The 114,628-nt window shown below is 60.9% G+C and carries 107 protein-coding genes and 1 riboswitch (2 of these 108 cut by a window edge); of the genes, 40 read left to right on the plus strand and 67 right to left on the minus strand.

Features of this window, described 5'->3' with window-relative positions:
• The 4 genes from AAZQ98_RS03420 to AAZQ98_RS03435 form a co-directional block, all read left to right on the plus strand.
• A protein-coding gene (locus AAZQ98_RS03420; protein ID WP_434689835.1) for an acyl-CoA thioesterase crosses the window boundary here: on the plus strand, positions 1–370 show its 3' portion. It extends 80 nt beyond the left edge of the window; the window shows 370 of its 450 coding nt (coding positions 81–450); its start codon lies off the left edge, out of view; its stop codon occupies positions 368–370.
• Between the two features lie 9 nt (positions 371–379).
• Positions 380–1,594, plus strand: coding sequence for an acyl-CoA dehydrogenase family protein (locus AAZQ98_RS03425; RefSeq protein WP_434689836.1), 1,215 nt, complete (start codon positions 380–382; stop codon positions 1,592–1,594).
• A 141-nt stretch (positions 1,595–1,735) separates the two neighbouring features.
• Positions 1,736–2,776: a CobW family GTP-binding protein gene (locus tag AAZQ98_RS03430; RefSeq protein WP_434689839.1), complete on the plus strand. Its 1,041-nt coding sequence runs from the start codon at positions 1,736–1,738 to the stop codon at positions 2,774–2,776.
• 205 nt (positions 2,777–2,981) lie between these two features.
• The gene (locus AAZQ98_RS03435) at positions 2,982–3,923 is read left to right on the plus strand and encodes an Abi family protein (protein ID WP_434689840.1); all 942 of its coding nucleotides are present in this window, start codon (positions 2,982–2,984) and stop codon (positions 3,921–3,923) included.
• A 161-nt stretch (positions 3,924–4,084) separates the two neighbouring features.
• Here AAZQ98_RS03435 and AAZQ98_RS03440 read toward each other — a convergent pair whose 3' ends face one another.
• The 4 genes from AAZQ98_RS03440 to AAZQ98_RS03455 all read right to left on the minus strand — a co-directional run bounded on the left by AAZQ98_RS03440 (position 4,085) and on the right by AAZQ98_RS03455 (position 9,278).
• Positions 4,085–4,921 (minus strand): bifunctional allantoicase/(S)-ureidoglycine aminohydrolase, encoded by an 837-nt coding sequence (locus AAZQ98_RS03440; protein ID WP_105656506.1) that lies wholly within the window; start codon positions 4,919–4,921, stop codon positions 4,085–4,087.
• A gap of 10 nt (positions 4,922–4,931) precedes the next feature.
• Complete coding sequence (locus AAZQ98_RS03445; protein WP_434689842.1) at positions 4,932–6,185, minus strand: DUF6986 family protein; 1,254 nt, start codon at positions 6,183–6,185, stop codon at positions 4,932–4,934.
• Positions 6,182–7,813 carry a malate synthase A gene (gene aceB / locus AAZQ98_RS03450; protein WP_434689845.1) on the minus strand — a complete coding sequence of 544 codons (1,632 nt, stop codon included), beginning with the start codon at positions 7,811–7,813 and terminating at the stop codon, positions 6,182–6,184. Before aceB ends, AAZQ98_RS03445 begins: the two co-directional genes overlap by 4 nt.
• A gap of 79 nt (positions 7,814–7,892) precedes the next feature.
• Positions 7,893–9,278, minus strand: coding sequence for an NAD-dependent malic enzyme (locus AAZQ98_RS03455; RefSeq protein ID WP_133833866.1), 1,386 nt, complete (start codon positions 9,276–9,278; stop codon positions 7,893–7,895).
• A gap of 216 nt (positions 9,279–9,494) precedes the next feature.
• Between AAZQ98_RS03455 and AAZQ98_RS03460 the strand changes: the two genes are divergently transcribed.
• Together AAZQ98_RS03460 and AAZQ98_RS03465 are read left to right on the plus strand one after the other, a co-directional pair.
• Positions 9,495–10,268 (plus strand): IclR family transcriptional regulator, encoded by a 774-nt coding sequence (locus tag AAZQ98_RS03460; protein WP_105656510.1) that lies wholly within the window; start codon positions 9,495–9,497, stop codon positions 10,266–10,268.
• 153 nt (positions 10,269–10,421) lie between these two features.
• Positions 10,422–12,143, plus strand: a complete 1,722-nt coding sequence (locus AAZQ98_RS03465; protein WP_434689848.1) for a 3-ketosteroid-delta-1-dehydrogenase — start codon at positions 10,422–10,424, stop codon at positions 12,141–12,143.
• A gap of 60 nt (positions 12,144–12,203) precedes the next feature.
• Here the strand turns inward: AAZQ98_RS03465 and AAZQ98_RS03470 are convergent, their stop codons facing one another.
• The gene (locus AAZQ98_RS03470) at positions 12,204–14,057 is read right to left on the minus strand and encodes an ABC transporter ATP-binding protein (RefSeq protein ID WP_105656511.1); all 1,854 of its coding nucleotides are present in this window, start codon (positions 14,055–14,057) and stop codon (positions 12,204–12,206) included.
• A 443-nt stretch (positions 14,058–14,500) separates the two neighbouring features.
• Between AAZQ98_RS03470 and AAZQ98_RS03475 the strand changes: the two genes are divergently transcribed.
• Positions 14,501–16,018 carry a cation:dicarboxylate symporter family transporter gene (locus AAZQ98_RS03475; protein ID WP_434689850.1) on the plus strand — a complete coding sequence of 506 codons (1,518 nt, stop codon included), beginning with the start codon at positions 14,501–14,503 and terminating at the stop codon, positions 16,016–16,018.
• 136 nt (positions 16,019–16,154) lie between these two features.
• Here AAZQ98_RS03475 and AAZQ98_RS03480 read toward each other — a convergent pair whose 3' ends face one another.
• Positions 16,155–16,931 (minus strand): SDR family NAD(P)-dependent oxidoreductase, encoded by a 777-nt coding sequence (locus AAZQ98_RS03480; protein ID WP_434689851.1) that lies wholly within the window; start codon positions 16,929–16,931, stop codon positions 16,155–16,157.
• Positions 16,932–17,014: 83 nt separating this feature from the next.
• On the opposite strand from AAZQ98_RS03480, the gene AAZQ98_RS03485 reads away from it, so the two are divergent.
• Entirely contained in the window at positions 17,015–17,602 is a 588-nt protein-coding gene (locus AAZQ98_RS03485; protein ID WP_400341786.1) for a TetR family transcriptional regulator, read from the plus strand.
• Between the two features lie 13 nt (positions 17,603–17,615).
• Here AAZQ98_RS03485 and AAZQ98_RS03490 read toward each other — a convergent pair whose 3' ends face one another.
• The gene (locus AAZQ98_RS03490; RefSeq protein ID WP_434689853.1) at positions 17,616–18,212 is read right to left on the minus strand and encodes a TetR family transcriptional regulator; all 597 of its coding nucleotides are present in this window, start codon (positions 18,210–18,212) and stop codon (positions 17,616–17,618) included.
• A gap of 193 nt (positions 18,213–18,405) precedes the next feature.
• Between AAZQ98_RS03490 and AAZQ98_RS03495 the strand changes: the two genes are divergently transcribed.
• The gene (locus tag AAZQ98_RS03495) at positions 18,406–19,434 is read left to right on the plus strand and encodes an aldo/keto reductase (RefSeq protein ID WP_434689856.1); all 1,029 of its coding nucleotides are present in this window, start codon (positions 18,406–18,408) and stop codon (positions 19,432–19,434) included.
• Between the two features lie 75 nt (positions 19,435–19,509).
• Positions 19,510–20,304, plus strand: coding sequence for a carbon-nitrogen hydrolase family protein (locus AAZQ98_RS03500; protein WP_434689858.1), 795 nt, complete (start codon positions 19,510–19,512; stop codon positions 20,302–20,304).
• A 169-nt stretch (positions 20,305–20,473) separates the two neighbouring features.
• Here the strand turns inward: AAZQ98_RS03500 and AAZQ98_RS03505 are convergent, their stop codons facing one another.
• The 3 genes from AAZQ98_RS03505 to AAZQ98_RS03515 form a co-directional block, all read right to left on the minus strand.
• Positions 20,474–20,704 carry a hypothetical protein gene (locus tag AAZQ98_RS03505; RefSeq protein ID WP_434689859.1) on the minus strand — a complete coding sequence of 77 codons (231 nt, stop codon included), beginning with the start codon at positions 20,702–20,704 and terminating at the stop codon, positions 20,474–20,476.
• Positions 20,705–20,760: 56 nt separating this feature from the next.
• Positions 20,761–22,122: an APC family permease gene (locus AAZQ98_RS03510; protein ID WP_434689862.1), complete on the minus strand. Its 1,362-nt coding sequence runs from the start codon at positions 22,120–22,122 to the stop codon at positions 20,761–20,763.
• A 347-nt stretch (positions 22,123–22,469) separates the two neighbouring features.
• The gene (locus AAZQ98_RS03515) at positions 22,470–23,135 is read right to left on the minus strand and encodes a TetR family transcriptional regulator (RefSeq protein ID WP_434689864.1); all 666 of its coding nucleotides are present in this window, start codon (positions 23,133–23,135) and stop codon (positions 22,470–22,472) included.
• Between the two features lie 111 nt (positions 23,136–23,246).
• Here AAZQ98_RS03515 and AAZQ98_RS03520 point away from each other — a divergent pair, with 111 nt between their 5' ends.
• Together AAZQ98_RS03520 and AAZQ98_RS03525 are read left to right on the plus strand one after the other, a co-directional pair.
• A complete protein-coding gene (locus AAZQ98_RS03520) occupies positions 23,247–24,890 on the plus strand; it encodes an amidohydrolase (RefSeq protein WP_434689866.1) in 1,644 nt (547 codons plus the stop codon).
• Between the two features lie 106 nt (positions 24,891–24,996).
• Positions 24,997–26,025: a Gfo/Idh/MocA family protein gene (locus AAZQ98_RS03525; RefSeq protein ID WP_434689868.1), complete on the plus strand. Its 1,029-nt coding sequence runs from the start codon at positions 24,997–24,999 to the stop codon at positions 26,023–26,025.
• A 33-nt stretch (positions 26,026–26,058) separates the two neighbouring features.
• Here the strand turns inward: AAZQ98_RS03525 and galE are convergent, their stop codons facing one another.
• From galE to uraD, 16 genes are all read right to left on the minus strand, one after another.
• Positions 26,059–27,021, minus strand: coding sequence for a UDP-glucose 4-epimerase GalE (gene galE, locus AAZQ98_RS03530; protein ID WP_434689870.1), 963 nt, complete (start codon positions 27,019–27,021; stop codon positions 26,059–26,061).
• On the minus strand, positions 27,018–28,214 hold the full coding sequence (galK, locus tag AAZQ98_RS03535) for a galactokinase (protein WP_434689872.1): 1,197 nt from the start codon (positions 28,212–28,214) through the stop codon (positions 27,018–27,020). The genes galE and galK overlap by 4 nt, the downstream gene beginning before the upstream one ends.
• On the minus strand, positions 28,211–29,320 hold the full coding sequence (galT, locus tag AAZQ98_RS03540; protein ID WP_332594576.1) for a galactose-1-phosphate uridylyltransferase: 1,110 nt from the start codon (positions 29,318–29,320) through the stop codon (positions 28,211–28,213). The genes galK and galT overlap by 4 nt, the downstream gene beginning before the upstream one ends.
• A gap of 55 nt (positions 29,321–29,375) precedes the next feature.
• On the minus strand, positions 29,376–30,320 hold the full coding sequence (locus tag AAZQ98_RS03545) for an aldose 1-epimerase family protein (RefSeq protein WP_434689876.1): 945 nt from the start codon (positions 30,318–30,320) through the stop codon (positions 29,376–29,378).
• Between the two features lie 94 nt (positions 30,321–30,414).
• Entirely contained in the window at positions 30,415–31,596 is a 1,182-nt protein-coding gene (mmsB, locus tag AAZQ98_RS03550; protein WP_434689879.1) for a multiple monosaccharide ABC transporter permease, read from the minus strand.
• A complete protein-coding gene (gene mmsA / locus AAZQ98_RS03555; protein WP_434689881.1) occupies positions 31,593–33,131 on the minus strand; it encodes a multiple monosaccharide ABC transporter ATP-binding protein in 1,539 nt (512 codons plus the stop codon). The genes mmsB and mmsA overlap by 4 nt, the downstream gene beginning before the upstream one ends.
• Positions 33,132–33,224: 93 nt before the next feature.
• Positions 33,225–34,394, minus strand: a complete 1,170-nt coding sequence (gene chvE / locus AAZQ98_RS03560; RefSeq protein ID WP_105656525.1) for a multiple monosaccharide ABC transporter substrate-binding protein — start codon at positions 34,392–34,394, stop codon at positions 33,225–33,227.
• 175 nt (positions 34,395–34,569) lie between these two features.
• A complete protein-coding gene (gene araA, locus AAZQ98_RS03565) occupies positions 34,570–36,081 on the minus strand; it encodes an L-arabinose isomerase (protein WP_434689884.1) in 1,512 nt (503 codons plus the stop codon).
• Between the two features lie 7 nt (positions 36,082–36,088).
• Positions 36,089–36,805 carry an L-ribulose-5-phosphate 4-epimerase gene (locus AAZQ98_RS03570; RefSeq protein ID WP_434689886.1) on the minus strand — a complete coding sequence of 239 codons (717 nt, stop codon included), beginning with the start codon at positions 36,803–36,805 and terminating at the stop codon, positions 36,089–36,091.
• Positions 36,806–36,840: 35 nt separating this feature from the next.
• Positions 36,841–38,454: a xylulokinase gene (locus tag AAZQ98_RS03575; RefSeq protein WP_434689889.1), complete on the minus strand. Its 1,614-nt coding sequence runs from the start codon at positions 38,452–38,454 to the stop codon at positions 36,841–36,843.
• 161 nt (positions 38,455–38,615) lie between these two features.
• Complete coding sequence (locus AAZQ98_RS03580; RefSeq protein WP_434689891.1) at positions 38,616–39,677, minus strand: LacI family DNA-binding transcriptional regulator; 1,062 nt, start codon at positions 39,675–39,677, stop codon at positions 38,616–38,618.
• 195 nt (positions 39,678–39,872) lie between these two features.
• Entirely contained in the window at positions 39,873–40,835 is a 963-nt protein-coding gene (locus AAZQ98_RS03585; protein WP_434689894.1) for an ROK family protein, read from the minus strand.
• A gap of 295 nt (positions 40,836–41,130) precedes the next feature.
• The gene (locus AAZQ98_RS03590; protein WP_105656556.1) at positions 41,131–42,666 is read right to left on the minus strand and encodes a nucleobase:cation symporter-2 family protein; all 1,536 of its coding nucleotides are present in this window, start codon (positions 42,664–42,666) and stop codon (positions 41,131–41,133) included.
• Between the two features lie 75 nt (positions 42,667–42,741).
• The gene (gene pucL, locus AAZQ98_RS03595) at positions 42,742–43,665 is read right to left on the minus strand and encodes a factor-independent urate hydroxylase (protein WP_105656557.1); all 924 of its coding nucleotides are present in this window, start codon (positions 43,663–43,665) and stop codon (positions 42,742–42,744) included.
• Positions 43,666–43,669: 4 nt separating this feature from the next.
• Positions 43,670–44,026, minus strand: coding sequence for a hydroxyisourate hydrolase (uraH, locus tag AAZQ98_RS03600; RefSeq protein ID WP_105656558.1), 357 nt, complete (start codon positions 44,024–44,026; stop codon positions 43,670–43,672).
• Positions 44,027–44,092: 66 nt separating this feature from the next.
• A complete protein-coding gene (uraD, locus tag AAZQ98_RS03605; RefSeq protein WP_105656559.1) occupies positions 44,093–44,587 on the minus strand; it encodes a 2-oxo-4-hydroxy-4-carboxy-5-ureidoimidazoline decarboxylase in 495 nt (164 codons plus the stop codon).
• 322 nt (positions 44,588–44,909) lie between these two features.
• Between uraD and AAZQ98_RS03610 the strand changes: the two genes are divergently transcribed.
• Positions 44,910–45,104 (plus strand): hypothetical protein, encoded by a 195-nt coding sequence (locus tag AAZQ98_RS03610; protein ID WP_434689899.1) that lies wholly within the window; start codon positions 44,910–44,912, stop codon positions 45,102–45,104.
• 98 nt (positions 45,105–45,202) lie between these two features.
• Here the strand turns inward: AAZQ98_RS03610 and AAZQ98_RS03615 are convergent, their stop codons facing one another.
• A complete protein-coding gene (locus AAZQ98_RS03615; protein ID WP_434689901.1) occupies positions 45,203–45,856 on the minus strand; it encodes a TetR/AcrR family transcriptional regulator in 654 nt (217 codons plus the stop codon).
• Positions 45,857–46,029: 173 nt separating this feature from the next.
• Here AAZQ98_RS03615 and AAZQ98_RS03620 point away from each other — a divergent pair, with 173 nt between their 5' ends.
• Entirely contained in the window at positions 46,030–48,303 is a 2,274-nt protein-coding gene (locus tag AAZQ98_RS03620) for an ABC transporter permease (protein ID WP_434689904.1), read from the plus strand.
• 67 nt (positions 48,304–48,370) lie between these two features.
• On the opposite strand, the gene AAZQ98_RS03625 is transcribed toward AAZQ98_RS03620, so the two are convergent.
• Positions 48,371–48,706, minus strand: coding sequence for a LuxR family transcriptional regulator (locus tag AAZQ98_RS03625; RefSeq protein WP_400289755.1), 336 nt, complete (start codon positions 48,704–48,706; stop codon positions 48,371–48,373).
• A 106-nt stretch (positions 48,707–48,812) separates the two neighbouring features.
• Positions 48,813–49,829, minus strand: a complete 1,017-nt coding sequence (locus AAZQ98_RS03630; RefSeq protein ID WP_434689906.1) for an AEC family transporter — start codon at positions 49,827–49,829, stop codon at positions 48,813–48,815.
• Positions 49,830–50,028: 199 nt separating this feature from the next.
• Here AAZQ98_RS03630 and AAZQ98_RS03635 point away from each other — a divergent pair, with 199 nt between their 5' ends.
• A complete protein-coding gene (locus tag AAZQ98_RS03635) occupies positions 50,029–50,793 on the plus strand; it encodes an SDR family oxidoreductase (protein ID WP_434689909.1) in 765 nt (254 codons plus the stop codon).
• A gap of 231 nt (positions 50,794–51,024) precedes the next feature.
• Here AAZQ98_RS03635 and AAZQ98_RS03640 read toward each other — a convergent pair whose 3' ends face one another.
• The 3 genes from AAZQ98_RS03640 to AAZQ98_RS03650 all read right to left on the minus strand — a co-directional run bounded on the left by AAZQ98_RS03640 (position 51,025) and on the right by AAZQ98_RS03650 (position 52,328).
• The gene (locus AAZQ98_RS03640) at positions 51,025–51,465 is read right to left on the minus strand and encodes an SRPBCC family protein (protein ID WP_166650752.1); all 441 of its coding nucleotides are present in this window, start codon (positions 51,463–51,465) and stop codon (positions 51,025–51,027) included.
• Positions 51,466–51,522: 57 nt separating this feature from the next.
• Positions 51,523–51,780 (minus strand): hypothetical protein, encoded by a 258-nt coding sequence (locus tag AAZQ98_RS03645; RefSeq protein WP_286134083.1) that lies wholly within the window; start codon positions 51,778–51,780, stop codon positions 51,523–51,525.
• Positions 51,781–51,866: 86 nt separating this feature from the next.
• Complete coding sequence (locus AAZQ98_RS03650) at positions 51,867–52,328, minus strand: MarR family winged helix-turn-helix transcriptional regulator (RefSeq protein WP_105656568.1); 462 nt, start codon at positions 52,326–52,328, stop codon at positions 51,867–51,869.
• A 169-nt stretch (positions 52,329–52,497) separates the two neighbouring features.
• On the opposite strand from AAZQ98_RS03650, the gene AAZQ98_RS03655 reads away from it, so the two are divergent.
• Positions 52,498–53,499, plus strand: coding sequence for a pirin family protein (locus AAZQ98_RS03655; protein ID WP_434689913.1), 1,002 nt, complete (start codon positions 52,498–52,500; stop codon positions 53,497–53,499).
• Positions 53,500–53,516: 17 nt separating this feature from the next.
• On the plus strand, positions 53,517–53,849 hold the full coding sequence (locus tag AAZQ98_RS03660) for a GNAT family N-acetyltransferase (protein WP_105662222.1): 333 nt from the start codon (positions 53,517–53,519) through the stop codon (positions 53,847–53,849).
• Positions 53,850–53,859: 10 nt separating this feature from the next.
• On the opposite strand, the gene AAZQ98_RS03665 is transcribed toward AAZQ98_RS03660, so the two are convergent.
• From AAZQ98_RS03665 to AAZQ98_RS03685, 5 genes are all read right to left on the minus strand, one after another.
• The gene (locus AAZQ98_RS03665) at positions 53,860–54,048 is read right to left on the minus strand and encodes a hypothetical protein (protein WP_105656632.1); all 189 of its coding nucleotides are present in this window, start codon (positions 54,046–54,048) and stop codon (positions 53,860–53,862) included.
• Positions 54,049–54,061: 13 nt separating this feature from the next.
• Positions 54,062–55,444, minus strand: coding sequence for an MFS transporter (locus tag AAZQ98_RS03670; protein ID WP_434689916.1), 1,383 nt, complete (start codon positions 55,442–55,444; stop codon positions 54,062–54,064).
• A gap of 23 nt (positions 55,445–55,467) precedes the next feature.
• Entirely contained in the window at positions 55,468–56,205 is a 738-nt protein-coding gene (locus AAZQ98_RS03675) for a ZIP family metal transporter (RefSeq protein WP_434689918.1), read from the minus strand.
• A 61-nt stretch (positions 56,206–56,266) separates the two neighbouring features.
• On the minus strand, positions 56,267–57,622 hold the full coding sequence (dnaB, locus tag AAZQ98_RS03680) for a replicative DNA helicase (RefSeq protein ID WP_105656572.1): 1,356 nt from the start codon (positions 57,620–57,622) through the stop codon (positions 56,267–56,269).
• A gap of 1,001 nt (positions 57,623–58,623) precedes the next feature.
• The gene (locus AAZQ98_RS03685; protein ID WP_105656581.1) at positions 58,624–59,124 is read right to left on the minus strand and encodes a flavin reductase family protein; all 501 of its coding nucleotides are present in this window, start codon (positions 59,122–59,124) and stop codon (positions 58,624–58,626) included.
• Positions 59,125–59,218: 94 nt separating this feature from the next.
• A riboswitch (SAM riboswitch) is annotated at positions 59,219–59,335 on the minus strand.
• 377 nt (positions 59,336–59,712) lie between these two features.
• Between AAZQ98_RS03685 and AAZQ98_RS03690 the strand changes: the two genes are divergently transcribed.
• From AAZQ98_RS03690 to AAZQ98_RS03710, 5 genes are all read left to right on the plus strand, one after another.
• Complete coding sequence (locus tag AAZQ98_RS03690; RefSeq protein WP_434689921.1) at positions 59,713–61,320, plus strand: long-chain-fatty-acid--CoA ligase; 1,608 nt, start codon at positions 59,713–59,715, stop codon at positions 61,318–61,320.
• A 15-nt stretch (positions 61,321–61,335) separates the two neighbouring features.
• Positions 61,336–61,752, plus strand: a complete 417-nt coding sequence (locus AAZQ98_RS03695; protein WP_434689923.1) for a PaaI family thioesterase — start codon at positions 61,336–61,338, stop codon at positions 61,750–61,752.
• 326 nt (positions 61,753–62,078) lie between these two features.
• Positions 62,079–62,357, plus strand: coding sequence for a hypothetical protein (locus AAZQ98_RS03700; RefSeq protein ID WP_434689926.1), 279 nt, complete (start codon positions 62,079–62,081; stop codon positions 62,355–62,357).
• Positions 62,358–62,628: 271 nt separating this feature from the next.
• On the plus strand, positions 62,629–63,219 hold the full coding sequence (locus tag AAZQ98_RS03705; protein ID WP_434689929.1) for a dihydrofolate reductase family protein: 591 nt from the start codon (positions 62,629–62,631) through the stop codon (positions 63,217–63,219).
• Between the two features lie 7 nt (positions 63,220–63,226).
• A complete protein-coding gene (locus tag AAZQ98_RS03710) occupies positions 63,227–64,291 on the plus strand; it encodes a PQQ-dependent sugar dehydrogenase (RefSeq protein ID WP_434689931.1) in 1,065 nt (354 codons plus the stop codon).
• Here the strand turns inward: AAZQ98_RS03710 and AAZQ98_RS03715 are convergent.
• Both AAZQ98_RS03715 and AAZQ98_RS03720 read right to left on the minus strand, forming a co-directional pair.
• On the minus strand, positions 64,288–65,805 hold the full coding sequence (locus AAZQ98_RS03715) for an acetyl-CoA hydrolase/transferase family protein (RefSeq protein WP_181148790.1): 1,518 nt from the start codon (positions 65,803–65,805) through the stop codon (positions 64,288–64,290). The genes AAZQ98_RS03710 and AAZQ98_RS03715 overlap by 4 nt on opposite strands.
• A 203-nt stretch (positions 65,806–66,008) precedes the next feature.
• The gene (locus AAZQ98_RS03720) at positions 66,009–66,314 is read right to left on the minus strand and encodes a helix-turn-helix domain-containing protein (protein WP_434689934.1); all 306 of its coding nucleotides are present in this window, start codon (positions 66,312–66,314) and stop codon (positions 66,009–66,011) included.
• Between the two features lie 241 nt (positions 66,315–66,555).
• Between AAZQ98_RS03720 and AAZQ98_RS03725 the strand changes: the two genes are divergently transcribed.
• Together AAZQ98_RS03725 and AAZQ98_RS03730 are read left to right on the plus strand one after the other, a co-directional pair.
• A complete protein-coding gene (locus AAZQ98_RS03725; RefSeq protein WP_105656586.1) occupies positions 66,556–66,858 on the plus strand; it encodes a PadR family transcriptional regulator in 303 nt (100 codons plus the stop codon).
• 9 nt (positions 66,859–66,867) lie between these two features.
• Positions 66,868–67,254 carry a hypothetical protein gene (locus AAZQ98_RS03730; protein WP_434689938.1) on the plus strand — a complete coding sequence of 129 codons (387 nt, stop codon included), beginning with the start codon at positions 66,868–66,870 and terminating at the stop codon, positions 67,252–67,254.
• Positions 67,255–67,428: 174 nt separating this feature from the next.
• Here the strand turns inward: AAZQ98_RS03730 and rplI are convergent, their stop codons facing one another.
• From rplI to AAZQ98_RS03770, 8 genes are all read right to left on the minus strand, one after another.
• Positions 67,429–67,887 carry a 50S ribosomal protein L9 gene (rplI, locus tag AAZQ98_RS03735; RefSeq protein ID WP_105656588.1) on the minus strand — a complete coding sequence of 153 codons (459 nt, stop codon included), beginning with the start codon at positions 67,885–67,887 and terminating at the stop codon, positions 67,429–67,431.
• 17 nt (positions 67,888–67,904) lie between these two features.
• Positions 67,905–68,144 (minus strand): 30S ribosomal protein S18, encoded by a 240-nt coding sequence (rpsR, locus tag AAZQ98_RS03740; RefSeq protein ID WP_013350683.1) that lies wholly within the window; start codon positions 68,142–68,144, stop codon positions 67,905–67,907.
• 61 nt (positions 68,145–68,205) lie between these two features.
• Positions 68,206–68,775, minus strand: a complete 570-nt coding sequence (locus AAZQ98_RS03745; protein ID WP_013350684.1) for a single-stranded DNA-binding protein — start codon at positions 68,773–68,775, stop codon at positions 68,206–68,208.
• A gap of 55 nt (positions 68,776–68,830) precedes the next feature.
• Positions 68,831–69,127 carry a 30S ribosomal protein S6 gene (rpsF, locus tag AAZQ98_RS03750; RefSeq protein ID WP_060703203.1) on the minus strand — a complete coding sequence of 99 codons (297 nt, stop codon included), beginning with the start codon at positions 69,125–69,127 and terminating at the stop codon, positions 68,831–68,833.
• A 170-nt stretch (positions 69,128–69,297) separates the two neighbouring features.
• A complete protein-coding gene (locus AAZQ98_RS03755; RefSeq protein WP_434689944.1) occupies positions 69,298–71,388 on the minus strand; it encodes an acyltransferase family protein in 2,091 nt (696 codons plus the stop codon).
• A 116-nt stretch (positions 71,389–71,504) separates the two neighbouring features.
• Entirely contained in the window at positions 71,505–71,996 is a 492-nt protein-coding gene (locus AAZQ98_RS03760) for a helix-turn-helix domain-containing protein (RefSeq protein ID WP_434689947.1), read from the minus strand.
• Between the two features lie 140 nt (positions 71,997–72,136).
• Positions 72,137–72,688 (minus strand): LURP-one-related/scramblase family protein, encoded by a 552-nt coding sequence (locus AAZQ98_RS03765; RefSeq protein WP_434689950.1) that lies wholly within the window; start codon positions 72,686–72,688, stop codon positions 72,137–72,139.
• A gap of 94 nt (positions 72,689–72,782) precedes the next feature.
• Complete coding sequence (locus AAZQ98_RS03770; protein ID WP_434689953.1) at positions 72,783–74,045, minus strand: M18 family aminopeptidase; 1,263 nt, start codon at positions 74,043–74,045, stop codon at positions 72,783–72,785.
• A gap of 258 nt (positions 74,046–74,303) precedes the next feature.
• Here AAZQ98_RS03770 and AAZQ98_RS03775 point away from each other — a divergent pair, with 258 nt between their 5' ends.
• Positions 74,304–74,690 carry a LapA family protein gene (locus tag AAZQ98_RS03775; RefSeq protein WP_434689955.1) on the plus strand — a complete coding sequence of 129 codons (387 nt, stop codon included), beginning with the start codon at positions 74,304–74,306 and terminating at the stop codon, positions 74,688–74,690.
• Between the two features lie 71 nt (positions 74,691–74,761).
• Here AAZQ98_RS03775 and AAZQ98_RS03780 read toward each other — a convergent pair whose 3' ends face one another.
• The 7 genes from AAZQ98_RS03780 to AAZQ98_RS03810 all read right to left on the minus strand — a co-directional run bounded on the left by AAZQ98_RS03780 (position 74,762) and on the right by AAZQ98_RS03810 (position 82,474).
• A complete protein-coding gene (locus tag AAZQ98_RS03780) occupies positions 74,762–75,505 on the minus strand; it encodes a response regulator (RefSeq protein ID WP_105656594.1) in 744 nt (247 codons plus the stop codon).
• Entirely contained in the window at positions 75,463–76,758 is a 1,296-nt protein-coding gene (locus AAZQ98_RS03785) for a sensor histidine kinase (RefSeq protein WP_105656595.1), read from the minus strand. The genes AAZQ98_RS03780 and AAZQ98_RS03785 overlap by 43 nt, the downstream gene beginning before the upstream one ends.
• Positions 76,759–76,792: 34 nt before the next feature.
• Positions 76,793–77,635, minus strand: a complete 843-nt coding sequence (locus AAZQ98_RS03790) for an ABC transporter permease (protein ID WP_434689958.1) — start codon at positions 77,633–77,635, stop codon at positions 76,793–76,795.
• A gap of 4 nt (positions 77,636–77,639) precedes the next feature.
• Positions 77,640–78,566, minus strand: coding sequence for an ABC transporter ATP-binding protein (locus AAZQ98_RS03795; RefSeq protein ID WP_105656597.1), 927 nt, complete (start codon positions 78,564–78,566; stop codon positions 77,640–77,642).
• A 138-nt stretch (positions 78,567–78,704) separates the two neighbouring features.
• Positions 78,705–79,730 carry a YdcF family protein gene (locus AAZQ98_RS03800; RefSeq protein WP_359189206.1) on the minus strand — a complete coding sequence of 342 codons (1,026 nt, stop codon included), beginning with the start codon at positions 79,728–79,730 and terminating at the stop codon, positions 78,705–78,707.
• A 6-nt stretch (positions 79,731–79,736) separates the two neighbouring features.
• Positions 79,737–81,170, minus strand: a complete 1,434-nt coding sequence (locus AAZQ98_RS03805; protein ID WP_434689960.1) for a phytoene desaturase family protein — start codon at positions 81,168–81,170, stop codon at positions 79,737–79,739.
• On the minus strand, positions 81,167–82,474 hold the full coding sequence (locus AAZQ98_RS03810) for a glycosyltransferase family 87 protein (protein WP_332595063.1): 1,308 nt from the start codon (positions 82,472–82,474) through the stop codon (positions 81,167–81,169). Before AAZQ98_RS03810 ends, AAZQ98_RS03805 begins: the two co-directional genes overlap by 4 nt.
• A gap of 396 nt (positions 82,475–82,870) precedes the next feature.
• Here AAZQ98_RS03810 and AAZQ98_RS03815 point away from each other — a divergent pair, with 396 nt between their 5' ends.
• The 7 genes from AAZQ98_RS03815 to AAZQ98_RS03845 all read left to right on the plus strand — a co-directional run bounded on the left by AAZQ98_RS03815 (position 82,871) and on the right by AAZQ98_RS03845 (position 91,030).
• Entirely contained in the window at positions 82,871–84,055 is a 1,185-nt protein-coding gene (locus tag AAZQ98_RS03815; protein ID WP_434689962.1) for a cytidylyltransferase domain-containing protein, read from the plus strand.
• 12 nt (positions 84,056–84,067) lie between these two features.
• Positions 84,068–84,961: an N-acetylneuraminate synthase family protein gene (locus AAZQ98_RS03820; RefSeq protein WP_434689965.1), complete on the plus strand. Its 894-nt coding sequence runs from the start codon at positions 84,068–84,070 to the stop codon at positions 84,959–84,961.
• 87 nt (positions 84,962–85,048) lie between these two features.
• Positions 85,049–86,044: a glycosyltransferase family 2 protein gene (locus AAZQ98_RS03825; RefSeq protein ID WP_105656603.1), complete on the plus strand. Its 996-nt coding sequence runs from the start codon at positions 85,049–85,051 to the stop codon at positions 86,042–86,044.
• Positions 86,041–87,384: a polysialyltransferase family glycosyltransferase gene (locus AAZQ98_RS03830; protein ID WP_434689967.1), complete on the plus strand. Its 1,344-nt coding sequence runs from the start codon at positions 86,041–86,043 to the stop codon at positions 87,382–87,384. The genes AAZQ98_RS03825 and AAZQ98_RS03830 overlap by 4 nt, the downstream gene beginning before the upstream one ends.
• Positions 87,381–88,406: a hypothetical protein gene (locus AAZQ98_RS03835; RefSeq protein WP_105656605.1), complete on the plus strand. Its 1,026-nt coding sequence runs from the start codon at positions 87,381–87,383 to the stop codon at positions 88,404–88,406. Before AAZQ98_RS03830 ends, AAZQ98_RS03835 begins: the two co-directional genes overlap by 4 nt.
• An 8-nt stretch (positions 88,407–88,414) precedes the next feature.
• Positions 88,415–89,647, plus strand: a complete 1,233-nt coding sequence (locus tag AAZQ98_RS03840) for a DUF6716 putative glycosyltransferase (protein ID WP_434689970.1) — start codon at positions 88,415–88,417, stop codon at positions 89,645–89,647.
• 297 nt (positions 89,648–89,944) lie between these two features.
• The gene (locus AAZQ98_RS03845; RefSeq protein ID WP_105656607.1) at positions 89,945–91,030 is read left to right on the plus strand and encodes an inositol-3-phosphate synthase; all 1,086 of its coding nucleotides are present in this window, start codon (positions 89,945–89,947) and stop codon (positions 91,028–91,030) included.
• Positions 91,031–91,218: 188 nt separating this feature from the next.
• Here the strand turns inward: AAZQ98_RS03845 and AAZQ98_RS03850 are convergent, their stop codons facing one another.
• Positions 91,219–91,341 (minus strand): hypothetical protein, encoded by a 123-nt coding sequence (locus AAZQ98_RS03850; RefSeq protein WP_255209577.1) that lies wholly within the window; start codon positions 91,339–91,341, stop codon positions 91,219–91,221.
• A gap of 583 nt (positions 91,342–91,924) precedes the next feature.
• The gene (locus AAZQ98_RS03855; protein ID WP_434689973.1) at positions 91,925–93,376 is read right to left on the minus strand and encodes a CCA tRNA nucleotidyltransferase; all 1,452 of its coding nucleotides are present in this window, start codon (positions 93,374–93,376) and stop codon (positions 91,925–91,927) included.
• A gap of 124 nt (positions 93,377–93,500) precedes the next feature.
• Between AAZQ98_RS03855 and AAZQ98_RS03860 the strand changes: the two genes are divergently transcribed.
• From AAZQ98_RS03860 to trxA, 5 genes are all read left to right on the plus strand, one after another.
• On the plus strand, positions 93,501–94,040 hold the full coding sequence (locus AAZQ98_RS03860; protein WP_105656609.1) for an NUDIX domain-containing protein: 540 nt from the start codon (positions 93,501–93,503) through the stop codon (positions 94,038–94,040).
• Positions 94,041–94,077: 37 nt separating this feature from the next.
• Positions 94,078–95,781 carry a murein biosynthesis integral membrane protein MurJ gene (gene murJ / locus AAZQ98_RS03865; protein WP_434689974.1) on the plus strand — a complete coding sequence of 568 codons (1,704 nt, stop codon included), beginning with the start codon at positions 94,078–94,080 and terminating at the stop codon, positions 95,779–95,781.
• Positions 95,782–95,907: 126 nt separating this feature from the next.
• Entirely contained in the window at positions 95,908–97,494 is a 1,587-nt protein-coding gene (locus AAZQ98_RS03870) for a hypothetical protein (protein ID WP_434689975.1), read from the plus strand.
• Between the two features lie 100 nt (positions 97,495–97,594).
• The gene (trxB, locus tag AAZQ98_RS03875) at positions 97,595–98,560 is read left to right on the plus strand and encodes a thioredoxin-disulfide reductase (RefSeq protein WP_400289714.1); all 966 of its coding nucleotides are present in this window, start codon (positions 97,595–97,597) and stop codon (positions 98,558–98,560) included.
• A 28-nt stretch (positions 98,561–98,588) separates the two neighbouring features.
• Complete coding sequence (gene trxA / locus AAZQ98_RS03880) at positions 98,589–98,912, plus strand: thioredoxin (RefSeq protein WP_105656613.1); 324 nt, start codon at positions 98,589–98,591, stop codon at positions 98,910–98,912.
• A gap of 112 nt (positions 98,913–99,024) precedes the next feature.
• Here trxA and AAZQ98_RS03885 read toward each other — a convergent pair whose 3' ends face one another.
• The 11 genes from AAZQ98_RS03885 to rpmH form a co-directional block, all read right to left on the minus strand.
• Positions 99,025–99,237 carry a hypothetical protein gene (locus tag AAZQ98_RS03885; RefSeq protein WP_434689979.1) on the minus strand — a complete coding sequence of 71 codons (213 nt, stop codon included), beginning with the start codon at positions 99,235–99,237 and terminating at the stop codon, positions 99,025–99,027.
• 3,397 nt (positions 99,238–102,634) lie between these two features.
• On the minus strand, positions 102,635–102,880 hold the full coding sequence (locus AAZQ98_RS03890; protein ID WP_434689982.1) for an ATP-binding protein: 246 nt from the start codon (positions 102,878–102,880) through the stop codon (positions 102,635–102,637).
• A gap of 898 nt (positions 102,881–103,778) precedes the next feature.
• Positions 103,779–103,916 (minus strand): hypothetical protein, encoded by a 138-nt coding sequence (locus AAZQ98_RS03895; RefSeq protein WP_434689985.1) that lies wholly within the window; start codon positions 103,914–103,916, stop codon positions 103,779–103,781.
• A 1,261-nt stretch (positions 103,917–105,177) separates the two neighbouring features.
• Complete coding sequence (locus tag AAZQ98_RS03900) at positions 105,178–106,371, minus strand: ParB/RepB/Spo0J family partition protein (protein ID WP_434689987.1); 1,194 nt, start codon at positions 106,369–106,371, stop codon at positions 105,178–105,180.
• 198 nt (positions 106,372–106,569) lie between these two features.
• Entirely contained in the window at positions 106,570–107,493 is a 924-nt protein-coding gene (locus tag AAZQ98_RS03905) for a ParA family protein (protein ID WP_105658699.1), read from the minus strand.
• A 177-nt stretch (positions 107,494–107,670) separates the two neighbouring features.
• Entirely contained in the window at positions 107,671–108,312 is a 642-nt protein-coding gene (rsmG, locus tag AAZQ98_RS03910; protein ID WP_105662203.1) for a 16S rRNA (guanine(527)-N(7))-methyltransferase RsmG, read from the minus strand.
• A 46-nt stretch (positions 108,313–108,358) separates the two neighbouring features.
• Positions 108,359–108,886, minus strand: coding sequence for a protein jag (locus tag AAZQ98_RS03915; protein ID WP_359189244.1), 528 nt, complete (start codon positions 108,884–108,886; stop codon positions 108,359–108,361).
• A 2-nt stretch (positions 108,887–108,888) separates the two neighbouring features.
• A complete protein-coding gene (gene yidC / locus AAZQ98_RS03920; RefSeq protein WP_105658696.1) occupies positions 108,889–109,863 on the minus strand; it encodes a membrane protein insertase YidC in 975 nt (324 codons plus the stop codon).
• Positions 109,863–110,240, minus strand: coding sequence for a membrane protein insertion efficiency factor YidD (yidD, locus tag AAZQ98_RS03925; RefSeq protein ID WP_105662201.1), 378 nt, complete (start codon positions 110,238–110,240; stop codon positions 109,863–109,865). The genes yidC and yidD overlap by 1 nt, the downstream gene beginning before the upstream one ends.
• On the minus strand, positions 110,240–110,593 hold the full coding sequence (rnpA, locus tag AAZQ98_RS03930) for a ribonuclease P protein component (protein ID WP_105658694.1): 354 nt from the start codon (positions 110,591–110,593) through the stop codon (positions 110,240–110,242). Before rnpA ends, yidD begins: the two co-directional genes overlap by 1 nt.
• Before the next feature lie 64 nt (positions 110,594–110,657).
• Positions 110,658–110,795, minus strand: a complete 138-nt coding sequence (gene rpmH / locus AAZQ98_RS03935) for a 50S ribosomal protein L34 (RefSeq protein ID WP_075972541.1) — start codon at positions 110,793–110,795, stop codon at positions 110,658–110,660.
• Between the two features lie 517 nt (positions 110,796–111,312).
• Between rpmH and dnaA the strand changes: the two genes are divergently transcribed.
• The 3 genes from dnaA to recF all read left to right on the plus strand — a co-directional run.
• Positions 111,313–112,749: a chromosomal replication initiator protein DnaA gene (gene dnaA / locus AAZQ98_RS03940; protein WP_105658693.1), complete on the plus strand. Its 1,437-nt coding sequence runs from the start codon at positions 111,313–111,315 to the stop codon at positions 112,747–112,749.
• Positions 112,750–113,214: 465 nt separating this feature from the next.
• The gene (gene dnaN, locus AAZQ98_RS03945; protein ID WP_105658692.1) at positions 113,215–114,342 is read left to right on the plus strand and encodes a DNA polymerase III subunit beta; all 1,128 of its coding nucleotides are present in this window, start codon (positions 113,215–113,217) and stop codon (positions 114,340–114,342) included.
• A 58-nt stretch (positions 114,343–114,400) separates the two neighbouring features.
• On the plus strand, positions 114,401–114,628 hold the 5' end (the start) of the coding sequence (gene recF, locus AAZQ98_RS03950; protein ID WP_332726980.1) for a DNA replication/repair protein RecF. The gene runs 936 nt beyond the window's last position; only the first 228 of its 1,164 coding nucleotides appear in the window; it begins with the start codon at positions 114,401–114,403; its stop codon lies beyond the right edge, outside the window.

Here is a 114,628-nt window from a genome sequence, read left to right on the forward strand (position 1 = left end):
TGCGAATGGGCACGTGAACAATGCCCGGATCCTCACACTGGTCGAAGAAGGCCGTATCCAAGCCGGAAACCACTGGTGGGGCACGACCCCGGATGAGTCCTCGCCGCGAGTAGTGCGCGCCATGAACGTGGACTACCGCAATGCCGTCCACTATGGCCCCGAAACCACCATGGATGTCTGGATCTCGCGGATCGGCACCACTTCCTACACGGTCAGCCATGAGCTGTTCCAGCAGGGCCATTGTTGCGTGAGCGTCCAAGTGGTCATCGTGATCCTCGATCGCGATACCCGGATGCCGCTGGCCTTGCCCGAAACCATCCGCGAGGCGCTGCACTCCAATCTGCTCTCCGATTACCCACAACAGAACTAAGGACACTCCATGACTGCCCCCGCCACTCATTCCGATTTCTTCCTACTCGATGCGGACCTGTCTTCCGAAGAACTGGCCATCCGCGACCGCGTGCGTGCTTACGGCACCAGCCAGATACAACCAGTCATCAATGACTACTGGGAACGTGCAGAATTCCCATACCAGGTCCTGCCGGGTCTCAAAGACCTCGGTGTGGTCGGAACGTTCATCGAAGGCTATGGATGCCCCGGTCTCTCGCGCCGAGCCTCGGGTATCGTCGCCCGCGAGATGGGCCGCATCGACGGCTCGATCAACACCTTCTTCGGCGTGCATTCCAACCTGGCAATGGGCTCGATCTACATGCTCGGCAACGAAGAGCAGCGCCAGCGCTGGCTACCTCAGATGGCCACGTTGCAGAAAACCGGCGCCTTCGCCCTGACCGAGCCGACCCACGGATCTGACTCCGTCTCATTGGAAACTTCCGCCCGCCGAGACGGAGATAGCTGGATCCTCTCGGGCCACAAGCGCTGGATCGGCAACGGCGACCAGGCCGATGTCACCGTGGTGTACGCTCGCGACGTGGCCGATGGAAAGGTCAAAGCATTCGTTGTGGAGAAGGATCCTGTACATGGATTCCCGGCCGGATACTGCCCACAGGTCATCGTGGGCAAGGTAGGCAAGCGCGGCATCATGCAGGCCGATATTGGGATCGAGAACGTGCGCATCCCGGCTGAGAACCGGTTGGAGCACTGCGAATCCTTCTCCGGGGTGAACCGAGTGCTTAAAGCAACCCGTGGCGGCGCCTCCTGGGAGGCGTTGGGTCACGGCATCGCCGCCTTCGAACTGGCGACCTCCTACGCACTGCAACGCGAGCAGTTCGGGGCGCCGATCGCCAGCTACCAGCTGGTCCAGGAGAAGTTGTCCACCATGCTCTCTGATCTGGTGGGCATGCAGTTAATGTGCAATCGCATGGCGCAGCTGCAGGAGCGCGACGAGTTCACTGCTCCTATGGCATCACTGGTCAAGATGACCACTTCGCGTAAAGCCCTGGCGATGTGCCGCGAAGCCCGCGACATGATGGGTGGCAACGGGTTGTTGTTGGAAAATCACGTATCCCGCCACCTGACGGACATGGAAGTTGTCTCGACCTACGAAGGCACCGACTCAGTCCAGGCGTTGATTGTCGGCCGCGATATCACCGGGCTTTCCGCGTTCACCCGCACGCGCAGCTCCGTGCTCTCCTAGAAAACAAGCACTACGCGCCGGGGCGCCCGGCCGCATTCGCGGTGCCCCGACGTGGCGCGTTATCGCGTGTCAGCTTCATTTGGGTTGGCCCAGCAAGGAGAATGGACTCGGCCCGCTTGTCGAAGTGAAAAGGAGCCGGCATTGATCCCTGTCATCGTGCTCACCGGATATCTGGGTGCAGGAAAAACCAGCCTGCTCAACCGCTTGCTGACCCGCCCGGGTACCCGCGTCGGGGTCATCATCAACGACATCGGCAAGGTCAACGTGGATACCGGGCTGATCACCGGCCAGATCGATGCGGCCGAATCCATTGCCGGCGGTTGCGTCTGCTGCCTGTCCGATAGCAGCGGCCTGGACGAGCTGCTGGAGAAGCTGGGCCAGCCGAAGCTGCGCCTGGATGCCATCATCGTGGAGGCCAGCGGCGCGGCCGACCCGCTGAACGTGGATCGGCTGCTGCGTTTCGGCAAGGCCCACGGGGTACGCTTCGGCGGCATCATCGACGTGATCGACGCGGTGGAGCATGAGCACACCGTGGATACCGCGGCGATGGCCCCGGCCCGCTTCAGCGCCACCAGCATGGTGGTGGTCAACAAGCTGGACCGCATTGCCCCGGAACACCGCGACGTGGTCCTGGCCAGGATCAGCGGACGGATCCGCGAAATCAACCCGCACGTTGCCATCATCCCGGCGTCGCACGCCGCCATAGACCCCGAGCTGGTCTTCGACATCGCCCTGAACGAAGACCCGATCGACGAGTTGCCGTTGGCGGCTGCCTCCCGCCCGCACCACGACCACGAGCATGCTCCGCACGCCAACGCGGTGACGGTGCGCTGCCCCGAGGCCGCGGATCCGGGTGCCCTCTTGGACCTGCTGGAGCACCCGCCTGCTGCGGCCTACCGGCTCAAGGGGCATGTAAAACTGCGCACCGATCGCGGCACGCAGCGCTTCCTGGTCAATATGGTGGGCCGGCAGATCCATTTTGCCGAAGCCACCGCCACCAGCGACCCAGCCGACGACGCACTGGTCGCCGTGGGAATGAACTTGGACGAGGAAGCGGTTGGCGCGGCGCTGGGTGATGCCTTGGCACCATCTTTCGGCCCGCCATCCGAACGGGATCTGACCCGCTTGCAGCGCAGAATGATACTTAGCGCTCGCTCGGATAACAGCGAAGAGACGAAGTAGATGCATCGGTGATGATCATTGCGCAAAGACTAATCTTCATGCCATCGCCAGCGTGATTAGGCAACTCGTTTCCGTGCGCCCTCGTGCCCAGAAGCACATATCGATAATCCGCCAGCTCGGCTAAACTGAAGCTAATTCTGTTGACCCCGGTCCCGACTTTTGTTGGCATCGGGGTCGATCTTTATCTCGGCGACAGGATTGCACTGTGGCAATCAAAGAAGTTAAAGAGTGGTCGTCAATTGCGGCTCAAATTCAACAGCTACGCCGCAGAGGAATGGATGTCAGCTGGGACCAGACAGAACATTGGCTCCGCTTCGTCGGTTATTACCGGTTGAGTGGTTACTGGCACCCCTTTCGTGTAGCACAGCCTGGCGGAAACAGAGACTCAAACTTCGTATCCGGGACGTCAATGAAAAATGTCGCGGCACTCTACGAATTCGACCGCAAGCTCGAAACCCATATTCTCAGTGGATTAGAACGTGTCGAAGTTGCCTGTCGCTCCCGCATCGCTGATGTGCTGGGCGAACGGGACGTGAATGCACTCTCTAACCCAGAGTATTTCCGTGATCCCGCACGGCACCACGAAATGATAGACACCGTGCAAAGCAGGATTCAGCGGGCCTTGAACTCAAAAGATCCCGTGGCTTTGCATCATCATGATTCGTACGATGGCCAGTACCCCATATGGGTTGCCATGGAGTTTCTGGATTTCGGTGATATCTCTCGTCTTTACGCGAATCTTCTGGATGCTGATCGAGAGCGAATAGCGAGGTGGTTCGGCTGGGCTCCCCCAGAGCGCCATCCTGAAGCAAAGTTTGGTGCAGCGTTCATGAACTGGCTGAAGCATTTGACAATCGTACGAAATACAGCTGCTCACCATTCCCGATTATGGAATAGAGTATTCGAACCAGTTTCCGTACGGCGGCTCAGCATGGTCTCCGGCCTAGCCGGCCTACGGGGCCAGCAAGACAGAATGTATGGAACTTCCGTAGTCCTCGCGCAATTGGTTTCTGTTACGTCTCCGGGGACGTCTTGGCCACGTCAGCTATCAGCATTATTGGAGGACAGCTTCAGCCTTATCGACGGTGTTGCTCTGGAGCAGCTTGGGTTCCCCGCCGACTGGCGAGATACCCTCACGGACCAGTGAAGTTCCGCTAAAGCAATGGAAAGTCACAAGATGCGATGTTGCCAGTTCACGTATAGAAAGTTCGCCGTTTAGCGAAGCTAGCTATGGACGACGAGTTTGCGCAATAACTCAAAAGGCACGGCTGCAGAGCATCGAGCTCCACATCCGTGCCTTGGCCCTGCTTACAACGCGATCTGGCGGTTCTGGTCCTTGTAGAGCAGGTAGCGGAAGTTCTCCGGGCCGCCGGCGTAGCAAGCCTGCGGGCAGAAGGCGCGCAGCGACATGTAGTCCCCGGCCTCGACCTCGACCCAGTCGCCATTCATCCGGTACACGCCCTTGCCTTCCAGCACGTACAGGCCGTGCTCCATGACATGGGTTTCGGCGAACGGAATGGATGCGCCTGGTTCGAAGGTCACGATATTCACGCCGAAGTCGAAGGCCACGTCGTTGGGATCGAGCATGCGGGTGGTGCGCCACTTGCCGTCGGTGCCCGGCATCGGGCCAGGTTCGATGTCGCGCTCATTGCCCACCACGGGAGCCGGTGCGGCCACTCCTTCGAGCACTTCGTAGCGCTTGCGCAGCCAGTGGAAGCTGGTGGTCTCGGTGCCGTCATTGCGGGCCGACCAGGTGGCGCCGGCTGGCAGGTAGGCGAAGCCGCCGTCCACCAGCACGTGCTCGGTGCCCTCGATGAGAAGGGTCAGCTGCCCGGTGAGCACGAAGATGAATCCCTGCACCTGGGCCTGCGGCTCCGGCTTGGTGGCGCCGCCGCCGGGGGCAACTTCCACGATGGCTTGGGAGAAGGTGGTGGCCCCGCCGGCGACCGGGCGGTTGAGCACCCAGGCACGGGTGTTGGTCCACTCGGGGAAGACGCTGGTGACGATGTCGCGCAGCACGCCTTTGGGGATCACGGTATAGGCCTCGGTGACGATGGCCCGGTCGGTGAGCAGATCGCTCTGCGGCGGGTGGCCGCCGAAGTCCGAGTAGTACGACGAGGAGTTCTGGATGGCTGGAACAGTCATGGTGTTGTCCTTAGGCGTGGGAGCGGTTCAAGGCGATCGCCTCGAGTTCGGGCAGGGTGATCTGGGCCAGTTCGGTGACCTCGTCGGCGGTGACCGCACCGCAGGCCACCCCGCGGTGGATGTAGCGGGCCAGGGCCCGTGCTGTGGCCGGCTCGTCCATGATGGCCGAGTTGATCTGGTGGACGTAGTTGCGCAACCGGGTTCCGGCTGCCTGCAGTCCTTCGCGGAAGAAGGCGAAGGTGGCCAGGTAGCGGGTAACCAGCTGGTTCTCGTGCATGTCCCAGCCCTGGTAGATGCCGCGGGACAGGTGGCGGGAGACCAGGCGGGCGTGCAGTTCCCAGGCGGCCGAGATGTTCTCCGGGTCGCCGGCCGGGATGATGTTGGTGGAGCCGTCGGACAGTTCCACCCCGGTGCCGGCCACGGCCACCTGCATGACGTCCTTGGCGAAGTCCGCTACCGGGTGCTCCATGGACTGGTATCCGGCGGCTACGCCCAGCGACGCGGAGTAGTCGTAGGTTCCGTAGTGCAGCGAGGATACCCGGCCCTTGCCCGAGGCGATCAGCTGGGCCACCGGATGGGTTCCGTTGGCGGCCAGGATGACCTGCGGGGTTTCCACCTGCACTTCGAAGCGTATGCGTCCGGCTTCTAGCCCGTGGGCTTCTTCCAGCTTTTCGGCCAGGTAGACCATGGACTCGACCTGGGCCACGGTGGTCACCTTGGGCAGGGTCAGGCGCAGGCCCTCGGGCAGCGGACCGTTGGCCACAAGCCGGGTGATGAACAGGTCCAGGGTGCGGATCCCTCGGGCCCGGGTGGGTGCTTCAAAGCACTTGAAGCGGATGCCGATGCAGGCCGGGGCCTTGCCGGCGGCCACCGCGGCGGATACCGAGTCGGCCGCGGCAAGCACTGCGGCGTCCTCCTCGGCATCCGTGCGGTTGCCGTAGCCGTCCTCGAAATCGAGGCGCAGATCTTCGATGGGTTCGCTTGCCAGCTTCGCGGCCACCAGTTCCGCCAAGCGCTCTGGTTCGGCCAGCTTGAGCTTGGCCGCCAAGGAGGATAGGCCAATCAGTCCTCCGGCAGTGGCTACTGCATTGTGGCCCCAACGTTCTGGGAGGTCCACGGTGTACTTGTCCCCGGGGACGTACACGGTATGGATCGGCTGGCGGGCTCCGGTATCCCCCGGGTAGGAGGTTTCCAGCAGCCGGTCGGTGGCTGCCAGCTTTGCTTCTACGCTGGCAAGCGTGGACTCATCGAAGGTGTTGCTCATGGCTTGGTCACGTATTCCTTTTCCAAGAGTTCGTAGGCTGGGGTGGTGAGGAAGTCCGCGAAATCCTCGTCCTTGCCGCTGGTCAGTTTCGCGATCAGTTCCGCTGCCGGCTGGTAGTAGGCGTTGAAGTGCTCTTCATTGTCGACCTCCGCGCGCAGGCGTTCAACCTCTTCGGCGAGAATGCCAGCAACCAGTTCGGCGGTGATGGTGTTGCCGGTGTCGGCGGCGACCACCTGGTTGCGGATCTGCTGCCAGATCTGCGAGCGCGAGATCTCCGCAGTGGCGGCGTCTTCCATCAGGTTGTGGATGGCGACCGCGCCGTTGCCCGAGAGCCACACGGCCACGTAGTTCACTGCCACGTAGAGGTTGGCGCGCACGCCGGCCTCGGTGACATCGCCGGGAGCGCTGGCCACGTCCAGCAGCTGGGCTGCGGTGACCTCGACCTCCGGGCGCTGGCGGTCGATCTGGTTCGGCTTCTCGCCGAGCTTCGCGTCGAAAATCTCCTTGCACAGCTCAACCAGGTCCGGGTGGGCGACCCAGGAGCCGTCGAATCCGTCGTTGGCCTCGCGGGACTTGTCCTCGCGGACCTTGCCGAAGGCGGCGGCGGTAACTTCTGGTTCGCGGCGGTTCGGGATGAACGCCGCCATGCCGCCCATGGCGAAGGCGCCGCGCTTGTGGCAGGTCTTGACCAGCAGCTCGGTGTAGGCGCGCATCATCGGCGCGGTCATCGATACGGCCGAGCGGTCGGGCATGATGAACGCTTCGCCGGCTTCGCGGAAGGTCTTGATGATGGAGAACAGGTAGTCCCAGCGGCCCGCGTTCAGGCCAGAGGCGTGCTCGCGCAGTTCGTAGAGGAATTCCTCCATCTGGAAGGCGGCCGGGATGGTCTCGATGAGCATGGTGGCGCGCACGGTTCCGTGGGCGATGCCCAGCTCGGCCTGGGCGAAGGTGAAGACCTCGTTCCACAGGCGCGATTCCAGGTAGTGCTCCATCTTCGGCAGGTAGTAGAACGGGCCCTGTCCCGATTCGGCGAGCACCTTGGCATTGTGGAAGAAGTGCAGGCCGAAGTCGACCAGTGCACCGACCGCCGGCTTGCCGTCGATGAGCACATTGTTCTCCGGCAGGTGCCAGCCGCGGGGGCGGACCACCACGACCGCGCGCGGGGCGTCGGTGCGCAGCGCGTAGGACTTGCCGGTTTTCGCATCGGTGAAGGCCAAGGTGCCCCGGGCGGCGGCCGAGAGGTTGGAGATCGCGTCGATGACATTGAACCAGCTCGGAGTGGAAGCATCTTCCAGGTCGGCCAGCCAGACCTTGGCGCCGGAGTTCAGCGCGTTGATGGCCATCTTGGCCGGGGAGGCCGGGCCGGTGATCTCCACGCGGCGGTCGCGCAGCGCCTCTGGGGCTTCGGCGACCTTCCAGTCGCCGGTGCGCACGGATTCGGTCTGCGGATCGAAGTCGATGGACTTGGCATCGGAGAACTGCTGGCGGCGCACGCCGCGTGCGGCCAGCAGCTGATCGCGGGTGCCAGCGAACTTCTGGTGCAGCTTCTCGATGAAGGCCAGCGCTTCGCCCGAGAGGATCTGCTGGGCATCGGCGGCGTCGGGGATGCTGGTGATTTCAATACTCATGGGTTGTTCCTTAACCTCTTGTGCTCTGTTCCAATGAAGGGTGCGTTGACATGCACCCTAAGGTCTTGCTGCGCAGCGCCTACTTGGCGGCGGCTGCGTCCTGCACTGCCATGGCCACATCGGAGGCGACCTGTGGGTCGAATACCGACGGGATGATGAATCCGGGGTTCAGCTCTGATTCGCTGACCCGCGCGGCAATGGCGTCCGCGGCGGCCAGGAGCATGGCGTCGGTGATCTCGGTGACGCCTGCATCCAGCAGCCCGCGGAAGAAACCTGGGAATGCCAGGACGTTGTTGATCTGGTTGGGGAAGTCGCTGCGCCCGGTGGCGACCACCGCCGCGTGGCGGCCGGCCAGTTCCGGGTCCACCTCGGGATCCGGGTTGGCCATGGCGAAGACGATGGCGCGCTCGTTCATGGCGGCGATATCGGCTTCGTCCAGCACGTTCGGGGCCGAGACGCCGATGAAGACGTCCGCGCCGGCGATGGCTTCCTTCAGGGTGCCGGTGAAGTTCTGCGGGTTGGTGTTTTCCGCCAGCCAGGTGCGGTGCGCATCGGCGTAGGCTTCGTTGCGGGTGATCGCGCCATTGCGTCCGCAGGCGATGATGTTCTGCGCGCCGCGGGCCATGAGCAGCTGGATGATCGCGTTGCCGGCCGCGCCGACCCCGGAGACCACGATGCGCAGGTCCTCGATCTTCTTGTCCACGACCTTCACCGCGTTGAGCAGCGCGGCCAGGGTGACAATTGCGGTGCCGTGCTGGTCGTCGTGGAAGACCGGGATGTCCAGCTCTTCGCGCAGCCGGGCCTCGATTTCGAAGCAGCGCGGGGCGGCGATGTCTTCGAGGTTCACCCCGCCGTAGACCGGTGCCAGCGCCTTGACGATCATGATGATCTCCTCGGTGTCCTGGGTGTCCAGGCAGACCGGCCAGGCATCGACATCGGCGAACTGCTTGAACAGCGCCGCCTTGCCTTCCATGACCGGCAGGGCTGCGGCCGGGCCGATATTGCCCAGTCCCAGCACGGCCGAGCCGTCGGTGACCACGGCGATGGTGTTGCGCTTGACCGTCAGGTTGCGCGCATCGGCAGGGTTCTCGGCGATGGCCATGCAGACGCGGGCGACACCCGGGGTGTAGGCGCGAGAGAGGTCATCGCGGTTGCGCAGGGCGACCTTGGGGGTCACCGAGAGCTTGCCGCCAAGGTGCATCAGGAAGGTGCGGTCCGAGACGTTGCGCACGCTTACGCCATCGAGGCTATCCAGCGCCGCGCGCACGGTCTCGCCGTGGGCCACGTCGGTGGTGTTGCAGGAAACGTCCACCACCATGTGGGTGTGGTTGGACTCGGTGACATCCAGGGCGGTGATGTGCGCGCCGGCCGAACCGACCGCGCCGGCCAGCTCGCTGGTCGCGGTAATCGACGCAGGTGTCTGGACGCGAAGCGTGAGTGAATATCCCGGGCTTGGTGCTGCCATCTGATCCTCCTGTAAAAGTTTCCGTATAGTGGATACTATTATCCTCAAAATGAAAATGCAAGAGTGTTTTGTGGTGCCCAGCACGATTTTTTGCCGAGTTAATATCGGATCGTGGAAGAAAAGCCTGATTCTGCGCTATTCTTGGGACTAGGATTTCGCATCGTAGAAGTAATGCGTAGCCCTCTTCCGAAACCAGTGCCTTTATTAGGAGCAAAGATGACGCAGACTTCCAGCAAGTCCACCACCGGCGGCGTCCAGTCCGTCGAACGTGCTTTCGAGCTCCTGGAAGTCATCGCCCGTGCCGGCGGAGAAGCCGCGCTCAGCGAGCTTGCCGCCGATACTCCCCTGCCATTGCCGACCATCCACCGCCTGCTGCGCACCCTGGTCGGCGTGGGCTACGTGCGCCAGCTGCCCAACCGCCGCTATTCACTGGGCCCGCGGCTGATCCGGCTGGGCGAGGTAGCCAACCGCCAGCTGGGCGCCTTGGCCTCCCCTGCGCTGAAGGATCTGGTCGCGAAGCTGGGCGAATCGGCGAATATCGCGGTGCTCGACGGAGACATGGTCACCTACATCGCCCAGGTGCAGTCAGCCCACTCGATGCGCATGATCACCGAAGTCGGACGCCGCGCCATGCTGCACAATTCCGGGGTCGGCAAGGCCGTGCTCTCGGTGCTGGATGACGAGCGCGTGCAGCGATTGGTCTCGCAGGCGGGCATGCCCCCGAAGACCGCGAACACCATCACCACCCTGGGCAAGCTGTTCACCGATGTCGAGGCCACCCGCGAACGCGGCTACGCCATCGACGAGGAAGAGCAGGAACTAGGGGTTCGCTGCATCGCCGTGCCAGTACCGGGCGCGCCAACGCCGATGGCCATCTCGGTTTCCGGCCCGGTGACCCGCGTGGACGAGGCCTTCATCGACAGCGCGGTGCCGGTATTGCAGGAGGCAGCCCGCGAACTGGGACGCCAGCTGGTGGCAGCAGCGGACTAGCCGCGCCGGATCTTCCTGCCCGGTCGGACAGGCCGGCGCACCGTGGATGCAAGGTGTCCCTCCCAGCGGGACTGGGCCCCCGCACTACCAGCGGCTCGGCTAGCGTGGGCTGGCGAAAGGGCTGAAGCCCGGCACCGCGCAGAGGAGTCCGACATGGCATCGAAAACCGTTCTTGCACCCGTCACCATCGATCAGCATGAAGTCGACCTGCTGGTCATCGGATCCGGCACCGGGCTGGCCACCGCGCTGGCTGCCAAGGAACTCGGCCTCAACGTTGCCGTGGCCGAGAAAACCCAGTACGTGGGCGGCTCTACCGCCCGCTCGGGTGGAGCCTTCTGGATTCCCGCCAATACGGTACTCAAGCGGGACGGCGCCGTCGATTCCCTGGAGCGCGGCGAAAAGTACATCGCATCCGTCGTGGAAGGATCCGGCCCGGCCGAGCGCTGGAAGGCCTTCCTGGAGTCCGGCGACGAGACCGTCAAGATGCTCGAACGCATGACCCGGCTGAGCTTCTTCTGGTCCAAGGGCTACTCCGACTACCATCCCGAATTGCCAGGCGGCAGCGCTGCGGGCCGCTCGGTCGAGTCGCGCCCCTTCGACTTGAACAAGCTTGGCGACCAGCTGATCCGCTTCCAGCCAGCCACCATGTCCGCCCCCATGCCGATGCCAGTGACCGGTGCGGACTACAAGTGGATGAACCTCATTGCCAAGGCCCCGCACAAGGCCTTCCCGCGCATCGTCAAGCGCCTCATCCAGGGCGCCGGAGGGCTGTTGATCGGCCGTAACTACAGCGCCGGAGGCCAGGCCATCGCCGGCGGCATGTACGCCGGGGCGCTGGATGCAGGCATTCCCATCTGGACCGAAGCGAAGCTGGTGGATATCGAATTCAGCGATTCGGCGGTCACCGGAGCGGTCCTGGAACAGGGCGGGGAACGGGTGAGCGTGCGCGCCAAGTACGGCGTGGTGCTGGCTGCCGGCGGCTACGACCATAATATGGCGATGCGCCAGCAGCACCAGAGCCCGTCGCTGGTCGAGGACCTGAGTCTGGGCGCCAAGGGCAACCACGGCGACGCCATTGCATTGGCGCAGCAGCACAACGCCCAGCTGGCGAGCATGCAGCAGTCCTGGTGGTTCCCGGCCGTTGCCCCGCTCAAGCCCGGATCCTCGCCCAAGATCCTGCTCGCCGAGCGTTCGCTGCCCGGATCGTTCATGGTGGACCAGTCCGGACGCCGCTTCATCAACGAGTCCACCGACTACATGAGCTTCGGCCAGGAGATCCTGCGCCGCGAGGCGGACGGCGACCCGGTTGGATCGATGTGGCTCATCTTCGACCAGGCCTACCGCGACAGCTACATCTTCGCCGGACAGTGCTACCCGCGCATGGCCCTTCCCGAGTCCTGGTACAAGGCCGGGGTGGCCCACAAGTCGTCGTCAATCAGCACGCTCGCGGGCAAGATCGCTGTTCCCGCGCGGGTTCTGGAACAGACCCTGGAGGCGTTCAACGAGGGCGCCGGAACCGGCATCGACGACCAGTTCCGCCGCGGCGAGTCCGCCTACGACCGCTACTACGGCGATCCGACCCAGAACCCGAATCCGAACCTGCGCGCGCTGGAGGGCAAGACCTACTACGCGGTGAAGATCGTGCTCTCGGACCTGGGTACCTGCGGCGGCGTGATGACCGATGCCCATGGCCGCGCACTGGACACATCCGGCGAGGTCATCCAGGGGCTCTATGCCCAGGGCAATACCGCCGCGAACATCTTCGGCAACGTCTACCCAGGTGCCGGAGCCACCATTGGGCAGGGACTGGTCTTCGGCACCATCATCGCCACCCATGCCGCGCAGAAGGCAGGCGAACTGGTCGCCAGCGCTTAGCTTTCGACGGTTCCGGGGCCAGTCGCGCCGGCCAAGGCCTGGCGCTCAGGGCCAGGCGTGCTACTGCGCGAACTGGGTTTCGTGCAGCTCGCTATAGCGTCCGCCGAAGGCCAGCAGCTCGCTGTGGGTTCCGCGCTCGACGATGCGCCCGCCCTCCACGACCAGGATCTGGTCCGCCGAGCGGATGGTCGACAGGCGGTGGGCAATAATCAGCGCCGTGCGGTCTGCCAGCGCCTCGCCCAGCGCCGCCTGCACCGCCGCTTCATTCGACGAGTCCAGGGCCGCCGTCGCCTCATCCAGGATGACTACCTGGGGTGCTGCCAGCAGCAGACGGGCAATGGTCATGCGCTGGCGTTCGCCACCGGAAAGCCGGTAGCCCCGCTCGCCCACCACGGTATCCAGGCCATCGGGCAAGGAAGCGATCACCGGCTTCAGCCGGGCACGCTCCAGCGCCTCCCAGATCTGCTCTTCGGTCGCTTCGGGCCGGGCCAGCGTCAGGTTGGAGCGGATGCTCTCGTGGAAGAGGTGCCCGTCCTGGGTCACCATGGACACCGTCGAGCGCAGCGAATCGAGCTCGAGCTGGCGGATATCCTCGCCGGCCAGTTCAACACTGCCCGAATCCACGTCGTACAGGCGCGCCAGCAGCGAGGCGATGGTGGACTTGCCCGCACCCGAGGAGCCCACCAGCGCGTAGGTTTGGCCCGCGGGGATCTCGAAGTCGATATCGTGCAGGACCTCTTCGCCGCCGCGGGTGTCCAGGATGGCGACTTCTTCCAGCGAAGCCAGCGAGACCTTGTCGGCGCTCGGGTAGGAGAAGCTCACGTGGTTGAATCTCACCGGCACCGCCCCGGCCTCGAGGCGGCGGGCGTTCGGAGCATCGGCAATCAGCGGCTCCAAGTCCAGCACCTCGAAGACGCGGTCGAAGCTGACCAGCGCGCTGGTGATTTCCACGCGCGCGTTGGCCAGTGCGGTCAGCGGCGTGTAGAGGCGGGTGAGCAGCATGCCCAGGACCACCACGTCGCCCGCGGCCAGATCGCCGCGCACCGCGTACATGCCGCCCAGACCGTAGACCAGGGCGAGGGCCAGGGCCGCAACCAGGGTCAGCGCGGCGACGAAGTAGAACTGGCGCATGGCCATCTTGACGCCGATATCCCGCACCTTGCCGGCACGCAGCGCGAATTGCTCGGACTCGTCCTTGGGACGGCCGAAAAGCTTGATCAAGGTGGCGCCGGGGGCGGAGAAGCGCTCGGTCATCTGGTTGCCCATGGTGGCGTTCAGGTCCGCGGATTCACGGCGCAGCAGGGCCACGGACCTGCCGAAATGGCGAGCGGGCAAGAGGAAAATCGGCAGCAGCACCAGAGCGATCAGCGTGACCTGCCACGAGGTGGTGAACATGACCGCAGCGGTGAGCACCAGCGCCACGGTATTGGAGACCAGCCCGGAAAGGGTTCCGGCGAAGGCGGATTGCGCGCCGATGACATCGTTGTTCAAGCGGCTGACCAGCGCACCGGTCCTGGTGCGCGAGAAGAATGCCACCGGCATTTTCTGCACATGGTCGAAGACTGCGGTGCGCAGGTCATAGATGATGCCCTCGCCCAAGCGCGAGGAGAACCAGCGGACCACTACGGACACCACCGCATCCAGGATCGCGATCCCCGCCATGACCAGAGCCAAGTTGATGATCGTCCGCACCCCGGATTGCGCGACGACTTCGTCGACCACCCGTCCAGCGAGCACCGGGGTGATCACGGCCAGGACGGCGGCGAAGATGGAGAAGACGACGAAGACCAGCAGCCGGGACTTGTAGCTGGCTGCGAACTTCAGCACTCGCTTAGGCGTGGTTGGAGCGTAGGCCTTGCCCTTGTCTCCTGACAGCTTCCATAGCGAATGCCAGGCGGCGCTTTCCATGCTCATAAGTGAGTGCTCTCAATCCTGCTGGGAGTAATCGGTGGGTTCCACCTTGGCCATGATCCCAGCAAGTCACCCACCGCTTCTAGGTAGGCTCAGCTTACGTCTGCAGCGGCGATGGAGCACAGCGCTCTTGCCGGTGGCGCAAAGACAGGACCAGTTCATTGAACGCTTGGCCAGCCCGGTTCATTCCGCACCGGCCTTCCGCCTGCCGCATTAGTCCCTCATGGTGAGGGGCGTGTTCCCGGCCCTGGCCATCACGAGCGCAACCGTTCCCCGAACACGGAAGATGCCTGCTAAACATGGATTTATTCCATGATCCAGAAGGGATTCATTCCGCATACTGAAATTATCTTTTTTCATTGCGGAATTCTGTGACGTGCCTTACAGTTGACAGCATTCAAGCCACGGGCATATACCTCGGAGCGCGTCCACCCTCAGGAGCAGCCATGAAAATCAAATCCGCAGACGACTTCCGGGTCGCGGAGCCAACCCCCAAGAAACCCTTCTACGCTTCATTGTTCTTCCAGCTTGGCGTCGCAATCGTCGCCGGTGTTCTGATCGGCCACTTCCTGCCGAAGATCGGATCAGGACTGCGCCCGTTGGGCGACGGATTCATCATGCTGATCAAGATGATCATCGCCCCGCTGATCTTCCTGGTGATCGTCACCGGCATCGCGGCGGTGGGCGACGTCAAAGCAGTGGGACGCGTTGGCGTCAAGGCATTGCTCTACTTCACCTGCGCCACGGTCTTTGCCTTGGTCTTCGGTCTGATCATTGCCAATGTTTTCCAGCCAGGCGCCGGATTGAACATCGACCCGTCATCCCTCGATGCCGGAGCCATCGAGGAGAAATCAGGGGAAGCCAAGAGCGCCGCCGACTTCATCCTGGGAATCATTCCGGTCAGCGTCATCGGCGCCTTCGCCGAGAACAACTTGCTGCAGGTGCTGTTCTTCTCGGTCTTCTTCGGAGCGGCCATCGTGGTCGTCGGCCAGGAACGCTGCGCACCGCTGCTCGCGGTGTTCGAGAACGTCCTGGAGCTGATCTTCAAGGTCATGAGCTGGGTCATGCGCGTTGCACCGCTGGGTGCATTCGGCGCCATGGGCTTCATCATCGGCCAATACGGCATCGAGACCCTGGGCACCTATGCGAAATTGATTCTCGCCTGCTACGCCGCGGCCTTGCTGTTCATCGGCATTCTTTTCTTGATCGCATGGGGATTTGCCCGGGTTCCGCTGTGGCAATTCATCAAGTACACCCGCGAGGAATTCCTGCTGGCCCTGGGCACCGCATCAACAGAGTCGGTGATGCCTCGCATCATGACCAAGCTGACCAATGCCGGATGCTCCCGCGCCACCACCGGCTTGGTGGTCCCAACCGGATATTCTTTCAACCTCGACGGCGCGGCCATTTACCTGTCCATCTCGCTGCTCTTCCTTGCCCAGGCATTCGGGCATAATCTCAGCTTCGGCCAACAGCTGGCCGCTCTGGGCATCTTGCTGCTGACCTCCAAGGGCATGGCCGGTGTCCCGGGATCCTCGTTCCTGGCCCTGTCGGCAACCGCCGCCGCTCTGGGCATTTTCCCGGTCGCCGGTGTGGCACTGCTGCTGGGCGCGGACCGCATCATGGATTCGATGCGCGTTGCCGTGAACCTGCTGGGCAACTGCGTGGCCACCTTCGTGGTCGCCAAATGGGAAGGACAGTTCGACCGCGAGGCGATGAAGCGCGCCTTCGCCGGGGAGATCACCAACGAGGACTCCGCCCGCATGCTCGGACGCGATGAGGAATGGGAAGCCCTGGAGACCGAACGCGTAGCCAACGGCGGCCAGCCTTCACCGAAGTTCGGCGGCGGCCCCACCCCGGAAGCCCTGCTCAAGTTCGATATGAGCCCGGCAACCGAAGCCGAAGCAGCTGCGGCCACGCAGAAAAGCTACCCCGATGAGGAACGCGCACAAGCGCACAGCTGAGGCAGGCGGTTGCCTCAAAGGCAACTGCGGGGATCCTGAGAGCTGATCGGCCGGGGTGCGCTGGAAGACTCCAGCTCACCCCGGCCGATCGCCGCTTCGCTTGCCAGCAGGGAAATTCGCCTCCAGCCGGGTCTGGCTAGATGGCGCTCCAGCCGGTATCCGAAGCCAGGACCACGCCGTTGATGTTGGTGCTGTCCTCGCTGAGCAGGAAGGTGATCGAGGCGGCGAGCTGGCTTGCGGTAGCCATGCCCGGGATGATGCCCATCAGCGGAGGGATTACCTGCTGGGCGAATTCGGAGGCCATTGGAGCCTCGATATTGGTCTGCACTGCGCCCGGTGCCACTGCGTTGAAACGCAGCCCCTTCTTGCCGTACATGACAGCCGAGTTCGTGGTCATGCCGATGACCGCGTGCTTCGAGGCGGTGTATGCGATGCCGGCGGCCGAGCCGCGCAGGCCGGCTTCCGAAGCCACATTGACCACGTTGCCCTGGCCGGCCTCGAGCATCAGCGGGACCACCGAACGGGTCAGCTTCAGAACGGAATTGACGTTCACATTCATGACCCGTTCCCAGGTCGAGTCCTCGATCTCGTGGATCGGCTCGAACTTGTCCATGATGCCGGCGACGTTGGCCAGCGCATCGATCCGCCCTTCGCCAGCTGCCACTACCTGGTCCACTACCGCTTGGTCGGTGATGTCGCCGGCCACGACGGCAAAGTCCAGATCCGGGTTCTCGGCAACAAGCTCATCGAGCCGTTCGCGGCTGATGTCCGCGGCGATCACCTTGCCGCCTTCCTTGGCCACGCGCAGCGCGGTGGCCTTGCCGATGCCCGAACCGGCACCGGTGACCACCACTGTCTTGCCGGCAAAACGTTCTGCGGTGACCTTTTCCTGCCATGCGTTTTCCATGCCCATAACCGTTCCTTCTGGTTGCCGATGAATTGGTAGTTTCATGTTATGACACACTGTGTCTTAACTCAATGGGCCATAATTGGGATATGCCTGACACCCAAGATTCCGTTGCCACGCACCTGCCTGGGCGCCCGCAGTCCATTGACCCCGACTCCGTGGCCCGCACCGCCCTGGCGCTCTTTGCCAAGCATGGCTATGGCGAAGTTTCGATGGCGCAAATTGCCGAAGAAGCGGGAATCGGACGCAAGAGCCTCTATCGCTATTTCGCTTCCAAGGCGGATTTGGTGTGGGGCGGCCTGCTGGAAGCTTCGGCCATTTCAGACGGCGCCTTCGCCTCGGCGAAGCAGGAGGGCCACGACCTGGTGGGTGCCATGCACGCTGCTGCGGTGGCAGCTTTCGATTCGCTGCCGGATCCGGAGGTCACGCGAGGACGCTTGCGGCTTATCGCGGACCAGCCCGAGCTCCTGGCCCAGGCCTCGATGCGGATGGGCAAGGACAACGAGCGGGTGCTGCGGCATTTCTCGGAAGGCGGGGTCAGCGCGCAGGCGGCGCCCTATCTGGCGCTGGCATTCGGCACGGTGACTTTTGCAGCATGGATCAGCTGGGCGCAATCTGCTGATCCCACCCCGGAACCGTACTTGGCCGAGGCGATCAAGGTGCTTCGCTTGCCGTAGCCTGCGGCGGTTGCTAGTGCTTCTCCGCCCAGTTGTCATCGATCATGGCCGCGAAGTCGAAGGCTTCGTCGAGGATCTCGCGTAGGGTACTGCCCGCCGTCCCAACCCATCGGGCCAATGCATGGTCGTAAAGGGCCAGACCCAGCAACGCGGCGGTTTCAGCCAGCCGCTGGTTCGCGCAGAAAGGCGACAGAGCCTGGGCCAGCGCTACCTGCTGCTCACGCCGGGATTCCTGCCAGCTGGCCCGGAGCGCAGGGGTGCTCCTGACCAGCTCAATGCGGCCCTGCATCGCCACCGGATCCTGCTCAGCGAATACTACTGCCGATTCAAAGCTGCGGCGCAAAAGCTCCAGCAAGCTCTCGCCCGGATGCGAAGACATGGAGCTGGCCATGTCGGAGAAGTGCGCGGTCATGGAACGCAACGCAGTAACTACCGCGTCCTCTTTTGACGAGAAGTACCGGAAGAACGTGGCACGGGATATTCCAATTGCCTGGGCCGCCTGCTGGGCGGTGACGTTCTCCATGCCGCGTTCGGCGAACACGGCATAAACCTGTTCCGCCAACTCGACTTTCATCTTTTCGCGCACTCGATCGCGAACCACGCTTCCCATGGCAAGAATTTTACTCTGAGATTCAAGGGCAGAAGTGAGACGCAGTCTCTTTATGCTGGTCATTACCACTTTAGCTACGGTGTGTCGTTTCGGTGGCAGTTCACGGAACTCAATAAATCACGGAACATGATGCCCGCTGAATCCTGCTTCGCTAGGCTCAAGAAGAGAGAAACTGACTACTCGAAGGACCACCATGGCACAGCAGATCGCAAACAGCATCGACCTCGGCCAGGGGTTGGAAGCCACCTCGCAGGGTTTTGGCTGCATGTCCCTGAGCGGGCCCTACGGATCGGCCGACGATGCCGAATCCCTGCGTACCTTGAACCATGTCCTTGATCGCGGCGTCACGTTCCTGGATACCGCCAACATCTACGGCGAAGGGCACAACGAAACCCTGCTCTCGCAGGTGCTCAGAACCCGTCGCGGCGAAGTCACCCTGGCAACCAAGGCGGGCATCGTGCGTCCGAAGAATCCGGGAGACCCACGCGCTAATGGCGACCCGGACTTCATCAAGAAATGCATGGATGCGAGCCTGCGGCGGCTGGGCGTAGACCACATTGACCTGTACTACTACCACCGGGTGGATTCCCGGGTGCCAATCGAGGAGACTGTCGGAGCCTATAAGGAGCTAGTCGAAGCAGGGAAGGCCAGGCACATCGGCTTGTCCGAAGTGACTTCCGAGGAGCTGCGCCGAGCCCACAAGGTGCATCCAATTTCCGCGATCCAGATGGAGTACTCGATTTTCAGCCGAGACATCGAAAGATGGCTCTTGCCAGCCGCCAGTGAACTCGGCGTGGGCCTGGTGACCTACGCGTCGCTGGGTCGCGGGTACTTCACCGGGGAAGTTGATTCCCTGCAGCAGCTTGAACCCAACGACATCCGCCATAACTTCCCGCGCTTCGAAGCGGCCCGCATGCAGCGCAACCATCCATTGCGCCAAGTCATCGCGGAGGTGGCCCAGCGCGAAGGTGTTTCTACCGCCCAGGTGTCACTGGCCTGGGTTTATGAAAAAGCACGCGCATTCAATATGGCCGTCTCCCCGATTCCGGGGACCCGCTTCAGCGCGCACTTCGAGGATAATCTGGGGGCGTTGGATGTCCGCTTGTCCCTGGAATCAATGTCGCAGCTGGATGCCTTGGCTGCCCAGGTGGACGGTGAGCGCCAGAAGGACGTGATGTCGGTGTCCAAGGGCCGTGAAGAGGTGCAGATGGCCAGGATGTAGCTTCGCTGATCGCTACTGCGTAGAGTCGTGAAGGTAGCGCATAGCCAGCAGCTGGCAGCAGGAAAGGACTATCCCATGAGAATCGCTTTGGCGCAGGTTCTGAGCACCGCTGATCCGCAGCGCAATCTGGTAACAGTGCGCGATCATGCGCGCCGGGCAAAGGAAGCAGGCGCCACGCTGGTGGTCTTCCCCGAGGCCATGCAGGTTTCCTTCGGCCACGATCTCGCCAAGTACGCGCAACCCCTGGATGGGCCCTGGGCTACACTGATCCGCCAGCAGGCGCGGGATATAGGCATCACCATTGCCGTGGGCATGTTCACCCCTGGTGAAGGCGGCCGGGTACGCAACACCTTGCTGGTCGCCGGTGAAGGCGTAGATACCCACTATGACAAGATCCACCTCTACGATGCCTTCGGCTATGCCGAGTCGGACTCGGTGACGCCCGGAACTTCTCCGGTGCAGTTCGAGCATGAGGGAACGACGATCGGCTTGGCCACCTGCTACGACTTGCGGTTCCCGCGCTTGTTCACCCGCCATGCGAAGGCTGGTGCAGCGGTCAACATCGTCAGCGCTTCGTGGGGCCAGGGAGAGGGCAAGGCCGAGCAGTGGACCACCCTTGCGCAGGCCCGCGCCTTGGACGCGACGACGTTCGTGGTGGCAGTGGACCAGGCTGATCCTGAAAGCATTGGACGCAAGATCACCGGTACCGCGCCTTTGGGCGTCGGGCATTCGGTGGTGGTTGATCCGCTAGGACGCATTATTGCCCGGGCCGGTGCAGTACCCGAGCTGCTGGTAGTCGATCTGGATCTCAGCCAGGTCGAGGCCGCTCGCAAGCAGCTGCCAGTGCTGGCCAACGCGGTCGACCTGTAGCCAGGCGGTTGGCTCAGCAGTTGAGGCTTGCCAGCCAGCCCATCGCTGGCGCCGGCGGCGAGGATGGGATCCCGGATAGCACTGCGCGCTTCCAGCAGGACCCCCGAGGGGATGTGCTCGCCCAATCCGAGTTTCCGCCCGGACGCATTTCGATGCCATGGCCCACCGCTCAGTGCGAGAAGCCCACGAGGCTCCCGGCCGCCCGCTGCGCGATAGCGGGGAATCCCGCTGGATCGGGTCGCGAATTCAGCGAAGGCCCGGCAGAAGCGTTGCGGTGTTGCGGTCGCCGGATGAATCGCCAGCACCACTCGCCTGCCAGCTTGCCCACCGTGGCCTGGACGCTGTCCTTGGCGGAGACGAGGACGCACACTGATACACCGAGGATACTCTGGGTCCCCATACCGCTATCCCCCAGATGCTGCTGATCGGTGAACGGGTTTTTCACAGCAGCGGATATTACTCGGCAAGATCCAGCATCGGCGCTTTGCGCTTGAATCCGCCAGTCACGTAGGCGAGATACACCAGGCCCAGCCCGATCCAGGCCAAGCCGATCACCAGCGAGAGACCGCTGAGGCTTGTCCATAGCCAAATTGTCAGGGCCAGGCCAATCAACGGCAGCACCAGGTAGTTGATCGTAGCCGCCATTCCGCGTTGGCGGTGGGCCAAGTAGAAGTACTTGATCACGGCGAGGTTCACTGCGGAGAAGGCGACAAGTGCACCGAAGCTGATCATCGCGGAGACCATTTCCAAACTTGCGAATAGGGCCGTCAGCGAGATCAAGGAAACGATGATTATTACGAACGTCGGGGTCTTGAAGCGAGGATGCAGGTACCCGAAGACCTGCCGGGGAAGCACACCGTCGCGTCCCATGCTGTAGAGGATTCGCGACACCGATGCCTGCGAGACAAGTGCCGATCCCATTGTGCCGCAGATGAATCCGGCCGTGAAGAAGATGGAGAGGAATTGGCCGCCCACTGTGAAGACCACCTGAATGGAGGCCGAATCCGCGTTCGCGAATTCATGGCTCGGGTAAACCAGATGCGAGAGGTAGGCCAGAGCCACGAATAGGAAGCCGCAGATCAAGGTCGTCAGCAAGATGGCGCGCGGCAAATCGCGCTTCGGGTTGCGGGCCTCCTCGGCGAATGTCGTGATCGAGTCGAAGCCGAGGAAGGAAAGGCAGAGAATCGCAGCGCCCGCAGCCAGTGGCGCGAATCCGCCCGCCTCCCCGGATCCGCGCAATGGGGCAAAGAGGTCAAGGGCGGCCTGTCCTCGGAGGTACACAATGGAGAAGCCGACGAACAGGATGATGAACAGGAACTGGAAGCCGATAATCACGATGTTCGTTCTGGCCACAGAAACAATGCCAATGATGTTAAGGACTGTCACCAGCACCATCCCAGCCAGCATGAAGCCCCAGGGCGGGACCATCGGGAAGAACTCATTGAGGTAGATCCCCAAGAGCAGGTAGTTGATCATTGGCAGGAAGAGATAATCCAGCAAGAGCGCCCAGCCGGCCATGAAGCCGATGTTCGATCCGAAAGAGCGCTGGGTGTACACGTAGGCGGATCCGCCCACCGGAAATGCCTGAGACATCAAGCCGTACGATCGTGCCGTGAATAGCATGGCGACCAAGGTAATCGCGTAGGCCACCGGAAGCCGTCCACCAGTAATTTCTGTGACAATGCCGTACGTGCTGAAGATCGTCAGCGGCACCATGTACACCATGCCGAAAAGCACCAGGTTCGGCAGCCCGAGCACCCTGTTCATCTGTGCCGGCGCTTTCGCTGTGCTTCGCACGCCTTGCTGGACCTGCCTCATCGTGGCTCCTTTTCTGCGCTTGCCCCGTCACCTCTGCATGACGAGTAAGACTTTCCTAGGGCAGCCGTGCTAATTGCCCAAAATAATGAATATCGTTCACTTAATGTAGTGACACAGCTCACCGATAACAAGAGGGGCCTGCCCGCAGGGCGATGTTTCCAGCCGATGAACGCAGGGCGTAAGTTGCTCGCAGTTCCCCCGCGAAAAGGACGGATCGCCTGCATGACTTGGAGATTATCGGCCGCGACAAGCAGTCGAGGTGACCCGCTCGCGCCCCTTCGGCAGAGCAAAATAAATTTATATTATTAATTTCAGGGAAACATCTTAAAGGGTTAGCTGCCGCGCAGCTAGGGCTGGGCGACTTCCCGCTCGACCGCCGAAAGGAGGGCTCGTAGCCCGAATTCAAAGGACTGGGAGCTGACACTGGTTCGAGCTTGCCGCGCATAGGCCTCGCCCAGCTCCATAACCTCCCCATGACTGCTGCGAACAGTCCCCTGATTGTCTGCCGGCACGGTGGCAACGTGGGCTCCCGGGGCGACGATATCCAAGGCAGCCCCGACAATCAGCGATTCGATCGCCACCATGACCATAAGAATGCGAGGAACTGCCACACCGGCGCGACGCAGGATCCGGCCCATTTCCTCGTAGATCACACCTGATTCCGACTCCTCGGAAATGGGAGTGGCGACAATCAGTTCCACTGCTGCGGGAACCCGGAGCAGCGCATCGCGGAACACCATCGCGAAATGGAACAGCGCTTCGGTCCACGGCAAGTCAGCCAACATGCTCCGATCGATGGAGCGCACCATGTCGCGGCGCATCAGGTTCACCAGATGCTGGCGGTTGTCCACATGGTTGTAGAGCGCCGGGGTGCGCACGCCCAGGGAGCGCGCCAGACGCCCCATAGAGAACTCCTCGGGCCCCACTTCTTCGAGCAGGGCAAAGGCCGCATCAACGATGCCTTGCTGGGTCAGGATCGGCGTAGCCGGCCGTCCTGCGACTCTTTGCGACATGAGAACCATCCTGCGTCGTTGGTTAATCCGCTTCCATCCAACCATGGACAGCTGGTTCATCTCCGTTTAGACTCATAAATAATTAATATCATTAATTTGAGGAGTCAAACGATGACCAGTCCACAGACGGTGCTCTATGCAAGGACCATCCACTCGCTGGCTCAGGAACACCCCGCCAGCGCTTTGGGGATCACTGATGGCCGCATCTCGCATGTGGGCACTAGGGAGCAGGCCCAAGGCTGGATCGCAGACGGAACCACGGTCATCGACTACGGCGAAGCCGCGATAACCCCGGGGCTCGTCGATGCGCACATTCATCCGGTCTTCGGGCAGTCAGTGGCCCGAGGCGTCTTCCTCGGCGACGCCAGGACACTCGATGAGGCCAAATGGCTCATCGCAGGGCATGCGCAGGCCTGTGCGCCCGGCGATGTGGTACTCGGCCATGGCCTGAACGTGGCGATCTTCGGCACCGCGGAGCCCAGCGGGCAGTTCCTCGACGAAGCCGCCCCCGGGCGGCCCAGCTACGCCACCTGCTTCGATGCGCATTCAGCCGTGGCCTCTTCGGCGATGCTCCAGCTAGCAGACATCGACGGCAGTGAGCGTTTCGCCGACGGCTCCAGCGTCGTGGTAGACCATGAAGGCCGGCCCACCGGCTTCCTCCGGGAATTCGCCGCCATGGCGCTAGCCGAGAAGGCATTGCCGGCGCTTGGCATCGACGACAAGGTGGAAGCCGTCTACCGGCTGCTGCGGGACATGGCGGCCAGCGGGCTGACCGGCGGAGAAATGCTGGATCTGGCCGATCCTGATTCATTGGAGATTTTCCGGCGCCTGGAGCTGCGCGGCGAATTGCCGATCAAGCTGCGCATCGCCCCGTGGATCATGGCCAGCGATCCGGCAGAAACCCTCGAGCAGGTCATCGCGCTGCAGGGAGAACGCGGACGCCGCTGGCAGGTGCGCGGCGCCAAGCTGATGATCGACGGGACGGTGGACAACGGCACCGCCTGGCTCTACGAGCCGGACATCGAAGGCGAATCCACCGAATCCCTCTACCGGGATCCAAGCCGCTATGTGGCCAATCTGCGCGCCCTTGCGCAGGCCGGCGTGACAACCACGACCCATGCCATCGGCGACCAGGGCATCGGCTTCGTCATTTCCGCCATTGCATCGCTGCCCGACAATGGGCTGCGCCACCGGATCGAGCATCTGGAAGAACTCAACGACGAGGATTTCTCCCGGCTTAAGGCTTCCGGGGCCACCATCAGCATGCAGCCCACGCATTGCACGCATTTCGTCCGCGCCGACGGATCGGATGCCTGGTCCCGGCGGCTGGGCCAGCATCGCGCCAGCTTCGCCTACCGCCTGCGTGATGTCAAGGATGCCGGCATGGTGCTGGCGCTGGGCTCCGACTGGCCCATCGCTCCTTTCGACCCGCGGCTGATCATGGCAGACGCGCAGACCCGCAGGCGCACCGAAGTGCCCGGCAGCGACAGCGTGCAGCCACGCCATCGCCTGTCGGCTCGCGAAGCTCTGGAAGGCTACACCGTGAACGTCTACGAAAGCACCGGGGCCACTGGCGGCCGCTTGGAAGCCGGGATGCCTGCGGACCTGACGATCTTCGCTGCAGATCCGCTGGCCGCAGCCCCCGAGGAGCTTTGCACCATGGAGGTGCTGGGCACCTATGTCGATGGCAAGCTGGTGGATTTGGGAGCCGGTCTTGGGGCGGCCGACGCGGAGCCGGCGAGCGCGCGCCGGTAGTGGGCAAGCGCCTGCTGCCACGCTGCTGGGATAGCTCTTCCACTCGGACAAATGTCCACATAGGGTAGAAGTAGCCATCTGACTTTGCCTGCCATCGGAGCCTTCAGTGCCACTAGCCTTACCCGAATCCACGCTGCCCCATCCCTCCTCGGCTCCTGCGCTGAATTGGGGCATCCTCGGGCCGGGGTGGATCGCCTCGCAGTTTGCCGCATCGCTGAACGACTTGACCGCCAGCCGGCTCGCAGCAGTCGGCTCGCGCACCTTGGCCCGCTCCGAGCAGTTCGCACGCACCTACGGAGACGCCGGAACCCGGGCCTTCGGCTCCTATGCCGAGGTGCTCGGGGACCCTGGGGTGGATGTCGTCTACATCGCCGTCCCGCACAGCGGCCACGCGGAACTTGCGCTCGAGGCGATCGCCGCGGGCAAGCATGTCCTGGTGGAGAAGCCCATGAGCCTGGACGCCGGGCAAACTTCCCGGATCATCGAGGCGGCCAAGGCTGCCGGAGTTTTCGCCATGGAAGCCATGTGGTCACGATTCCTGCCCATCGGCAATGTGGTTTCACAGGTCGTCAAGTCCGGAATCCTGGGGCAGATCATCACCGTCCAGGCTGATTTCGGCGCCAAGTTCGAGGTCGACTACGACTCGCGCATCTACGACCCGGCACTCGGCGGCGGGGCCCTGCTGGATGTCGGCGTCTACCCTATTGCCTTCAGCGCCATGGTCTCCCCTGCCAAGCAGCTCCTGCACGCTTCGGGACGCATGGCCAAAACCGGGGTTGACGCTACCCTCACCGCGGTGCTTTCCAATGAAGACGGTTCCACGGCAACGGTCTTCAGCAGCATCGAAACCGATTCGCCGCAGGGCGCATGGATTGCCGGCACGCAGGGCACCTTGGAACTCCAGCGCCCGATTTGCTGCGGTTCCGGGCTGGTGCTGCGCAGTGCCGACGGCAAGATCGCCGACAGCCGCGAGTTCACGGAAACCTCGCCTACTGCCGGTTTGGGCTGGGAAGCGGCCCACGTGGCCCAGTGCATTGCCCAGGGCCTGGCCGAATCCCCGGTCATGCCGCTGGCTGAATCGCTGGCGATTGCGCAGACCATGGATCAGATCGCGGCCACGCTGCGCACCAGCTAGTTTCCCAGGCCGCTGCGCTTCAGCTTGGCGCGGTCAGCCGCGCTGGGCCGAAGCCTTCCAGGCGCTGTGGACCATCTGCTGCAGGCTATGGCGCATCTGCCAATCAAGGTCGCGGGCGGCCAGCTTCCCGTCGGCGACAATGCGTGCCGGGTCGCCCGGGCGGCGCGCTTCTTCCACCGCGGTGAAGCCGATACCGGTGGCCGTCGCTACCGCATCCATGATCTGGCGCACCGAGACGCCATCGCCGGAGCCCAGATTGTAGACCGGTTCCAATACCTCGCCGGCTTCCAGTTTCCTGGCCGCCTCCACGTGCGCCAGCGCCAGGTCGGCGACGTGCACGTAGTCGCGCACGCAGGTGCCGTCTTCGGTGTCGTAGTCGGTGCCGAAGATCTTCGGCGTCTTTCCGGCATTCAGCGCCTGGAACACCAGCGGGAACAGGTTGTGCGGGCTGGCGTCGTAGAGTTCCTCGCTGCCCGAGCCGACCACGTTGAAGTAGCGCAGCGAGGTGTGCTTCAGCCCGGTAGCCACCGCCTGGTCGCGGATCAGCCATTCCCCCACGAGCTTGCTCTGTCCGTACGGGGATTCGGGGAAGGTGCCGGTGGATTCGGTCACCACATCTTCGTCCGGGGTGCCGTAGACGGCTGCCGAGGAGGAGAAGACCATGTTGTGCACGCGGGAGGCCGCCATGGCTTCGAGCAGGTGCGCGGTGCCGGTGACATTCTGCTCGAAGGCCAGCAGCGGGTGCTTCACCGATTCGCCGGCATACTTGTAGCCGGCCAGGTGGATGACCCCGGTGACCTCGTGGCGCTTCATGATTTCCACGAGCTTCTCGGTCTGCAGGATGTTCAGCTGGTAGAACGGCACCTGTTCGGGAACGAAGCCGTGCACCCCGCTGGACATCGAGTCCACGACGACCGGCTCAAGGCCTGCCGCGGACAGCGAACGCACCACGTGGGATCCGATATATCCGGCTCCGCCGGTCACTAGCCAACTCATGCCCGGCCTGCTCCTTCGTCTGCAATTACGGTGAAAATGGCCGGCTCGACATAGCCGGCCTGGTCAAAGGCTTCGCGGACGGCCTGGCTGACCGGTTCGATCTGCTCGCGCTTGATCAGGGCAATGGCGCTGCCGCCAAAACCGCCACCGGTCATCCGGGCTCCGATCGCCCCGGCCGCCATGGCCGCTTCCACGGCGGCGTCCAGTTCCTCGCTGGAAATCTCGTAGTCGTCGCGCATGGATTCGTGCGACTGGCAGAGCAGCTTGCCCACCGCGGGCAGGTCGCCTTCGCGCAGCGCCAGGACGGTATCCAGGACGCGGCGGTTCTCGGTCACGATGTGCTTGGCGCGGCGCTTGGCTACCGGGTCCCCGATGGCCTCCAGTTCTTCGACGCTGTGCACCTCGCGCAGCGATGCTACCTCCAGCACCGCGGCGGCCTGCTCGCAGCTGGTGCGACGGGCGGCGTAGCCGCCATCCACGTGCGAATGCTCTACGCGGGTGTCCATGACCAGGACCACCGCGTCATGCTGCGCCAGCGGCAGCGGCACGGATTGGGATTCCATCGAACGGCAATCCAGGAACAGCGCATGCTGGGCATGGGACATCAGCGAGGCGCTCTGGTCCATGATCCCGGTCGGAGCACCCACGAATTCGTTCTCGGCACGCTGGGTCAGCTGGGCCATCTGCACCTTGGACAGGCCCAGGCCGTAGAGATCGTCCAGCGCCACGATGGTCGCCACTTCCAGGGCATGCGAAGAGGACAAGCCCGAGCCCACCGGGACATCGGAGTCCACCATCAGCTCCAGCCCGCCAATCTGCACGCCATCGAGCTGGCTCAGCGCCCACAGCACGGCGGCCGGGTAGGCGGCCCAGCCGGGCACCGCGCGGGGCACCAGCTCATCGAGGGTAATGGAGGTGACCGGCGGTTCGCCGCCCGCCCCGTAGGTGGAGGCGAAGTCCAGCACCTGGCTGCCCGGCTCCAGCTGCGACTTGCGGCGCACGGCCACCAGCGCGTTCTTGTCGATGGCGAAGGGCAGCACATAGCCCATGTTGTAGTCGGTATGCTCGCCGATCAGGTTCACCCGTCCCGGCGCCCGCCAGATGCCTTCCGGGTGGTGGCCGTAGGCCTTGGTGAACTTCTCGCGCAGGGCGTTGACGCGCGCCGCGGTTTCCTTCGTTCCGCTGCGGCTCATGGCATGACCTCGCGCAGCCGTGCAGCAGTCTGCTCGGCCGGGACGTCGTTGATGAAAGCGCCCATGGCAGCTTCCGATCCGGCCAGGAACTTCAATTTGTCAGCGGCCCGGCGCGGGCTGGTCAGCTGCAGGTGCAGCCGTGAGGCCTTGCGGGCCCCGGGCTCCAGCGGAGCCTGGTGCCAGGCGGCAATGTACGGGGTGGGCGTCGGGTACAGCGCGTCGAATCCGCGCAGCAGGTCCCGGTACATCACGGCCAGCTCGGCTTTTTCGTCCGCATTGAGCGCGGCGAAGTCCGGCACATGGCGGTGCGGCACCAGGTGCGCTTCCAGCGGCCAGCGGGCCGCGTAGGGCACGAACACGGAGAAGTGCTCGCCCTCGGCGACCATGCGCGTGCCCTCCTTGCGCTCGAAGTCCAGGATGTCGCCCATCAGGGTGCGCCCGGTCTTCTCCAGGTGCGCGATGCCCTGGCCGGCCATCTTGGCGGCGGTTGGCGCCAGGTACGGGTAGGCGTAGATCTGCCCATGCGGGTGGTGCAGGGTCACGCCGATATCCTGGCCGCGGTTCTCGAACACGAACACCTGCGCAATGCCCTCCATGGCGGACAGCGCGGCGGTGCGCTGCGCCCAGGCCTCGATGACGGTGCGCGCCCGGGTATCATCCAGCGACGCGAAGGAACCGGTGTGCTCGGGGGTGAACACCACGACCTCGCAGCGCCCGTAGGCCGGGGCCGGCTGCTGCACCGGTGCGGCCGCTGGAATCCGGCCCAGTGCCGGGCCCAGGGACGGGAAGCGGTTCTCGAAAACCACCACGTTGAAGTCCTCGGCAGGGATTTCGCTCTGCCGCCCGTGGACGCTGGGGCACAGCGGGCATTCTTCCTTGGGCGGGAGGTAGGTGCGCGACTGGCGGTGCGCCGCGACGGCCACCCAGTCCCCGGTCAGCCGGTCGTAGCGCAGTTCGCCAGGCTCCCCGCGCGGATCCAGCGGCCGGGTGTCGGCCACCGGTTCGGGCACGGCGGCATTGGCGTCGGCGAAGAAAATCGCCTCGCGGCCATCGGCCAGGTGATGGACCCGGTGGGTCGGTTCATGTGCTGCGGAGCCCTGCGGCATTGCAATCTCTCCAGTTGACTCGTGGTGGTTCCAAAGGTGGGTGGCGCCTGGGGTGCTAGCGCGGCTGGACCGGGCCGATCAGCCAGCTGGCTTCGTGGCTGGCGCCCGGTGCCAGGGCGATGACGTCCTGGCCGGAGTTGTAGCCGCCCGGCGGGCAGGTCATCGGCTCGATGGCCAGGCCGGTGCGGTCCAGGGCCGGATCATCGCGGTCGGCGGTGTGTATCTGGACCCACGGGCAGGCTTCGTCCCAGGTGATGTGCGACCCGACGCCCCCGGCGTCGGTGATCTCCGCACGGAAAGAACCGTCCGCGCGGGCAGCCAGGCCAGTGTAGGCGTGGTCGATGAAGAGATCCCCGATGGGCTTCGGGGTGCGGAAATCCAGCTCGGTGCCGGCGGCCTGAACCGTATCGCGCGGCAGCAGGCGCGGGCCTTCGGTCAGCTGCACCTTGCCAGCTGGCAGGGTGAAGGTCCATTCATCCGCCTTCTTGCCCGGGGCGACCAGGTAGGCGTGCGAACCCCAGCCGAAGGGCGCGGTGCCCGTCCCGAGGTTGGTGGCGGCAGCGGCGGTGCGCAGCCCGCCGGCTTCCAGCCGGTAGCCGATCACCAGCTGCACCTCGTACGGATAGCCGGTGCTCGGGGCGATGACGGTGCGCAGCTGGGCGAAGTCGGCGCGGTGCTCGATGATCTCGAAGCCGGTATCGATCACCAGGCCGTGCAGGGCATGGCCGCGCTCCGGCTCGGTGATCGGCAGCTGCAGCTCTTGGCCTTCCCAGCTGTAGGCCCCGTCGATCACCCGGTTGGGCCACGGGGCCAGGATGGCGCCGGCGAAAACCGGGCGCGGCCCGTGCGGGTCGAAAGCGCGCACCAGCGGGCGGGAGCCGTACTGGAGGGAAACCAGGGTGGCGCCCACCGTGGCCACTTGCGCGGTGAAGCCATGGGCTTGCAGCGTCAGCACCGTTCCATTGGCGGTGTCCTTCAGGGGCAGTGCGAGGCGGTCCATGTCTTCATCCTTCTTGCTGGGCCATCAAAAACGTCGGGCACGCATGAGCCCTCCCGCAATCGCGTGCGGGAGGGCCCATGGCACCAGCGGCAGGCTAGTTGCCAGCGCCCGCGCGGCGCTTGTTGTAGATGTCGAAGGCGACTGCCAGAAGCAGCACAACGCCCTTGACGATCTGCTGGGTGGAGGCGCCCACGCCCATCAGCTGCATGCCGTTGGAGAGCACCGCCATCACCAGGCCGCCGACGATCGCGCCGGTCACCCGGCCCACGCCGCCGGTGGTCGACGCGCCGCCGATGAAGCAGGCCGCGATGGCGTCCAGCTCGAACATGTTGCCGGCACCCGGCTGGGCGCCGTTGGAACGCGAGGAGAAGACCACGCCGGCCACGCCCGAAAGCAGGCCCATGTTGATGAAGATCCACATGTTGATCTTCTTCACGTTCACGCCCGAAAGCTTCGCGGCGGACAGGTTGCCGCCGATGGCGTAGACGTGGCGTCCGAAAACGGTCTTGGTGGTCAGCACGTGGTAGCCCAGGATCAGGGCAGCGAGGATGATCAGCACGATCGGCATGCCGCGGCTGGTGGCGATCTGCCAGAAGAACCAGAGGATGATGACGCCCGAGATGATGTTCTTGGCCAGGAACATGGCCATGGATTCAACGCTCTGGCCGTACTTGGCGCGTCCAGCACGGTTGCGCCACTGCGAAACGAACAGTCCGGCCACGGCGATCACGCCGATGATCACGGTGAACAGGTCGAATCCGTTGCCGCCCAGCAGCCCGTTGAGGAAGCCGCCGGCGATCTGGCCGTATTCGCCGGGGAACGGCGAGAGCGACACGTTGCTCAGCACTTCGTAGGTCAGGCCGCGGAAGAGCAGCATGCCGGCCAGGGTCACGATGAACGCGGGAATGCCCACGTACGCCACCCAGAAGCCCTGCCACAGGCCGCACAGGGCGCCCACGGCGATGCCGGCGAGCATGCCGACCCACCAGGGCAGATCCCCCTTGATGACGATGACCGCGGAGACCGCACCGGTCAGCGCCACGAGGGAGCCGACCGACAGGTCGATGTGCCCGGCGACGATCACCAGGATCATGCCCAGGGCGAGGATCAGCACGTAGGAGTACTGCAAGATGATGTTGGTGATGTTGATCGGGCTGAGCAGCAGCCCGTTGGTCAGGATGGTGAACAGCACCACGATGAGCACGAAGGCAATGTAAATGCCCGAGGTGCGCAGGTTCTTGGTGAAGATATCCTTCAGCTCGCTTGTGATGGTCATCGGGTGCTTTCCTTCTCGATGGTCATGAGTTCCATGAGGCGTTCCTGGGTGGCTTCGCTGCTGGGCAGCTGGCCGGTCATTCGGCCGTAGGCCAGGGTGTAGATGCGGTCGCAGATGCCCAAGAGCTCGGGCAGTTCGGAGGAGATCACCAGCACGGCCTTGCCGGCAGCGGCCAGCTCGTTGATGATGGTGTAGATCTCGTATTTGGCGCCGACGTCGATGCCGCGGGTGGGCTCGTCGAGGATCAGCAGCTCGGGTGCGGTGTGCAGCCATTTGCCCAGCACGACCTTCTGCTGGTTGCCGCCCGAGAGGTTCCCGACCTTCGCCATCACGTTCGGGGTCTTGATGCGCATGGACTTGCGGTAGTGCTCGGCAATCTGGATCTCCTTGTTGCCGTCCACGAAGCCCTTGGAGGAGATCTTGTCCAGGCCTGCCGCGGTGGTGTTCACGCGGATGTCCTCGATCAGGTTCAGCCCGAACTTCTTGCGGTCCTCGGAAACGTAGGCGATGCCGGCCTTGATGGCCTTGCCCACGGTGGAGGTGTCCACCGGCTTGCCGTCCATCTTGACCGTGCCGGTGATGTTCCGGCCATAGCTGTGGCCGAAGATGCTCATCGCCAATTCGGTGCGCCCGGCGCCCATCAGTCCTGCAATGCCGACGATTTCGCCGGCGCGGACCTCCAGGTTGGCGCCTTCCACCACGGTGCGGTCCTGCTGGACCGGGTGCTGGACCGACCAGTCCTGGACCTCGAAGACCACGTCGCCGATCTGCGGTTCGCGTTCCGGGTAGCGGGAGGACAGTTCGCGGCCCACCATGCCGCGGATGATGCGGTTCTGGTTGGACTCGGGGTCCGCCATGTCCAGCGCCTCGATGGACTGGCCATCGCGGATGATGGTGGTGGTGTTGGCGATGTCCTCGATCTCGCCGAGCTTGTGCGAAATGATGATCGAGGTGATGCCCTGTTCGCGCAGTCCGCGCAGCAGGTTCAGCAGGTGCTCGGAGTCGTCGTCATTCAGCGCGGCGGTCGGTTCGTCAAGAATCAGCAGCTTGACGTTCTTGCTCAGCGCCTTGGCGATTTCCACCAGCTGCTGCTTGCCCACGCCCAGCTGCCCTACCGGGGTGACCGGCAGTTCGTCCAGGCCCACGCGGGCCAGCAGGTCCGCGGCGCGGTGGTTGGTCTCGTTCCAGTCGATGAAGCCGCCGCGCGCGGTTTCGTTGCCGAGGAAGATGTTCTCGGCCACCGACAGGTACGGCACCAGCGCCAGCTCCTGGTGGATGATCACGATGCCCTGGGCTTCGGAGTCCTTGATGTTCGAGGCCTTGAGCTCTTCGCCTTCGAAAATGATCTGGCCCTCGTAGCTGCCGTGCGGGTAGACCCCGGAGAGCACCTTCATGAGGGTGGATTTTCCGGCGCCGTTCTCTCCGCAGATAGCGTGGATTTCGCCCTTGCTAACCGAAAGGTTGACGCCGTCCAGCGCCTTGACTCCGGGAAAAGTCTTGGTGATGTCCTGCATGTGCAGGATCGTGGTGTCCATAGTGCAGACGTCCTTGGTGTGTGCTGTGAGCGGTGCATCTGGTGGGCGGGAGGGCGCCTTGCCCTCCCGCCCACCGGATTGCGGCCTGGGAGACTACTTGGTCTGGCCGGCCTTGACTTCCTCGGCCGTGTAGTACTCGGAGTCGACCAGCAGGGAGGTGATGTTGTCCTTGACGACGATGTCCGAATCCAGCAGGTAGGAAGGAACAACCTTCTTGCCGTTGTCGTAGGTTTCGGTGTCGTTGGCTTCCGGCTCGCCGCCGCCTGCGTAGGACTTCACTGCCTCGACAGCCTGGGTAGCCAGCTTGCGGGTGTCCTTGAAGATGGTTGCGTACTGCACGCCATCGTCGATCAGCTTCACCGAAGCGATTTCTGCATCCTGGCCCGAGATGATCGGCAGGCCGGCCTCGATGGTCTTGCCGTAGCCGGCGTTGGACAGTGCGGTGATGATGCCGCGGGAGATGCCGTCGAATGGCGAGAGGATGCCGTCGATCTTGGTCTTGCCGCCCTGGTAGTGGGCGGTGATCAGGTCTTCCATGCGCGACTGGGCTTCTTCCTGGCTCCAGCGCAGGGTAGCTGCCTGCTCGATCTTGGTCTGCCCGGACTTGACCGTCAGGGTGCCGTCATCCAGGTAGGGCTTGAGGGTATCCATGGCGCCCTTCCAGAAGAAGTGCGCGTTGTTGTCGTCGATCGAACCGGCGAAGAGCTCGACGTTGAACTTGCCCTCCTTGCTGGTGCGCTTGCCTTCCTCATCGGCCAGGCCCATGCCGGTCAGCAGCGAGGTCGCCTGCTGGACGCCGACGTTGTAGTTGTCGAAGGTGACGTAGAAGTCGACGTTCTCGGTGCCGTTGATCAAGCGGTCGTAGGAGATGATCGGGATGTTCTGGTCCGCTGCGGCCTGCAGCTGGGTGGACAGCGCGGTGCCGTCGATGGAGGCGACTACCAGGATGTCGCTGCCCTTGGTGATCATCTGGTCGATCTGCTGCTGCTGGGTGGGGATGTCGTCATTCGCGAACTGCAGGTCGACTTCGAAGCCAGCGGCTTCCAGCTGGGACTTGACGGCTTCGCCGTCGGCAATCCAGCGCTCGGAAGTCTCGGTTGGCATTGCCACGCCCACCTGGATGTCTTCAGGTGCAGTCGACTCGCCTTCACCGGCTCCTGCTCCGCCGCCAGCGCCACCGCCGCTGCACGCTGCCAATGCGCCGACCAGTGCCAGCGATCCCATGGTCGCCGCGGCCTTGCGGGTCCAATTATTCCATGCCATCTTTTCCTCCTTGAAAGGTTGCCATATCTGCGAGTGAGACTGGACTCACACTATGTTAGCGCTAACACAGTGATTTCAGCCACCCTCGATGTAAATAAATTAAGATTCCTTACTCATTGGTAATGCACGCCCCGCCACGGGGCGCGCATTACCTGGGCAAGGGTTGTTCGAACCGCTAGAAACCCTGCGCCAAGCGGTAGTAGCTCTGGTTCACGCGAATCTGCTGCGCGAAGTTCCGGCGGGTGGTTTCCTCATCGATAACCAGCAGCTCGGTGCCTGCGATCTCGGCGAAGATCTCGAAAGCCTCGATGCCCGCGGCCGTGGACATCACCGTGTGGTGCGCACCGCCGGCAGCCAGCCAGGACTCGGCAGAAACATTGAAGTCCGGCCGCGGGCTCCACACCGCGCGCGCCACCGGCAGGTTCGGCAGATCCGCCGGCGGGGTGACCACATCCACCACATTGGCAGTCAGGCGGAAGCGCTCTCGCATATCGGCCATGGACACGACCACCGCACCTTCGGCAACGTCCGCGTTGAAGACCATGCGCACCGGATCCTCGCGGCCGCCGATGCCCAGCGGGTGGATTTCAACCCGCGGCTTGGAGGTGGTCAGCGACGGGCAGACCTCGAGCATGTGGGCGCCGAGGATCAGCTCCTTGCCGGGAGTCAGGTCGTAGGTGTAGTCCTCCATCAGCGAGGCGCCGCCCGGCAGGCCCTCGCCCATGACCTTGGCGGCACGCACCAGTACCGCGGTCTTCCAGTCGCCTTCGGCGCCGAAGCCGTAGCCCTTGCCCATCAGGCGCTGCACAGCCAGGCCCGGCAGCTGCTTGAGCCCGCCCAGGTCCTCGAAGTTGGTCGTGAACGCCATGGCGCCGGCCTCGGCCAGGAAGGCTTCCAGCGCGATTTCCTGGGATGCGGCATAGCGCAGCGACTCGTGGCGGGCACCGCCGGCGCGCAGTTCGGGCACGACGTCGTATTCGCGCTCGTACTCGGCGACCAGCGCGTCGATGTCGGCCTCGGCCACGGCCTGGACCGCTTCGACCAGGTCGTTGACGGCCCAGGTGTTCACCGAGACGCCGAAGCGGATCTCCGCCTCGGTCTTGTCCCCCTCGGTCACCGCGACGTTGCGCATGTTGTCGCCGAAGCGGACCAGGTTCAGGTTCTGCACGGCGTTGAAGCCGGCAGCGCCGCGGATCCAGGTGCCCACGCGGCGGGATACGGCCGGGTTGGAGACATGGCCGACCACGGTGGTGCGGGCCGCGCCCAGGCGGGTGGCCAGGTAGGCGTACTCGCGGTCGCCGTGGGCGGCCTGGTTCAGGTTCATGAAGTCGAAGTCGATCGAATCCCAGGGCAGTTCGACATTGGCCTGGGTGTGGAGGTGCAGCAGCGGCTTCTGCAGGGTCTTCAGGCCGTTGATCCACATCTTGGCCGGGCTGAAGGTGTGCATCCAGGTGATGACGCCCAGCACCTTGTCATCCGAGTTTGCTTCCAGCATTGCGCGGCGGATCGATTCGGAGTCCTTCAGGACCGGCTTCCACACGATCCTTGCCGGAACGTCGGCGGACGCATCCAGCGCCTGCGCAACCTCGGTGGACTGCTGCGCCACCTGGCGCAGCGTCTCTTCGCCGTACAGGTCCTGGCTGCCGGTGAAGAACCAGATTTCTTGGGTGTTATATGCCTTGGCCATGATGTCCTTACTGTCCGTAGACGTTCTGGTAGCGCTCGTAGAGCGAGTCGATATGCTTCTGGTCGATCGCGACCGGGTTGCCTAGCTGGCGCGAGATGTGCACGGTTCGCGCCACTTCCTCGCACATCACCGCGGCTTTGACTGCGGCCTTGGCGTCCTTTCCGATCGTGAAAGGACCGTGGTTGCGCATCAGCACGGCCGGGCTGCGGGACTCGCTCAGCGTGGACACGATGCCGCGGCCAATCGAATCATCGCCAATGATGGCGAAGGGGCCTACCGGGATCGGGCCGCCGAATTCGTCGGCCATCATGGTCAGCACGCAGGGAATTTCCTCGCCGCGCGCCGCCCATGCGGTGGCGTAGGTGGAGTGGGTATGCACCACGCCGCCCACCTGCGGCATGTGCTCGTAGGTGTAGGCATGGGCCGCGGTGTCCGAGGACGGGGCGCGGGTGCCATCGAGCAGCTTGCCGTCCAAGGTGCAGACCACCATGGACTGCGCGGTCAGCTCGTCGTAGGCGACGCCCGATGGCTTGATCACGAACAGGTCCGCGGAGCCGTCGGCGATTTCCGGGTGGCGCACGCGCTGCGACACGTTGCCGGCAGTCCAGACCACCAGCTCATAGCGCGGCAATTCGGCGTGCAGGTCGGCAACCATCTGGCGGACCGTGGCCACCTCGTCCTGCATTGACTGCGGGTAATCCGCCAGGGTTCGTGGTTGATTCATCGGTTTCTCTTTTCGTCCGAAACTGTGTGCGATGCCTAGATGGCGGTGATGGCGGTGCGCTGAATAGCCAGGCCGGCTTCATAGGTTTCCAGGTAGGCCTCGAAGCCGGCACGGTCATCGGCCTGCGGCTCCGCCAGGCTCAAAGCGGCACCGGCGAAGACTTCGGAATCCAGGAATTCAGGCAGGGACTGCTGCAGGCCATCGAGGACTCGGCGCCGGTACGCTGCCAGGACGGCGATGCCCCATGCACCTCCGTGTCCGGCGCTGTCCCCGACAAGGACGGGAGTGTTGATCGCAGCGGCCAGCAGCCGCTGGGCCACCCCGGCGGTGCGGAAGATGCCGCCATGGGCAAACATCTGCTTGACCTCGACGCCTTCGGCGGCCAGCACGCGTAGTCCGAGGCTCAGCGTGGCGAACATGGCGTACACCTGAACACGCACGAAGTTGGGCAGGTTCAGCGTGGAATCCGGGGTACGCAGGATGGCCGGACGGCCTTCGGCAAGACCCGCTACCGGTTCGCCGGAAAGATTGTTGTAGGCCAGGAGCCCCGCACCGTCAGCAGCACCCTGAAGGGCCGAACGCAGCAGGGTTTCGAAAACCGCGTTGTCGTCGGCGTCGCTGCCCAGCGCCCGGGCGAACTGCCCGAAGACCTGGGCCCAGGCAGCAAATTCGCTGGCGCCGTTATTGCAGTGGACCATGGCTACCGGATGCCCATCGGGCGTGGTGACCACGTCGATTTCGTGGTGCACTTCCTTCAGCGGCGCGTCGAGGACCACCATCGCGAAAATGGAGGTCCCGGCCGAGATGTTGCCGGTGCGCTGGGCTACCGAATTGGTGGCCACCATGCCGGTTCCGGCATCTCCTTCCGGTGGGCACAGCGGGCTGCCAGGCTGGAGCTGGCCGGTGGGATCCAGGAGCAAGGCCCCGGCTTCGCTAAGCGTGCCGGCATCTGCGCCGGCGGGCAGTGCCGCGGGCAGCATTGAGGAAAGCCCTGCGGTCGCGCCATGCTGGGCAGCCACCGCGTCAAAGGCGGAAAGCATCCGCGCATCGTAGCTGCCGGTGGCTGAATCGATGGGGAACATTCCCGCGGCATCGCCCACGCCAAGCACAAAATTTCCGGTGAGAAGCTCATGCACGAATCCGGCCAGCGTGTTCAGGCGGGAAACCTTCGGCACGTGCTCTTCGCCGTTGAGCAGCGCTTGGAAGTAGTGCGCTACGGACCAGCGCTGCGGGATATTGAAGTCCAGTTCCTCGCTGAGCATCGCCGCCGCGTCAGCCGTGGAGGTGTTGCGCCAGGTGCGGAAGGGAACCAGCAGTTCCCGGTCGGCGTCGAAGGCGAGGTAGCCATGCATCATCGCGGAGATTCCAACGGCTCCTAGCTGCGTTGGGCGTACTCCGTGGCGCTCTTGGGCATCTGCCAGCACCTGGGCCATGCAGTCCTGCAGGCCGGCGACGATGGCTTCGCGGGAGTAGGTCCAGTTCCTGTTTTCGTACTGGTTCTCCCAGGCGTGGCTGCCGCTGGCAAGCTGCTGGTGGCCGGGGCCAATCAGGCTGGCTTTGATATTCGTTGAACCGAACTCGATGCCCAGCACGGCTTCGCCGTTGCTGATGATCTCGCGGGCGGTTGGCCCGTTGAGCTGTGTTGCCATGAAATCTCCGTTCGCACAGCTCGGTGAGCAGCGCCATAGCCATCGTTTCCTGCTCCATTCGCGAAAAATGCGCTGGCAGAACAAAACCTCGATCCAATGTTAGCGCTAACAATTTGTGATCCGCAATACCGGATCCCGGACTCGGGGAATGAAGCGCTTGGCTAGCGGGCGTTGGGCGGTGCGGTACTCGCCCGGATGACCAGCGTTGGCGCAATCACTTTCGGGACCCTGTCAGCCGTGGCGCCTTCCAGCAATTCCATCAGCGCAGCATGGCCGACATCGCGGAAAGGCTGGCGAACCGTGGTCAGCGAAGGGATCAGGAAATTGGAGATTTGCAGGTCGTCGAAACCGATGACCGAAACGTCGTTGGGCACTTCCAGCCCGGCTTCCCAGAAAGCACGCAGAACACCGGTGGCAAGGTAATCATTCGCCGCGAATACTGCCGTAACTTCGCCGGCGCGTATCGAGTCAACCAGACGCTGGCCTGCCTCATAGCCGCTCTGGGCCTGCCAGGATTCAGCTGGCACCTCAACAATCGGGGCCTTGGCTTCCAGCATTTTTTCCCGCCAGCCGATCTGCCGTTCGGTGGCGTCGAACCAGCCGGTCGGCCCGGAGACGTGGACGATCTTGCGGTGCCCCAGGGCCAGAAGATGACCAGTGGCCAAGCGCGCACCTTCACGCTGGTCGATGTACACGTAATGCGCCGGATCCGCGTCGGGAACCTCGGTGCGAGCGGCCACGACCACCACTGGAATCGTCAGGGCAGCATCATCCAGGGCATCGATCACCTTTTCGAAGGGCGCAACCATCACCACGCCATCAACGCCCTGGTCCACCAGGTGGCTGAGGGCTTCGCTCGCGCTGTGCGCGTCATAGCGATCCAGTGCGGTAACGGTCACGAAGTAACCCTGCGCACGGGCAGCGGCCTCGATGGCCAGCACGGTGGATTGCGGTCCGAAGAATTCGCTGCCGATGGTCAGAATGCCGATAGTGCTCGAGTGCGATGTGGCCAGTGCCCGCGCGGCTCGGTTGCGGCGATAACCCAGCTGGCGGATGGCATCCAGCACCTGATCGCGGGTTCCCGCCCTGACGTTTGGATGGTCGTTGAGCACGCGGGAAACCGTCTGATGGGACACCCCGGCCAGGGCCGCCACATCCGCCATCGACGGGGGCCGGTTTCCTGGGCGCCCTTCACCGGGCTGAGCAATGTTCACAACGGTCATTATTGCAAACACCTTCGAAACAGCCACTGTCGCGGGCGAATATCCAGCCAATCAGCGAGCCAGATTACTGTATTCCCTTAAAGGCATATAACGCTCTTTCGCCTTGAATCATTGAAAAACCGGTGATGAAAACGGATATCCTGTCGTGTTGAATAACAACCTGAGCCTAGATAAGACCTAATGTCCTGTCAATGTTTATTGCTGTTGATTGAACCTCGCCAAATCAGCAGCCCCGATCAGGCCTGCCAACGGACCCAATTCGGCTTGGCTGATCTTCGCAAAGGGACGGTAGCCCCTGCCGGAGAGGGTGCGGCGGTAGGTCTCTTCCGCGGTGGCCACCAGTTGCTTCGACGCCGCGCCCAAGCCGCCGCCGATAACGATGGTCCCCGGATCCAGAACCGAGACCAGATTCGAGATGCCCAACCCGAGCCATTCGCCCATATCCGCAATGAGGTCGGCGCACGCCGGGTCGCCCTCTGCGGCAAGTCGAGTTACCTCCGCCCCGGTAACGGCATCCGGATCGTCGCCCACGGCCTCGCGCAGGCGGAAGGCCACCGGCGACTTGCTGCGCACAAGTTCGGCTCCTTCCCGGCCCAGGGCATTGCCAGAGGCGTACTGCTCCCAGCAACCGCGGTTTCCGCAGGCGCACCGATGGCCGCCGGGAACGATCACCTGGTGCCCGAATTCGCCAGCAATCCCGGACTTGCCCCGGTGGATTTGCCCTCCGAGGATGACCGCCCCGCCGATTCCCGTTCCGAGGGTCAGGCACACCATGTCGCTTTCGCCCCGGCCCGCGCCAAAACGATGCTCGGCCCAGCCGGCCGCATCAGCGTCGTTGACCAGAGTCACTTCATGTCCTACCAGCTGCATCAGACGGTCGCGCACCGGTTCATTGCGCCAAGACAGGTGGGGGCTGAACAGCACGTTCTGCCCCTTGCGGTCCATCCATCCCGCGGCGCCAATGCCCACCGGAAGACCTTCGTTGCCCTTCGAGAGCTCGCGGATCATCTCAGCCAGGGCACGTTCGGTCCCCGCCACGTCATGGTCAGGTGTCTCGCGGCGGATTTGCCCGAAGGCGTTCCCCTCTTGATCCACAAGGGCTGCAAGGATTTTGGTGCCACCGATGTCAACGCCGATGGAAAGATTTGCTGAAGTCACAGTCATCTAGCTTAGACCCTCGCAAAACGCCGATGCTCCCGCTGCCGCGCAGGAGTCCGGGACTGGTCCGGGGCCTGCACGGAACATCCAACGCAGTCCAGCACTTGGGCCAGCCCTGCGCAAGGTGCCCGGAAAACTCGTCCGGCGGTGCTCCCTGGCTGTTCGCGCCGTCAAGAACAACTGCTCGAGCTCGCGCAAAATGCCCGCAAACCGGAGTTTGCGGGCATTTCGCGCTAGCTGCTACTTCTCGTCATCGAGCTCGTCGTAGACGTCGGGTTCGGATGGGGCCGATTCCTCAGTGCCCTGATGTCTCGGCAGGCCTGGGTACAGGCATCTGGATGGCTCCGGTCTGGATCTGCTCGAATTCATCGGGCGTGACCACCGGAATTTCGTAGCCTTCCTTGTCGATGAGCTTGCCGCCCACGTAGTGGTCGCCATCGAGCAATCCGCAGATCTCCTCGGTCTTGACCATGCGCGGCGGAGCCGCCGAGAAGACCGATGCATCCTTTGTATTCCCGAACTTGAGTTCGTTGAACAGCAGGTTCAGCAGCACGGCCATCACGGCCGCCGAGGAAATCCCGGAGTGGAAGATCGTCTCGAACCACGTGGGGAATCCAGCGTAGAAGTCCGGCTTCACAATCGGGATGCAGCCAAAGGCAATCGATGCCGCGACGATCACCAGGTTCATGCCGTCGTACTTCACCTTGGACAGGGTCCGGATCCCGGAAGCGGCGACGGTGCCGAAGAGCACGATGCCTGCGCCACCGAGCACCGGAGTCGGGATGGCAGCGACCACTCGTCCGAGGATCGGCAGCAAGCCGAGCACGACGAGGATGCCGCCGCCGGCCGCGACGACGAAGCGGCTGGTGATGCCCGTGATGGCCACCAAGCCGACATTCTGCGCAAAGGCCGACTGGGTGAAGGTATTGAAAATCGGCGCCACTGCGGATGAGGCCATGTCGGCGCGCAGGCCGTCGGCAATGCGCTTGGAGTCCACCTTCGATCCGGCGATCTCGCCCACAGCGAGGATGTCTGCGGTGGTTTCGGTGAGGATCACCAGCACCACGATGGTCATCGAGATGATGCCGCCGATTTCGAAGACCGGCATGCCGAAGGCCAGCGGCTGCGGGAAGGCGAAGATCGCGCCGTGTCCGACCTGCGAGAAGTCGGCCATGCCCAGCAGCGCTGCGGCGACGGTGCCCAGCACGATGGCCAGCAGGATCGACATGCGGGAGATCGCCGCGTTGCCGACCTTGGACAGCAGCAGGACCACCAGCAGTGTTCCGGCGGCCAGGCCGATGTTGGCCAGCGACCCGTAGTCATCGGCCTTGGCGTCCCCGCCCATGGCCCAGTTGGCCGCGACCGGGGTCAGCGAGATGCCGATCATCGTAATGACCACGCCGGTGACCACCGGCGGGAAGTACCTGACGATGCGGGCGAAGAACGGCGCAATGAGGAAGCCGATCAGCGCTGCGACGAGCACGGCCCCGAAGACCGCCTGGATTCCGCCTCCCCCGTTGACGATGGCCACCATGGTAGCCACGGATGCGAAGGACGTGCCCTGGACCAGCGGCAGCTGCGCCCCGAAGAACGGGATGCCCACGGTTTGCAGGATGGTGGCCAGCCCGCCGACAAACAGGCAGCAGGCGACCAGCAGGCCCACCTCGTCCGGGGCCAAGCCGGCCGCGTTTCCGATGATCAGCGGCGGGGCGATAATGCCGCCGTACATCGTCAGGACATGCTGCAGGCCATAGGCAAAGGACTTCCCCAGAGGGAGCTTCGCGTCCTCGGGACGATTGCCTTTGATAGATTCATCTTGTGTAGCGCTCAAGGCTGACCTCCTACGTCAGTCGCTGCCAAAGGTGTGCCGGCGTGCCAGCGCCGGCCCACCTTCAACGCCGTTCAGTTAGATAAATGCCGGAATATTGGCCCAGATGGGGTGATTCGCCTCGGTGCCTTCGCGGGTGATCGTCGCTTCGATCAGGCCGTATGGGCGATCCGCGGCGAAGAAGACCTCGTTCGGGTTGTCTTGGCCGAAGACTTCCAGGTCAACCAGGAAGTGGTGCTTGTTCGGCAGGGACATCTTGATTTCGGCGATTTCCGGATGCGCTTCGAGCACTGCCTGCCCCATCTGGAACATGGTCTGCTGCAACGCGTACGAGTGGGTGTCGGCGAAGCGGGTCAGCAGCAGGTGGCGCACCGAGGTGTAGACCGCGTCGAAGTCGATGCCCTGGGCGATGGCCTGGCCGGTGTAGCGCCAGCGCGCAGTCACGTCGGTGGCCAGGATGCGGTCGGTGGTTTCCTTCAGGGTCGTGTACTTGTCCACCGGGAAACCGTGGAACTCGCTGCCCGTGGACTTCAGGACGGTGAGGTCCTCCAGGCCGGCAACGATGGACTTCTTGCCTTCGGCGTCGATTTCCAGCACGGCGGTGCGCACTTCGGACTTGTTCTGCGAGAAGGCGTGGTCATGGTCGTTGATGCGGTCCCAGAAGAACTGCTGGGCTGCCCAGCGGCCGCCGGTGATCCACTCGAATTCGCCAGTGAAGTGGTTTCCCAGCTGCACCAGGAACTCCTCGATGGCGCCCACGCCGTTGCGGGCCAGGCCATAGACGGTGTTCTTCTGGGTGTCGGTGGCGACGACGCGGCCGTTGTCGCCGTCCTGGTGCGCGGCGGTGAAGTCGCCGTGCAGCTGGCTGGTGACGTTCAGGTCCTGGATCTGGTGGCGAACGGTGTCGCGGGTGATCTTGACCAGGCGGACTTCGGCCTTGCCGTACTGGTTGGAGCCCAGCACGATCTTGGTATCTGCTGGGGCGGTGATTTCGGTAGTCATTGTTCTAACTCCCTCGGTACGTGGAATATGCAAACGGGCTGATAAGAAGAGGTACGTGGTAGTGCTCGTCGACGTCGTTGACGAAGAAATCGATGCTTACCGCGGGGAAGAAGCTTTCCGTTCCCTGCTTCCCGAAGTAGCCGCCGGTTTCAAAGGAAATCCGGTAGCGGCCGGCTTCAACCTGTATCGGTCCGAGGTTCTTGATGCGGCCATCGGCATCCGTGGAACCCGAGCCGATTTCTTGCCAGCCGGATGCCGTCTTGGCTTCCAGCGTGGCCTTGACACCGGAGGCAGGCCTCCCGGTCCCGGTGTCGAGTATGTGGGTGGTGATGTGGCTGCGTTCGCCGTTTCCATCTGCCATGTTCATCTCCTGGCTGTCGGAGGGATTGGTATCGATAAATGCGCAGGGTTCACCCCGGGCATGGGCTTAGTTGTCCACCGAGTTCTCCAGCCGCAACAGCGCAATCTGGCGCAGCTGCTCGGCTACTTCAAGCAGTTCGGCCTGTTCTGCGTTGGCCAGCCGGCGTTCGCATTCGGCAAGGATCTCTTCGGTGCTGCGGCCGGCGGCGCGGATGAGGAATACCCTGTTGAAGCGCTGCTCATAGGCCCGGTTGGCTGCTGCCAGGCGGCCGGCGACATCGTCATCAAGGTCCAGGCCTGCCTGTTCGCCGCGGGAGAGGTCCGCTTCCTTGCTGCTCCCCTGCGCCTGTTCGCCGATGCGCGGATGGTGGGCCAGGGCGGCGGCAATTTCCTCGCGGCTGAAGGGAGCGACGTCCTGGAGCGCAAAGCTGGAAAGCGCATCGAAGCTGCTGAAAGGACGGGCGGAAACAAGGGCATCGATCCAGCGGTCGACATCGACGCAGGGGCGCAGGAAATCAGCGGCCTCGGCTGCGGGCAATTGGTTGAATACGTCTAAACGCATCGGGTGATCAGCTCTTTTCAAACGGTCGTTCTTTCCACGGACCTTGGCTGAACACCCTTACCACCGAAGGAGACTTCGGCTTCGACTCGATGCTGGTTTCGTGGAACCTTGTGTGACCACTGTAATCCACCTCACAGCGTCGCAGTCAAGCGAAAGCTGGAAAAATTTTAACAAGTGTGACTTTTTGCCGGTTTCCATATTGTGGATAGACAATTTTGCGCCCAGCTATTGCAAACGCTCGGACCTAGCCCACATAATGGTTTCACAACACAGAAGATAATTTCCATATTATGGAAATGTAAAATCGCGAAGGAGGGTCGCAATGACCGCTATCAACCCAAGCAAGATCAACTGCACACCGGAGGGCCAGCGCCTCATTGCCACCACCGACGCCTTGCGCACCGGACTGTTCCAGCCCATCGAGAACCTGGATCCGGATATTGCCCGCCAGCCGCGGATCACCCGTGAGGCTCCCTCGCTGTGGAACCGCCTGTTCGGCCAGCACCCGGGACGCTAGGCGTCCCCTGAAGACCACGCAGAGGCCAACCCCTGAGGCGTCGGGACCTGGCCTCTGCGTTTTTTTAATTCCGGCTGCAGCGCCTCGCGCCAGCCCGGCTAGTCCTCGCCGAATCCCATGAAGTCGGCCGCAGCGGTGCTTGGCGCCGCCAGCATGCCGACCATGGAATCGACCAGGAAGTAGCCCAGCGATTCCCAGTTGCCCTGCTGCTTACCTTCATTGACCGTGCGCTCGTACTGCGCGCACAGCCCCAGGAACATCGGACCGAGAATCAGCGCACGCGACCTGACCACGACCTCCGGAATGCCCTCGAATTCCTTGCGAGCACGTCCTGGGCCCGCCACGCTCAGCACCTCGTCGCGCAGGCTGTCGCCCACAATCGCCGGCAGTCCTGGATGCAGCCGCGCCTGGTAGAGGAATTGCGCCCGCCAGGAGGGCCGCGGCAGCGCGTCAAAGGAATAGATCCAGGGAAGGGTCCGCACGGTGACCACCTCGCGCAGGCTCGCCTCCGGTCCGCCAGCAAGGGATGGCAGGCGATTGCGGCAGCTGCGCATGTCACCCAGCGCCCGCTGGAGCATGGCCTGCAACAGGTCCTCGCGGCTCCCGAAATGGTATTTGATCGCCGAATGGTTGGCAGTACCGGCATACTCGGTAATTTTCCGATTCGATACGGCGTCTATGCCGTGGCTCGCGAAGAGCTCTTCTGCCGCATCGAGCAAGACCTCCCGCGCCTTATCGCCGTGTCGGCTCACCGTTCCCGCCTTTCCTCGCATCATCTCGTCCCGGCACCCAGGAAGTGAACCGCGGCACAGTTGCAGACAATTTTACGCCATGTGGCGTAAATTAGTTGTTAGTATTCAACTAAAGACCTTGGCGGGTTGCCTCGCACCCCGCTGCAGACCGAGAATCCAAGGAGCATGCGCAGTTGAGCAACGACGCCGCAGTCACTGAAAACCCGCCGCCCTCCCGCAGGGCCAAGCACGAGAAGCAGCCTCTTTCCGAGCAGGAAGCGGCCGCCAAACGCGCCAAGGCCGAAAAGATCGGCAGGACTGTCGCAGTCTTCATCATGCCATTGATGATCGTGGGCATGATGATCTGGGGCTACCTGGGGGCCATGCACCACCAGTCGGCCGCGAACATGCCGGTGGCCATTTCGGCCACCAGCAGCGCAGCGGCCGGCGACTTTGCCCGGGCGCTGGAGGACAGCAATGCTGAGGCCGTGGACCTGCGCATCGTGGACTCGGCCCGCGAAGCCCGCGAGCTGGTCTACGACCGCGAAGTCACCGCTGCGGTGGACCTCGATGGCGATACGGCCACGCTGTACACCGCCAGCGGCGCCGGCATGTCAGCTACCTCGGCCATCACGGCCGTGCTCACGCCGGTCATCATGGAGCAGTCGCTGGAACTGTCTTCCCAGGATCTGGTGCCGCTTCCGGAGAACGACTCCATGGGCATGGGCGCCATGCTGCTGGCCACCGCGATGATCACTGCCGGCTACATGCCCTGGTCGATGGCCTTCTCGAACTCCCCGGAACTGCTTAAGCGCCGCCGCGCGCTGCCGCTGCTGGGCGGATGGTCGATCCTGCTCTCCGGGCTGGGCATCCTCGTCGGCGGCCCGATCCTGGGCGTCATTCCTGCCGCGAGCATCCTGCCGGCGTGGTCGACCCTGGCCTTGGGCGTCTTCGCCGTAGGCGCCGGGCAGCTGCTGCTGACCCGCATATTCGGCGCCATGGCCGTCATCCCCGGAATGTTCCTGTTCATGGTGCTGGGCCAGCCGGCCTCCAATATGGGCATGTCGGTCTACACCCTGCCGAAGATCTTCCCGTTCCTGCACCAGTTCCTGCCGATGCCCGCCCTGGGCGAAGCCATGCGCTCGGTGCTGTACTTCAACGGAGACGGAGCGGCCCGGCATATCCTGATTCTCGCCGGCGGTGCCGTCGCCGCGCTGCTGCTGGTCGCCCTGCTCGATGCCCTGCGCATCGCCAAGGGCAAGAGCGATATCCCTACCCAGATCAATGTCGCTTCCCTGCATGGCGGACCGCGCCCCAAGAACAAGGCGTGGCGCTACATCACCTTGGCCGCGCTGCCCTTCGGCATGATCGCCATCATGCTCAGCTCGATGCTCGGCGCCATGCAGACCCCGGTGCCACGCGACATGCCGGTAGCCGTCGTGGGCTCCTCTGTGGAGCAGGCCCAGCAGACCGTGGATTCGCTGAACGAATCCATGGAGGGCATGTTCGAGTTAACCGCCATGGACAATGCCGCTGACGCCCGGTACCTGGTCGAGTCCCAGGAGCTGACCGGGGCCTTCGTGCTGCCTTCGGAGCAGAGCCCGGAAGCTGCCGTCTATACCGCCCAGGCTTCCGGCAACGCCGCATCGCAGCTGGTGGTCCAGGTGTTCACGCAGATCGGCCAAGCGCAGCAGATGGACGTGGACCACCAGGAGCTGGCCCCGCTTCCGGAGCACGACAATATGGGCACCGTGGCCATGTACCTGGGCATGGGCTGGGTGATGGCAGGCTTCATGGTCATCATGGTCGGCGCCACCGCGGCACCGCACATGGCCCCGCTGCAGAAACTAGTCCCGCTGGTGGCCGTGTACTCGGCCTTCATGTCCGCCGTGCTCTGCCTGATCGCCGGCCCGTTCACCGGGGCAGTCGAGGGCCACTTCGGGCAGCTGTTCAGCGTCGGCATGCTCGCGATTTTCGCGGTGGCCATGCTCACCACGGTATTCAACCGCCTGCTGGGCATGGTCTGCCTGGTCCCGACCATGCTGATCGTGATGTTCCTGGGCGTCCCCGCTTCCAATGGCGGGCTGTCCATCTACATGGAACCGCGCATCTTCACCATCCTGCACGACATCCTGCCGATGCCGGCTGCCGTTGAAGCCATCCGCGCGATCGTCTACTTCGACGGTGTCGGGCTCGGCTCCCACCTGGTGGTCCTGGCCATTTGGGCCTTGGCCAGCCTGGCCGTGACCATGGTCATCGACCAGCTCAAGCCGGTGCAGACCTCCAGCCACCCGGTTTCCGCCGAGGAGCTCGCCGCGCTGCAAGGCCGGGCGCTTGAAGCCAAGGCGAGCGAAGCCGCGGCATCCGCCGACGCCATCGACGCTGAAGCCGGGGACTTGGCAGACGCCGAAGCCGCGGCCGGCGAAAGCGGCACTGGAGACCGGGAGAAGGACGCGGTCAGCGTCTAATCAGTCCTTCTCCCCTGCAGATGCGGGCCGATTCATGGATGTGAACTGGCCCGCATTTTGCTGTCCCCTAGCGATCGATCTTGGCTACGGTCAGCAGCACGCTGGAATCCTGCGTGGCGCTGATTTTCAGCCTCCCCTCGGGAAGCACAATGAGATCCTGGCTGCGTCCCTCCCACTGGTTGCCCAGGGATGAAACGGTGACCCTGCCTTGGAGGACCAGCAGTGTCGCTTCGCCGGGATTCACATGTTCTTGCAGCTCGGTGCCGGCCGTGAGCCCAATGACGGTTTGGCGCAGGGTATGCTCATGTCCGCCGAAAACCGTGCTGGCAGCTCGGCCATTGGTTGCATCCGCGGCTTCCCTCAGCTGGGTTCGGGCGATGGCGGCCAGCGAAAACTTCTTCATCGAATCCCTGCATCTCATCTCTCGGGCTGGATACTCCGGGCCGATTGGCCTGTGCTGCTACAAGACTGTCCCCGCACCGGGGCAAAGGTCAAGGAAAGCGCGGGGACTACTTCAGTACCAATTGAGCCAGCACCGGCAAGGCAATGACCGACAGGACGCAGGTGATCACGATGGCCACCGCGGTCGGCTCGCCATCCCCGGTGTCGTTCTGGGCCATGATGTAGGCGGTTGCGCTGACCGGCATGGCCGCCATGAGTACCGCGGCATTGAACCAGATGCGATCCAGATCCGGGGCGAAAACAAGCAGCATGGCCACCGTCAGCGATGGCATCGCCACGAGTTTGCCCAGCACCATGGCCGCGATGGAGGTTCTCGCCCAGCTGCCGCCAGCCGCAGAGCCATCCGGAGCAACCGGTGCATGCTTCCTGGCACGCGAACGGTCAATGGTCCGCTTCAGCGACATGCCAATGACGAAGAGCGCACCCGGGGCGGCCGCGGCGGATATCAGGTCGACGGTGTCGTCCACCGGCCGCGGCACGGGCACACCGAGGATTGCTACCGTGCCGCCAAGGACCATGGCCCAGGTGACCGGGCTGTAAACCAGGGCATTGCGGATGGTCCGGGCGATGCGCGCGGCGCTTGCCGGATGCTGGCCTCCTTTGCCGTTGGGCAAGAGAATTTGGGCAAGGATGGGGAATCCGAGCATGAAGATGATGTTGTGGACCAGTTGCCCCATGCCCGCCGCGAACCCGGCTTCTGTGCCCATGACGCCGAGGATAATCGGGATTCCCAAGTACGACACGTTGCCGAAGCTGGTGGTCAGCATGCCGGCGAGCGCCCGCGCCCGGTTTGCGCGCAGCAGATAGCGGAAAGCCAGCCAGCTGAGCAGGGCGAAAAGCAGCGCGGAGACGATGCTGATCCACAGGAATGCAAGCGGCACGCCTTCGCTGATATCCGCCCGTGCTACCACCTTGTAGAGCAACGCAGGCAAGGCGACATAGAAGACGAACACATTCAGTGCCGGTTCCACGCTGGCCGGGAATTTGGGTGCATGGCTGGCGCCGTAGCCGATGAGCATGACGAAGAACAGCGGCAGCACGCCATAGAGCACGTCGAGGAACACAAGCCTCCTTAGGGGATGTTCGGCCGGGGTTGCGGGGACCGAGCACTTCAAGGTTAGTTGCTTGCCAGGCTGATCCGGGAAATGCGCTCGGGGGCGCTTCGCAACATGCAGGCGAAAACTGGGGTTTGGCGGCGCAAATTCCTAGGATGAGACCACGCGCCTCGTCCCATCACTGTTGAGCTTTCCGCAAGGAGAATTGATGTCCCACGCATCTGGAGTCCCGCATGCCCCGCGCACGATTGCCATCACCGGCGCAGGATCAGGCATTGGCCGCGCCACCGCCCGCCTGCTGCTGGCGCAGGGATGGAATGTGGTGCTCGCCGGGCGCACCGCGGCTAACCTGCATGAGACGGCGCAAGGCCACGGTTCCGCCTTGGTGGTTCCCACGGATGTTAGTGATCCGCAGGCTGTGGAACACCTCTTTGCCGAAGCGGCGCAACGTTTCGGCACGGTCACTGCGCTGTTCAATAATGCCGGGATTTTCGGACCCTCGGCAGCCATCGATGAGCTGAGTCCAGCCCAGTGGGATGAGGTTTGCCGGATCAACCTCACCGGGGCCATCAACGCGGCCCGCGCGGCCTTTGCCCATTTCAAGGCCAACGGCGGCGGACGCATCATCAACAATGGATCGATTTCAGCGCAGGTTCCGCGCGTGAACTCCGTTGCCTATACCGTCACCAAGCACGGCATCGCCGGCTTGACCAAATGCCTTGAACTTGATGGACGGGAGCACCGGATCAGGGCCACGCAGCTCGATATCGGCAACACCGCCAGTGACCTGCTCGATGATTTCGGTGCCACCCAAGGTGCCCTGCAACCGGGCGGCCAGCGGCTCGTCGAGCCGACATTCCCGCTGGCCCAAGCCGCTGAGGCCGTTGCGTACATCGCCGGGGTTCCGCTCGGTACCTCCATCAACCAATTCACCATCACCGCTGGCGGAATGCCCTACATCGGGCGAGGCTAGGGCGCAGGCAACTGGAGGAAGAAATTGGCGTGCAAGTCAATGCTCCGGTTGCGTGCGCACACGCTGCGCACCATCGGGTCATCATGGGGCACGAACCTGCCAGAACTGCGCCAGCGGCGGCAAGGAAACGCCTTTCAGGCACGTGCTGCGTTTTGCCTCCGCCGGCAAGAGCGCGAAACTGGCAGGCGTTCGCAGTTGCTGTGCCGGTTCTTCCCGTGCCGGGCAAAAGGCCTAGAAGAATTCCGCCAGCAGCGCTTCGAGCTTCGCAAAAGCGGAATTCCATGCCTTGGTGCTGGATTCGATAACCTCATAAGGCAATGGGGTTTGGGTCAGCGTCAGCATCGTCTGCCCGGCGAATTCCTTGAATTCGATACGGGTTTCGATCACGAGGTCCAAGGTCATTTCGTGCGGGCCGTCGGCACTGACCAGGCATTCGTATTCGTCGAAAGACGTCAGGACCGCCTTGAGCGGCACCTTGGCATCCGGGTTATCAGCCTGCACCATATTCAGCTCATGCCGGCCGCCGACCTTGGCTTCGAATACGACGGAATCTTCCTCGACAAGCCAGCCATCGGGACCCCACCACTGGGCGATGATTTCCGGCTCGACGAAGGCAGCCCAAACGGCGTTCTTCGGTGCGGAAAATTGCCGGGCGACTACGAGTTCAGTCATCGATTCCATAAGGTCAATATTATCGCGGCCCGCCATCAGGTTCACCTGCGGGCGCCGCTATCCCTGCGGACGGCGAGGCTCCATGCGGCTCGCGGTGTACAGCGTTTGCTCATCCGGCGAGGTTCCGGCAGCTTCATGGGCGCGCATGACCTTCATTGCACGGTCCCATTTGATGCGTTCGCGAGGGCTGGCGAGGACACGGCGCTCGGCCGGACCGAAGATGGACAATCCCAAGTACTTCAGACGCCAGAATATGCGGTAGCCGACGCTTAGTCCGGTGGTATCGGAAATGATCGGCAGGGGTGATTCATCCATGATCGTCGTCCTCTTCGGTCATTGGGTTTGCGAGTACTGGCACTTCAATCATACGTCATTAGTTGGTGCACCAACTAAATGGGGTTCTAGCTTTTCGGAGCGTTCGAACCTGCAGCAATAATGCGGTCCAGGATGCCGCGCAGCTCCAGCACATCCTTGTCGGTCAGGGCAAGCCGGGCCATCATTTCGCGCGGCACCTCCACCGCTTCAGCACGCAGCGCGGCGCCCTTCTCGGTGGGCTGAATGATGACGGCCCGCTCATCGTCCGGGTTCTTCGTCTTTGCCACCAAACCGGCAGTTTCGAGGCGCTTGACCAACGGTGAAAGCGTTCCCGGATCCAGGTGCAGATGCCCGCTGAGGGCACGGGCGCTGATCGGCCCCAAGTCCCAAAGGGCCAGCATCACCAGGTACTGGGGATGCGTCAGCCCCAGCGGATCCAGCACGGGCTTGTATGCCGAGATCACCGAGCGCGAGGCTACGGCCAGGCCGAAGCACACCTGCTTTTCCAGCTTGAGAAGATCTTCGTCGCGAAGAATAGCACTGTCCACGTTGTCGCAAGCTCCTTGAAAGATGCCTAATACCACTGCATTGATCGTACCGCGGTCGAGAATACCGTGCCCGGGCCGAAAGCTGCCCCGGGTCGCAGCGCCACTTCCAGTTGCGGTCGAATCGGTGGCGCAAGTAGTCAAAGCGGGCCACAGTGAATAGCCTTGGCATATGAGCAATCTTGAGCACCGGCCTGAGGAGATCGACTGCAGTGCAGTGCGTTCCCAGGCAGAGGTTGAAATCCTGGAACCACGCGAAGTGCCCTTGGGCGGTCCGCGGGCAATGACGGTCTTCCGGACACTGCCGCAAAAGCAGCGAAGCCTGATCGGCGCTTGGTGCTTCCTGGACCATTACGGTCCTGACGACGTCGCAGTCACCGGCGGGATGAACGTGCCTCGTCACCCGCACACCGGACTGCAGACTGTCTCTTGGCTCTTCACCGGCGAGATCAACCATATGGATTCGGCCGGGTTCAAGGCGACCGTGCGACCCGGCGAGGTCAATCTGATGACCGCCGGGCACGGAATCAGCCATTCGGAGATCCTCACCGAAGACACCACCATCCTTCACGGCGCCCAGCTATGGACTGCGCTGCCCGATCATGCACGGGATATGGAACATACTTTTGAGAACTACCGCCCGGAAGCGCTCACCGCTCCCGGCTGGTCGCTGTCGGTCTTCCTTGGCACCTACGGGGTGTCGGGCAAGTCGTCCACCTCCCCGGTGAAGACGCACACCGAGCTCGGTGGCGCCGAACTGCGCCTTGAACCGAACACCGAGATCGAGGTGGTTGTCCCCGGGCACCATGAGCACGGAGTCCTCCTGGACTCCGGCAATCTTGAAGTCAACGGCCATGAACTCGCTCCACGCGATCTCGGGTTCGTGCGTGCGGGATGCACGACCCTGCGCCTGAAGTCCGGGGACCAGCCGGTTCTGGCGCTGCTCATCGGCGGAGAGCCGCTGAAGGAAGACATCCTGATGTGGTGGAACTTCGTAGGCCGCACCCATGAGGAAGTCCTCGCGTTCCGCGCGCAATGGCAGGCCGAGATCGGGGCCGAGCCCGGGGATGCCTCCGAGGATCGCTTCGGGCCGTTCCCGCCTAATACTCCGGCAGCCTTGCCGGCTCCAGCACTTCCCACCGTTCGCCTGCGCCCGCGCGTGAACCCCGCCTAACCAGTAAGGAACTCCCAATGAGCGACATCAAACCAGTATTCCTGCCTGAGCGCCAGCGCTTCGCCCTCGACGATGACGGCAAGATCATCGGAGCGGCGCACTACCGCGATTTTGATGGGGCCCAAGGCGTCGAGCGGATCTTCTTCCACACCACCGTGGATGAGGAATACGGCGGACAGGGCCTAGCCAGCGTCATGGTGAAATTCGCGCTGGAGAACACCATCGCCAGCGGTGCCAGGATCGTTCCGGTCTGCCCGTACGTGAAGGCCTACGTTGCCAAGCACACCGAGTATGCGCAGCATATCGTGGAACCGGACAAGGACCACCTGGGCATCCTGCCGCGCGGCTAAGCCGGAGACCTCAGGGGTTCATCTTGAGGCCGCGTGCGGCCAGCTCGTCGCGGAGAATGCGGATGGCTTTCGGGCCGACGCCGTGCAGCGCGAGCAGCGCCGCGGTGCCGGCCTGCCCCGCCTGCTCGAGACTGGTGATGCCGGCCTGCTCGAAAGCCCTCGCGGCGGGGTTGCTCGTCTTGGGAAGCTCCGTGTCCATGATCCCAGCGTAGTCAGGCTGCTGGCTGCGCAACAGGTTTGGTGCGCGGCGAGATCGCGATCAGGACCAGAATCAGCAAGAGGCTGAAGCTGAAGACCGAGATGAACTCCATCCCGGTGGCGGCCATCGCGAAGATGACGCCACCGATGGCGGTGGTTCCGGCATTGCCCAGGGAGTCGGCCACGGTCATTGCCGATGAGTTGAATCCCTGTTCATCCTTGGCAGACAGGGCCAGCATGTTCACGTTTTGCCGCGGGAAGATCATCCCCATGCCGAAGCCGCCCACGGCCCATCCGCAGACCAGCACGAGGACCGGCGGATGGAAGATCGCGGTGGCCAATGCGGTTGAAATCGCTACGCTGCCGGCGATCGCACCCACGGTGATGCAGGTGGAGGATTCCACCTTATCCCCCAGCTTTCCTTGCAGCCATGAACCCACCGACCAGCACAATGCCGAAGCTGTCAGGATCAGGCCCGCCCGGTCGGGACCCAGCTGGTAATCCTCGCGCAGCAGGTACGGCAGATAGACTTCTACGCCGAAGAAGGCCCCGGCCACGAAGATGCGGGTCATGATGGTGGACGGCAGCCCCTTGGCCAAGCTGAACGTGCCCTTGGGCAGCAACGGGCGAATTGCTGCAAGGGCTACCGCCAATGCCAAGACCAGTCCTAGAAGGGACCAGCTGCCCTGCGCATTGCCGAGCAAGTTCATGCAGATGACAGCCAGTCCAGTCAGGCCGGCAAGCATCAGCCGCTTCGTGGAAATCGACCCCAGGTCCGGATTGCGCTGGGAGCTCAGCGACTTCAACGCCGGCACGATCCCGCAGAACGCGAGAACCACCAGCACCGCCACGCCGGAGAACACCCAGCGCCAACCGAGGTGCACGGCCATCAAGCCGGCCAGCCAGGGGCCGATCATCGCCGGGACCACCCAGGCGGTAGCGAACAGGGCGAAGATCTTGGAATGCAGATGCGCAGGATACGCGCGGGCAATGAGCACGTAGATGGCGACGGTGATCGCGCCACCGCCAATTCCCTGCAAGATGCGCCCGGCAATCAGGACCTGCATGTTCTCGGCTGAACCGCAGATCAGCAGCCCAATGCAGAAAACGGCCACGGCGATGGACAGCGGGTGCTTGGGCCCCCACCGGTCGGTGACTTCTCCGGCGGCAACCATCCCCAGCATCCCGCTGGCGATCGGCGCGGCAAAGGCCAGGGCGAAGTAGCGTTCGCCCTCCAGCAGCTCGCTGACCAGTGGCATTACCGTGGTCACGGCCATGGATTCGAAAGCGACCAGGAAGACGAGCACGAACATGCCAAGGGTGGTGGCAAGATACTGCGGAGCATAGATCGTGGACTCGGCGCGCTCGGCTGATTGGCTGCTGCGGTTCAGGGGCATGCATCCATGATCTCAGGTTTCCCCTAGCCGCCGATCACGTGCAGGCTGAAGGCCGCCAGGAAGCCCGAGGTCACCAGCAACCCGGTGTAGTCGTGCTCCACCTTGTAGGCTTCCGGGATCATGGTGTCGGCGATCATCGTCAAGATGCCTCCGGCAGCGACCGCGGTGGCGAAGGCCAGCACTTCACCGGGCATGGATTCCAGCAGCAGCGCTCCGAGGAAGGCAGCGATGCCGCAGGAAATGGCTATCGATCCCCAGAGCAAAACGATCGAGGACCCCTTGCGCCCGGACGCTTTCATCTGTGCGGTACTCGCCAGTCCCTCGGGGACATTGGAGATGAATATGGCGATGAGCATCGCCGGATTAATGCTCGCGGTGGCGACCACGGAAAGTCCAAGGGCCACGGACTCGGGAATGCCGTCGATGAGTGCACCGACCGCGAGCGCGGTTCCCGATGATTCCTGCTCTCCTGCGCGCTGCGCCTGCCGCTTTGAGGTTCTCCAGGCCAGCAGCCGGTTCGCGCCGAAATACAAGGCAGCGCCCACGATCACGCCGCCCATCGTCGCAACGAGGCCGCCGGTTTCATAGGCTTCGAGCACCAGCTCGAAGGCCAGTGCGCTGATCAGGACCCCGGCACCGAAGGCCATGATGGCGCTGACCCAGATCCTGGGGATCTTCAGCCACCAGGCCGCGCCGGATCCCAGCAGCAGGGCCGAGCCGGCCACAGTGCCCCACAGCAAAGCCTGCATCGAAGCGAACATGGCACCCACTATAGCCAGCAATTCGCTGGCTTAGTAGGTGCCATATGAGTTCTGACTGGGACTAACCCTCGGTGGACATGTTGTTGAAGCGCGAGTAGTGGCCCTGGAAGGCCACGGTGATGGTCTTGGTCGGACCGGCACGGTGCTTCGCGATAATCACGTCAGCTTCGCCTGGACGGTTTTCCTTGTCGTAGACGTCATCACGGTGCAGCAAGATCACCATGTCGGCGTCCTGCTCAATCGAGCCCGATTCGCGCAGGTCCGAAACCATTGGCTTCTTGTCGGTACGCTGCTCGGAACCACGGTTCAGCTGCGACAGCGCAATCAACGGAACGTCGAGTTCCTTGGCGAGCAGCTTGAGATTACGCGAGAACTCGGAAACTTCCTGCTGGCGCGATTCCACACGCTTGCCCGAGCTCATCAGCTGCAGGTAGTCCAGGATGATCATGCGCAGCTCGTTGCGCTGCTTGAGGCGACGGCACTTGGCACGGATTTCCATCATGGACATGTTCGGCGAATCATCAATGAACAACGGGGCTTCGTTCAGCCGGCCCATGGTCGTGGCGATCTTGGTCCACTGCGCGTCTTCCACCGAGCCCTTGCGCAGATCCTGGAGCTGGATGGATGCTTCGGCCGAGAGCAGGCGCATCGCAATTTCATTGCGGCCCATTTCCAAGGAGAAGAACACGGTGGCCATATTGTGCTTGATGGCAGCAGAACGGGCGAAGTCCAGCGCGAAGGTTGACTTGCCCACTGCAGGACGGGCGGCGATGATGATCATCTGGCCGCCCTTCAGGCCCTGGGTCAGCTCGTCGAATTCGTAGAATCCGGTGGGCACACCGGTAATGCCATCGCCCGCGTTGGCCGCGTTCTCGATTTCATCAACGGTGTCTTCGATGATGTCCGAAAGGCGCACGTAGTCTTCACTGCTGCGGTTCTCGGCGACCTTGTAGACCTCTGCCTGGGCTTCGTTGACGATTGCGTCAACTTCACCGTCTGGCGAGTAGCCCATCTGGACAATGCGCGTTCCGGCGTCAACCAATCGGCGCAGCACGGCGCGTTCGCGCACGATTTCTGCGTAGTACCCGGCGTTGGCTGCAGTTGGAACCTGCTGGATGAGATTGTGAAGGTAGGCGGCGCCACCAATGCGCGAGATTTCGCCGCGCTTGGTCAGCAAGTCGGCTACGGTGACCGCATCGGCTGGTTCGCCACGACCGTAGAGGTCGACAATCGCCTCGTAAATCGATTCGTGGGAGGGACGGTAGAAGTCGGTGCCGCGAATGGATTCAACGACGTCAGCAATGGCGTCCTTGGAGAGCATCATGCCACCGAGGACCGACATCTCGGCCTCGATATCCTGTGGCGGCTTGCGCCCTGCGTCGGAATCTCGTCCTTCGTAAACCGGCTCAGCACTCATTGCAGACACTTCCATCCCCTATTGACCCGCTGGGAAAAATTATCCTTGCCTCATGGCAACGCTTCATCGTGTCAGTCGATACGGACATTTGGATGTCAGGCGCCTGTGGATATTTCTCTCCCGAACCCAACACTAGGGCTGTTATTAACAGGCGTAAACCTCATTATCCACAGAATATGTGGATAACACTCCTCTACCTGTGGAGTTCCCTGTTCACAGTCTGGGGAGAACTCTGTGGATTACCCCACTCTACGTATCATTAATATCTGTTGACTTGGTTGTTTGTATTCGCACACCTGTGGACAGAAACTTAATTCATTGAAGCTCACGCCAACCGGCCCAAGGTTATCAACACCCTTAATCGCCCAGTTCCCGGGGTTTTTCACCCTTTGTACACATTTGTCCACGTCTTGTCCACAGTTTTGTGGATAACCTTGTGGATACTGTTGAATTTACAAAACCCTAAGTCATCGCGGATTAAATTCGCCAGCAAGGCCGGATCTTCCAGTAGTCCACAATCGCCGAGGGTTTCTGCGTTCGGGGGCGGTGGATAACTTAATGTGTGCAACGACTCGGCGGGCGAACCTGAATCAGCGACTGGGCTGCCGGCGCACTCTCGCCACTTCGCGTCCGCGACGCGCGCCAGTGAAGACCCCATAAAGCGCCGATTTCATTTGTGATGCGCAGCCTTTGCATGGCTCGGAAACCCCATCCGAGGGTTGCCGGCAATTCGCTGCCGCTCTGGTCCAGCGTGCAGCGAGGATCCATGAGCTACCTGCGCGGTTCTGTTCGACGGCCCAGGCGGGTGGCGGATATGGCGAGTTCAAGGTTTCTCGCGACAGATACTTTGATGACGAGGTTATCGCCAAATGCCTGGGGCGGCTGGGCATTGCCGGTGTCGAGGGCTGCGGGGAACGGCTCAACCCGCCTAACCGGAATTCAAAAAGCTCCGGCCAGATCGATGTTTTGATCTGGCCGGAGCTTTGGAAAATGCGGAGCGCTTATACGAGCTCAGGAATCGGCAGCGAATGGAACCGCGAATCATGGAAGATCTGTGGCGAGTGCTCGGAGGTGCGGTGCCCGTGGACTTCCATCAGGACTACCCAGTGATCCCCCGCTTCGACCTCGTTGTAGATCGAAGTCTCCAGCCACAACGTTGAGTCGTTGACGAAGAGCGCGCCCTGATCCGAGGAATAGGTATCGATTCCGCGGAACCGGTCGCCATTCTTCGACGCAATCTGAGCGCAGACACCATCATTGCGTTCACTCAGCACTGAGACGCCGATGCGGCCAGCTTCGCGCAGCTTTGGCCAAGTGTTCGAGGACTTCTGCACGGCGAACATCACCAGTGCAGGTTCGAGGGAAACTCCCACGGTAAACGATGAAGCGACAATTCCGGTCTTCACGCCATCCAGTTCTGCACAGAGGGCGGCTACCCCTGATGGATGCTGAGCGAAAACCTTGCGCAGGGTCAACGGGTCAAGTTCAAGATTCAATGACATGGCTCGATTCCTTTGGGTCTTGCCCACCGCGCAGTAGCCTGCAAGCATTGGCTTCTCGTTACTCGAAGCCGCTTGGGCTGAAGTTCCGCGCCGTGTGCGGTACTTGTTCCAGCACATTTTGTGTGGAACCGAATCCTCACCTGGAGCACCCCACTACCGTTGAGAGGGTTGCCGATCAGCAAGCCAGGGCTTATAGCTGATGCTCTTGATTCTGTTTAAAACGATATGGCTCATGACGAACAGCCGTCAAACATTTCACTTCGCAAATCGCAATATTCGACGCAATATTCGATCCAAGGCCCCGTTGGAAGTCCTTGGGCAGTCTTTTATTCGCCATGCGCCGCGCTTCTTGAACGCCTCGACCCCCATGATCGCAGCAGGCTTCCGCCGCTCTTGATTCGGCAGAACACTAACGCCTCACCTGGGCTCGGGGCCCTGGCGCGAATTCCCTACCGCCCACCGTAATGAAACTTGGTTTCCCGGCATGACGCTGAGGTTCATGCCACTATTGGTCATGGAGTGCATTGAGTCACACTCCTGCTTATTGTTCTCCGTAACCATCGATGACGATTGAGGAATAGCCACACCATGGTAGAGATTCAGGCCAACCATTCAGAATTGACCCCACTGCGCTTCTTGGAACGCACAGCCGAGGCCTATCCGAAGAAGATCGCCGTCATCCATGGAACTCGCAGCTTCTCCTATGAAGAATTCGAAGCACGGGTGCACCGCTTTGCCCAGGCGCTGAAGGCTCGCATTGAGCCGGGCGACCGCGTGGCCGTGCTGGCACCGAATACTCCCGAAATGCTCATGGCGCATTACGCCGTACCGCTGGCAGGCGCAGTCCTCGTTGCCCTGAACACCCGACTCTCGGCCCACGAGCTGCAATACATCATTGATCATTCTGCTGCCAAGCTGATGCTTGCCGACACAGAGCTGCTGGAGAACACGAAGACCCTGCGCCGCGAGAACCCAACGCTGGAGGCGCTCATCGAGATCACCGATGACCAGTACGCCGGAGAACGTCCGGACGTGCCCGTGGACGCCACCTTGGACGAGCTAATCGCACAAGCCTCGGATGAAAGACTTCCCTACGCCATCGCCGACGAGCGGGCTCCGATCACTCTCAATTACACTTCGGGCACCACCGGCAAGCCGAAGGGCGTGCTCTACTCGCACCGCGGCAGCTACCTGAACTCGTTGGGCGAAGCGCACCACCAGGGCTTCACGGCCAAGACCCGCTACTTGTGGACCCTGCCGATGTTCCACTGCAACGGCTGGTGCACTCCATGGGCCGTCACCGCAGCGGGAGGAACGCACCTGTGCCTGCGCGGCGTGCGCGAAGATTCCGTTTGGGATGCCATCGAGGATCTTGGAACCACCCACTTGTGCGGCGCTCCGACCGTCTGCTCCATCATCGCCGACTCCACCCGCGCCCACCAGCTCGATGCGCCACTGCGCATCACCACCGCAGGCGCTCCCCCGTCCCCGGCAATCATCTCCAAGCTGCAGAAGCTGGGTATCGAGGTAGTCCATGTATATGGCCTCACCGAGGTATACGGACCGTACACGGTGTGCGAGTACCAGGATGAGTGGGATGCCCTCGATGGCCCGGACCGGGCCGCGAAGCTCGCCCGCCAAGGCGTTGGCATGATTACCGCCGAGTCTGCACGCATTGTTGACGAGAACATGAACGATGTCCCGGCGGATGGACAGACCATGGGCGAAATCGTGCTGCGCGGCAATAACGTCATGATCGGCTACTACCGCGATGAAGCGGCCACTACCCAAGCTTTCCATGGCGGCTGGTTCCACACCGGCGATCTGGGCGTCATGCACCCGGATGGCTACATCCAGGTGCGCGACCGGGCCAAGGACATCATCATTTCCGGCGGCGAGAACATCTCCACCATCGAGGTGGAGCAGGCGCTGGCCTCGCACCCGGAGGTGCTGGATCTGGCCGTCATCGGCATTGCCGACGAGAAATGGGGCGAGCGTCCGGTGGCTTATGTCATCCGCGCCAGCGGATCCTCCCTGGACGCGCAAACGCTGATTGCATTCGCCCGCGAAAAGCTTGCCGGTTTCAAGGTGCCGCGCACCATCGTCTTCCCGCAGGATCTGCCGCGCACCTCCACTGGTAAGGTGCAGAAGAATGTCCTGCGCGCCCAGGCGCTCGAAGCCAGCACACCGAACTAGCCCGAGGATCACCAATTGGATAACCCAGCACCACGGATTCCCAACAAGACGAGCCGCTTCACCGAAAGCATCGGTTTGGAGTTCGACGAAATCACGGCCACGGAAGTACGCGGCCACGCGCAGTTGGACGAGAACCACCACACCCCCTGGGGCGTAGTCCATGGCGGCGTGTACACCTCGATCATCGAGAGCGCAGGATCGGTGGGCGCCAGCTACGCGGTGGCCGAACGCGGGCAATTCGCAGTCGGCGTGCACAACGCCACCGACTTCCTGCGCCCTTCCACCGGAGCACGGGTCCAGGTGATCGCCACCGCGCTATTCCAAGGGCGCACCCAGCAGCTCTGGGAGGTCATCATCACCGATGAATCCACTGGCAAGCAGCTATCCCGCGGCCAGTTGCGCACCCAGAATGTGGATTTGCCTGAGAAATAAGATCCCCTTGCCGGATGGGATTCGACTACGTGGCTTGCACGGCAACTCGACATGGGCAGGTCTACTTCGACATGAAGAAGGCCCGTGCCGACGGCACGGATTCTCATGCTCTGGAAATGGGCAAGTTGTTAAATCAATTCAGCTCAGCGCAAGCCAAGACTCCATGTGCCAAACCAGCTACTAGTGCGCTGGGTTTGCAAATAGTGAAGGCAGCGGCAGGGATACCCTTGGGCTGTTGGCGGTCTAGTTCAGTGAGCTTCTACTTCACATACTGTTTCTGCAATCCACTAAAGTAGTCCTCTCAAGCAAAGAAAGAAGTTGCGCAAATGAACGCCTCGTCCAAGAAACTCATCGGCAAATGTCCCCTATGGACTTGGGTGATGATGGGACTGGCGCTTGCATCGGCCCTGGCCCTAGTTGATTGGAACGGCTCAGGGGAGGCAAAGCCGTTGTGGATGTTTTTCCTACCTAGTGCATTTGGCTTAGCTGGTGGCATTATCGCCACAGTGAAGAAAAGCTATGGATGGGGACTCATATCCGTAGCTCTTGGCGTACTGGCCGTGCAACTACTAGCGCTCGGAGTCACCCTCGTTCAAGGACCATAGAGGTCTCCTCGGTATTTTCGGATTCCAAGTATCTTGGTATGTGTCAAGACAAATCGGAGCAGGGACCCCAGATGCACTCTAAGCGAACTTGCGAGTCCCGCGAGAGGCACCATACCGAGCACGTGAAACACCGCATCCTCAGAAGGACGAAGCGGCCAGTTGCGTATCCAGAATGTGTATTTGCCTGAGAATCCGGCCTAGCTGGTTTTCACACCGCGAGCACGGGCGTACGGTAGGTGGCATCTAACGCTCAAGCTCCAGGAGATTCGCCATGAGTGCGACCTATACCTTCGATGTGTTCAGCAGCCTCGATGGCTTCGGCAGCGCCGGTGGCGATTGGGGCGGCTACTGGGGAAAACAGGGGCCAGAGCTGTTAGCCCACCGCCTCGAGCTCTACACTCCGGCTTGCCGCATGGTTTTCGGGGCCAACACCTTCCGTCTCTTCAGCCGCTTCTGGGCAGAAATCGAGGCGAATCCCGAGGTTGAAGACGCGTGGGGTGTGGCCCTGCACGACAAGCCCGCCACCGTCATCTCCACCACCCTGAAAGAGCCGCTGTCCTGGCCAAACCCCACGCTGGAGCGCGCTGATGCACTGGAAGTCGTCGCACAGCTCAAGGAAGCTTCAGATGTGCCGCTGCGCTCCCACGGCTGCTTGGCGATGAACCATTCCCTGCTGGCGGCAGGTCTTGTGGACTTCATCCAGGTGACCATCTTCCCGGTACTGACCGGGCATAGCGGTTCTGCCCCGGTACTTGGCGGGGTCGATGACTACGATCTGGAACTTGTCGAGTCCAAGCTGCTGGACGGACGGATCCAGGAACTGACTTATCGCCCGACGCGCCATCAACCAGCCCATGCATAGCAGCTCGATGAAGCGCATTCTGGGTACCTGTCTAGTGCTCGGCGCAGTGTTCCTCGCCGGATGCTCCGCGCCAACCCCGCCTTCAGCTCCAGCTACCGAATCGCAAGCTGTTCCAACTCCCCTGGCCACCGGCTTGGACGCCCCATGGTCCATGGTTTACGCCCAAGACAGCCTGCTGGTCAGCGAACGCGATTCCGGGCGGATCGTGGAGATTCCAGGATCCGGACCAGGCCGCGAAGTGGCTCGGCTCGACGATCTCGTAGCGACGGGAGAAGGCGGATTGCTGGGCTTGGCCTTCCTCTCCCCAGACCAGCTTTTTGCGTATTCCACCGCTGAATCCGGCAACCGCATCCAGCGGTTCACGGTGCAAGGCAGCGCCGGGAATCTTTCACTGTCGGCCCCGCGCACCTTGATTGACGGGTTGCCCTCGGCCAGCATCCACAACGGCGGGCGGTTGGCCATCGGTCAGGACGGGATGCTCTATGCCTCCGTGGGCGATGCGGGCAATCCCCAGCAAGCCCAGGACCTGCAGCAGCTGGGCGGAAAGATCCTGCGCATGGCACCTGACGGCAGCGTCCCGGACGACAACCCGTTCGAAAATTCCCTCGTCTACAGCTACGGGCACCGCAATGTGCAGGGCTTGGCGTGGGGTGCTGATGGCACCATGTACGCCAGCGAGTTCGGGCAGAACACCTTCGACGAGCTGAACATCATCGAAGCCGGGGGAAACTACGGCTGGCCCGAAGCCGAGGGAAAAAGCGGCGGAAATCCGTCGTACACCGATCCGATTGCGCAGTGGTCCCCGTCCGAGGCCAGCCCCAGCGGCATCGCGATCCTCGATGGCACCCTCTACCTGGCGAATCTGCGCGGAGAAGTGCTGCGCGCGGTGGAACTGGACGAGCCGGCCACCGAGCATGAACTGCTCGATGGCCGGCTCGGCCGGCTACGCGACGTGCTAGTGGATCCTGACGGCGCACTGCTGGTGCTGACCAACAATACCGACGGGCGCGGCCAGCCAGGGGCGGGCGATGACCGCATCCTGCGCATCGATCCCCGCCTGGCCGGCGACTAGCTGGCCGGGCGCATGTCTCCGGTCTCCTGGAAGCGCTGGTGCCAGGAAAGGGCCTCGCCCAGCAGGTGCGGGGTGTGCTTGCCGTAGCTGTCCTTGCACGCACGGTCGAAGTAGTCCTGCAGCATCGGGCGGTACTCCGGGTGGGCGCAGTTATCGATGACCAGCTGCGCACGCTGCTTTGGCGAGTGGCCGCGCAGGTCGGCCAGGCCCTGTTCGGTAATCAGGATCATGGTGTCGTGCTCGGTGTGGTCCACATGCGAAGCAAAAGGAACGATGCCCGAGATCTTGCCGCCCTTGGCGGTCGATGGGGACATGAACACCGACAGGTAGCCGTTGCGGGCGAAGTCGCCCGAGCCGCCGATGCCGTTCATCACGTGCGATCCCAGCACGTTGGTGGAATTCACGTTGCCGTAGATGTCGGCTTCGATCATGCCGTTCAGCGCAATGCAACCCAGCCGGCGGATGATCTCCGGATGGTTCGAGATTTCCTGGGCGCGCAGCAGGATGCGCTCGCGGTAGTGGTCGACGTTGCGATTGAATTCCTCGATGCCCTCCGAAGACAGCGAGAAGCTGGTGGCGGAGGCGAACTCGATGGTGCCGTCCTTGATCAGCTCCAGCATGCCGTCCTGGATAACCTCGGTATAGGCGGTCAGGCCCTTGTAGCCGCCACGGGCCAGGCCAGCGAGCACTGCGTTGGCGATATTGCCCACGCCCGACTGCAGCGGAAGCAGCTTCTCGGACAGGCGTCCGGCCCGGATCTCGGAATCCAGGAAGGTCAGCAGGTGATCGGCGATCTTCTCGCTGGTCTCGTCCACCGGGGCGAAGGGGCTCAGACGGTCTGGCGCGTCGGTTTCCACGACGGCGACGATCTTGTTGACGTCGACGTCCATGTACTGCTGGCCGATGCGGTCACGCACGGTTCTCAGGTCGATTGGCTTGCGGTGCGGAGGCAGTGCGGTGCCGTAGTAGACATCGTGCATGCCCTCCATGGCCGCAGACTGCTGGGAATTGACCTCGATGATGATCTTGTCGGCCATCTCCAGCCAGGTCTTGTTGTTGCCCACCGAGCTGGAAGGGATCAAGTCGCCCTCGGCGGTGACGCCGACAACTTCGACGATGGCCAGGTCGATCTTGCCGTAGAAGCCGAACCAGGCGTGCTGGGCGACATGGGACAGGTGGATGTCCATGTATTCCATGTTGCCCTCGTTGATGCGGCGGCGCAGCTCGGGGTCGGACATGTACGGCAGACGCAGGTTCATGCCCTCGGCCTTGGCCAGCACGCCATCAAGCTCAGGGGCGGTGGAAGCGCCGGTAAGCACGTTGATCTTGAAGTCCTTGCCCGCAGCGTGCTGGCGCTCCATCTGAGCTGCCAGCGCCCCGGGCACGGCCTTCGGGTATCCTGCACCGGTAAAGCCGCTCATGGCGACAGTCATGCCTGGCTTAATGAACTCTGCAGCTTGCTCGGCGCTCATCAAGCGATCAGCAAAGGCCCGGTGGTGAATACGTTCGTGCAAAATAACCCCTTCAGTACTTCCTTGTGACACAGGTCTATAACCCGCGTCTCACCGGAATACTTTAGCTGGTCGGCACAGTGATTCAGGCCTCGCTGTGCGCTCCTGAGCGATGGGTGGCATATTTATCGATGAGGTGCGCTCTATTTGCGCTGACCGGTCGGTCAGGAATGGCAGCTTGGCAGCGACCGCCGGGAGCTCGATCACTAGCCAAGTTCGGCGTGCGTGCCCTCGCGGATCGCTTTCACTTGCAGGCTGGCGCCCATGGCTTCTGCGTAGCGGCGCAGGGTGGCCAGCTGGACTCGGTCAAGGTCCCCGGTCTCCATGCGGGCGATGCGGTCCACGCTCAGCTTCAGCACGGTGGCAAGTTCTACTTGGCTCAGTTCTGCTTCTTCGCGCAGCGCACGCAACGACAGGCGCCGGGACTCGCTTTGCACACGGCGCTGATGCTCTGCCACAGCTTCGCGTTGCGCCTCGGTCAATACTTCAGGATCCGCATACGCAAAACCCATTTGTTCCACCGCTTCTCTCGATCGTGCTGGCTTTGGACGTACTCATCTTTGAGGCTACTGCTGCAAATTGGCCAAGCCAATGATTATGACGCATTGGACGCAAGACGATCTGGTGAAATGTTAGCCACTTCTAAGTGACCATGACCAGTTCCGGCTCGGAATTGAATCGCCGGATGCTGCTAAGCCAAGATCATCCGAACGAAGGATAGAAATGCACCTATGTAGGATTCATACTTAAGTCATGTCACAGAGCAGAGTACTTCCACAGGTGAAGCGTTCCATGCTTCCGGTCGTTCTTCTAAGCTTCCTGGCAGAAAAACCCGAACACGGATACTCCATGCTGGCTAAGCTCGAAGAGCTCGGAGTGCCCGGCATCAAGAGCGGGACTTTATACCCACTGCTTCGAACCATGGAAGAGTCCGGGGACATCGTCTCCGACTGGCAAATCACCGCTCGCGGACCCGCACGCAAAATCTTCGAAATCACCAAGCAGGGTCATCAGACCTTGAAATCAGTCAAAAACTGGTTAGAACAGTTCAACTAGGAGCCTTCCATGGAAAGTAACCTCAAAACCTACATCGACGAACTGCGCTACAGCCTTTCACTACGAAACGTGGATACGGCCACCATCCGCGATATAGCCAGAGAGGTCGAGTCCGAAGCCACCAGCTACGAAGACGCGACAGCCAACTTTGGATCTCCTGCAGAATATGCGGAGTCCTTTCCCGCAACAGCATCTCCAAAGAGCCACTCTGCCTTCATTCTCGTAGGCGTGGCCTTAGGTTTACTCTGGGCTTTGCTGGCGATATTCCTACGGGATCACGAAACAATGGCTTTCTCCGGATGGGCGATCACCTGGTTACCTGCATTCGGATTTGTCGTGGCAGGAATCATCACAGATTTCTCTCGTTCGCTGATTCGGTCTCGCGCCAGCCGGTAAGCGCCGAAAGCCTGAACGAACTCAAGATTCTGAATTGGCTTTGAGCCTAATCGAAGATGGAACTTGTTATTCGTTGACCCGGAGGCCCAAAGAAATCCGGTTAACGCCAAGAGGTGGCGTGCTCTCCTTGCGGAGTGCACGCCACCTCTTGAACAGAAGCTGAGTCTAGAAGACTTACTTCTTGGCAGCAGCTACAACCTGCAGGCGCAGGTTTGCAAGAACGTCAGCGTGAACGCGAACGGTTGCGGTGTAGTTGCCAGTCGACTTGATCTGGTCGTTGACCTCGATGTTGCGCTTGTCGATCTTACCCAGACCGGCAGCCTCTACGGCAGCAGCAATTTCGGTGGTCTTAACGGTGCCGAACAGGCGACCGTTCGAGCCAGCCTTCATGGTGATCTTCACCGGCTGGGACTTCAGCTTAGCTGCAAGTGCCTGAGCATCCTCAAGGTTTGCAACGGCGCGAGCAGCACGTGCAGCCTTGATCGACTCCACCTGCTTCTCACCGCCCTGGGTCCAGACGATTGCGAAGCCGCGTGGCAGCAGGTAGTTACGGGCGTAGCCGTTCTTTACCTCGACAATATCGCCAGCAGCACCGAGACCGGATACTTCGTGAGTCAGAATGATCTTTGCCATTTTGCTATCCCTCTTCCTTAGCCGCGGCCAGCGCCGGAGTAAGGCAACAGGGCTACTTCACGTGCGTTCTTGATTGCCTGTGCGATCTTGCGCTGTTCCTGAACGGAAACGCCGGTTACACGACGAGCGCGGATCTTACCGCGGTCGGAGATGAACTTGCGCAGCAGTGCGGTGTCCTTGTAGTCGATGACAGTGATGTCAGCGGCCTTCAATGGATTGGACTTTGGTTTGGGCTTACGGATTTCAGCCTTAGCCATCGTGGAGCTCCTTAGCTTTGGAGCCCGCAGAGTGATCTGCGGGATGGTGAATAAATATTGTTTAGAAAGGCGGTTCGTCTGCGCCCGGGTTGCCCCAGCCGCCACCGTTGTTTCCGCCGGTGCTCCATGGGTCTGCGGCTGGAGCATTCCATCCGCCACCCTGCTGAGGCTGCTGCTGACGCGGCGCCTGAGCTGGTGCACTTTGCTGCGGTGCGTTGGAGAAGCCTCCACCACCGTTGCCGAAGCCACCGTTGCCACCGCCGGAGCGCTGGGTACGGGTGACCTTGGCGGACGCGAAACGGAGCGATGGGCCGATTTCATCGACTTCAAGCTCCATGACGGTGCGACGTTCGCCTTCCTTGGTGTCGTAAGAACGTGAACGCAACCGGCCCTGGGCGATGACACGCATGCCCTTGGTCAGCGTTTCAGCAACGTTCTCTGCAGCTTCGCGCCACACCGATGCGCGCAAGAACAGGGCTTCCCCGTCCTTCCACTCATTGGACTGGCGGTCAAAGGTGCGAGGAGTCGAAGCGATCGTAAAGTTCGCTACGGCTGAACCGGACGGCGTGAAACGCAGCTCCGGATCGGCAGTCAGGTTTCCGATAACGGTAATAACAGTCTCGCCTGCCATTGACTCTCCTTAAAAAGATTGAACGTTAATTCCTACGACGGAAGGTTGCGCGTAATTAAACGCGTGCCTCTTCCGGACGGGTGACCTTGTGGCGCAGGATCAGTTCGTTGATCTTGAGCTGGCGCTCAAGCTCAGCGGAAGCTGCTGGCTCTGCGGTGTAGTTCACCACTACGTAAGTGGCTTCTGCCTTCTTCTTGATCTCGTAGGACATCTTGCGACGACCCCAGACATCAACCTTTTCGATAGTGCCACCGTTGGAGCGGACAACCTCGAGGTACTTCTCGATGGTTGGCTCTACGGTGCGGTCATCGACCTCTGGATCAATGAGGACCATAAGTTCATAAGCACGCATGTGAACCCACCTCCTTTGGGCTAAACGGTCGCGGTATTTCCGCAACAGGAGGTTCTTGCGTTATCTGTGCACCAGACGCCCAACTTTCGGGCATGCAGTGGCACAGACCTTCCAATCCTACCCGAGAGACCCGAACTTGCATAAGCCTTGGTGTCCTAAATCATGCTGGGCTACTCGGAATCCAAGGCAGCCTCGATCCTTTCGCCAAAGATCGGGGCCAAGGTGCGCATGTAGGTATCGCTGATGTGGTGCTTGTCCCGGTAGACCAAGACATTCCCCACCACTGCCGGGCAGGTTCCATCCATGCAGAAGTAATCGCTGAAGTCGAGCACTTCGACGCGCGGCTCCAGTTCGGCGGCCTGCTTGGTGGCATCGCCCATTTCGTAGGCTCCCTTTTCCGGGAAGGCGCACTTATCCGGGTCCTGCACGTTTTCTTCCACGCAGTCTCGCGCATAGGAATCCTGCGGCGGCCGCGGGGTGTCCACAATGGCATAGACCGGCAGGCCCGCGTCTTCAAGGGCGGACCACGTCGAAGCCAGCCCCTGTGCCGCGTCAGTGGTAAAAGTGGCTCCTCCCCAATTCGAGGTGATCACCGCGTTGATGTCATCGCGCGCAGCCAGAGCTTCCATGGTCTGGTCGATGGCTTCTTCGCAGTTGATGCTGCCATCCCGATCCGCCTTGCGCTGGGCCTCGGAGAATGGGCAGGAATTCTTCAGATAGGTCACCACTTTCCAGCCCTTGCTTTGGGCGTATCGGCTGACGGCCTCGAACCAGTGGGCTGCATGGGAATCACCCACCAGGGCTACGGTGTAGCTGGCGTCCTCGCTGCCGAATTCGCATTCCTTGATCTGCGTGGACTTCGGTTCTTGGACGCAATCTCCCAGTTCGGGCTGGTCCTCGGCGACCGTCGCAGGAAGCGGGACGACCTGGCGATGGCCGGAAAGGTACGCAGGTGCGCCCTGGCCCACGGAGGCCGCGCCAAACCCAGCTGGCGGGTTTTGCATCATCGCGCCCAGCTCACGCTGCTCCTGGCCCACAAGGTGCTGCTGCATGGCGCCTGGCAATAGCGCGATGGACGCTGCCAGCCCGACCATCGCCGCCCCGGCAATCAAGGAGCGGGCAGGAGAACCGGCTATGGGACGGAAGTGGCGCATGGGAGTTTCGACCCACTTCAAGCTGGCCCAAGCCAAGAGCAGGGACCCGGCCAGCAAGGCCAACGACTGCAATGGGTCCGGGTTGCCGCCGGCCAGTTCGATAAAGAATACGATCAGCGGCCAGTGCCACAGATACAGCGAATACGAGGCGAGGCCGACCCATTGAACGGGAGCCCAGTTCACCAGCGGGTGCAGGGAACCAGGTCCTCGCGTACTGCCTGCGGCGATCACCACGGCGCAGCCAAGAACCGGGAGGGCCGCCGCAATCCCCGGGAAGACTGTTGTGGCGTTGTAGCTGAATGCCGCGAAGCAGATCGCCGCCAAAGCCACGAGTACGGCAAGGTTTCTGAACTGCCAGCTGGTTGCCCACGGTGGAAGCTTCAAGGCGCCGTTGGCGTGCGCCTGGACTGCCAAGGCCAGCAGTCCGCCGACGGCCAGTTCCCAAATGCGGGTGGTGGTGATGAAGTATCCGGCGCTATTGCCTGAGTAACCGGCATAGGCCGAGTATCCCAGCGACAAAAGTGCGGTGGCTGAGAAAATGATCCAGAGCATGCGGCGGCGCGGGGCAAATCCATCGCCACTGCTAGCGTCCGCATTCGGTTTGGCCAACAGGCACACGGCCAAAACCAGCAACGGCCAGAAAAGGTAGAACTGCTCCTCCACGCCCAGGGACCAGAAGTGCTGCAACGGCCCGGGTGCTTGATCCGAAGCGAGGTAGTCGACGGAGTCGGCGGCGAGAACCCAGTTCTGCACCGAGAAGGCAGAGGCGATGGCCTGGGTGCCCAAGGCACCCCACTGGGTTTTGGGAAAGATCAGCAGGCTTGCCACGACAACTACTAGGATCACCAGCATGGCAGCCGGGAGGATTCTTCGCGCTCGGCCGGCAAAGAAGGCTGGGAGGCTGACCCGGCCAGTGCGTTCGGCTTCACGCAGCAGGTGCGAGGTAATCAGGAAGCCCGAGATGACGAAGAAGATGTCAACCCCGATATAACCGCCTGGAACCGCGGATGGCTCAAGATGATAGGCAACGACCAGCAGAACCGCCAAGGCGCGGAGCGCTTGGATCTCCGGGCGGAAATTCTTGACCTGCAGGGAATTCGAACTCATAGTCATTGATCAGACCAGCAGGGGGTAAACAGCAGGTTATCAATGGGCAACAGTCGGTCTAACGACCCGTGGGAACCTCATGGGCGGTCCCTGGGTTTGCACGTCGCAGCATGGACCTAGCCCAGCAGTTTCCGATTTGCCGTGGACAGCGGGTATTTGGCGTCGAGTTTGGCATCCAGGCTCAAGCGGAAAGCAGCCTCAAGCAGCAGCTGCCCGACGCCCCAGTACACCGGGATCAGCAACCAGATGTACCACCCAAAGTTGCCGGTGGTAGCCAAGATGACCGTGCCGAAGGTGACCAGGATGCCCAGCCCGCGGAACACGGCCAGGATCCCCTTGGTTTCCGAATCCCGACGTTCTTGATCTGCTTGGGCCCGCGCTTCAAGCCCATCCACGGCTTCGGAGAACTTCGGAGTCTGGACGCTTTTGAACAGGTCTCCAACCGGCACCTCCAAGGCCTTGGCGACCAGTGAGATAGTCTCCAAGCTCGCATCATTTCCGGCTTCGAGCCGTTGGACCGTTCTGACAGTGATGCCGCTTTCTGCGGCTAGACGTTCTTGCGTCCAGCCCCTGGCGCGGCGAAGCTCTGCAATCCGTGATTCATTCATGCCACTTACGCTAGCCAATGGCGCCCCGAAAGCACCACGACATCGACGTGACAGTTACCCGACTGCAACGCGACAGCATTCCTGAACCTACGCTGGCCTGCTATGAAGAAGTATTCCTGGCCGCGACTATCTCAGCTCCATTATGATTTGCGCTGTTGCTTCTCACGGATCAAATCCAGTGCCAGCACCGAGCCGATCACTGCCTGGCGTTGCTTTGCGTTGAGGTTTTCCGCCAAGCGCAGGGCGTAGGTCGACTTGCCCAGCAATGCGTTGCCCATCCCGGACCATTCCCGGGTCACGGTTCCCAGAACTCCGCCGGGACCGGTGATCCGGAAGTCGAAGTCCCAGATGCTACCCAGTAACTCGAGCTCTTCGCCCAGCATCGAGATGGAGACCCTGGTTTTGAAGAGAGTGATCCTCTTGACCAGGCTGGCCAGCGGGGCAGCGTTGCCGTCAAGGATTTCAAAACGATCGCGGCCCATGGTCATCGTGTCCTTGACCACGACAACCGGATTGCCTGGCCCGTCAAAGACGGTCAGTTCGCGAGCCCCGACGAACATGCGGCCCAGCGCGCTTCCGCCGGTATCCACGTGGGCAATCTGCATCCCGGACGAATCAAGGATCGCGAAGTCGTTCTTCGAGATGCTCTTCGTCTGTTGGAAGATCAACGTGTTCTGGTTGAGGATCGTCATGGTGCCGATTATGCCACCAGTAAACCGTATCGGGCGAAGATCCCCCGGGGAGGCGAAAAGCCAGCCCGCAGGCCGGCTTTTCAGGTTGGACTTGCTAGGCTCCGAAGAACTCGCGAGAGACCTTGGACAGATACCAAGGGTCGTCAACGCCGCACATCTCGCGGGCCGAGTGCATGGACAGCAGCGCGACTCCCACATCCAGGGTGCGAATGCCCAGTCGGGTCGCGGTCAATGGTCCAATGGTGGATCCGCACGGTACGCGGTTATTGGACACGAACTCCTGGTAGGGAACTCCCGCCGACTCGCACCAGTTGGCGAATGCGGCAGCACCCACCGCATCGGTGGCATAACGCTGGTTCGCATTGATCTTCAGCAGCGGGCCGGCATTCAGCTGCGGACGGTTGGCTGGGTCGTGGCGCTCTGGGTAGTTCGGGTGAACCGCGTGGCCAGCATCGGCAGACAGGCATACAGAATTCGACAGGGCGCGAGCGGTGTCTTCAACTGAGGCATCCATGGATGCCTGGATGCGGTTGATCAGCTCTTCCAGGAATGGGCCGCAAGCGCCCGAGCGCGAGGAGGATCCCAGTTCTTCGTGGTCGAAGGCAGCAAGCATGGCAATGCGGTTGCCTGCTGGCTTGCGGGAATGGCCCGTCAGCGCAATCAGGCCTGCGTGCACCGAGGTGAGGTTATCCAGCCGGGCGCTGGCGAAGAAGTTCTTGCCCTCGCCAAAGACCTCGCCGCGCTGCGCGGGCGCGGTCAGGATGTCGTAGCCGGCTACCTGGGCCGGGTCGACACCTGCAGACTTCGCCAGGATCGCCAGGATGTCGGCATCCGCCAGATCGCCGGCGCCAAAGATTGGATTGGTGTGGGTCTGCTTGTCCAGGGTCAGGCCCTCATTGACCTGGCGGTCCAGATGGATCGCCAGTTGCGGGATGCGCAGGATTGGTTCGGTCTTCGCCAGGTGCTCGGAACCGTCCTTGAGCACCAATCGGCCGGCGAGCACCAGTTCGCGGTCCAGCCAGGAGTTCAGCAGCGGTCCGCCGTAGACTTCGACCCCTGCCTGCCACCAGCCGTTGGAACCGGTGGTTGGCTTCGGCTTGAGCTTGAAGCCCGGCGAGTCGGTGTGGGCGCCGAGGATATGGAATCCGCTGGTCGCAGTGGCGGCTTCTGGCTGCACCCAAGCGATGATCGCACCGTCGCGGACCACGTAGTAGGAACCCGGGACCAGGTTCCAAGCCTGCTTTTCGTCCAGACCGGTGAATCCAACAGCGTCCAGGCGCTTCGCGGCCGAGGCCGCGGCGTGGTAGCTCGATGGCGAGGTCGCGACGTATTCGGCCAGATCTGCAATGTGGGCCATTGCTGCGGCTTGTGCCATAGCTGGTTACTCACTTCTTTCTGTCAAGAGATGTTTGTCAGACGGTTCTTCAGGTTTTGGTTCCCGCCTGAAAAGTCGAGTTGCCTCCCAGCTTAGTAGCCTGAACCACATTTGCTGATGTCCTGCTGGGCCTGCCTCCGCCCTGGCAACCTGGCAGACACCCCTATCCGGGTCTTGACTTGGCACCTCGCTCTCGACGAAGCTGAAAGCAGTCCCGGAGACAAGGAAAGCGAGTTCATCATGGCTACGGCTGATCGAACACCAGAGCAAGAGAACATTCCAGCAGAATCACGCGAGGTCGAAGTGGAGACCACCGTACCGATGGATTCCAAGATCCAACGGGCCAAACCTGCCGGTGCAGATAAGCTCCCAGCGACCAAGTTGGGTCGTATCTGGACCGCTACGATCTTCGGCTTGCTCGTGCTGATCCTGCTGATCATCTTCATTGCCCAGAACCAGGAGCAGGTGACCCTGAACTACTTCGCGTATCAGGGACAGGTCAACCTCGGGCTGGCATTGTTCTTTGCCGCTATTGGAGGCGCCCTAGTGGTTGCGATCGCCGGGGTGGCCCGCGTGATACAGCTGCGCTCTACTGCGAAGAAGCAGCGCAAGGCCAATAAGCGCTAGAAAGCTCCATGGCCGCCGGGCGGAACCCCATGGGGTTTCACCCGGCGGCCATTTTGCTGCCTCAGCGATGCCTAGTAGTCCAGGCCTTGGGATGGAATGACCAGTCCGGTCTCGTAGGCGTACACCACCGCTTGAACACGGTCGCGCAGGTGCAATTTGGTCAGGATGCGCCGCACGTGGGTTTTCACCGTTGCTTCGGAAAGGAAGAAACGGTGTGCAATCTCGGCGTTGGATAGTCCCTCGGAAAGCGCACGCAGCACTTCCTGCTCACGCGGGGTGAGATCATCGAGCAGCGGGTCATGCGGAGTTTCGGCCGGCTGGTTCCGGTTCCCGGCGCCAGCGTTGCGCACATAGGTTTCCAGCAGGCGGGCAGTCACCCGGGGTGCCACCACAGCGTCGCCGGAAGCTACCAGGCGCACCGCTTGGACCAGTTCTTCCGGGGCCACGTCCTTGAGCAGGAACGCACTGGCTCCTGCCTGCAGCCCTGAGAAGGCGTACTCGTCCAGGTCAAAGGTCGTCAGGATGATGATCTTGGTTTCCGGATGGTCCTTGGCGATGCGTTCGGTCGCTTCCAAGCCATCCATCTTGGGCATGCGCACATCCATCAGGACCACATCGGGTTTCAGTGCGGCCGTCTGGGCAAGGGCATCGAGTCCATCGACAGCTTCGCCGGCGATGACGATGTCGTCTTCACCCTCGAGGATGAGGCGGAATCCCATGCGTAAGAGGGGCTGGTCATCGACCAGCAGTACCTTGATTTTGTCTTCCACGCTTATTCCTTCACTGCCTTCTGGTTTTCGTTCTGCAAGCTGCATTCGGGTAGCTTGAGGACTGCTTTCACAATCCATCCGCCACTGGCTACCGGTCCGGCATCAACCGTTCCGCCAAAGAGCGCGGCTCGTTCGCGCATGCCGCGCAGCCCGCGTCCGCTGCCGATACTCGGAACTCTCGTTGCATCTCCGTTGTCCATGATTTCCATGCGCAGTTCTTCGCGGCGCCGTTCCAGTCGAACCTGCACATCACTTACGTTACGGGCATAGCGCAAGGAATTAGTCAGGGACTCTTGAATGATACGGAAAACGGTCAGCTGGAAGGTGGTGTCCTCCGGCAACGGGTCGCCCGTATGGGTAAATGAGACCGGCAGACCTGCGGTACGGAATCCTTCGAGCAATTGCTCCACGTTCCCGCCGGTAGGCTGCGGGGCCAGCTCTCCGGATTCTTCTTGGCGAAGCACGCCCAGCATGCGGCGCATATCCGCCAGGGCGGCGCGACCGGTTCCAGAGAGCTCATTGAGCACTTCGTCGGCACGGACCTGATCGCGCTTGGCCACCACTCGTGCCCCCTCTGACAGGGCAATCATCACCGAAAGCGAATGGGCGACAACGTCGTGCATTTCGCGGGCGATGCGGTTGCGCTCTTGCACCTGGGCCAGTCCGGAGACCTGCGAAGCCCAGTGATTCAGTTCAGCTTCGTGGATGCGCGCGTTGCGCACATTCATGCCCACCGCGGCTGCGGCAATGTAGAAACCGATGACGAAGCTGCCCGAGACGGCGATGATGACGCGCGTGAAGATGGTTTCGTCGATTCCATCTTGCGGGTCGAATTCCATTCCGGCCATGTCGGGGAAGCCCATCAGCACCATCAGGACCGTCTGGAAGCTGCCGGCCAGGATGGCCAGCGGGATGGTGCGTTTGGCCGAATAGCTGGTGGCGACCGTGTACAGGGCGATAATCATGCCTACCCCGCCCAGTCCACCTTGCGGACCAGCAATCACCAGGGCCAGGCATTCGAAAATGAACACCAGGATGATCACCGTCATCGGTGCCCGGCGCCGGTACAACAAGGCAGCACTGACGGCGAGGGTGACGACCAGCAGACCGGTGGCGTTGGCCTCTGGCATCGCTGCCATGACCAGGACACCGGGCAGTGTGAGCAGCAGATAGATGACTACCGCACCGATGACCACCAAACGCGGGTGGGTACGCAAATAACGGCGTATCCGGCCCATGCGCTTGGCGGCCAGTTCATCGAAGGAAACCACAGTTTCCTGCAGCGTCGGTTGGCTCATGTTTCCAGTCTAGTTTTCTCGATCAATCCCTGCGCTACTTGATGTCCCGCTTGGTCAGCAGGATTGCACCCAACACCAGTGGAAGCACGACCCAACCCGCCACGCCCAGCAGTTGCTGCCAAGTCTCCAAGTCGGTGACAACACTTGCGGGCGTTGCCAACCCCATGCCCAGCTGGTCAGGGGTGAACTTCGCGATATTCTGCGCCCAGTCGGTCAAGGTGGTCAGGATGGAAAGGATGATCGGCAGCACGAAGAACAGGGCAGCGAGGCTGGTGATGCCGCCGGCCGAGTTGCGCAGCAGCATCCCCAACGCCAAACCGATCAACGCCGCCATGGTCACCGCCAGCGTTCCGTACCAGAGCACCCGTTGGAAGGCATCGCTGCTGAATTCCAGATTCATCTGGTAGTTCTCGGCAATCGGCTTGCTGATCGCGAAGGCCAAGAGCGAGCTGATGATCTGGACGACGGCAGTGAGCAGGATAATCAAGATGCCCTTGGCGGCCAGGACACGCAGTCGCCGCGGGCTGGCCAGGAACGTGCTTACCGCTGAGCCGGTGGTGAATTCACCGCTGAAGAGCAGGACACCAAGCACGCCAAGGATCAGCTGGCTGAAGACCAGGCCCGAGCCGATGAGCTCAGCGGCGAATCCCGGGGCTGATAGGCCTTCCATGCCCGGCATCTGATCCGTGTCGCCCATGCTGGCACTGAGCGAACCAATGCCCCACGTGGCCACGGCTGCAATGCCCACATAGAACACGATGGCCAAGAGAACCAGGATGCGGGTGGAGTTCAGGGAGAAGAAACGGATGGACTCACTGCGCAGCACGCCGAAGAGGGTGACCTTGCCATGCGGTGCGGTTGCTAGATGGTTAGACATGTCCTTACTTCCCGCCGCCAGTCTCGGCAACTGTGTTCGAGTGGTATTCGACGGCATCGCGGGTCAATTCCATGTAGGCGTCTTCCAAGGTGCGTTGCAGCGGACGCAATTCGCTGAGCACCACCCCGTATTCCAAGGCACGGCGGCCAATGGTTTCTGAATCGGGGCCGGTAACTTCCAGGCCATGCTCATCAATCCGGCGTAGCTGAATACCTTCGCCATTCAACGCATTCATCAAGATCTCAATGTCGGCTGAACGCACAATGGTCTGGTCAAGACCGTTGTCGATGAATTCAGTGATCGGCGCATCGGCCATGATGCGGCCACGGCCAATCACGATCAGGTGATCCGCCGTCTGGGCCATTTCACTCATCAGGTGGGACGAGATGAAAACGGTTTTGCCATCGGCCGCCTGCTGGCGGGCCAGATTGCGGACCCAAGCCACGCCTTCGGGATCCAGGCCGTTGACCGGCTCATCGAGGATCAGCACCTGCGGATCTCCAAGCAGGGCCGTGGCAATGCCCAGCCGCTGCCCCATGCCCAGCGAAAAGCCGCCGACCTTCTTGCGCTGCACGCTAGACAAGCCAGTCAGATCCAGCACTTCGTGCACTCGGGACTTCGGGATCCCCGCGGTAGCCGCCATGGCACGCAAATGCGCCAGCGGAGTCAGGGATTTGTGCACCGACTTAGCTTCCAGCAGGGTGCCGACTTCGGTCAGCGGGTGACGTGATTTCTTGAAATCGTGCCCGTTGACCAGCACTTCACCGCTGGTAGGTTTGGCCAGTCCCACGATCATGCGCATGGTGGTGGACTTGCCGGCACCATTCGGGCCGAGGAACCCAGTCACCATGCCTTCTTGGACCGTGAACGACGCATTATCGACCACGGTTTTTCCACCGTATTTCTTCGTCAACTGCTCTGCCTGGATCATATTTCCAGCCTAGGGAATTCGAGCCCAGCTCTCACCGCCCCCAGTGCTGATTTATGGCTCAACCAAAAGGGTGATGGCAGGGAAGCGAAAACTGGGCCCATGCACCAGATGGTGCATGGGCCCAGTGTGCCAAGGAAGTTAGAAGGTCGTCGTGAGCACGAACATCATCCCTGCGACGGCTAATGCGAAGGGAAGGGCCAGCAAGATCATCAGCTTCTTTTGATCCCGCACGATCGCAACGCATTCCCTGAGGAAGGCACTCGGACGGTAGTAGGCCGCCGTTTTCCCGCCGAAGGCACGGGCATCCAAGCCGAGCTTGCGTGACGCCATCGCTGCACGCAGCGCATGATAGTCGCTGGTGACCAACCACAGCTGGCCATCCGGACGTTGGGCACGGACCAAGGCGTCGGAGAACTCCAGGTTCTCAAAGGTGTCCCTGGCCCGGTCTTCAACCAGAATCTGTTCATCGGCAATGCCCTGCTCACGCAGGTAGCGGGCCATGCTTACGCCCTCTGGTTCTTCCTCATCATGGCCCTGTCCCCCGGTCGGAACCATGAAGGGGCGAGGAGATGGCTGCAGTTGATGCAGGTCTATGCCCTTGTCCAAGCGGCCACGCAGCAACGGGGTGACCTTGCCATTGATTGTGCGGGCGCCAAGGACCACCACGGCGGCGGCTTCGCCCTTGGATGGGTATCTGGCGTGCACCCATGCGTACAGCAGCAGCATGGCGAACAAGCTCGCCGTGAAGACGGAGGCCATGAACAGGACGAAAGCCAGCGAATAGGTCCACCAGGATTCGATGCGAATCAGCAGCACCGCAATGACTGGCAGGACAAAGACGGATAGCCCGGCTGCCAACGACAGCAGATTCGCAGGTTTGGCTCCTTCGCGCCGGCACATCAGGATCCCGTTGTAGATCAGCGCGGCACCGAAGACAATGACCATCAGCGGGGTCAGAACCAGCACTATGGAGAAGAGGAACCCAAACCCGGGGATCACACTGGTCAATAGGTCGACGACCGCCGAAATGGTGAAGAACACCAGCGGCAAGAGAAGTGCAGCCAGACCCAAGCGGCGTGGATCCTTGCGGTATTGCCGGATAAACAACCACCAGAGTGCTGCCAGGAAAACCCAGCCAACGAGCTGCGCGAGCACAGATTCCATTGCCTCTCAGTTCACCGATTTCCAGTTTGCGATTCCGTATTCCCGCTTGAGCATCGATTGCGCTCCGAGGAATCCGCCCATGCCGTGCACCGACGGCCCCGGAGGCGCAGCCGAGGATACCAAGTACAGTCCTTTGGACTGCAGGTACCACGGGTCGGTCGAGATCCGCGGCCGCTTGATGCTGCCCAGCAGGTCCATGGTTCCCCCGGAAAGATCGCCACCGACCAGTGCCGAGTTCTGCACTTCCAGGTCCTGGGCGGTGACAACATGGGATTCAATGATTGTCTCGCTGAAACCAGGGGCTGCCTGTTCAATCATTTCCTTCAGTTCCCGGCTCATGTCTACCGGAGAATCCAGTGGCACGTGGCAGTAGGCCCAGATGACGTGCTGGCCCTGCGGTGCCCGCGAATCATCAAATTGCGAGGGCTGGGCAACAATCATGAACGGCTTCGCCGCTCCCCTGCGCACTGCGGCGCGTTCGGCCTTCCCGATCTGCGCCGCGGTGCCGCCCAGGTGCACGGTGCCGGCCTTGCCCAGAGCCTCATCGCGCCATGGAACCGGTGCCGAAAGGACGTAGTGCACCAGGCAGCTTCCCGGCGAGCGCCGGATGCTGCTCAACGCGTGCGAGAGCCGTTCAGGCAGGTGTCCTGTTGAAAGCTTGGCAGCGTTTTCGGCGGAGGTATCGAAGAGGATGCTCTGCGCAGAAAGCTCATCAACATGGTTGACGCGGGTGCCGGTAAGAATTTTTGCTCCATGAGCCATCGCTTCTTCGGCCAAGGCGTCACTGATGGCTTGGGAACCTCCACGCGGGATGGCCCATCCCTTGCCGTGCGCTGTTGCTGCAAGGAACAGTCCCGCCCCGGCATTGGCCGGTCCGCGAGAGCCTCCCGCAACGTGGGCGGAACAGCCTGCGTAGAGCGCGGCGGCGCGTTCAAACTTTCCAGAAAAGAGTTCCTTGACGGCCATGCCCGCCACCGTGCTCACGGCAAAGGTCGCCAACGCCGCGGGGTTCGAGGGAACCCTCAGCAGAGGATTGAGCAGTGTCTGGCTGACCCCGTCAATCTGCTTGACCAGCGGGCCCAGGAGCCGGGTGTACATCTCGCCGTCCGCGCCTCCAAGTTCCTGCCCGGTGCGTTCCAGGTCCTTGTACGCGTAGGCGGTCCGGCGATCCAGCACATGGGCGAAGGACAGCTCGGGGACGATGAACTCCACCTTGTCGTGGACGCCCAGTTCATGCATGGCTTGGGATTGCATGGCCATCGGATGCACTGCGCTGCCCAAATCGAATTTCGCTGCAGAACTATTCAGCGGCTGCGTTCTTGCGGCCCCGCCGATGGTGTCGTTGGCTTCATATACCGTGACGCTTAATCCAGCACGGGCAGCAACTGCTGCGGCTGCTAGCCCATTGGGTCCCGCACCGACAACGGCAACATCGCTCATGATTTATTTCCCGCCACTTCATTCGTTTTCTTGGATTGAGGCAGCAGTCCGCGCAGGGTCCAGCGGTCCTCCAGTCCGGCGAATGGGCCGGCCAAAGGATCATCCTGGCCCACGGCACGAATCGGGTCGTGGCGTGGATCAAGAATTGAACGTGCCACCAAGAACATCAGGTATCCCAGCATCACCATATGCGCCAGGACCAGCACCGCATAACCGGTCTCAGGGAAGGCTTTCTGCGCTTCTTCCGCAGAGAGGGAATCAAGGTAGAACCAAACAGCGTAGAAGTGCGCGATTTCCACGAGCATCCAGACAACGAATTCGCGCCAGCGCGGCAAGGCGAGGGCGAACAGCGGAATCAGCCAGACGATGAACTGTGGTGAATACACCTTATTGACCATGACAAAGGAAGCAATGATCAAGAAGGCCATGGAGGCCAGGCGCGGGGTGCGTTTAGCAGTCAAGCCCAGCACTGCGACGCCCACGCAGCACAGGAAGAAGAGGACCAGGCCGTAACGGGATATCTGTTCGGCTTCAAAGAGCGGGACCCCTCCCCTGTTATCGGCGATGACATTCCATGCGTGCCAGAAGCTGGAGAAGCCTGCCCCGCGTTCAGAAGAGAAGTTGAAGAAGTGCATGAACGAGTCGGGGAACGCCAGCGCATAGGGAAGGTTCACCAGTGCCCATGTCGCCGCGGCGGTTCCGCCAGTCACCCAGAAGGTCTTGAGCCTGCCGGTGCGAATGGCCAATACCAGCACCGCGCCGAGGATGAAGAACGGATAGATCTTCATCGCGGCACCTAAGCCGATCAGCACCCCGGCAAGGACGGTGTGCTTTCGTGCGAATGCCAGCATGCCCAGGGCCAGCAAGGCCACAGCCCACATGTCCCAGTTGATGCTGCCGGCCAGGATGATGCCCGGGGCAATAGCCACCATTGCGGCATCCCACGGGCGGCGCCCGGTCATCCGCAGGGTGGCGATCACGGTGACCATCCACAGGATCGCAACGAGCAGCAGGTTGATGTCGAAGTACAGCAGCGAACGGTTTTCGATCCCCGTGGGGATGATCGAGGCAACGGCCGAGGCCACCGTGCTCATCAGTACCGGGTACTCGAACTGGGCGGTCGCGCTGAATGGCGCCCAGGGGTTCTCGGCGAAGCCGCGGGCGGAGAACAGCGGAACCCAGTCGCTGTAGCACGCATAGGCGTACGGGTTGTTGCCAGTCCACCCGTTGACCCGGCAGGGGTTCTTGGCAAGGAGCATCAGCAAGGCGCCCACGGTGGTCATCAGGATAATGACTCGTTCCACGCTGAAGAATCCTGGATCGACTCGGCCTGGATCGCTGTGTCGTCCCAGGGGGCCACCGATCATTGCGGTGAACTGTCGAAGGAACCCGTCAGCGCGTGATGGCACGGTAATCCGCAGGGGGCCACGCGTGGGCTGTGACTGGTTTGGCTCGTGCATACCCTCCAGCCTAAATGTTCTGTGCCTAAGCTCCGCCTTGCACGCTCATGTTTCATTAGTCGCTTTGATCTTTTATGCGGTTCCGAGGGCTCGAAATCCCTCTTCCGGATTCGCCTACTCGTACGTAAAACGCTTGCTGACCTCGCATTCAGCAAACAAACAGGTGATTACACCGGCACTTCACCGTGCGTTAACCCAGATGCCCCCTCTTAGTTAACTTGTGCCCATAGCGTCTTACTCGTGAGCAAAACCAACCAGCCAAATGCCATGGCGATCATCCCCGCCAGGGGAGGATCCAAGGGCATCCGGCTTAAGAACCTGCGTGAGATCGGCGGCAAATCGCTGCTGGGCCGCGCAATCGAATCAGCCAGATCCGCGGCGGCAGTCAGCGACGTCGTGGTCAGTACCGACCATGAGCAGATCAAGGCCGCAGCGCTTCGCTACGGGGCGCGAGTCATCGATCGACCGGCAGATATCGCCGGCGACACGGCCAGCAGCGAGTCAGTTCTGCTCCACGCGCTAGCGAATGCGGAATCTCAGCCAGAGATCACCGTGTTCATCCAGTGCACCAGCCCGTTCATCGATCCGGAGGATCTGGACGCAGCCATTGCGGCGGTTTCTTCGAAACGCGCCGACGTCAGTTTCGCAGCTGTTGCGGACCACGGTTTCCATTGGGGCCTGGATCCGCAGGGCGAAGCGGTCGCCGTAGGCCACGACAAGCTGCACCGTCCGCGTCGCCAGGATCGCGAACCGCGCTTCCGCGAAACCGGGGCCTTCTACGTGATGGATACCCGCGGATTCCGCGAGGCAGGGCACCGTTTCTTCGGAAAGGTCCGGGTTCACGAAGTTCCAGCAGAGCACGGCATCGACATCGATACCGAGGCAGACCTGCTGCTCGCTGGGCTGGCCGTTCCGGCCACCCAGGAACCGATCGAAGTCGACGCGGTCATCACGGATTTCGACGGGGTGCATACCCCGGACACCGCGTATGTCGATGAGCACGGAACCGAAACCGTGCGCGTCTCCCGCTCCGATGGAATGGGAGTGGCCCGGTTGCGGGCTGCCGGAGTGAAGTTCCTTATTCTCTCCAAGGAAATCAACCCTGTTGTCGCCGCCCGCGCCGCCAAGCTGAACGTCGAAGTGGCCCACGGAATCGACAACAAGGCCGAATACCTGGCCCGCTGGCTGGCTGACGAATCCATCAATCCGGCTCGTGTTGCCTACGTGGGCAACGACATCAACGATCTGGGCGCGATGGCATTGGTCGGCTGGCCGATCACCGTGGCCGATGCCCAGGAAGATGTGCACCGGGCAGCACGGTACAAACTGACCCGCAAGGGCGGGCACGGAGCGGTACGGGAACTAGCCGAATTGGTTCTCGCCGCACGCACCGCCACCAAGAGTTCTCCAAGTTTCACCCACTGAAAGGCAATACCCATGACTTCCATGACTACTGACATCAAGCCTGTTGCTATCGGCGACATCCAGGTTGGCGCGGGCCAGCAGGTCTACGTCATCGGCGAGATCGGCATCAACCACAACGGCGACATCGAGATCGCCAAGCAGCTGATCGATATCTCTGCTGAAGCCGGTGCCAACGCAGTGAAGTTCCAGAAGCGCACCCCGGACATCTCCACCCCGATGGACATGCGCGACAAGATCCGCTCCACCCCATGGGGCGACATGACCTACCTGGACTACCGCTACCGCGTCGAGTTCGACCAGGCGCAGTACAAGGAGCTCATCTCCTACGCAGCCTCCAAGGGCCTGCACGCCTTCGCCTCGCCATGGGATGTTCCATCGGTCGAATTCATGGAAGAGCAGGGTGCAGTCACCCACAAGGTCGCCTCCGCATCGGTCACCGACATCGAGCTGCTCAAGGCCCTGGCGCAGACCGGCAAGCCGATCATCCTGTCCACCGGCATGTCCACCATCGAGCAGATCGACAAGGCCGTCGAAACCCTGGGTACCTCGAACCTGGTCATGATGCACGCAACGTCCACCTACCCGCTGCCTCCTGAAGAGGCCAACCTGCGCATGATCGAGACCCTGCGCGACCGCTACCAGGTCCCAGTGGGCTACTCGGGCCACGAGCGCGGCCTGCAGATCTCGCTGGCTGCTGTTGCCCTGGGCGCAGTGACCGTCGAGCGCCACATCACCCTGGACCGCACCATGTGGGGTTCGGACCAGGCCTCGTCGCTGGAGCCAAAGGGCTTCGAGTCGCTGATCCGCGACATCCGCATCCTGGAGCAGGCCATGGGTGACGGCGTGAAGAAGGTCTTCCCAGGCGAGCTGGCACCGCTCTCGCGCCTGCGCCGCGTCGACGCCTAAGCACGCCAACGTATCCGGCGGTTGGACTCACCGACGGGTCCAACCGCCGTTTATTTTTGTCTGCATGAGGAAGGCCTTGAAGCACAGATGAGTTTGATCCCCGGGCGCATTTCCGTGGTTATCCCCGCCTATAACCAAGAAGCATATATTTGCGATGCCTTGTCATCGCTGGTCCGGCAGAAGCTGGGACGCTGGGAGCTGGAAGTGCTCGTGGTTGATGACGCTTCCGATGACCAGACTGCTGCCCTGGTTCGCAGCTACCAAGACCAATTGCCTGGCCTGAACCTGATCTCGCTGCCTGAGAATGCCGGAGTTTCTGCCGCCCGCAATGCCGGGTTGGAACAGGTCACCGGCGAATACTTCACCTTCCTCGACCCCGACGACTGGTACTCCCCCGAGCATTTGGAAGCCCTGGCGGAATCCTTGACCGAACTGCACGTGGACTTCGTGCGTTGCGATCATGTGCGTGTCACCGGCACCAATCGCGTCATCCACCGCGCCCCGCAGGCGTTGCGCGGCATGCCGCTGAACCCGGCCGATGACATTGAACCTATCGATTCGCCGTCCATGGTGGACTACGCCTTCGTGTGGGCGGGCATGTACCGCACCGACCTGATGCGCGCCCGCGAACTGATGTACTTCGACGCGCAGTTGCACAGCGCCGAAGACCGCCTCTGGCTATGGAAGCTGCATCTGAACACCGAGCGCTATTCCGTCGTTTCCTCCCCCGGGGTGTTCTACCGCCGCGGACTGCCCGGCTCGCTGACCCAGGTCTTCGACCACCGTCAGCTCGGCTTCATTCCGGCCTACTCGCAGATCCTCACCGAGGTGCGCTTGCACCCGGACGCGGATCGGCACCTGCCCAAGGCGATGCGGCAGTTCTTCGCCATCGTGTGCCACCACGAGAAGCGCGCGAAGAACTACCCGCCGGAAGTCCGCTTGGAGATGAAGCAGAAACTGCGCCAGGTATTCACCACTATTGATGCGCCGATGGCCCGCCAGGTTGCCCTCGAGATGGACGTTGCCCGTCGCCGCCATATTCTCTCCTTCCTCCAGCCAGGTCAGATCGGGGCCGCCAAGTGATCGCACTGATTGAAGCCAGCAGCTATTTCCAGCTTGCTTCTCTGGCCGCGATGGCCGATGCAGGACTGCTCCCCGAAGCAGATGAACGAATTCTCGTCTTGGCTAACGGCTCGCAGGTTCCGGAACTGACTACTGCGTTGGATGAAGTCCCGGGCTTCGAGAAGCTTGCCGCCCGCTTTGACCGCGTGGTGGATTTCGCTGCGCTGACCTCCCCGCGTCGCCCGGCGCAGTTCAACCCGCGTGAGGACGAGCTGCATATTTTCGAACGCCTCCTGCGCAGCGCCTGGGATCTGGGCAATGAACCCTTGACCTTGGTTCTGGAATCCATCCAGGTCAATCCGGCGCGTGCGCTGGCGCGTATTTTCTTTGATGCCCAGCTGTGGATCCACTCCGACGGCTTGATGTCCTATGGCCCAACCCGCAATCGATTGCCGATGCCGCTGCGCCAGCGCGTCATGGGCACCATCCATGTGGACTTGGTTCCAGGACTGCAGCCTCACCTGCTCGCAGAGCTCGAGCCGCGGCGCGAGGTCTTGGCCACCGGCGGCCTGGCTGCAATCTTCGGCGAACTGGCCCAGGGGGCAGAATTCGATCTGCCAACCGGCAGTGCGCTGATCCTCGGCCAGTATCTGGGTTCCTTGGGCCTGATGGATGCCGAGGAAGAATTCGAGCTGCATCTGGAGATGCTCAACGAAGTGGCCCGCCGGGAAATTTCCACCGTCCTGTTCAAGGCGCACCCATCGGCCAGCGCCACCTCAGCGGCACGCTTGTCTGCAGCCGCCAGGGACATGGGGCTGGATTTCCGGCTGGTCGGCACCGATCATCTGGCGGAAACCGTCATCGCGGCGGTACGTCCAGCCGTGGTGATCTCTTGCTTCTCCACAGGCTTGGCCACCGCCAAGTACATCCTGGATACCGAGGTCTACGCAGTGGGCACCGGCAGGTTGCTCCAGGCGCTGGCTCCTTACGAGAATTCCAACCGCATCCCGTTGTCCATCATCCATGCCTTGTTCGTCCAGGACGTGCCGGTTCCGGCGCACGGTGGCGGCAGCGACCGCCTCACCGAACTGCTGGCTGCCGTGGCCTACTGCATGCAGGCCGCGCAGCTGCCTCACCTGCGCCAGCAGGCCGAGTCCTTCTTGTCCGCGCACTACCCGGAGTTCTCGGCTCATTTCAAGCGCCGGCGCATCACCAGGCTCGAGCTGCCTCCACGCTGGGCGCACATCAGCTCGCGCCGCTCGCTGCCTTCCAAAGTCCGCGGGGCCTCGCGCCGTGTGCTGCGCAATGGTTCCAAGCAGCTGGACACGCTTTCCAAATCCCTGAGCCGACTGGCAAAATGACCCTCACCATGATGAAACTGACTCAACATGACACCCACGAGGTGCCACGCCCGCGTTTCGGCACCGCGCACGTTTGGGTGGAGTCGCCACTGCAGCTGCTTTCGGCGGTAGAAACGCATGCAGCGGGGCTGCTGGGCACGGACATCCGGATCATCCCCCGTCAGGGAATGCCCCTGGAAGCCACGACGCAGGCAATGCTGAATCATGCCCCTGCAGGGGTTCATTTTGAACCGGCCGCGCGTAAGCCTCCGCAGCCCAAGGGCGCTGCCGATCGGTATGTCACCGGCGACGCCTACTCGGGCAAGATCCAGCGCACGCTGCTGGCAGGCGTACGGGCCAAGGAAATCGTGATCATCGATGACGGCATGGCAACGCTGGCCCTGATCAAGCAGCTCATTTCCGATGAGCCCACCCCGTTGGTGCGCGCCCGGACCAGGAATTCCGCAGCACGCGTGGCCATGGGATTGGCGACCTGGCATCGCTTGCGCCAGCTGGCCCGTGAAGATCGCCTGCTGATCGTTTCAGCGCTGTATGTCGACCCGGCATCCCGTCAGAAGATGGCTGATCTGGGGATCAAATTCGCGCAGCACAAGTTTGAATGGCTCGCTACCCAGCCGGTAGCCGAGCAGTTCACCGAACCTACCTTGCTGATCGGTTCGGCGATGGTGGCTGATGAGCTGATTTTCGAGCAGCCGTATCTGCGCTGGATTGAGCAGATCGCTTCCGAAGGCCCGGTTGCGTACTTCCCGCATCGCCGTGAAACTCCCGAATTGCTGGAGAAGATCTCGAGGATTGATCAGGTGGTGCTCAAGGAGCACACCGTTCCCATTGAAATGCGTTTGCGTGTCCTGCGACCAGGCCAGGAGATCCGCGCCTTGCCTTCCACGGTGATTCCATCCCTGCGCCTGCTGCTGGGTCCTGATGCCCGCTGCCTCTATCCACAAGCCGTGATTGACAGCTGGTGGACCCCTGGTACCCCATCCGAGTTGCGCGAGCACCTATCCAGTTCATTGAAGGTGTGAATCAGCCGATGAAGCCATCAATACTTGCCATCGCCGACTCGGATTCCTATCTGAAGCTGGCAACGAGCTTCCTGAACCGCCTAGGTCCCGCATGGGATCGCAAGGTGTATTTGGCGCGGACCCCGGTGATGCCGACCGCTGACCAGATCGCAGCCGCCTTTGAAGGCACGGATCTGGATCCGGATATCCTGCAGGTGATTTCCGTATCCCAATTAGAAGCCGACACCGTAGATGAAGACATTGTTTTCGCCTCGGCCACCGGGCCGGTAGTTGCCGAGATCTACTCTCGCATGCTTCGCACCGAGCCGACTGATGGCCGGTGCACCGCACTGATTTCCGCCCTGCCCGGCGTGGCATTCCCCGCCACGCAAAAGGGGTGGAACTATCGTCGAGCCGGCGATGCGTTCATTTGCCATTCGCATGCCGAAGCCCGTGATTTCTCATTCATGATCGAAGGCCAGGTAGGGCACCAGCCGACCATCATGGTCAGCAAGCTCCCGTTCTTGCACTCGGCAGGATTCCCGCCAGCGCAAAAGCAGGTGGTCGAACGCTTGGTGTTCGCGCCGCAAGCGAAGGTACCTGCCCAAGAGAGCGAACGCGAGTCGATCCTGCTGGCTCTCGAGCAGGCCAGCAAGATGAATCCCGAACTTGAGGTGATCGTCAAGCTCCGGGCCAAGGCCGGTGAGCCCCAAACGCATCTCGAGGCGTTCCCGTACGATTCGCTGTTCGAGAAGTTGCAGTCCGAACGGCGGATCGGGACCGAGTCGCGCCTTCGCTTCGATACCGGATCGATGAGTGAAGCATTGGCCGATGGCAGCGCCTTGGTGACAGTGTCTTCGACTGCTGCCTTGGAATCCATTGATCGCGGCTTGCCAACGCTGGTCCTTTCCGACTTCGGCGTCAGCGCGCAGATGATCAACACGGTCTTTGTTGCCTCCGGCGTCATCGGCACCTTGGATGACGTCGCCGGCTTGAGCTTCGGTGAACCTACCAAAGCCTGGTTGCGGGAAAACTACTTCCACAGGGTGGACCACAGTTTCGTTCAGTCCCTCGAGATTCTCGCGCAGCGAGCTCGTGCTGGAAAGCTGCACACTGATCCGGAAATGCTGGCGCATATTCGCCGCCAGCCTTTGCGCCACCGCCTCAGAACCACGTTGCCTGCACCGCTAGTCAGGGTTTTGGTGAAGTTGCGGCACCACTTCGGGCCAGCACGCAGAAATGGCGCCAACTCGTGGTCATGATCAACTGAGAATTAGCTCATGAAGTCACTCCAAGGCCCGAATTCATCGTCACTGTCAGTAGTATCCAGCTCTTAGGTGCTTTACCTGCTATTGGTGCAGCTGCGCTGAGACAGTGCAGTAATCACCTCGGTTTCGCTAGCCCAGAGAGGCCACCCCGATAGTTATTCGGTGATACCGGGCACGATTGGGAATGTTTGCACTCCATTAAGACTTAAGATCATTATGGGTCAATTTGCGCAATGCGCTTTTGCGCGCCCTATTGCCCAAAGGTTTTATACATTTCAATAAGGAGTTCATGTGTCGGCGAACCCGATTCGCGTTGCCATCGTAGGCGTAGGCAACTGCGCCACTTCCCTTATCCAAGGTGTTGAGTACTACCGAAACGCCGATGCTGATTCCACGGTTCCAGGTCTCATGCATGTGCAGTTCGGCCAGTACCACGTGGGCGACGTTCAGTTCGTTGCCGCCTTCGATGTCGACGCCAAGAAGGTCGGGCTCGACCTCTCGGAAGCCATCTTGGCCAGCGAGAACAACACCATCAAGATTGCCGACGTTCCAACCACCGGAGTGACCGTTCAGCGCGGCCACACCTTGGATGGCCTGGGCAAGTACTACCGCGAGACCATCGAAGAGTCTGCGGCCGAGCCAGTTGACATCGTCCAGTCCCTGAAGGACAACGAAGTCGATGTCCTGGTTTGCTACCTGCCAGTTGGTTCCGAGCAGGCCGCGAAGTTCTATGCGCAGTGCGCCATCGACGCAGGCGTTGCATTCGTCAATGCCCTGCCAGTATTCATCGCCGGCACCCCAGAGTGGGCGCAGAAGTTCACTGACGCCGGTGTGCCAATCGTTGGCGACGACATCAAGAGCCAGATCGGCGCAACCATCACCCACCGCGTGATGGCCAAGTTGTTCGAAGACCGCGGCGTTGTCCTGGACCGCACCTACCAGCTGAACGTTGGCGGCAACATGGACTTCAAGAACATGCTCGAGCGCGATCGCCTGGAATCCAAGAAGATCTCCAAGACCCAAGCAGTCACCTCGAACACCTCCGCCGCCCTGGGCGAAGACGACGTGCACATCGGCCCAAGCGACTACGTTGCATGGCTTGATGACCGCAAGTGGGCTTTCGTCCGCCTCGAGGGCCGCAACTTCGGCGATGCTCCGGTCAACCTGGAATACAAGCTGGAAGTTTGGGACTCTCCAAATTCGGCTGGCGTGATCATCGATGCCGTACGCGCCGCGAAGATCGCCCTGGACCGCGGCATCGGCGGTCCGATCCTGTCGGCTTCGAGCTACTTCATGAAGTCGCCACCAGAGCAGTACGACGATGAGACCGCACGCAACAAGGTGGAAGCCTTCATTCGCGGCGACATCGAGCGCTAGCCCTCCGCGTTAGCGGAAAGGCAATGGCCAGGACCGTTCGGTCCTGGCCATTGCTGTATTCGAAAGTGCTCTGGATGCGGAGAAGCCCGCCGGCTAGCAGGCCGGCGGGCCTCTTGGCGATGCCTTGCGAGTTCATCATGGGTACCTCGGATTCTTGTTAGCTGGCAACGGTAATGGCGTTGCCGGCCTTAGCGAATTCGAAGGTACATTTCTGGTGGCACGTGGTTCTTCAGCTCACGCTGACGCATGCGGCGGTTGAACTCGGTGCTATCAAGGTTGGTGAACTTGCGCTTGTCTTGACGCTTTTTCATTTGCTGTCCCTCCCTTCAGTCAAAGTAGAAGGGGAGGGAAGATCTTGGCGCGTGGTTGAAATGGCGCGAGCTTTCAGGCTTTCTGGTCCTGCGAAGATTAATTCCGAGGTGCGAACTGCCCGTTGAGCGGATGAGGAGAACAGTGGACTAGGCATGAAAAAAGTTCCTAAGGGTGAGAGTCGATTACTGACCTGCAACCTCAGGAACTTATGCGGGATTTACCGTGAGTTAGGAATCCGCTTGTCCGGAGGTTGGGGAAATGAGCTTGCACAGACGAGACATGGGGAAGCTGCCAATAAATCGCGCTCCGCGATGAGTCTCTGTGTACCAATTGGTATTAATCATTTCGCCACCTCCTAAAATCTGCTCTCGGCCGGCCATGGATGCCATGGGGCCTCTTTGAAAAGTTTTCTCGATCCGCAAGTCTCATTGAGACTTCCCAATCACAGTATTCAGCATACATGGATTAACCCCGATGCGCTACAAATTTGCGCAGAAACTTTAAGCACTTTCCCGGGGACGGCAAAAGCACCCGAATCCATGCGGATTTCAGGTGCTTTTCCCTTGGTGCTCAGGTCAGAGGTTACCCCTCGGTAGCCGATTCCTGGGCTTCAGGCTGTTCTTTCCACCAGGCACGCAAGCGCTCAGTGGCGATTTCCGCGCCCAGCGGACCTTCGTCCAAACGCAGTTCCAAGAGGAACTTGTATGCGCGGCCAACGACCTTGCTCGGCTTGATTCCCAACAGGTGCATGATCTGCTCGCCGTCGAGATCCGGGCGGATTGACTGGAGCTCTTCTTGCTCGGCAATCTGCGCGATGCGCGCCTCGAGGTCGTCGTAGGCAAAAGCCAGGCGGTCGGCCTTCTTGCGATTGCGGGTGGTGACATCCGAACGGGTCAGGCGGTGCAGATGCTCGAGCAGGTCTCCAGCATCGGTGACGTAACGGCGCACCGCCGAGTCGGTCCAGCCGGCCTCGCCGTAGCCATAGAAGCGCATGTGCAACTCGACCAGTCGGGCTACGGACTTGGTGGTGTCCTTGTCGAAACGCAGGGCGCGCATGCGCGCCTTGACGAGCTTCGAACCCACCATGTCATGGTGGCGGAAGGATACTGCTCCGCTTGGTTCAAATTTGCGGGTCGCCGGCTTTCCGATGTCGTGCATCAGCGCCGCGAAGCGCAACACGAAGTTCGGGCCGGGAACAGGTCCCTCTTCATCGGTTTCCAACGCCATGGCTTGTTCCAGCACGGTCAGCGAATGCTGGTAGACATCCTTGTGCCGGTGGTGCTCGTCAATTTCCAGACGAAGTGCCGAGACTTCGGGCAGCACCTTATCGGCCAGGCCAGTTTCCACCAGAAGGTCGATTCCCGCGCGCGGGTCTGCACCGTTGATCAGCTTGACCAGTTCATCGCGAACCCGCTCGGAGGAAATGATGTCGATCCGATCGGTCATTCCGCTCATGGCTTCGCGCACCTCTGGACTGACTTCGATCTTCAGCTGCGAAGCAAAACGGGCAGCGCGCATCATGCGCAGCGGATCGTCGGAGAAGGAGATATCAGGTGCACCAGGGGTGCGGATGGACCCGTCTTCCAGCGAGCTTACGCCGTGGAAAGGATCCACCAGCTCGAGCTGCGGCAAGCGCAGAGCCATGGAGTTCATGGTGAAGTCCCGACGGAAGAGATCGTCGTGCAGGTTATCACCGAAAGCAACGATCGGCTTGCGCGACTCCTTGTCATAGGCATCGGCGCGGTAGGTCGTGACCTCTAGCGTGTGTTCGCTCTTCTTGAAGGCAATCGTTCCAAACTCGCGTCCCACATCCCAGACGTTATCGGCCCAGCCGGAAATCACCTTGATGGTTTCTTCCGGGCGAGCGCTGGTGGTGAAATCGAGGTCCGGGGATACGCGTCCCAAGTACAGATCCCGAACCGGCCCACCTACCAGCGACAATTCATGGCCCGCCCGAACAAAACGGTCGGCCAAGTCGAAAATAACCGAGGGCAGGATTTGACGCAGTGCGTCAGGCGAGGGAAGTGCATGCATAGTTACTTAAGCGTGCCAGAAATCCCGGAAGAATGCTTGAAGTTCCGACGGATTTGCCTGCGAGATAACTTACTTGTCCACGTCGATCAGGCGGCGAACGGAACTTTCTCGATAGAGTGGTTCCATGAACCGACCGATCCCGTCTGCCCCAAAGCGCACCCCATTGACTGCGTCAATGGCTCGCGCGCAGGCAACTGGCGGTCACACGAGCCTGCCGACCGTGGAAGAAGTCTCTTCCGGCGGCATCGTGATCGACTTCAACGACCCCACCTTCCCAGTGGCCATCATTGCCCGGTACAACCGTGGCGGACGGCTGGAATGGTGCCTGCCCAAGGGCCACCCGGAGGGCGTGGAAACCAATGAGGAAGCGGCTATCCGCGAAATCGAGGAAGAGACCGGCATTGCCGGACGCATCCTCGCCCCGCTGGGTTCGGTCGACTACTGGTTCACCGTGACGAATTACCGTGTGCACAAGACCGTGCACCATTTCCTGCTGGAAGCTACCGGCGGGCATCTGACGATCGAGAATGATCCCGATCATGAAGCCGTCGATGTTGCCTGGGTCCCCATCGGTTCCCTGGGCAAGCGCCTGTCCTTCCCTAATGAGCGCCGGATCGCTGATCTGGCACGCGAGGTCCTTACAAAGCATGTCTCAGGTTCCTAATCCATCTGCGGGCTCCGATCAGCTACACACCGGAGCCATGGACGTAGTCGCCGGACCTCCCCCGCAGCAGGCAGCTCAGCCTGCTGGCTCGCGCTCCAAGATCTATGCCCTGATGGCCTCCGGCACGATGGTCTCCCGCTTGCTGGGCTTCGTGCGCACGGCCTTGCTGGCGATGGCTATTGGTTCGGTCACCTCGGTGGCGGACATCTTTGAAAAAGCCAATATCATCCCGACTATCATCTACATGCTGCTGGCCGGCGGCATTTTCAACGTCGTGCTGATCCCGCAGCTGATCAAGGCCTCCAAGGCGAAGGACCGCGGCGCCGCGTACACGTCGAAATTGGTGACGCTGACCGTCGTGGGCATGGGTATCCTGACTCTGATCCTCACGCTCTGCGCCAGGCCATTGATCACAGTGCTCACCAATAACTGGACCGAGCCGATGATCGCGTTGGGAACGGCCTTTGCCTACTGGTCGCTGCCGCAGATCTTCTTCTATGGGCTCTACGCCGTGCTGGGCCAGGTGCTGAACGCCAACGGCCGCTTTGCCGCATTCATGTGGGCTCCTGCGGTCAACAACATCATCCAGCTGATCGTCATTGGCGCTTTCATCCTGACCTTCGGTGCCTACTCTTCGGGCGACCCGATGCAGGATTGGAGCGGCGTCAAGACCATGTGGCTGGCAGGCGGTGCCACCTTGGGTATCGTATTGCAGTCGGTGGCGCTGTTCTGGCCATTGAAGAAGACCGGGCTGAAACTGGCACTGGACTTCCAATGGCGCGGCATGGGACTGCGCCACGTGGGCAAGCTGGCGATCTGGACCCTGGCGGCCATGGTGATCGGCAATCTCTCCTCGCTGGTGTACTCCAAGATCGTGTCCGGAGCTACCGCGGCTCGAGCGCAGCTGCCTCCCGAACAGGCCGCCTCGGTAGCCGGCGAGTACGCCTTGAACACCTCGCAGTTGATCACCGTGCTGCCGCACTCCCTGTTCGCGCTGACCGTCGCCACGGTGCTGTTCAACGACTTCGCCCGGGCTTTCACCGAGAACCGCCGCAAGGATGTTGGCAAGCTGCTCAATCAGGGCATGCGCTCCACCGCAATCCCTATCGTGTTCTGCACGCTGGTCTTCATCGTGCTGGCCGGACCGCTAGGCAGGCTCTTTGCCGGCAACTCCGAGAATGCTGCGCAGGCCGCGGGCGCTCTCGGGCAGCTGCTGGTGCTCACCGCGCTTGGGCTGCCGTTCAAGTCCTTGCAGTTCTTCATGCTGCGTGTCTTCTACGCAGAGGAAGATACCCGCACCCCGATGCTGATCCAGTCGGCCACCGCCGGGCTCGGATTGATCTTGGCGTTCGCCGCTGCAGCCGTGGTCGATCCGCTGCATATCGCCGCCGCCATTGCCTTCATCTACGGCTTGACCAACGTGCTGACCTGCGTCGGCACCCACTATCTGATCAAGCGCCGCTACGGCAACTACGGTGTTTCCTCGGTCATCGACACCTACATTCGAGTCGGTTGGATGGCTACGCTCTCCTCCATCATTGGATGCATAGCGCTCTGGCTGCTGGGTGGATTCAATTTCGGATTCGCCTACGACTCCGTATTCAGCGCCCTGGTTTCGGTGGCTATTGTCGCGCTGGTGATGGGCATCGTCTTCATTGGCTTGCTGTACAAAACCAAGGTCCCGGAGCTCCAGTCGTTCCTGGGTCCGATCCTTCGCAGAATCCCGGGACTCAATCGCTGATGGTCCGCTGAAACTTGCTAGTGATTCTGGGCAAATAGGCACCAAATAGCTTGATCTGACCGGTAACATGGCAGGTGGTGGTCCGTGGACCGCCACCGAACCAAAATCAACCCCTTGGAGATGCACGTGTCGCAGCCAATCGATGTCGGCTCTGTCCTCAGCGGTCGCTACCAAGTAACCGAGAGTGTCCTTTCATCAGCTGAAGGAGACTTGGTACTCGGTGGCGTAGACCAGGTACTGAACCGCTCGGTCAGCATCATGGTGGCTTCCGTGGAGAATTCATCGCAGTTGGCAACGAGCGCACGCGAAATCGCCATGGGCGAGCGCGCTTCGAACGTTCAGGTGCTGGATCTGGGCATCACCGATGCCAACCAGACCTACCTCGTCGCCAACACCGCGCGTTCCTCGGACCTGCTGGACCTGGTTTTGGAAACCGACGACGCTCCATATGTTGAGCCGTTCTTCACCGACACCCTGGGCACCGAGATCTTCGGCGAGTCCCGCCAGGCCGTCCCAGAGACCTATGAGGACGACAACGAGTACTACGACCAGCTGCAGTACGAAGACGAACCAGAGCAGCAGGGCAAGATCGGTTCCGCCTTGGCTGGTGGCTTCGCAGGACTGAAGAACCGGTTCGGCAAGAAGAACCAGGAACAGCCTGAAGAAGAACAGTTCGACCAGACTGCGCCTAATGAGCAGGTTCCCGCCACCATGGCTACCCCGGTTGCGCCAGCTGAAAAGCCAGCGGCCGAAGACAAGCCGAAGGTCTCCCGCCTGGAAGACGAAGACGAGCCTAATGTCACCGCAACTGCGGCCCTGGCTGCCGCTGCGCAGTCCAAGGGCAAGACGCCGGCCAAGCCGACCCAGAAGCCTGCCGAGGAAGACGAGAAGCCGGCAAAGAAGAAGGCTGCAGCAGCTGGAGCCGTAGCCGGCGCAGGCGCCGCTGCGGGTGTCGCCGCTGCCGCTGCCCCGAAAGCCTCGACCTTCCCCGCAGCTGCCAAGAATGCTCCTGCCCAGGACCCCCAGGTCGGCGAAGAGGAAGAGGAAGAAGGCGGTTCCAAGGGAACTCGCCTGCTGGTTGGCGCCGTCTTGCTCATCGTGCTGATTGTTGCAGTCGTGTTCGCTTTCAACTTCCTTGGTGGGGACAAGAACACCACCGCCGATGGCGAGCAGCCAACTGCCGTGGAGTCCCCGGAAAAGCCATCCGAGACGGAGAAGGAAAAGGACTCAACCGAGGACGCCTTGCCTGCTCCGAAGATCGACGACGTATCCCGCCTGGTTCCCGGCAATCAGCAGCTGAACTCCGAAACCGATGGCAAGCTGGGCCAGATGATCGACGGCAACGCCTCGAGCACCTACTCAACGTACTCGTACACCACCGCTGATTTCGGCGGCTTCGCTTCCAACATGGTCTTCATCCTGGAACTGGACGAGAAGTCCAAGATCTCCGAGGTCAATCTCGAGGGCCTGAACGGCACCGGCGGCAACTACGAAATCCTCATCGGCGAATCCGAAGACCTGGGCGATGCCAAGTCGGTAGCCAAGGGTTCATTCTCCGGTCCTTCGGTATCGGTAACTGCCAAGGACGACGACAAGGACTACATGGAAGGAACCCACGTGTTCCTGGACATCACCGACCTGCCTCGCAAGGCATCTGGCGGCAATGATTCACGTCCATTCGGTCTCCAGATCGGTGAATTCTCCGCCAAGTAATAGAAGCGGAATTTTTTACGAAAGCAATGCGTTGAGGTGGATAGTGAGGTTAGACCTTGCTATCCACCTCGCATTATTAGAACGAAAGGGTTCTACCCCCGTGACTTCAGCACAGAACGACGAAATCCGCGACGTCATCATTGTCGGCTCCGGTCCGGCCGGTTACACCGCCGCGGTTTACACCGCCCGTGCGAATCTGAACCCACTAGTCATCGCCGGCTCAGTCACTGCCGGCGGCGAACTGATGAACACCACCGACGTGGAGAACTTCCCAGGCTTCCCCGAGGGCATCATGGGCCCAGACCTGATGGACAACATGCAGAAGCAAGCCGAACGCTTCGGCGCCGAGATCCTCTTCGACGACGTCACCGAAATGAACCTCGAAGGCGAAATCAAGACGCTGTCCCTGGCTGACGGCACCATCTACCGTGCTCGTGCTGTCATCGTCTCCACCGGCTCCGCCTACCGCGAGCTGGGCCTGCAGGACGAAAAGCGCCTCTCTGGCCATGGCGTCTCCTGGTGCGCCACTTGCGACGGGTTCTTCTTCCGCGACCAGACCATCGCCGTGATCGGCGGTGGCGACTCCGCCATGGAAGAAGCACTGTTCCTGACCAAGTTCGCCTCCAAGGTCATCGTCGTGCACCGCCGCAACGAGCTGCGCGCTTCGAAGATCATGGCCGACCGCGCCCTGGCCCACGAGAAGATCGAGTTCATCTGGGACTCCGAAGTCATCGGCATCAACGGTGCCGATAAGGTCGACGGCTTGGTCGTGAAGAACCGCACCAGCGGCGAAGAATCCACCGTGGATGTCACCGGTATCTTCGTGGCCATCGGCAACGACCCACGCGTGGATCTGGTCAAGGACCAGCTGCAGCTGACTTCCGAGGGCACCATCGCCGTTGAAGGCCGCACATCCAAGACCTCGCTGCCAGGTGTCTTCGCCGCCGGCGACGTCATCGATTCCACCTACCGCCAGGCCATTACCGCGGCCGGCTCGGGCTGCGCCGCGGCCCAGGACGTGGAGCACTACCTGGCCAACGTTTCCGAAACCCTCGCTACCGCCTAATAGTTTTCTCAGAAAGGGGTTGTCTCTCATGAGCAACGCAAAAGCAGTAACTGAAGCAACCTTCCAGGCCGATGTCCTGGATGCCGACAAGCCAGTGATCGTCGATTTCTGGGCTGAATGGTGCGGCCCTTGCCGCCAGCTCGGTCCAATCCTGGATCAGATCGCAGAAGAGCACGCTGCGAAGGTCGACGTCGTGAAGGTCAACGTCGATGAGAACCAGGCAATTGCCGCGAAGTACGGCATCACCAGCATCCCAGCCGTATACGTCTTCAAGGGCGGCGAGCATGTCGCTACTTCCATCGGCGCCAAGCCGAAGGCTGTCATCGAAAAGGACTTCGCAGAATACCTGTAAGCCAAGAACATGATTGAAGTGGGGATCAACCGCAAGGTTGGTCCCCACTTCTTATTTAACCGTGGCACCGCGAGAAGTTCACTTGCTTTCGTTTTCTGGCCGTTTCCGAGCCTTACCCCAGCTCAGGTTGAGCCGGTTCTTCATCTGAAGGCCCTTTTGACATGCTGTTGCGAATATCCAAGGGAAAATACTTGTTTTCATTATTCTGACTCTGTTCTATGACGCTTTGCACCGTTCTTTGGCACCCGTCAGCCAAGATGCGCATTTCATGCTCAGCAATGGACCCGGCAAGTTCGGGTTCGCATTTGAGCGTTTCTCTGGCCACCTAGACAGGTTCCCGAATTCTGAATCTTGATGTCCTATGCAAAATTCAGCGATCCGCAATCTCCGTAGTTCCAGCCCTTCAACTTCGGCCCACAATTCCAGACTGCACTGTGAAGGGCCACGGAAACGCATCCGGATACGCCGCACATGCTAGCTGATTGGATGTGCTTTCTGAGAAACAGCCAAAACCAATTCCTCATGGGACTATCCGCTTCCGCTCTAAACTGCGTCAGATTCTGTCCAGGGATAATCCAGGCCATGCCGACTGCTGCATCCCCGTGTCGCCGCGATACTCAGTTTCATGCGCTTCTTTAGCTGCAACAGCATCTCTTGGTCTTGATTATTGGTGAGGGTTCAACCCGCAGTGAGAACTGCCAGGGCTAACGGAGTTCCAGGGAATTAGCGGAGCACTCCCCTTCCGCGTATCCACTGCTTGCTCACCGAGCCTTCTGTTTCGCCGTCAGTCGTCAGAATCCATGATGCTATCTCTTCCAAAGTCCGAACAGTTCAGCAAAGAGTTCCTGAGGATGTTCTCTGGCTAAACTGGCACGCAGTGAGCAGAACAGAATCTTTCAGCTTGTGAGTTGTTGTCGTAAGCCAGTTGCTGCGGACCAAACCATGTTTCTTGCCAATACGTCATCACCCACTGCGCAACTGGCCCATGGGCCGCGGCGGGGTAATGATGAGGTGCGACCTGTCGAAGATTGAATGAATCTGAGGTCGATTGCCGTGGAACGAACGAGCCTCATCATCGCTGAATAGCTGTTCATACCCATCGGGGCGAAGCTTGCCGGTAGAACCTGCATCAGGGACAAAGGACTTAGACTCATGCTCGTTGCCCTACTGTCGACTCGCGAAGAGAAGGCCTGAATCTCCAATCTGCTAGTGATCGGAGGGGTTTCGCTCTGATCAGGTCATTGCGATTCTGCACTAGGTCCTAGTGCAATAAACTAACTCTGAACAGCGCGCTACCCATCTTTCGGGAAGTCAGTTTCCCCGAGGGCCAGTACTAACCCCACATACAAGATCTTTCATTCACACGCTTCCCTCCTTCAGGTTCTCTTGCCTTTCTATTAATGGAGGTCTTCGCCCAGTTCTCTAACCCTGAGAAATTTAGGTTGATCACTACTACGGGCTTCGGTACCTGGGGCTTCACACTCCACGGCATCATGCCTACCTATTGCGCGGCTGGTGCATGGACAGCTTGGTCCGAATTCCCGCGCTAGTTACCTTGGGGCTTTTTCTAGTGACTAGTTCCTTCGAACCGGGACAAAAGCAGGAGCGGGTTAGCCGGGTTTGCGGAGACTCTAGTGAACCTATTTCACCGCTAATCCCCCTACTCTCTTGGATTGAAGGTTGTGATCCTTCTGGATTTCCCTTCGCTCACCTTGCCCATGAGCGGGATCTGGAGCGCTGCCGGACCGATCATGCCCGGCAGGGCTCCCGAAGACCCATACATCCGCCTAGGACACGCTTCTGTGGCCTCATAAGTCACTCCTAAGGCTTTCTGGCCATCTGTTGCCTCGACTCCTCCCCCTAGGGCCTTGGCGTCATTTCCTCCTGTCAGCTGCTGGCGTTGAAGTGGTTGGACGATCGTATCCAGGCTTCACCTTCCGCGCGTATGTGACCAAGGGTGAAGTTATCCCTCGGCATCTCGCGACGCTCTTACTTTCCTGCACGCCGTGCGTGCTCGCCGGGTTTTTGGCATTGAAACGAACTTCCTCATAGCCACGACGCACGCCGCAGACCGAACACTGTCCTCTCACGTAGTCAACAGCCAGACAGGCCTTCTCCGGCGCTCGTACAGGCCTACGCATGTATTCAGCAAGCTTCTTATGCATCGTCTCAGGAAAGACTGTCAGCCTGCGGGTAGTGGGCATAGCATCATTAGCTATTCATTTCGGGGGCGGGGTGCCCTGGTCGTGCGTGGCTGCTCCATTCTGTGCAGCGCCAAACCTGCAGGTGCTTTCAGATCGTTCTGGTTGTTTCACGTGAAACACCAATCGCATCGTTGAATTCAGGACGATCAAAGGGCGGTCTAGTTAATGTTTCACGTGAAACACGCTTCGCGTCGTAGACTCCAGCAGGATCGAAGGGCGGTCTGGATTATGTTTCACGTGAAACGTTGCTTCAAGGCAGCTGCTTTCAGTGTCCATGTTGCGGTTCCGCCCCAACCAGTCGCAGTCGCCGATACACGAAATTCGAGAGGCGGTGACACGATTTCATGACAGCTCGAACTCGGATTTCTAGAGATCTGGATGTGGGTTCGGCAAGGGCGCGCACCAATGTTATTCTCACACCTGCGTCAGGAATCTGAATGGAGTCATTGATTCTCATCAGCGTGCCCTGACTCAGGGTGCGCGTAATGGCTTCGGGATAGGCTAGTACCACTCCCCCATCGCACGGCATGGGGCATTAGACATAAGAAGTTCCTGTCATGCCCACAACGCCAACTGAAGATCACCTTCCTATCGTCAAACCGAATCGGCCCCGTACCGTCCAATGCTCCCTACGCCTGCTCGGCATTGGTCAGCAAGCCCGGACGGATCTTCGCCCGATATGGATCGCCAGACGAAGACGGCGTCTCCTCAGAGTGAACCAAGCAATCAGTATTCGCCGAGGCAACAACATCGCCACCATTTACCTCACTCCAGCGGACAAACGGCGGATTGGACCTGGTTAGCACCGAACTCTGTTAGTAGCGATCAGCTGCATCAACGGCCGCAGCACCGAATGGAATGTAATCCACCTTGACGATGATCAACAGTTTGTACTGCATAAGGCGCAGCAACTCATGGTTCGATTTCCCTCCGTGATGCGCCGCCACCAACCTTTACGCGCAGCCAGAGCTGTTCATCGAGAGCGTTGGATACCACTGCTGGCAGGCTTTGACACCCAGCGCAATACGCAAGTTAGTATTCACCGCCCACGGCGGTCCGCTACAGGTCACAACCACTGTTGTAGGGATGATCGCCGTCCTAGCCGGGCAGACTTCACGAGGCCATCCCTCACCATGTGCTGGATCAACATGCTACTTGCACGTCCGACAGATTGATGGCATTTTCATGGCTTTCGCCAACTGCTCAATCGTTTCTTCCGAAGAACGCATTACGAGCCATCATGAAAGTCGTGGGTGTCCAGGCAAGGGATTCTATTGCCGGCCGATACCTGGCGTGAAGCGACCACGCTGTCGTGGTCGTGGCCAAAGAACGGTTGTGCGTCGAATCTTGCTCAACGCACAACATAGTAATCTGCACATGTACCGGATCGGTCATCATCTGGTGCTTGTGAATATTCGGTGGTTTGAGAGCCCAATAGCTTCCCTCAGAGCCACCTGCCGGATCATCAGTCCAGCAGGCAGTCCTGAACGAGGATTCCATCGAATCAACGCCCCGTGGCTAATGCTCCGACCGGGAGTACACCTCACACATGTTGACCCAACCGGTCTCGACCCAAATCGTATCGTGCACGACATGATCCATGATCGCGTCGGCCAACGCACCAGCGTCCAGCCGGGCACGCCAATCCGATTGCTTGTACTGCGTACAGAAAATGGTGGATGCAGCGTCATACCGCCGCCCTATGAGCTCGACGATGAATCTCAGCAACCCGCCGGCTGGAGGATCCAAAAGCCACTCATCCATCAGCAAGACGCAACCACCGGCGCGCGCGGACAGAATACTGGGTGGCTCTGATGGATAATAACGCTGTTTCGCGTGGGTGGCTCAGAACCGCAATATTGGCGGCTCTCGAAAAGTCCCGTATTCAGCTTGGCCAGCACCGCGGAGGATCAGCCACCACCGGCATGCCGCAGACCCTCTATCAATGGTCAGCGTGAAATCAACAAGCCGGCCAATGTCTGATGGATGCACCAATTAATTATTGCGGCCCAGACTCATGCTATAGATCCTTCTCCATCGTGCCCGATGGCTGAGCCCGGTGCTGATGGCATCGAAGGCGAGATGATCATTGTGCCTCGAACCTACGGCGACCGGTCGATGCTCCGGACCTGGATCGAGCTGAACGCGTGTATATCGGCTTTCGGTAGGCACCCGTCGAGCTGTTTGCTGAGATTCTGAAGGAAAGAGGATTCAAGCAACTGGTTGCATGCGGTTTGCTCTTTGAACTCAGGATCTCTCGGTGGAGCCAGAATGGTCATGCTAGCCGGCGGCTCGGCAAGCACTGAACTGGCTTACGTGTCTTTCCTTTTGCTTCCGAATCGCAGATTCACGGTCCCAGATTCTGCTCTTGAGGACCGCGGCATCATCGTCGTTCAAGCGCCACATCCCAACGCTCAGATCCGGGCATTGCCAACTGGGAATTTTCAGCGCTTTTGAACACCCTCAAATGCGACAGCCTTATCATCAGCTCCGGCAGCATCAGAGCCTGGTCGGATCCGACAACTTTCCGTGGCTTGGGAAACCACAGATCCACCTGCGTGTCTTGCCCTGGTTCGTGGACCAACCGGTCCACAGAGCCCACGCTCGTGTATTCCGGACATATCAGTGAGACCCGGTTCTTCAACGAGGAGAGGGAGTTCGTTCATTCGATTCGTTCGGCGATGACCGTCGCCGGCATGCGCGGATACTCGCAGACCAGCCTGCGGATTTCTGGTTCGTAAGCGTCAGCGATGGAACCACGCTTCGTCTGCAGGTCATTTGCCGACTCGGTGACTGCCAATGCTGAGCATACGGTGTTGCGTGCGATGCCAAGTCGCCCCTAGTTCGCCTTGATTGGCATGCCTTCTGCTCGATGCAGTCGACGGATCTCTGCGTACTGTTCCACAGTAATCCTTCCCTCAGAATGTCTGTTGAATGGATCAGGTGGGGTGAATATTCAAAAGTCGTTCAATGGTTAGCATCCAGTTAGCGTTGGCACCCCTCCGAACTTGCCCCGGTCGGTCCTGCCATAAGTCCATAGCGGCCTTCCTTGGCTCTCCACGGCCTGCGTGCGAGCGTTCCTCTCCCCTACCCGACTCCCGGCTCTCATGGCGCCGCTATACGCCCACCTTGCTGCTCAGAGCGTCATCACGGTATACCTGACTATCTGATCTTGCCGTTCCAGAGCATGCTGTATCCAGTCCTTGCTCAGCGCCGTTGCATATCTGCACTAATCAAGACCGATGAGGGGTACCTTTGGAATCGCCGGATACGGCTTCTCGGGCCAACGTTTCCGTAGTTGGACTCAGTTGCGGACAATATTCTGGCCCCTTGCACATCAGCCCTTGAGCAATCTACGCGTGGCTGACACATGCCACTGCGCATTAGATGGAGTAGGGACAGTCAGGTATAGACCACGAAAACCATCAGTGTCTCTACTGACGCACCTCTTATTCTCCTTCGCGCTGGAAGGTAGCCGGAATACTGTGCACCGATGCGGCATCTCCCGTCCCGGATGTCGTACCAAGCAGAATACTGGCTGTCCAAATCCGTGTCCGCTGGAGTAGTTCCCGCAGTCAGGCAGGTCGAATCATGAGTTCTATCCTCTTCCCGTTCTCCGGAGAATTCACTAAGTGGAGCCATTTCGATGACCCTAAGCTTGAACGGCTCGCTGATCCTCGGGAGTAGGCATCGGAGAATGGTTACGTAGCGTGGTGCAGGCCTCGGCTCAGTCTCTACATTTCTGGACAGCGTCGTGGCTACTTCGTGCTCATGCCATCGGCGTGTACGTTCCCTCTTTGATAAGCCAACGGCGGATGCCAACAATCAGTTTTATGCTTGCTGTGGTTCATGATCCATTTGATGCGAAAGCTATGCGGGCACACCCAAGTATCCGTTTATGGACAGCAACGGTTTCCTACTCACCAACGATTCATCTCCATATGCCGCCCTCATATTTGGTTGGCAATAACCTCGTATAGAGTATTTGTTTCACGTGAAACACGTGCTCTAGATACAAGAAAGGCGCATGTTTCACGTGAAACATGCGCCAGTCCATGAAATTACGAGTTCATAGTCGGATCAATAACCTGCATGATGCGGTTCAGATCATCCACCGAAGCGAACTCGATGCTGACTTTGCCCTTGCGGCTACCAAGCTGAATCTTGACGTTAGTGTCCAAGCGGTCCGCGAGCGACGTTGCCAGGAAGTCCAGGCGTTCATTGCGCTGGGTCTCTCGCGCCTTCTTTGCTGGCTTTCGTGGCTTATCGTCACTCAGTGCCACTGCTTCTTCGGTCGCGCGCACGGACAAGCCCTCATTGATGATTCGCTGAGCCAGCTGCTCGATGACTTCGTTGTTCGACAGTCCTAGCAACGCGCGCGCATGACCGGCAGAAAGAACGCCAGCCGCAACACGACGCTGAACGAGTGGAGGTAGTTTCATCAAGCGGATCGTATTGGAAATCTGCGAGCGGGATCGTCCGATTCGTTCTGAAAGCACTTCCTGGGTGCAATTGAACTCTTCTAGAAGCTGCTGATAAGCAGCGGCCTCTTCCAGTGGATTCAGTTGTGAGCGATGCAGGTTCTCGAGCAAGGCGTCGCGCAACAGATCCGTGTCATGCGTGTCGCGGATAATGGCCGGGATAGTCGCTAGGCCAGCCGCCTGTGTCGCGCGCCAACGGCGTTCACCCATGACCAGCTCATACGGAGCGTCATCCTTCTCGCGGGAAGGGCGGACCACGATTGGTTGAAGCAATCCAATTTCGCGGATCGAATGGATGAGTTCATCCATGTGCGCCTGATCGAAGTTGGTACGCGGCTGCTTGCGATTTGGGTGAATCAGCTGGACGTCGAGTTCAGCGAACTGTGCGCCAGGAACTTCGACAAGATCGGGAGATTCTGATTTTACAGGTTGCGGCTCGGTCTTCTTAGGTGCTGGTTTCTCAGCTGATGCGTCTTCCTGAGGTGCAGAAGTATTCTTTCCCCCAAGAGTTGTATTCAAGCCAGGCATAGTTGCGCGAGCGCGCTTTGCCGGCTTGGCGGGAGTGGTTGGCACCTTAGGTGCCGAGGACTTGCGTCCCGGTTCGAAGAACATGTCGACAGGACGTGTAGCGCGCGACTTCGACGCTTCCGCGGCCGATTCTACAGGAGCCGTTTCACGTGAAACATTCTGGTTTTCCTCAGGAGCCGCCGTCGCCGGTGAGCTGGAAATAAGGGCACCCAGTCCCCTGCCCAATCCCCGCTTCTTATCTGCCATGTTCTTCGCACGCCCTTTCATCCGAAATTTCAGCCCGAGACTAGTCTACTGTTTTTTGGCTTTGAACCGGGGATGCGCACAGTGCGTCAGCCGTGGCTCTCACCGTACGAATCTCGCATCCGCATCAGATAGATCTGGAAAAACAAACGAAAATCTAAGGGGATGATCTTTTCCAGCGTGAAACGTATTTATAAGGTCTTACGCGCCTCGTTCAGCCATCTCTACGGCTGCTTCGGAGTACGACAATGCACCAGTCGAATTTGGATCATAAGTAATGACGGTCTGCTGGTAGCTCGGCGCTTCAGAGATTCGTACCGAACGAGGGATGACGGCCTTGAGCACCTGCTCTGGGAAGTGCTCACGGACTTCGTTGGCGACCTGCGCGGCCAAATTCGTGCGACCGTCGTACATGGTCAGCAGTATCGTAGAAACCGTCAGCTTGGAGTTCAAATGCTTCTGGATCATTTCAATGTTCTTCAGTAGCTGGCTCAGGCCCTCGAGCGCATAGTACTCGCACTGGATTGGGATGAGAACTTCACGAGCGGCAACGAAGGCGTTAACGGTCAACAGGCCTAGGCTTGGTGGGCAGTCGATGAAGACGTAGTCCAAGCGAGGCAGCCCCTTGCGCTGGCGGGTACGCGCGTAGTCATCCAGGGCGCGCTGCAGGCGCTGCTCGCGGGCTACTAATGAAACCAACTCGATTTCAGCGCCTGCCAGGTGAATGGTTGCAGGAGCGACCTGCAGGGTTGGCAAGTCTGGGCATGTGGCTACTACGTCAGCCAATGGAAGATCATTGATTAACACGTCATAAATGCTGTCTACTTCAGCGTGGTGTTCAATGCCCAGCGCGGTAGAAGCGTTGCCCTGCGGGTCGATATCAATGACCAGGACGTTTAGCCCGCCCTTGGCCAGGGCGGCGGCAAGGTTGACGGTGGTCGTCGTCTTGCCTACGCCACCCTTCTGGTTGGAAATCGTGAAATAGCGGGTCTTCTCAGGCATTGGCACCTTGCGGGCCTCCAAAGCTTCGCGACGACGATGTTCACTAGCTATCTGAGTAGCCAAAGGCGAGGACGAGTCGTTGAAATCAAACGCGCTATCCGATGAATCCTTAGTCTTAGACAAAGGTAAAACTCCTCCTCGTGAATTGATGCACCTAATGCTCATGGCGTGCACCGATAATGTTTCACGTGAAACATTCAAAACAAGTCATGCAGATTGCGAAATGGCTTCATCCTCGAAACCTATGAGGATGAAAGCCATTTCGCTTCTATAACTATTTAACAGACTATCGCGTCAACCTTAGCCAACCTTGATGCGAACCACCGTGGTTGGCTCTGCAAGGATGCTTTCGCCCACAGTAAGCACTTCGGTTTCCCTGCCGCCAAGCTTGCGGATCGCCTTGGTAGCCTTAGCGATCTCTTCGACAGCGGAGCGGCCCTTGATGGCGATGAGCTCGCCCTGTCCGTGTAGCAATGGAATAGTCAGTCCAGCCAGGTTGGTCAGAGCAGATACGGCGCGGGCAGTGACATAGCGTGCGTTGACGACGTCGACCATCTGCTCTGCACGGCCACGCATCACGGTGACGTTGTCCAGACCCAGATCATCGATAACCTCGGAGAGCCAGATGCAGCGGCGCTCCAGAGGCTCAATAAGCGTCAATTTGAGGTCCGCGCGGGCAATTGCCAAGCAGAGCCCTGGAAGGCCAGCACCGGAGCCTACGTCGGCTACCTCGGCGTCCTTCTCCATGACCTCTTCGATCACGGCGCAGTTGAGCACGTGACGGGACCACAGACGGGGTACTTCCCGTGGGCCAAGAAGCCCGCGCTCAATGCCCGAGGTCGCCAGATGCTCCACATAGCGCTTGGCAAGATCCAGGCGGTCACCGAAGATCTTCTCGGCAGCCAGGGTCTCTTCTGCAGTAAGGCTGAGGTCCTCAGTCATGGTCGTTGGTCCTTAGGTCGATCAGCACGCTCTCGCGTGATGGTTCTTAGCTGTCCAGTACCGAAATAACGATATGGCGTCGGGTCGATTCGCCCTCGGATTCCGAGTGCAGTCCTGCATCGGCGATCACGTCGTGCACGAGCTTGCGCTCGTAGGCGCTCATTGGATCCAAGTGGGTCTTCTCGCCGGTTTCGCGTACCGACGCAATAGCATCTTCAGCGATCTTGCGGAGCAGTTCTGCGCGCTCTGCGCGGTAGCCGGCAATATCCAGAATCAAGCGCGAACGTTCACCGGTAGCAGTGAGCACTGCCAGCCGGGTGAGTTCCTGGAGGGCATCGAGGACTTCTCCATCCTTGCCTACGAGGCTCTCCAACGAGGTGTCTGCGTCCTCGGCAAGGATCGAGATGTAGGTGCGGCCACCGCGGATCTCGATGTCGATATCGCCGTCCAGATCTGCAATGTCCAGAAGCTCTTCGAGGTAGTCGGCGGCGACGTCGCCCTCGTCCAGAACTTCCTGGTCGTCTTCGATCTGGTTTTCCAGTTCTGGTGCGTCGATGTTCTCAGTTGCAGTCATGGCTACTTCTTCTTTCGACGGTTCTTGCGCTGTGGCTGTTCACGCTGGCCCTTGGCCTGCTGCTCTGCCGCGGCGGCGGCAGCGGCGTCAGCGTCTTCCTTCTTCACGCCTACTGGAGGCAGGCCCTTGGCGGCGCGGCGAGCGTTAAGTTCGCGCTCTGCTTCCGAACCAGGGGTCGGGTTGTTGCGGATAACCCAGAACTGCTGGCCCAGGGTCCACAGGTTCGAAGCGGTCCAGTAAATCAGCACACCGATTGGGAAGTTGATACCACCGATACCGAAGACCAGGGGCAGGATGTACAGCATCATCTTCTGCTGCTGCATGAACGGGCCCTCGAGGGCCTCCTTGCTCATGTTCTTGGTCATCAGCTGTCGCTGGGTGAAGAACTGCGATGCGGTCATTGCAAGGATCATGACCACCGCAACGATGATCACTGCCCAGTTGATGGCACCGGAGTTGATGGTGCCCAAGAAGGTCTCGGACAGCGGAGCGCCCAGGATCGAGGAATTATCGAAGCTGCGGATGTGCTCAGCGGACAGAGCGCCGATCGAACGTCCATCATCGCTGGCGCGGGAGGCTTCGTTCAGAACGCGGAACAGCGCGAAGAAGAACGGCATCTGCACGAGCAGGGGCAAGCAGGAAGACAGCGGGTTGGTCTTATGCTTCTTGAACAGCGCCTGCTGCTCCTGAACCATAGCTTGGCGCGACATCTGGTCGGTCTTGCCCTTGTACTTGGCCTGCAGCTTGCGCAGATCAGGCTGCAGTGCCTGCATCGCGCGCTGGGACTTGATCTGCTTGACGAACACTGGGATCAGCAAAGTACGGATCAGCAGCACGAGGAAGATGATCGACAAGGTCCAGGTAACACCCGAATCCCCGTTCATTCCAATCGCGGTGAACAGTTCGTGGAATGCCCACAGAACCCACGAGACTACGTACGTAAACGGAGTCAGTATCGTGTCTAGGAAGTTGTTCATCAGTGGTCGAGCTCCTTGCGGCCGCTTTCCGCGGCGTCTTCATCGTCGGGAATCACAGGATGATTCAGAACTATGATCCTCGGCAGTTTGCCTTCTGGCCAAATCCTCGGTCCCTCAGGAACGTGGTCGACGCCTCCGTGGGACCACGGATTGCATCGGAGAATCCGCCAAGTGGTCAATCCGGCGCCTTTGACAACGCCGTGCTGAGTCACTGCTTCGAGCCCATAGGCAGAACAGCTAGGAAAGTATCGGCATACATCGCCATATAGTGGCGAGATGAGTTTTCGGTAAGTCTTGAGCAGCCCGATAACGATGTTGCGTGGAATATCGATGATGAACCACAGCAAACCGGTACGCGGAGCTAAGTCCTTACGCATCAGCGCGCCTCAATCTTGCGCAAAACAGCGGAGAAGGCTGAATTGACCTGGGAGTTGAGTTCTTCCCAAGAGAGTTCGGCGGCGCCAGGAAGTGCACGGAAGACAAAATCGACGTCGCCGTCCACGCGCCGCAGCTCGTGGGCGATTTCCCGCATTCGTCGTTTGGTGAGGTTCCTTTTAACGGCAATACCTACAGCCTTGGAAACAATGAATCCAAACCTGTCACCAAGGAACTCTTCGGTTTCTCGGTGCCGTGCATATAGCACGACGTTCCGGCGTCCGCTTCGGACGCCGGAACGTACAGTGGCTGTAAGGTCTTGCGCTAGGCGCAGTCGCTGATTCTTAGGCAACATCGGCTTCGGGTTGCTCTTTAGCTGAGCTCGTTGAAGTCATGCTGCCAAGAGCTGTTTCGCAAATTTATGCGGACAGCTCGGTGCGACCCTTGCCGCGACGTGCCGAAAGGATGGCACGACCTGCACGGGTACGCATACGAAGGCGGAAGCCATGCTTCTTCGAACGACGACGGTTGTTAGGCTGAAAAGTCCGCTTGCTCACGGTGACACTCCAAAACGTTTTAGATGATGCGTACTACCCGTTACTAGCTAGCTGGATAACAACAGGATGACGCTCGTGCTTTTTATAAAATGCGCTTTTTTCGCGGGCTCTTCCAAAAATGAGCAAGTCGCAAAAAAGATGCGCATAGGACTGAATAACAATAGAAAACTATGCGCGCAAGGTCAAATTGGCGCACGAGTTCTGCCCATGCTCCCTGCTTCGAGAGTCGGCCTGTGAATAATCTACCCCAAACTTGTGGATTAAGGCTGTGCATAACGAAAGAAAATTCACAGTTTTCCGCAAAACAGCTAGTCATCTCGCAGCGAAAAACGCTTGATTTCAAGGGAAAACCCGTTTTCCACAGTAATAACACCCGGTTTTTCCACGGAGCTGTGCATAACTGTGTGGATGATGGATAGAATCAATGCAGACGTGGTCCAGAAAACGACGTTTTAGAAGCCTGGAAACAGGATTCTTGTGACCAAGATTGCATTTAAACGGAAGCGGGGCGCCCTTAGTGAGCAGCGACGAAACCAATAGCATTGGTAGCTCTTGGCGCCAAGTCATCCGGAAGATCGAGGATGATGATCGCGTCAAGGCGCGTTACCGTGCCTTCGTATCGCTGGCTAAACCTCAGGGACTAATCGGTACGACGCTCTTAGTTGCGGTACCCAATGACCTCACCCGCGATATTCTGCAGACTCAGCTGCGCGAGCCGCTGGACGAAGCACTGCGAGAAGTCTTCCAGGACGAGATCCGTTGCGCCGTCAGCGTTGATCTCTCGCTCTCGGATGAGCTCGAAGAAGATGAGCCTGAAGCCAAGGCCGCTGCACCGTCAGCTCCAGCAGTCGTTGAGACTCCTGGTCCGCGCCCCCAGCCAGCACCGCAGCCAACTCCCCCATCGAATTCGCAGGAGTTCGGCCGGCTGAACCCAAAGTACATTTTCGACACCTTCGTGATCGGCTCATCGAACCGCTTTGCCCACGCCGCAGCCGTTGCTGTTGCCGAAGCGCCGGCCAAGGCCTACAACCCGCTGTTCATCTATGGTGATTCAGGACTGGGCAAGACTCACTTGTTGCATGCCATTGGCCACTACGCACGCCATCTCTACAAGGGCATCCGCGTGCGCTACGTGAACTCCGAAGAGTTCACCAATGATTTCATCAACTCGATCCGCGACGACGAGGGCGCAAGCTTCAAGCAGACTTACCGCAACGTCGACATTCTGCTCATTGACGACATTCAGTTCTTGGCCAACAAGGACGCTACCCAGGAAGAGTTCTTCCATACCTTCAATGCGCTGCACAACCACAACAAGCAGGTTGTCATCACCTCTGATCTGCCTCCCAAGCAGCTGCAGGGATTCGAAGACCGCATGCGTTCGCGCTTCGAGTGGGGCCTGCTGACCGATATTCAGCCACCAGAGCTGGAGACGCGTATTGCGATTTTGCGTAAGAAGGCCGACGCCGAAAATCTTTCAGCTCCAAGTGATGTCATGGAGTACATTGCTTCGCGTATTTCCACGAATATCCGGGAACTCGAAGGTGCTTTGATCCGTGTCACCGCTTTCGCGTCGCTGAATAACCAGCCCGTGGACCTTGCATTGGCCGAAACCGTGCTCAAGGACTTGATCAGCGAAGACGGGGCCCAGGAAATCACGCCGTCGACCATCATCAAGCAGACCGCAGAGTACTTCGGACTGAGTATTGATGAGCTGAACAGCAAGTCGCGAACTCGTACTTTGGTCACCGCGCGCCAGATCGCTATGTACTTGCTGCGTGAGCTTACCGACATGTCGCTGCCGAAGATTGGTGCAGAACTTGGCGGCCGCGACCACACCACCGTGATTCACGCGGATCGTAAGATCCGTGAGCTCATGGCCGAGCGTCGAGCGATCTTTAATCAGGTCACCGAGCTAACCAACCGGATTAAGCAGAGCCAGCGGGAGCACTAGCGGCGAGAAATCACAGGTGTGGATAAGACTGTGGATGATTTGGTGACGACCTGCGGATAAGTGCGCAAACCATGTGGACGTTAAAAATCGTGAAACTGAGTATCAACAGGATGGTGGAACTGAGTCTCATGTTCAACCACAGATTGTTCACATGCACAATCGTGGGCGGGTCTGGAGTTACAGGCCTTATCCACAGTATCCACAAGGGTTATTAACACTTCTCCTTTAAACCCTTAATCATCCAAATAACGAGTCCATTCCACACCCTCGAGCCAAATCCTGTGCAGAACAATTTTTTGTTGCATCGTCCACACTTCGTTCATTGAGCAGACGTTGCGCTATCAGGGCGTGGCAAGATTAGATGGATAAAACGTGCAATTACCTGCTCTATGCTTAAGAACTTGGCGAGGGAACAACCTTCTTGGCCTGACTTAAGACTTATGGGTTCCGAAAGGCGGATTTTTCGTGAAGTTCAGCGTTGAAAAGGATGTATTGGCAGACGCCGTATCCTGGACTGCCCGGTCCCTGGCACAGCGACCACCATCACCTGTTTTGGCTGGCATTCTCATCACCACCCATGAAGGCCTGGTTCGGCTCGAGGGATTCGACTATGAGATTTCCTCGCATATTGAGATTCCCGCGGACATTTCTGAGCAGGGTTCGATCTTGGTTTCCGGCAAGCTCTTGGCTGAGATCACCCGATCGCTGCCTAACTCGACGGTCACCTTGGAGACCGAAGGCTCGAAGATCTCGCTGACCTGTGGCCGTTCACGATTCCACCTGGCCACCATGCCAGTTGATGAATACCCAACCCTGCCTGAACTTCCAGCTATCGCCGGCACTATCGATGGCCAAGCATTCTCCGAAGCTGTATCGCAGGTTATCGTTGCGGCGTCCAAGGATGACACCTTGCCAGTTCTCACCGGCATCAAGGTTGAAATTGAAAATGACCTGATCACGTTCTTGGCCACGGACCGCTACCGTCTGGCTCTGCGTGAACTCAATTGGACTCCGAACCAGGCAGAAATCTCGACCTCCTTCCTGATCAAGGCCAAGACCCTCAACGAAGTTGCCAAGACTCTCTCGAGCTCTGGCGAGCTGAAGCTTGCAATGAGCGAGAACGGCGAAATGGTTGGCTTCGAAAGCTCCAACCGCCGGACCACTTCGCTGCTGATCAATGGCGAATACCCGAAGATCCGTTCGCTGTTCCCAAGCGACACCCCAATCCATGCCACCGTTCGCACCAGCGAGCTGATGGAAGCTGTTCGTCGTGTATCGGTGGTTGCCGAACGCAATACCCCAGTTCGCATGGCTTTTACCGATGGCCAGCTGACCTTGGATGCCGGCACCGGCGAAGACGCGCAGGCTGAAGAAGCTATTGTCGCGTCTCTTCGCGGCGAAGACATCGTCGTTGCCTTCAACCCGACCTTCTTGTCCGAAGGCCTGAACTCCTTCAATACCGATTTCGTGCGCTTCTCCTTCACCAGTGCGCCCAAGCCGGCCATGCTGACCGGCCAGAAGAAGCTGGATGAGGATGACCAGGACCAGTATCGCTACCTCGTGATGCCGGTTCGGTTGCCCAACTCGAACTAAGCCAATTTCGTGGTGGATGGCTAAAGCCATCCACCACCTTCTTTCTGTCAGGACCTCGGTGTATATCTCGCAGCTTTCACTCACGGGCTTCCGCTCGTATGCGCAGGCCGACGTGCACCTGGCCCCTGGGATCAACGTGCTGATCGGCCCCAACGGCGTCGGCAAAACCAATATCGTTGAGTCCGTTGGCTATTTGGCCAATCTCTCTTCGCATCGCGTGAGCAATGACGCCCCTTTGCTGCATTTCGGTTCTGAGCGCGCGCTGATCCGCGGCACCGTGCATCGC

It is taken from the genome of Glutamicibacter sp. Je.9.36 (assembly GCF_051129975.1).
In the GTDB taxonomy this organism is placed as follows: Bacteria; Actinomycetota; Actinomycetes; order Actinomycetales; family Micrococcaceae; genus Glutamicibacter.

Bases quoted from the DNA above. Each gene is read 5' to 3' on its own strand.
- AAZQ98_RS03820 (WP_434689965.1), top strand. From the start codon at position 84,068: ATGACTTCCATGACTACTGACATCAAGCCTGTTGCTATCGGCGACATC.
- AAZQ98_RS03490 (WP_434689853.1), bottom strand. From the start codon at position 18,212: ATGGGAAGCGTGGTTCGCGATCGAGTGCGCGAAAAGATGAAAGTCGAG.
- AAZQ98_RS03780 (WP_105656594.1), bottom strand. From the start codon at position 75,505: ATGCAGCTTGCAGAACGAAAACCAGAAGGCAGTGAAGGAATAAGCGTG.
- AAZQ98_RS03730 (WP_434689938.1), top strand. From the start codon at position 66,868: ATGGAAAGTAACCTCAAAACCTACATCGACGAACTGCGCTACAGCCTT.
- AAZQ98_RS03720 (WP_434689934.1), bottom strand. From the start codon at position 66,314: ATGGGTTTTGCGTATGCGGATCCTGAAGTATTGACCGAGGCGCAACGC.
- aceB (WP_434689845.1), bottom strand. From the start codon at position 7,813: ATGAGTATTGAAATCACCAGCATCCCCGACGCCGCCGATGCCCAGCAG.
- AAZQ98_RS03575 (WP_434689889.1), bottom strand. From the start codon at position 38,454: ATGGCAACACAGCTCAACGGGCCAACCGCCCGCGAGATCATCAGCAAC.
- AAZQ98_RS03655 (WP_434689913.1), top strand. From the start codon at position 52,498: ATGAGCAATCTTGAGCACCGGCCTGAGGAGATCGACTGCAGTGCAGTG.
- AAZQ98_RS03515 (WP_434689864.1), bottom strand. From the start codon at position 23,135: ATGTCGCAAAGAGTCGCAGGACGGCCGGCTACGCCGATCCTGACCCAG.
- AAZQ98_RS03610 (WP_434689899.1), top strand. From the start codon at position 44,910: ATGACCGCTATCAACCCAAGCAAGATCAACTGCACACCGGAGGGCCAG.
- AAZQ98_RS03850 (WP_255209577.1), bottom strand. From the start codon at position 91,341: ATGAAAAAGCGTCAAGACAAGCGCAAGTTCACCAACCTTGATAGCACC.
- AAZQ98_RS03645 (WP_286134083.1), bottom strand. From the start codon at position 51,780: ATGGATGAATCACCCCTGCCGATCATTTCCGATACCACCGGACTAAGC.
- AAZQ98_RS03455 (WP_133833866.1), bottom strand. From the start codon at position 9,278: ATGGCAGCACCAAGCCCGGGATATTCACTCACGCTTCGCGTCCAGACA.
- AAZQ98_RS03840 (WP_434689970.1), top strand. From the start codon at position 88,415: ATGAAGCCATCAATACTTGCCATCGCCGACTCGGATTCCTATCTGAAG.
- AAZQ98_RS03790 (WP_434689958.1), bottom strand. From the start codon at position 77,635: ATGTCTAACCATCTAGCAACCGCACCGCATGGCAAGGTCACCCTCTTC.
- AAZQ98_RS03445 (WP_434689842.1), bottom strand. From the start codon at position 6,185: ATGAGCAACACCTTCGATGAGTCCACGCTTGCCAGCGTAGAAGCAAAG.
- AAZQ98_RS03660 (WP_105662222.1), top strand. From the start codon at position 53,517: ATGAGCGACATCAAACCAGTATTCCTGCCTGAGCGCCAGCGCTTCGCC.
- galK (WP_434689872.1), bottom strand. From the start codon at position 28,214: ATGAGCCGCAGCGGAACGAAGGAAACCGCGGCGCGCGTCAACGCCCTG.
- uraD (WP_105656559.1), bottom strand. From the start codon at position 44,587: ATGCGTTTAGACGTATTCAACCAATTGCCCGCAGCCGAGGCCGCTGAT.
- mmsA (WP_434689881.1), bottom strand. From the start codon at position 33,131: ATGGACACCACGATCCTGCACATGCAGGACATCACCAAGACTTTTCCC.
- AAZQ98_RS03635 (WP_434689909.1), top strand. From the start codon at position 50,029: ATGTCCCACGCATCTGGAGTCCCGCATGCCCCGCGCACGATTGCCATC.
- AAZQ98_RS03495 (WP_434689856.1), top strand. From the start codon at position 18,406: ATGGCACAGCAGATCGCAAACAGCATCGACCTCGGCCAGGGGTTGGAA.
- AAZQ98_RS03745 (WP_013350684.1), bottom strand. From the start codon at position 68,775: ATGGCAGGCGAGACTGTTATTACCGTTATCGGAAACCTGACTGCCGAT.
- rpsF (WP_060703203.1), bottom strand. From the start codon at position 69,127: ATGCGTGCTTATGAACTTATGGTCCTCATTGATCCAGAGGTCGATGAC.
- chvE (WP_105656525.1), bottom strand. From the start codon at position 34,394: ATGGCATGGAATAATTGGACCCGCAAGGCCGCGGCGACCATGGGATCG.
- AAZQ98_RS03470 (WP_105656511.1), bottom strand. From the start codon at position 14,057: ATGAGCATGGAAAGCGCCGCCTGGCATTCGCTATGGAAGCTGTCAGGA.
- AAZQ98_RS03705 (WP_434689929.1), top strand. From the start codon at position 62,629: ATGAGTGCGACCTATACCTTCGATGTGTTCAGCAGCCTCGATGGCTTC.
- AAZQ98_RS03510 (WP_434689862.1), bottom strand. From the start codon at position 22,122: ATGAGGCAGGTCCAGCAAGGCGTGCGAAGCACAGCGAAAGCGCCGGCA.
- AAZQ98_RS03755 (WP_434689944.1), bottom strand. From the start codon at position 71,388: ATGAGTTCGAATTCCCTGCAGGTCAAGAATTTCCGCCCGGAGATCCAA.
- AAZQ98_RS03805 (WP_434689960.1), bottom strand. From the start codon at position 81,170: ATGAGCGATGTTGCCGTTGTCGGTGCGGGACCCAATGGGCTAGCAGCC.
- pucL (WP_105656557.1), bottom strand. From the start codon at position 43,665: ATGACTACCGAAATCACCGCCCCAGCAGATACCAAGATCGTGCTGGGC.
- AAZQ98_RS03785 (WP_105656595.1), bottom strand. From the start codon at position 76,758: ATGAGCCAACCGACGCTGCAGGAAACTGTGGTTTCCTTCGATGAACTG.
- araA (WP_434689884.1), bottom strand. From the start codon at position 36,081: ATGGCCAAGGCATATAACACCCAAGAAATCTGGTTCTTCACCGGCAGC.
- AAZQ98_RS03825 (WP_105656603.1), top strand. From the start codon at position 85,049: ATGAGTTTGATCCCCGGGCGCATTTCCGTGGTTATCCCCGCCTATAAC.
- AAZQ98_RS03460 (WP_105656510.1), top strand. From the start codon at position 9,495: ATGACGCAGACTTCCAGCAAGTCCACCACCGGCGGCGTCCAGTCCGTC.
- AAZQ98_RS03505 (WP_434689859.1), bottom strand. From the start codon at position 20,704: ATGGGGACCCAGAGTATCCTCGGTGTATCAGTGTGCGTCCTCGTCTCC.
- AAZQ98_RS03765 (WP_434689950.1), bottom strand. From the start codon at position 72,688: ATGACGATCCTCAACCAGAACACGTTGATCTTCCAACAGACGAAGAGC.
- AAZQ98_RS03710 (WP_434689931.1), top strand. From the start codon at position 63,227: ATGAAGCGCATTCTGGGTACCTGTCTAGTGCTCGGCGCAGTGTTCCTC.
- yidD (WP_105662201.1), bottom strand. From the start codon at position 110,240: ATGCGTAAGGACTTAGCTCCGCGTACCGGTTTGCTGTGGTTCATCATC.
- galT (WP_332594576.1), bottom strand. From the start codon at position 29,320: ATGCCGCAGGGCTCCGCAGCACATGAACCGACCCACCGGGTCCATCAC.
- rsmG (WP_105662203.1), bottom strand. From the start codon at position 108,312: ATGACTGAGGACCTCAGCCTTACTGCAGAAGAGACCCTGGCTGCCGAG.
- AAZQ98_RS03580 (WP_434689891.1), bottom strand. From the start codon at position 39,677: ATGACCGTTGTGAACATTGCTCAGCCCGGTGAAGGGCGCCCAGGAAAC.
- AAZQ98_RS03900 (WP_434689987.1), bottom strand. From the start codon at position 106,371: ATGGCAGATAAGAAGCGGGGATTGGGCAGGGGACTGGGTGCCCTTATT.
- AAZQ98_RS03890 (WP_434689982.1), bottom strand. From the start codon at position 102,880: ATGGATGAGTGGCTTTTGGATCCTCCAGCCGGCGGGTTGCTGAGATTC.
- AAZQ98_RS03485 (WP_400341786.1), top strand. From the start codon at position 17,015: ATGCCTGACACCCAAGATTCCGTTGCCACGCACCTGCCTGGGCGCCCG.
- dnaB (WP_105656572.1), bottom strand. From the start codon at position 57,622: ATGAGTGCTGAGCCGGTTTACGAAGGACGAGATTCCGACGCAGGGCGC.
- rnpA (WP_105658694.1), bottom strand. From the start codon at position 110,593: ATGTTGCCTAAGAATCAGCGACTGCGCCTAGCGCAAGACCTTACAGCC.
- AAZQ98_RS03770 (WP_434689953.1), bottom strand. From the start codon at position 74,045: ATGGCCCACATTGCAGATCTGGCCGAATACGTCGCGACCTCGCCATCG.
- murJ (WP_434689974.1), top strand. From the start codon at position 94,078: ATGGACGTAGTCGCCGGACCTCCCCCGCAGCAGGCAGCTCAGCCTGCT.
- AAZQ98_RS03915 (WP_359189244.1), bottom strand. From the start codon at position 108,886: ATGACTGCAACTGAGAACATCGACGCACCAGAACTGGAAAACCAGATC.
- rplI (WP_105656588.1), bottom strand. From the start codon at position 67,887: ATGGCAAAGATCATTCTGACTCACGAAGTATCCGGTCTCGGTGCTGCT.
- yidC (WP_105658696.1), bottom strand. From the start codon at position 109,863: ATGAACAACTTCCTAGACACGATACTGACTCCGTTTACGTACGTAGTC.
- uraH (WP_105656558.1), bottom strand. From the start codon at position 44,026: ATGGCAGATGGAAACGGCGAACGCAGCCACATCACCACCCACATACTC.
- rpsR (WP_013350683.1), bottom strand. From the start codon at position 68,144: ATGGCTAAGGCTGAAATCCGTAAGCCCAAACCAAAGTCCAATCCATTG.
- AAZQ98_RS03725 (WP_105656586.1), top strand. From the start codon at position 66,556: ATGTCACAGAGCAGAGTACTTCCACAGGTGAAGCGTTCCATGCTTCCG.
- AAZQ98_RS03760 (WP_434689947.1), bottom strand. From the start codon at position 71,996: ATGAATGAATCACGGATTGCAGAGCTTCGCCGCGCCAGGGGCTGGACG.
- AAZQ98_RS03465 (WP_434689848.1), top strand. From the start codon at position 10,422: ATGGCATCGAAAACCGTTCTTGCACCCGTCACCATCGATCAGCATGAA.
- mmsB (WP_434689879.1), bottom strand. From the start codon at position 31,596: ATGACCATCACAAGCGAGCTGAAGGATATCTTCACCAAGAACCTGCGC.
- AAZQ98_RS03500 (WP_434689858.1), top strand. From the start codon at position 19,510: ATGAGAATCGCTTTGGCGCAGGTTCTGAGCACCGCTGATCCGCAGCGC.
- AAZQ98_RS03670 (WP_434689916.1), bottom strand. From the start codon at position 55,444: ATGCCCCTGAACCGCAGCAGCCAATCAGCCGAGCGCGCCGAGTCCACG.
- AAZQ98_RS03475 (WP_434689850.1), top strand. From the start codon at position 14,501: ATGAAAATCAAATCCGCAGACGACTTCCGGGTCGCGGAGCCAACCCCC.
- AAZQ98_RS03625 (WP_400289755.1), bottom strand. From the start codon at position 48,706: ATGAAGAAGTTTTCGCTGGCCGCCATCGCCCGAACCCAGCTGAGGGAA.
- AAZQ98_RS03440 (WP_105656506.1), bottom strand. From the start codon at position 4,921: ATGACTGTTCCAGCCATCCAGAACTCCTCGTCGTACTACTCGGACTTC.
- AAZQ98_RS03665 (WP_105656632.1), bottom strand. From the start codon at position 54,048: ATGGACACGGAGCTTCCCAAGACGAGCAACCCCGCCGCGAGGGCTTTC.
- AAZQ98_RS03795 (WP_105656597.1), bottom strand. From the start codon at position 78,566: ATGATCCAGGCAGAGCAGTTGACGAAGAAATACGGTGGAAAAACCGTG.
- AAZQ98_RS03685 (WP_105656581.1), bottom strand. From the start codon at position 59,124: ATGTCATTGAATCTTGAACTTGACCCGTTGACCCTGCGCAAGGTTTTC.
- galE (WP_434689870.1), bottom strand. From the start codon at position 27,021: ATGAGTTGGCTAGTGACCGGCGGAGCCGGATATATCGGATCCCACGTG.
- AAZQ98_RS03675 (WP_434689918.1), bottom strand. From the start codon at position 56,205: ATGTTCGCTTCGATGCAGGCTTTGCTGTGGGGCACTGTGGCCGGCTCG.
- AAZQ98_RS03855 (WP_434689973.1), bottom strand. From the start codon at position 93,376: ATGCATGCACTTCCCTCGCCTGACGCACTGCGTCAAATCCTGCCCTCG.
- AAZQ98_RS03835 (WP_105656605.1), top strand. From the start codon at position 87,381: ATGACCCTCACCATGATGAAACTGACTCAACATGACACCCACGAGGTG.
- AAZQ98_RS03425 (WP_434689836.1), top strand. From the start codon at position 380: ATGACTGCCCCCGCCACTCATTCCGATTTCTTCCTACTCGATGCGGAC.
- AAZQ98_RS03570 (WP_434689886.1), bottom strand. From the start codon at position 36,805: ATGAATCAACCACGAACCCTGGCGGATTACCCGCAGTCAATGCAGGAC.
- AAZQ98_RS03545 (WP_434689876.1), bottom strand. From the start codon at position 30,320: ATGGACCGCCTCGCACTGCCCCTGAAGGACACCGCCAATGGAACGGTG.
- AAZQ98_RS03640 (WP_166650752.1), bottom strand. From the start codon at position 51,465: ATGACTGAACTCGTAGTCGCCCGGCAATTTTCCGCACCGAAGAACGCC.
- AAZQ98_RS03480 (WP_434689851.1), bottom strand. From the start codon at position 16,931: ATGGGCATGGAAAACGCATGGCAGGAAAAGGTCACCGCAGAACGTTTT.
- AAZQ98_RS03860 (WP_105656609.1), top strand. From the start codon at position 93,501: ATGAACCGACCGATCCCGTCTGCCCCAAAGCGCACCCCATTGACTGCG.
- AAZQ98_RS03800 (WP_359189206.1), bottom strand. From the start codon at position 79,730: ATGGAATCTGTGCTCGCGCAGCTCGTTGGCTGGGTTTTCCTGGCAGCA.
- trxA (WP_105656613.1), top strand. From the start codon at position 98,589: ATGAGCAACGCAAAAGCAGTAACTGAAGCAACCTTCCAGGCCGATGTC.
- AAZQ98_RS03520 (WP_434689866.1), top strand. From the start codon at position 23,247: ATGACCAGTCCACAGACGGTGCTCTATGCAAGGACCATCCACTCGCTG.
- AAZQ98_RS03690 (WP_434689921.1), top strand. From the start codon at position 59,713: ATGGTAGAGATTCAGGCCAACCATTCAGAATTGACCCCACTGCGCTTC.
- AAZQ98_RS03700 (WP_434689926.1), top strand. From the start codon at position 62,079: ATGAACGCCTCGTCCAAGAAACTCATCGGCAAATGTCCCCTATGGACT.
- AAZQ98_RS03775 (WP_434689955.1), top strand. From the start codon at position 74,304: ATGGCTACGGCTGATCGAACACCAGAGCAAGAGAACATTCCAGCAGAA.